Source organism: Alkalicoccus urumqiensis, from assembly GCF_002993335.1.
In the GTDB taxonomy this organism is placed as follows: Bacteria; Bacillota; Bacilli; order Bacillales; family Salisediminibacteriaceae; genus Alkalicoccus; species Alkalicoccus urumqiensis.
Window position 1 is genome coordinate 1 of the sequence record NZ_PVNS01000009.1, and the last position, 115,343, is coordinate 115,343.

The following is a 115,343-nucleotide window of genomic DNA, read 5'->3' on the forward strand; positions in this document are numbered from 1 at the left end:
CCGCTTTCCAAGTAGTAAACTAAGTATAGACGATCATCCGGGAAAAAGGGAGAAAAAAAGACAAAGAAGACTAGAAACGTCCACAAGGACGTTTCTAGTCTTCATCAAGGACTTTTTCAGTGGCCCCCATAGTGTGATGGGCTTTTTGTGATACTTAGTACTGCTGCATATACTGTTCGCGCTCCCAAGGGTGAACCTGGGTATTGAACATATCCCACTCGATCTCTTTCGACTCAATAAAGTGCTCCAGTACGTGCGTACCGAGGGAGTTCTTGATTGTGTCGTTTTTGCCGAGTGCTTCGATCGCTTCTTTCAGTGAAGCTGGAAGTGCTTCGATTCCTTCTGCTGCACGCTCTTCTTCATCCATTGCATAGATGTTCTGATTCGTCTCTGCAGGTGGAGTCAGTTTGTGGCGCACACCATCCAGACCGGCTGCAAGCAGTGCTGCCATCGCAAGGTATGGGTTCGCCGCAGGGTCTACACTGCGGACCTCAATACGTGTGCTCAGGCCGCGGGAAGATGGAATACGAACGAGCGGTGAACGGTTACGCATGGACCATGCAATGTAGCATGGTGCTTCATAGCCCGGTACAAGACGCTTGTAGGAGTTAACCGTCGGGTTCGTGATTGCTGTAAATGCATCCGCGTGCTTCAGGATACCAGCGAGAAACTGCATCGCTGTTTCACTCAGGCCGGTCTCTGATTTCTCATCGTAAAATGCATTCGTCTTTTTGTCTTTGAAAAGAGACATGTTGGCGTGCATACCGTTACCGTTTACACCGAACAGCGGCTTCGGCATAAATGTTGCGTGCAGGCCATGTTTACGGGCAATGGTTTTAACAACGAGCTTAAACGTCTGGATGTTGTCACACGTTGTTACAGCATCCGCATATTTAAAGTCGATTTCGTGCTGGCCGGGAGCCACTTCGTGGTGGGAAGCTTCAATTTCAAAGCCCATGTCCTCCAGCTCCAGTACGATATCGCGGCGGCAGTTTTCACCAAGGTCTGTTGGCGCAAGGTCGAAATATCCGCCTTTATCGTTCAATTCCAGCGTCGGCTCCCCGTTCTCATCGTTCTTGAACAGGAAAAACTCCGGCTCAGGTCCGATATTGAAATCAGTGAATCCAAGCTTTTCTGCTTCTTTAAGTACGTGCTTCAGCACACCGCGCGGGTCACCGGCAAATGGTGTACGGTCCGGATCGGGATTATGAACGTCACAGATAAGACGTGCAACTTTACCTTTTTCCGGTGTCCATGGAAAGACTACCCATGTGTCGAGGTCCGGGTGGAGATACATGTCGGACTCCTCGATGCGGACGAACCCTTCAATGGAAGAACCATCAAACATCATCAGGTTGTCCAGCGCTTTAGTAAGCTGGTCTACTGGAATTTCTACGTTTTTAATGGTACCGAGCAGGTCGGTAAACTGAAGCCGAATAAACTTTACGTTTTCGTCTTCCGCCATTTTAAGAATGTCTTTTCTAGAATTAGTTGCCATGCAATCATTCTCCTCCTTCAAAATTCTGGGCAGCCTGCAAACGATGATTTTTTCTGACTCGTTCAGCTGCGATAGTCGTATCGTACCGAATCTCACACGAGTTGTGGCATCCTTTGTCAGATTATCTAACAAAGAAATTTTCTGACAACAATCTGCCGCTGTGTACGTCTTTCCTGCCTTCTCCTCCGGAATTCTCAGCACTCACCTCCTTTAAGCAGAATTTTCCGCTACTTTCCCTGCTTTTCCGATGCTTTCTGCACAGCATAGGTGACTGCTGTTTTTACATGTTCAAACGTAAGCCCCCCTTGAACATACGCACGGTAGGGCGCACGGAGAGGTCCGTCGGCAGAAAGTTCGATACTTGCTCCCTGTACAAACGCACCTGCTGCCATAATAACTGGATCTTCGTAGCCCGGCATATCTGCCGGCTCCGGTGAGACATTGGCGTCCACGGGGGAATAATACTGAATGGCCCGGCAGAAAGCGGTCATTTCCTCTGCAGCGTGAAATGTCACTGACTGTATCAAATCGGTGCGTGGAGCGAGCGGAGGAGGATCCGTCTGAAAACCGGCTTTTTCCAGAAGAGCGGCAGTAAAGGACGCTCCTTTCAATGCCTCGCCGACGGTATGCGGAGCCAGAAAAAATCCCTGAAACATATCGAGAAGCACACCGAGTGTTGCTCCGCCTTCTGCGCCGATTCCCGGGGCACTCATCCTGGAGGCACATTTTTCAATTAAATCGTTTCTTCCACAGATATATGCGCCTGCTCTGGCAATACCGCCGCCGGGATTTTTAATTAAAGATCCGGCTGTCAAGTCTGCACCGGCATGGCCTGGTTCTTGTGTTTCCACAAATTCGCCGTAGCAGTTATCCACGAAGATTATTACCTCCGGATAAACTGCTTTGATTTCTGCTACTGCCCTGCCGATCTCCCCGACATGGAGGGACGCCCGGGCATCGTACCCTCTGGAGCGCTGGATGCCGAGTACTTTTGTCTCCGGACGGATACGGTTTATCACGCTTTCTGTATCGATTTGATTCTGCTTAAGTGGAACCGTGTCGTATGTAATGCCGAAATCTTTCAGCGAACCGGCATCTTTTTTCCCCCGGATCCCGATAACCTCTTCGAGCGTATCGTACGGGTCACCGCTTATGTAAAGAAGTTCGTCCCCGGGTCGGAGAACGCCGAAAAGTGCCGTACTGATGGCGTGCGTTCCCGATACAAGCTGCTGCCGTACGAGAGCAGCTTCTGCTCCCATCACACCGGCATATATCTTTTCAAGAACTTCTCTTCCGGTGTCATCATAGCCGTACCCGGTAGTCTGCTGAAAATGAAATTCGGAAACCCCTTCTTTCCGAAAATAATCCAGCACCCGCTTCTGGTTTTCTTCCACAATCTTCCCCACTTCAAAAAAGTGGGGAAGAAGTTCTTTATGAATGGTATCTGCTGTATCTTTCCAGCCGGAGATCATGTCATTTCGTCCTTTCGGTTCATAAGTTCTGTATACAATGCGCTCTCTTTTGGTGCATATCCGCGTATTTCATACTTCTCAGTCTCTTCATCAAAATGCTCGTAAGTGACGATCGTCTCTCTTTTAAATTGAAACAAGCGGTGACCTTCTGATGCCGGAATCCGGCTGATATAAGGTTCAAACTGATTCGTTAAAATCGACTGGATCCGCTGAAGCAGATCCTGCTGATCGTCTTTATCTTTAGCACTGACAAGCATCGATGGACCTTTCGTGGAAGAAGCGATGAACGTCCCCTCCATCAGATCACGTTTATTATAAATAGTCAGCATCGGAATCGTATCCGCCTTCAATTCGCGGAGTACTTCCATAACCGCTTTCTCATGTTCCGCCGATTCCGGATGGGAAGCGTCGACGACATGAAGAAGCAGATCTGCTTCTTTTGCCTCCTCAAGCGTCGACCGGAATGCAGCGATGAGCGTTGTCGGAAGCTGTTCGATGAATCCGACCGTATCGGTAATCAGGCATTCAAAGCCGGAAGGGAGCTGAATTTTTTTCGTCGTCGGATCCAGCGTCGCAAACAGCTTATCTTCCATCAGCACACCAGCGTCGGTCAGTTCATTTAACAACGTGGACTTTCCTGCATTTGTATAGCCGATCAGAGCGAGCTGGAACGCCTGGTTTTCCTTCCGTCGGTTCCGGTACTGTTCTCTGTGGCGGCTGACTTCCTCAATCCGCCGGCGGAGTTCCGTCATCCGCCTGCGGATGTGACGCTGGTCGGTCTCAAGTTTCGTTTCACCCGGCCCTCTCGTACCGATTCCGCCGCCGAGGCGGGACAGTACCTGCCCCTGTCCACGGAGGCGCGGCAGCGTATAGGAAAGCTGTGCCAGCTCTACCTGCAGTTTACCTTCTTTCGAACGTGCTCTCGACGCAAAGATATCGAGAATAAGCTGCGTCCGGTCGATGACTGGTACATCGAGAGAAGATGTAATGGACTGCAGCTGGGATGGCGTTAATTCGGCATTAAATACAATCAGATCCGCATCCATTCCGGCAAGCTCCTCCAGCTTGCCTTTGCCGATATATGTAGAATTTCTTGGGTGGTCCATTGCCTGAGTGACTCGGTCTGTAACAATGCCGCCAGCCGTTTCCACGAGCGCTTCTAATTCGTTCATCCGTTCATCAAAATGGTGTGTATCCGACTGTTTCGGGTATACACCGACGAGAATCGTTCGTTCCTGTTCTTTCATTATTATTGTCCACCCCCATGAATGTTTCTGTCCGCCGAAGCAGCGTCATTCCTGAAAATACCGCCGGAAGCTCGACTGCTTCCGGCGGTATCAGGCTGTTTTCAGACGGCTACGACTGGCTGTTCCCCTGCCGCTCCTGCTGCAGCTGAACGTTCCGCTGCGGCGAAAAGGTCGAAATAGCATGTTTGTACACCAGCTGCTGTTTTCCATCTGTGTCAAGCACGACAGTGAAATTATCAAAACTTTTCACCTGCCCTCTCAGCTGAAATCCATTGAGAAGAAAAACGGTGACAGGAATATTTTCTTTTCGTAGCTGATTTAAAAATTGATCCTGAATATTAACAGGCTGCTGCTTCATGATATTTCCCCCTTCATGTTCCACCTTGAGTCAGGTGGAAATGTTTATTTTTATGCAGATAGCGCAGGATTTCTTTGTGTTTCACTTCCCGTTCCCCTGTTACATCAAACCAATCTGCCTGCATTTTATTCCTGAACCAGGTCCACTGCCGTTTTGCAAAACGGCGTGAATTACGCTTCAGCAGCGCCGCTGCTTCTTCCAGTTCCATTCCGCCGTCAAGATAGGGGATGATTTCTTTATAACCGATCGCTTTCATTGCCCGGCAGTCCCGGAAACCTTCATCAAGAAGTTTCTGTACTTCTTCTAAAAGCCCCTGTTCAATCATCAGATCCACACGCTTGTTAATCAGGTCGTAAAGATTTTCTCTTTCCATCGTCAACACACCCAGCGTAAAATCGTAAGGGCTGGATGATTCTTCTTCTTCCGCTGTCGAAAAATCATGGTTTTCTTCCACGATTTCCAGAGCCCGGATCACACGGTGCACGTTGTTCGGATGAATATTTTGGGCACGAACGGGATCTTTTTGTTTCAGCCGTTCATACAGCGGAGCGTTTCCTTCACTCTCTGCAATCTGTTCCAGTTCCGCTCGGAGGGCTTTGTTTTCGCCGCTTGACTGGAAGGAATAATTATAAAGAAAACTCTGCAGGTACATGCCCGTTCCGCCGACGATGATCGGAAGCTTTCCACGTCCTGCGATGTCCCGGACAGCGTTTTCAGCATCTTCTTTAAACTGAGCTGCTGTATAATTTTCATCGGGTGATTTTATATCGATCAAATGATGTCTTACCCGGCTCAGCTCCTCCCCAGACGGCTTTGCAGTACCGATGTTCATTCCCCGGTACACCTGCATCGAGTCACCATTTATTATTTCACCATTCAATGCTTCTGCAGCTTCAAGCGCGAACGCAGATTTGCCAACAGCCGTCGGGCCGGCGATAACGAGAATTTTCGGTTTCATGGCACTCTCCTTTCATCAGCAGTCATAATATCCGTAACAGTGGGCGTTTCCTGCTGATATCTTTTTGAAAGGAAACTGACGGAACAGCTCATTTTCCGGGTCTGCTTTTACGACAACCCGCTTCGATGCAGTACGGACTGCCTGTTCAAAGGCCTCCACGCTGAGCCGGCCATAAGCTGCGTAGCTGCGCAGGGGAGCGATACCTTTTGACGTTTTATCCGCCTGGTCAAACATCGGGTCAAAATAGACATACTCCACACTGTCTGTCCCCTGCTTCTTGAGGTAAGTGGTATGTTCTTCGTTCACGATGCTTATTTTCGCGGCAGCAGCTGCCAGTTCGTCTTCCGGCATAGGAAATTGAAGAAACCCTTCCTGTACGACAGCGCTCAGCAGTGGAGAAGCTTCCACCGCTGTAATGGTAAAATCCGGTACTGCGGCCTGAAGAAACAGACTGTCTGCGCCGAGACCCATTGTAGCATCGATCAGCCTGCCGCCTGGTTCAGCCTCAATCGCACGAAGAAGCGGCGATGTTTTTTTCTGTTTCCAGTCATAATATTTCAGCACCGCGCCATTCGGATGATAGAAAAACGGAGCAGTTTCCGGTTTATGGATCTCAATCCGTTCCCGCCCATAAACGATAACTGGACAGTGCCATTCATTAAGCAGAGCATGCACCGGACGCTTTTCTCTCGGAACAAATTTCCAGTTGTGCGCTTCAGCAAATGCTCTTGCTGCATTTCCGGAATAAACTCCGTTTTTTGCACCGGTAGTCACGACCGCCTCCATTAATTCATCACCCGCTTAAACATCTTCTCAATTTCATATACGGAATAATGTATCATGACCGGCCGGCCGTGTGGACACGTAAATGGCTGCCGGCAGCTGCTCCATTCCCGGATCAGCCCTTCCATATCCCTGTTCTGAAGATGGTGATTTGCTTTTACAGCAGCTTTACACGCCATCATCGCCGCCGCATCTTCCCGTACCCGTTCCAGCCGGAGGTCCTGATGCTGTTTCAATTCCATCATGAGCTCTTCCGCAGTTTCTTTCTCCATTCCTTCCGGAAACCAGACCGGACAGGAACGGATGCGGTAGACAGGACCGCCGAAATGTTCCAGAACGAGGCCTGCCTCGGCAAGTACTTCTTTATTTTCATCTATAAAAGCTGCATCACTTCCGGACAACTCCATCGTAATTGGGACAAGAAGATCCTGCATTTCTCTTGAAGGAGAAGACAGCTTGTCGAGAAAATACTCGAAATTAATGCGTTCCTGAGCCGCATGCTGGTCAATCATGAAAAAACCATCGTCATTCTGCGCCAGAATGTACGTTCCATGAAACTGACCAATGACATGAAGTTCAGGTACTCTGGAAACAGCGGGTTCCTCCTGCACCTCCGCTGATGACCGGTCAGGGGATGCAGCCGCTGCACGACGTTCTGGTATGTCCTGTGTCTCCGGCTGACTCCGTATCGTTTCCCGGACAGCTTCCGTCGTTCCATTCCGGGAGGTCTCCTCAGAAGGGTAGAAAAAATCAAACGATGTGGCTTCACTCTTTCCGGAAGGCGCTTTTTCCCGGGAGGAAGAAGCGTTATCCCCGGAAACTGTCGGCTCTTCCCGAGAAAAGGGCTCCTGCATGGATGGAATCACTGCTTCTTTATTCCAGACACCCCGGATCGTTTCCTCCAATAGATGCTGAAGCTCTTTTTCTTTACTGAGCCGGATCTCCAGCTTGGATGGATGGACATTGACGTCCATCAAAAGGGGGTGAAGTGTAACATGAACACAGCATATCGGATATTTTCCGATCGGCAGAAGCTGATCGTAGCCAGCCTGGACCGCTTTTGCGAGCGGAATGCTGCGTACATATCTCCCGTTAAATACAAACGTTAAGTAGCTTCTGCTTGCCCGGGCGTCCACCGGGGAGCCTGCATAGCCTTCGATGGTAAAATCGTCGGTTTCAGCTTCAAACCGGCGCATGCCGCGTGCAGCCTGCAGTCCGTAAATCTGCTGAAGCACTTGAAGCAGTTTGCTGCTCCCGCTTGTTTTTAACAGCGTTCTCTCGTCATGCGTCAACTCGAATGCAATTTCCGGATGAGCCATAGCGAACCGGTTGATGCTGTCTGAAATATGGCCGAGCTCCGTATGAATCGTCTTTAAATATTTCAGTCTGGCAGGAGTATTATAAAACAGATCTTCAACAATGACTTCTGTTCCCTGTTTGGGAGGAGACTGTGTCCGTGACTGAATCTCTCCGCCGTGAAGGACGATCTTCCCGCCTTCTGCCCCGTCCGGACTTGTCATCAGCGTCAATCTGGAAACGGACGCTATGCTCGGCAGCGCCTCGCCCCGGAACCCGAGTGTGCGGATCCTGAAAAGATCCCGGTCGGATTGAATTTTGCTTGTCGCATGCCTGGAAAACGCCGCTTCCAGCTCATCCAGTCTGATGCCTGCTCCGTTATCAAGTACCGATATAGACTGAAGACCGCCTTCTGCCACTGCGATGCGGATCTTCGTACTTCCGGCATCCACGGCGTTCTCCACTAATTCCTTCACGACAGAGGCCGGACGCTCTACGACTTCTCCGGCAGCAATTTTATTCGACAGGGAGGCATCGAGTTTTTTGATCGGATTCATGGTTTCTCCTCTCTGCTGGCTTTCCGGCGGAGCTCATCCAAAAACTGCATCGCCTGAATCGGTGTCATGTTCAGAATATCCGCCTGCTTTAACTCTTCCACTACAGCAGAAGCCGGATCCTCCTCCGGAAAGAGAGGGATCTGCACGGCTTCCTGATAGTCCGGCTGCTTCTCTTTTTTCTCCGTACGGACGGCGCTCTCAGACTCATGAGCTGACAACAGTTCGTCTGCCCGCCGGATAAGAGCTTCCGGCAGCCTGGCAAGCCTCGCTACGTGGATACCATAGCTTCTGTCTGCTGCCCCATCGACAACACGGTGAAGAAACGTCAATTCTCCGTTTTCTTCCACGGCGGATACATGCACATTTACGAGATTATCGAGAGACTTTTCCAGTGCGGTTAACTCATGGTAATGCGTCGAAAACAGCGTCATGGCTTTTAAATGGTCGTGAATGTATTCCACAACCGCCTGAGCGAGGGACATGCCGTCATATGTCGATGTTCCTCTTCCTATTTCGTCCAGAAGAATTAAGCTTTTTTCCCCGGCACCTTCCACCGCTCTTCTCGTTTCGCTCATTTCCACCATAAACGTACTCTGTCCCTGAGCAAGGTCGTCGGCAGCGCCGATCCGGGTAAAAATTTTATCAAACACCATCATTTCACATGAATCTGCCGGAACATAGGAGCCTGCCTGACATAAAATGACAGACAGCGCCAGCTGCCTCATATACGTACTTTTACCCGCCATATTCGGTCCGGTGATAAGCAGCATTTCCCGATCTTTATGAAGCGTAATCGAATTCGGTACATAAGACCCGTCATCCGCCATTGTTTCCACAACTGGGTGTCTTGATTCAGTAATCTCGACTTTTTTATCCGTTGTGAGAACAGGTTTAGTATACTGTCGTTCTTCCGCTGTCTCTGCAAATCCCTGGAGAACATCCAGTATGCTTACTGATTCAGCAATCTGCTGAATCAGACGGATATGCTGCTTCACCTGATCCCGGACTTCGGTGAACAGCTGGTATTCCAGTTCGCCGCTTTTCTCTTCTGCTTCGAGAATAACTGCTTCTTTTTCTTTCAGCTCCGGCGTAATGAACCGTTCCGCATTGGACAGCGTCTGCTTCCGCTCATATCGGCCCTCCTGCAGCAGATGAAGGTTGGGCCGGGAGACTTCGATATAATAACCGAACACTTTGTTATAGCCGATTTTCAGAGACCGGATACCGGTTTTCTGACGTTCTTCTGTCTCCAGTCCGGCAATCCAGCTGCGGCCGTTCGTCATCGCATCGCGGTATTCATCCAGCTGCTCATTGTAACCGTCACAGATGAGCCCGCCTTCCGTCACAGAAACCGGGCAGTCTTCTTTAATCGAGGCATCGAGAAGCTCCACCAGTCCGGCAGGAGCATCGAGCAGCGGGAGCAGTTCGTCCGCATAGGAATTCCCCAGCGGCTTAAGGAGCGCTGTAATCCCGGGCATCTGCTGAAGCGATTTTTTCAGCTGGACAAGATCACGGCCATTCACGGTACCAAAGGCCACTCTGCCGGATAACCGCTCCAGGTCATACACCTGCTTTAACAGCTCCTGAAGTTCTTTTCGTTCCATGAAATGTTCGATAAACTTGCCTGTCAGCCCGTGACGCTTCTCAATCTGCTTCTTATTCAGAGAAGGACGTTCCAGCCAGCGTTTCAGCTTCCTTGCGCCCATCGCCGTTCCGGTCCGGTCAATGACAGATAAGAGGGATCCTTTCTTCGTCCGTTCCATGAGGCTTTCCGTGATTTCCAGATTTCGTTTGGAATGGTGGTCCAGCTGAAGATACTGCGCTGCTTCGTACGGTTTAACCGTCTGCAGATGGGCCAGATCCCTTTTCGTCGTTTCATGAAAATAATGCAGCAGCATGCCTGCACTCCGCTTCAGTACCGGTGTGGACAGGTCCTGAAACAACACTTCCTCCCCCTGCTCCTCAAGCTCATATGCACTGACCGCAGCAGATGTGCGCGCACTCAGCGCCTGCTTTAATACCGTCTCTGTATCCGCAGCTACTATGATTTCTTTCGGTTCATAGGATAATGCTTCATTAACCGCTTCTTCTGCACTCTCCAGCTCACAGGCGCTCCACTCTCCGGTCGTCAGATCAGCAGCACTTACAGACCAGGTGCCGTTCTGTTCTGCAATACTGACAGCGAACTGATTCGCCTCTTCCCGGACTGCTTTTCCGTTCATGACCGTTCCCGGAGTAATCACCTGCACGACTTCTCTTTTTACGACGCCTTTTGCTTCCTGCGGATTTTCCACCTGTTCACAGACAGCGACTTTATATCCCAGATCAATCAGCCGGGATATGTACTGTTCGGATGAATGATGCGGGACACCGCACATCGGTACGCCGTCGTCTCCTTTTCCCCGCTGTGTCAGTGTGATCTCCAGCTCTTTAGCCGCCAGCAGCGCATCTTCGTGAAAAAGTTCATAGAAGTCGCCCAGCCGGAAAAAGAGAAACGCATCTTCATGCTGTGCTTTTATTTCCTTGTACTGCTTCATCATCGGTGTAGCCTGCGCCTGCGCCATCGTCAACCCTCCGGTATCGAGTATGAACGGCCCACCGGAATATACATTTCGATGGGCCGCCGCGGTTTATTGTTTAAAAGGATTTTTCGCTGTCGTTCCATGCAGCAGATCGCCGCCGGTGGACTCAATAATTTTATTGGTCACCGTATTGGAAATCGTGTTGCTGACCATCTGCAGCAGTTCGTTCACTTCCACCTGGGACTGCTTAAATTCCTGTACGAGTGGAATGTCATCCAGCTCATCCTGAAGGGCATCAATTTTTGCATCTGTTTCCCTCAATGCCTCTGTTTTCTCATACTGCTTTAAATTCACCGCTTCTTTTTGAAGCGACTTAATTTTACCGATGATTTCCTGCACTTTGATGTGATCGTTGATCTGCGCTTCCGCGCGCTTGAAGAAATCAACCTCTTCGGTCTCCGCAATCTTTTCTGCCAGAAAACGGGCCTCGTGCATAATATCCTGCTTTGTATAATTTGCCATCGTTATTCCACTCCTGCGGGCGTTACGACTTCCCCGTTCAGGGACCACGTTTTCGCCTCTGTAATTTTGACGTGCACCAGCGTACCGACAGCGTCTTCCGGAGCGCGGAAATTAACGAGTTTATTCGTCCGCGTCCGGCCGCTCAGCACTTCCGGATCTTTCTTGCTTTTGCCTTCCACAAGCACTTCGACAACCTGTCCGTCATACGCTTTATTTTTTTCTGCAGACAAGTCATTGACCAGTTTATTCAGCCGGGCAAGCCGCTCCCGTTTCACATCGTGGGGAACATTGTCCTCCATCCGGGCAGCCGGGGTGCCGTCCCGTGCAGAGTAAATGTACGTAAAGCAGCTGTCGTACTCCATTTCTCTGACGAGGGAAAGCGTCTCTTCAAACTGCTCTTCCGTTTCATTCGGAAAGCCGACGATAATGTCGGTGGTGAAGGATGCATGCGGAATCGCCTTTTTAATGCGTGCAGCAAGATCCACGTAGGATTCCCTCGTATACTTTCTTGCCATCCGTTTTAAAACGTCATTACTGCCGCTCTGAACCGGAAGGTGGATATGTTCAACGAGGTTTCCGCCTTTTGCGAGCACTTCGATCAGATGATCATCAAAGTCTCTTGGGTGGCTCGTCGTAAAGCGCACCCTTGGAATATCAATTTTACGGATATCATCCATCAGATCACCGAGTCCGTACTGGATATCTTCCAGATCTTTGCCGTATGCATTGACGTTCTGACCGAGAAGCGTAATCTCTTTGTAGCCGTTCCGTGTAAGATGACGTACTTCTTCAATTATATCCTCCGGCCGCCGGCTCCGCTCTTTCCCGCGAGTATAGGGAACGATACAGTATGTACAGAATTTATCACAGCCGTACATAATGTTCACCCATGCCTGAAAATGACCTTTTCTTGCCCTCGGCATGTTCTCAATAATGTCGCCCTCTTTTGACCACACTTCCATGACGACTTCTTTACTGAACAGAGCGTTTTCCAAAAGTTCCGGCAGGCGGTGGATGTTATGGGTACCGAAAATCAGGTCCACCTGCTGATGTTTTTCGAGAATACGGTTTACGACCGATTCTTCCTGTGACATACATCCGCATACCCCGATAACGAGGCCCGGGTTGTCCTGTTTCAGTTGTTTTAAGTGACCGATCTCCCCGAAAACTTTGTTTTCAGCGTTCTCGCGGATCGCACACGTATTAATCAAAATAACGTCGGCATCTTCGGTGTCTGTTGTCGATTCAAACCCCATGTTCATGAGAATTCCGGCCATATTCTCCGAATCGTGCTCGTTCATTTGACAGCCGTAGGTGCGGATAAGAAACTTTTTCCCGTATCCGATTTCTTTCATGTTTTCCGGAATGTCAAAATCATAATGTATTTCTACATTTTCTTTTCCGCGCTTCTTCGCCTGTTTCAGGCTCGGCGGCTCGTATGTTGTCTGAAAATACTGGGAGTAGTCTTTCTCCCCGCTCATTTTCTTTGCTGCGAGCTCTATCTGTGTTTTTTTCTGATCTTCATTCATTAGGTACAGCTCCTTTAAGTCGTTAGGCTGTCAACCTATAATTATAAAGTCTTTTCTTCCATGAAACAACCGTTAGCGGTCGTTCTTCACTCATTTTTCACTGCGGATACGCAGACAGAAGAAAAAACCGCCGGTATGTGCAGCCCGCTGAATAATAGAATAAGATCTATTCTTCAATGGACTGCTCCACCGGCAGTAAATTGACTTTTATGCTGAAAAGCTATTCGTTACGCTGGAGTCCCGTCCGGTCCGCAGCGCGTATAAATGCCTCGAGCGCTTCATCCAGTATTTCTGGTGTATGTTCCGACGTAACCATCGTCCGCACTCTGGCTTTCCCTTTTTCCACCGTCGGATACACGATACTCCGCGCATAGACACCTTCTTCCAGGAGGGCATCGGACAGTTCGTGTGCTGCTTTCTCCTCTCCTGTCATCACCGGTGTAATCGGCGTTTCACTTTTTCCGGTATCAAACCCGGCCTCTTTTAACTTCTTTTTCCAATATTTTGTATATTTCCACAGAAGGTCAATCCGCTCCGGTTCCTCCTGAAGAACCCGGACGGCTTCCCGGCATGCGGCAGTTACTGCCGGCGGATGCGACGTACTGAAAAGAAGCGGCCGTCCTTTCATTTTCAAAAGATCAATGACCGCAGACGGAGCAGCTACATATCCTCCGAGAACACCGACTGCTTTACTTAGTGTTCCCACTTGAATATGAACCCGCCCGTTTAAGTCGAAATGGTCCACCGTCCCACGGCCGTTTCTTCCGAGAACGCCGCTTGCATGCGCATCGTCCACCATGAGTACAGCACCGTATTTCTCACACAGCTCTGTTATTTCCGGAAGTGGAGCAATGTTGCCATCCATTGAAAAAACACCGTCTGTCACTACGAATTTCGTACGGTAGCCAGAAGCCTCCTTCAGCTTTTCCTCCAAATCCTTCGTGTCTGTATGACGGTAAATGCTTCTAGCCGCTTTCGTCAGCCGGATACCGTCAATAATTGATGCATGATTTAATTCATCAGAAATGACAATATCTTCTTTCGTGAGAAGTGTGCCGAGCACTGCCTGATTTGCAGTGAATCCAGACTGAAAAACGAGCGATCCTTCTGTATGTTTAAAAGCAGCGAGCTCTTTTTCCAGCTCTTCGTGCATCGAAAATGTTCCTGCAATGGTTCGGACAGAGCCTGTACCCGCACCAAACGTATCCACCGCGCGGACCGCTTCAAGCTTTAGACGCGGATGTGTGGTGAGACCGAGATAGTTATTCGATGACAGCTGAATGACTTCCTTTCCATTAATCATCACTTTAGCCCGCTGGTCTGATTCCAGTTCTGTCAGCGGACGAAACGACTCGTTGTTTTTCATTTCGTTTATTTCTGCTTCCACCCATTCCAATCCTTTCATCACACATCTCTCCTTTTTAAAATAATTTTCTTTATGGCCGGAGAATGATTTTACCGCAGTTCCCCTCTTTCATCAGGTTAAAGCCTGCTGCGAATTCTTCCAGTTTGAACTCGTGCGTAATGAGCGGCTCCAGATCCACCTGTCCGGAAGCAAGAAGTCCCTGAACCTGCAGCCAGGTTTCATACATCCGCCTGCCTGTTATACCCTGAATGGTTATACCTTTAAAAACGACATCCTCTGTCATGCGGACCGGAACAGTCGGCGGCAGACTGAGAACAGCCATATGACCACCCTGTGCGGTCATTTTGAGTGCAGCGTCGAACGCCTGTGGATTTCCGCTCATCTCACAGACGACATCGACACCCCCGGTCTCCTGTAACGCAGCCTGCAGCATATCCGTCTCTGCCGGATTAATAATAACGTCTGCACCGGCTTTACGTGCCAGGTCCAGTCTGTATTCATTTACATCAAAAGCGAGTACGCGTGAAGCACCGCAGGCTTTTGCAGCACAGACTGCCATTAACCCTATCGGACCGCAGCCAACGACAGCAGTACTCCTGCCCGCAGGCTGACCACTCAAAACCGTGTGAACAGCGTTTCCGAACGGCTCCTGAAGGCTGTTTACGCGGGCGGGAATAGAAGGGTGATTGACGATCACATTCTCCTGAGGAACGACGATGTATTCTGCGAAGCTTCCATCTCTGTCAACGCCGATTATACTCGTATTCAGACAAACGTGTGCTTTCCCGGATCTGCAGGCACGGCATTTCCCGCATACGATGTGCGTCTCCGCACTGCACCGCTCCCCCGGTTCAAGTCCTTCCACACCGCGTCCAATTTCCGAAATCACTCCTGAAAACTCATGACCAAATATGTACGGTGTATTTATTCTCCCTGCTGCCCAGTCGTCCCATTCATAAATATGAAGGTCCGTACCGCATATCGACATCGTTTCGATCTTAATCTGAACTTCCCCCGGGCCGGGTTCCGGTATTGGAACCGTTTTCAACTCTGCTCCCGCTGAAGCTGATGTTTTCATCAGTGCTTTCATCATGACAACCACCCCTTACACGTAGAATAGCACGCGTTTTTGTTCATTTCAAGTGGACTGTCTATTTATAAAGGACATAAAGCATAGAAAGATAAAGCCGGCTGAAGATCCCTCCAGCCGGCCACTCTTATCTTGGTTCCACAATCAGCTTGATCGCTGTCCGTTCATCCCCATCGATCTCAATATCTGTAAATGCCGGAACACAGATTAAATCTATGCCGCTCGGAGCGACAAATCCACGGGCAATAGCGATAGCTTTGACAGACTGATTCAACGCTCCCGCACCGATGGCTTGTATTTCTGCAGTTCCCCTCTCACGAATGACGCCTGCAAGAGCACCTGCAACAGAATTTGGATTGGATTTTGCTGAAACTTTAAGAATCTCCATGAAAGCTACCTCCTTTATTAATGTGAACGACTAGTGATGTCAGGAGCTGTAAGGCTGCAGGAATCAGTCTTATCCCTCTTTACCACTTTCACAAACCCGTTTAAACCTAAAATCAGCCATTAATCAAAAAACGGGTCATCCGGCGTAATGCGGATCCGCTTGATCGATTCTGCCGTACCTTCCGCATTGATCGTAACTGCAAAACCATTGAGCTGTACGTCTCCATTTTCCACTTCAAACCGCGCCGGAAGGCTTGTAAGAAATCGTTCGATTACAATGTTTTTATCCATACCGAGAATTCCATTGTAAGGCCCTGTCATGCCCGCGTCCGTAATATAGGCCGTGCCTCCGGGGAGTACCCGCTCATCCGCTGTTGGAACGTGCGTATGAGTTCCCGTAACTGCTGAAACCCTTCCGTCCAGATACCATCCCATCGCCAGCTTTTCGCTTGTCGCTTCTGCATGAAAATCGACGAAAATATGCGATGTCTGCTCTGATGCTTCTTCAATCAGACGGTCTGCTTTCTGAAAGGGACAGTCGATTGCCGGTAGAAATGTCCTTCCCTGCAGGTTTATGACAGCGAGTTTTTTTCGTCCCGCTTTCATATAACGAATGCCGGTTCCCGGTACCCCTTCCGGAAAATTAGCCGGGCGTACCAGACGGTCTGCTTCGTCGATAAAATCAAACAGCTCTTTTTTATCCCATGTATGGTTTCCCATCGTCAGCATATCCGCTCCCGCTTCCAGAAGTTCGTGATACACTTTTTTCGTCATTCCTTTGCCGCCTGCGGCATTTTCTCCATTGACGATGACAGCATCTGCTGCATATTTCTGCTTGATCTTTTTTAAATACTCTTTTAGTACGGCTCTACCTGGAGAACCGACAACATCACCGATAAAAACGAGTTTCATTATATCCATGCTCCTTCCTGATTCATGCAGCCAGCCCACAGGCTGAATGACTGCGTAAACGTTCAGCAGCTTTATTCCGCAAAAAAGAGGCTGCTCCGCAGGAACATCCTGTTAAAACAGCCTCATCACTTTCCTTATTTTGCATATTCAACTGCTCTGGTTTCCCGGATGACAGTAACTTTAATATGACCCGGATAATCCAGTTCGTCCTCGATTCGTTTAGTAATATCTCTTGCCAGACGGTAGGAATCTTCATCAGAAATAGTATCAGGCTTAACCATAATCCGTATTTCGCGGCCTGCCTGAATAGCATAGGTTTTTTCCACACCTGTAAAGGATTCAGAGATTTCCTCGAGTTTCTCCAGACGTTTAATGTACGTTTCGAGCGTTTCCCTGCGTGCTCCCGGTCTTGCAGCCGAGAGTGCATCCGCCGCTGCGACAAGCGTCGCAATGACTGAGGTTGCTTCTGTATCTCCGTGATGGGAAGCGATGCTGTTAATAACCACATCATGCTCTTTGTACTTCTGACCCAGTTCCACGCCGATCTCCACATGGCTTCCTTCCACCTCGTGGTCAATCGCTTTACCAAGATCATGCAGCAGTCCTGCACGTCTCGCCAGCTGGACATCTTCGCCAAGCTCTGCTGCCATGATGCCGCTCAGATGAGCAACTTCCATGGAGTGCTTTAACACGTTCTGACCATAGCTGGTGCGGAACTTCAATCGTCCGAGAATTTTGATCAGATCCGGATGAAGGTTATGAATACCCATTTCAAACGTTGTCTGTTCACCATATTCACGAATCATCTCATCCACTTCCCGGCGCGCTTTCTCGACCGTTTCCTCAATGCGGGCCGGATGGATCCGTCCATCCTGTACAAGCTTTTCGAGAGCCGACTTGGCAATCTGCCTGCGGATTGGGTCAAAACCGGATAAAATAACTGCTTCCGGCGTATCATCAATGATCAAATCAATGCCGGTCAGCGTTTCCAGCGCCCGGATATTGCGGCCTTCACGGCCAATAATACGGCCTTTCATTTCATCATTCGGCAGATTGACAACAGAAACTGTTGTTTCAGCCACATGATCTGCTGCGCAGCGCTGAATAGCGAGAGAGAGGATTTCTTTCGCATTTTTCGTCGATTCCTCTTTCGCACGGCTGACAGAGTCTTTGACCATTACAGCCTTCTCATGCGTCAGTTCGTTTTCCATCGTATCCATAATAATGGTACGTGCTTCTTCTTTCGTAAAGCCGGAAATACGCTCAAGCTCCTGCTGCTGGTGCTGGACCAGCTCCTCTACCCTGCTATTCATTTCTTCGATTTCGTTGTGACGCTCCGTCAGTTTTTCTTCTCTGGATTCCAACGTTTCTTCCCGTTTGTCAAGCGTCTCACTTTTCCGATCAAGGACTTCTTCCTTCTGTACTAATCGGTTCTCCTGTTTCTGAATCTCATTACGACGATCACGGATTTCCTGTTCAGCATCAAGACGAATTTTGTGCGCTTCATCTTTCGCTTCCAGAACAGCTTCTTTTCTGCTTGCTTCCGCTTCCCGCTTCGCATCATCCACCGTCTGTTTTGCAAGCATTTCCGCACTGGAAATTTTCGCTTCGGCGATGGATTTACGCGCAAAGTATCCGACAAAGAACACGATTACTGCAGTGAATAGCAAAATGAGGATTTGTACCGTCAAACTCATGATTGACTCACCTCCTCATGCTATTTCTTTCGTTAAGCTTCGTTTTTTACTGCTTTCAACTAGCACGAATAAAAACGGAAAGCACATCTGCAGGGAACGCGCTCACACCTAGTCCCCCAACTGATGTGTTCTCGTTAATTGTATGCTTCACAATTCGTTCTGTCAAGCATTGGCAGAGTCTGTAAAAGAAGTATACGTACTGATACATCAGCGGTTAGAGGGGTGCAGCCGTTCTTTTGGAAAATTCTATCTGCTTCAGCACTCCCTCATTTCGGAACCGGTAAAATCCGGACTCGAATTGTACACTCCTGGCGATATAGAGAAGGCCGGAAAGAGCTGGCGGGCTCCTTCCGGCCTGTAAAAATATGATTTGACGGCTTACTTCAGGTCAAGTGGATTATCGCCTTCCTCAAGCCCTTCATCTTCTTCAGGAGCCGGGACCGTCTGAGCGGCAATCAGCCCGTGATGTTCACGGATACGACGCTCAATGTCCTGCATGACTGCATCATTTTCTTTAAGGAACTGCTTAGCGTTCTCACGGCCCTGCCCCATACGCTCATCGTTATAAGAGTACCAGGCGCCGCTTTTTTGAATAATATCAAGCTCGGACGCGATATCGATCAGAGAACCTTCTCTGGAAATACCTTCGCCGTACATAATGTCCACTTCAGCTGTACGGAAAGGAGGTGCTACTTTGTTTTTCACGATTTTGATTTTCGTTTTATTTCCGATCATCTCGTTGCCCTGCTTCAGCGTTTCTGCCCGGCGGACTTCCAGACGTACAGAAGAGTAGAACTTCAGTGCACGTCCGCCCGGCGTTGTTTCCGGATTACCGAACATAACTCCGACCTTCTCACGGATCTGGTTGATGAAAACAGCAATCGTGTTGGATTTGGATACTGCACCGGAAAGTTTACGGAGCGCCTGTGACATCAGACGGGCCTGAAGACCGACGTGGCTGTCACCCATTTCCCCTTCGATTTCCGCTTTTGGTACGAGGGCTGCGACGGAGTCAACGACAACAATATCCACAGCACCGCTTCGTACGAGCGCTTCAGCAATTTCAAGTGCCTGCTCCCCCGTGTCCGGCTGAGAAAGAAGCAGTTCATCGATATCCACACCGAGCGCCTGTGCATAAACCGGGTCGAGGGCATGCTCTGCATCGATGAATGCCGCCTGTCCGCCGTTCCGCTGTACTTCAGCTATCGCGTGGAGCGCGACTGTCGTTTTACCGGAGGATTCCGGTCCGTAAATCTCAACCACACGGCCCCGTGGATAACCGCCTACACCGAGGGCGATATCGAGGGCAAGCGCCCCGCTTGAAATCGTCGATACACGACGGTCTGTCTGTTCACCGAGTTTCATGATGGATCCCTTACCAAACTGCTTTTCGATCTGTTTCAGAGCCATATCAAGGGCTTGTTTACGATCAGACACAAAACATCTCTCCTTTAAATATAAAATCGATCTCCCGTACTACGTGGTATTACCGGAAACCGCATATCTCAAAACTACAAACATTCGTTCGCTTATTTAAGTATATACAAATCCATCCGCCCCGTCAATACAAACGGAACGGATGGATTATCTTTTTTATCAGCCGCGCTTCGGACGCGGTTTAGCAGGTTCCAGATTAATCTTTGCTCCTGCAACACGGGCGTATTTTAAGCCCTCGTAGACGAACGGCGCAGATTCTTCCGGAACTTCCATAAAGGTAAAGTTCTCGAAAATATCGATTTTACCAATCGTTTTCGCATTGATCCCGACAAGTTTCGCTACATCGTCCACCAGTTTCTTCGGTGTCATGTCCACATTTCTGCCGACATTGATAAAGAAGCGGGTCATGCCTTTTTGTGCTCCGGTATCTCCGAAATCGTAGGCAGTTGTCTCGGTGCGCTCGTCATTCTGGCTGTAGAACGCAAGCTTGAACAGTGCGCTGACAACCTTATCGGAAGGGTACTCAGCAAGAAGTTCTGCTACAAGGTTTTCATATAGAGAATCATCTTCTTCATTATCTTCAATGAGCTGAACGACCTGATGCTTCCACGCTTCCTGCTGCTTTTCCACCACTTCTTCGATGGAAGGAACGCTCCGGGAAGGAATTGCATTCTTGATTTCACGCTCGATGGAGCGGAGATGCTTCATTTCACGCGGTGTCACAAGCGTCACCGCCATACCTTCCTTCCCTGCACGGCCGGTACGGCCGATACGGTGAACGTAGCTTTCCGGATCCTGAGGAATGTCGTAGTTGATAACGTGGGAGACGTTTTTCACGTCAATTCCACGTGCTGCTACGTCTGTTGCCACGAGAAATTCAATCGTAGATTTCCGGAATTTTTTCATTACGCCATCGCGCTGGGACTGCGTAAGATCGCCGTGAATACCATCAGCCATATAGCCGCGTGCCTGAAGAGACTCTGTCAGCTCGGCAACACCTTTTTTCGTCCGGCAGAAGATAATGCCGAGTTCAAGCGTCTCACTGTCGATGATACGGCACAGTGAATCGAGTTTGTTTTTCTCAAGTACTTTGTAGTACGCCTGCTCAATAAGTGGAGCAGTTACTTCGCCTTTATCGATTGTCACCTGCTCCGGAGACTTCATATATTTATTCGAAAGTTTCCGGATTGCCGGAGGCATCGTTGCAGAGAAAAGAAGCGTCTGACGCTCTTCATTTGCGTTCTGCAGGATTTTTTCGATATCTTCGATGAAACCCATGTCCAGCATTTCGTCTGCTTCGTCCAGAACGAGCTTGGAGATGCGGTCGAGCTTCAGTGTGCCCCGGTTGATATGGTCAAGGACACGGCCAGGTGTACCAACGACAACCTGAACACCGCGCTTCAGCGTTTTAATCTGATGGCCGATAGACTGTCCGCCATAAACCGGAAGCGTCTGTACTTTGGTAAATTTCGAGAGTTTCTGAAATTCTCCGGCCACCTGGATCGCGAGCTCACGCGTCGGCGTCAGAATCAACGCCTGTACGTGCTTCTGCTTGGAATTAACATCGTTGATCAGCGGAATTCCAAAAGCTGCTGTCTTGCCTGTTCCAGTCTGTGCCTGACCGATCACATCGTGCTGTTTCAGGATTTCTGGAATGACCTTTTCCTGGATTGGAGAAGGAGCCTCAAATCCCATTTCTTTTACTGCTTTTTTCAGGTTGTTAGATATTTCAAATTCGTCAAATTTCATTTCCATCAAGTATTCATCCACCTTTTCTATTTCGTAACTCGTTGTAGAGCATGTACAGACCCCGTTTAACCGCCTGCATCCGGATACTGCTCCGGCTTCCTCCTACGCGGACAAATTCCGCTGTAGAGAAGTCCGGGCCGGCAAAACCAATAAACATTTCACCTGGTTCGTACCCTTCAAGCGGGTCCGGTCCTGCTGCTCCAGTAAAACTGATTCCATAGTCGGAACCAAACCTTTCTTTCGCGCCTTCTGCCATTTCCACAGCACAAGCTCTGCTGACTGCTCCGTCATTCTTAAGTGTTTCTTCGGAAACGCCGACAGCATTCATTTTCGCTTCGTTTCCGTAGCAGACGACTCCGCCCGGAAAAATCATAGAAGCTCCTGCAAATGTCGTCATCCGGTCGGCGAATGCTCCTCCCGTCAAACTCTCTGCAGCAGAAACAGACAAGTTGAGCTCGCGCATTAACGCAGCTGTGCGCTCATCAAGCTCCTCTTCTCCTTCACCGTAACAGTAGTCACCGGCCTTCTCGAGAATTTCTTCGGCTGCAGCATCCAGGAGACGGATGTTCTCCTCCCCGCTGGAACTGCGCGCAGTCAGACGAAGCATCACTTCTCCTTCCTGGGCAAGCGGTGCAATCGTCGGGTTGGACTGACGGGAGAGAATGCTTTCCAGCTTTTCTGCCAGACTGGATTCGCCAATAGCGTAAAACCGCAGAAGTCTGGAAGTGATGACTGCTTCCTCCGGCCGTTTCGCTGCCAGATACGGAAGCGCATAGCTGTCCGCCATCCGCTTCATCTCTTTAGGAGGCCCGGGAAGAAGGACATAATAAACACCGTCTTTTTCCACGGCAGTACCACAGGCAAGCCCATTGTCATTAGGGAAGACCTCTGCCCCCTCCAATGTGTTCGCCTGCTTCAGGTTAGCTTCTGTTACTTCACGCCCGCTCTGCTCAAAATATTGCCGGACGTGTGCCTCTGCCCCGTTATCCAGGATGACATCGAGACCAAGAAAAGCACCGCACGCCTCCCGGGTGACATCATCCTGAGTTGGACCGAGTCCTCCAGTAATGATTACTGCGTCCGAACGGGAAGATGCGTTTTTCAATGCTTCCTGAATCCGGTCCTGATTATCTCCTACGGCCTGATGAAAATAAACGTTTATACCAATATCAGCCAGCCTCGTGGATAAGTAAGAGGCATTTGTATTGTCAATCTGCCCAAGAAGGAGTTCAGAACCTACTGCAATAATTTCTGCATTCATATTCTCACCTCTACTCGGCGTCTGTCAGCACGTGTTTATTCTTCATGAAATAATCGACTCCGGAAAAGACAGTTAATATAACTGCTACATAGATCATAATGCCGGCAAAAGGAATACCGATAAGTGCAAACCCGATGTTATGCAGCATAATAGCCGCAGCGGCAACGATTTGACTTACTGTCTTCCATTTTCCCCATATACTTGCTGCAATAACTTCTCCACCGCCGGAAGCTACCAGGCGCAGGCCGGTAACGGCAAACTCCCGGCTTAAAATAACGACGGCTGCCCAGGCAGGAAACATATCCATGCCTGCCAGACTGACGAACGCTGCGGTAATGAGCAGCTTATCAGCGAGGGGATCCAGAAACTTACCCATGTTCGTGACCAGGTTGTGCTTTCTGGCATAATAGCCGTCCAGCCAGTCCGTTGCAGCGGCAACGATAAATACAACTGCGGCCGCAAAATGGGAGACAGGGATCCCGGCACCGAGCAGCTGAAGTTCCCCCCAGTTGAACGGTATGAGCAGAAATACCATAAATAATGGAATCATAAAAATTCTGGAGATTGTAATCCGGTTTGGAATATTCATCGTTTTCCTCCTCCGGCTCCATGAATGATCGACGGACCTATGTAAGCCGTATTTATTTTAACAGACCTAACAGGGAAATGCGAACGAAGTTTCCCTGATAAGCGGTAATTCCATTGGTGAAAACGCTCTTTTGCAGACAATCATCCGTCCTGGAACAGAAACTGGGATGTCCAAAGCCTTTTGTGGCCCGGTCTGCGGTTTCATTTCCACCGCTCATGAAGAAATTATAAAGTTTTTTCTTTTCGGGGAGAAAAGAGAGACCCGCCCCGGCAGAGAACCGGAGCGGGAAGCTCTCCGGAAGAAACACAATTCGTTTCCAGTGCAAGAGAGGCAGACTGTACGAATCGTTCTTCCTGAGAAAATACCTATGAGTTTTCCTGCTGAATAATCACGTACTGCCTCGTTGCATCGGAGGCATATTCAAGCTCTTCACCGTTCACATAGATCGTCGCTGTTGCTGTACTTCCCATATTGAAAACAACTTCATTTTCTCCGGAGAAATCAAAAGAGACTTCATCACCGCTTACGTGTGTCTGCTGATGCAGCTCCTCACCGCTTCCGTTAAGAATCTGCAGCCAGCTGTCACCTGAAAAGGACATTTCTACATCAAATGCCTCAGCACCGGAGAGCGTATACGTAAATTCGTTACCGCTCTCATTCGTAAACGCGAGCTGCTGCTCCTGCTCTTCTTCATTTTCATCTTCAGGTGCAGGCTCTTCTTCATTCGCCGGCTCTTCTGCCGGGTCCTCCGGTTCGTTTTCTTCCACCTGTTCTGTTTCTTCAGCATCAGCGCCGGTATCTTCAGAGTTTTCTTCCGGTTCGTCACCGCTGTCTACAACAACATTGTTTCCATCAGATCCCTGCCCGGGCTCTGGTGAAGCTTCATTCCCCTGCTGAAACAGCCATACAGCAAAGCCGATAGCAATAACAAAGATGATGGCCAGCGCCGTTGGAAGAAGGGATGCTCCTCCGGATCTTCGGCGGGCGCCTCCGTCTGCAGGTTTTGACCTTGCTGTTCTCGGTGGCAGGTTTTCCGTTTCACTCGGCTTCGGCTTCGGAAGTTCATCTGCGTGTTCCTCAAACAGCTGATTCGGATCGAGTCCCACCGCTTCTGCATAGCTTTTTACAAATGCCCTGGAATAAAACTCACCCGGCATTTTAGAAAAATCGCCTGCTTCAATAGCTTCCAGATACCTGCGTTGAATTTTTGTTGCCTGCTGCAGTTCATCCAGCGAATAGCCTTTTTCCTGACGTGCATTCTGTAGTCGTGTACCTAGTTCTGACAATCTATACACCCACTTACTTCGTAAATTTCATCTGCACAGGTCATGCTAAAAGGAAGAATAGTTCTGCTCGACTTCCTCATAGGAGATCACCTGGGATTCATCGCTCCGCAGTTCAATAATATAATCAAAATCATCCAGCGTGTATTCTGTCGTACGGATAAATATATCGGGATGCTCCACTACTTTTGTCGATGGAAGGCGCATCATTTCGGATACGAGCATGCGGTGGCGTTCAGAGCCGCGCATCGTCGACACTATCCCGTCGATAATGTAAATGTTATCTTCGAGCATTTCATCGTCCGCCAGCTGGCTGCGGATCGTCTGTTTCAGCATCGTGGAAGAGAGAAACGACCACTTCCGGTTCGCACACACACTTGCAGCAACGACCGACTCTGTTTTCCCGACTCGCGGCATGCCGCGGATTCCAATCAGCCGGTGCCCGTCTTTCATAAACAATTCTGCCATAAAATCGACGAGGATTCCAAGCTCGTCCCGGACAAAACGGAACGTTTTTTTCTCGTCACGGTCACGCTCAATATACCTGCCGTGCCGGACAGCGAGACGGTCGCGGAGTTTCGGTTCTCTTATTTTTGTGAGCGTAATGATGTCCATCGTCATAAGAATAAACCGGAGACGTTCGACCGCTTCATCCGACTGACTGCGTATGAGCATGCCACGCCGGTCGTTTTCCACTCCGTTGATCGTAACAATATTAATGCTCAGCATACCTAAAAGTGATGCAATCTCTCCAAGCAGTCCGGGTCTGTTTTCATTGATTTTATATTCGAGGTACCATTCTCTCCGTTCCATAAGGTTCTCCTCTCCCGTACGTGCGTCTTTCTTTATCTTAATCGATAATAGAATTAATGAAAAGAGCTGGAGCCATACTTTCGCGGGAAATAGGTATTATGTATACCATGCACCGTTAATACTTAGAATATGACCGTTAATATAAGCGGCCTGTCCGGAAGACAAATAAACGGCTGCAGAGGCAACTTCTTCCGGGGATGCAAACCGCCCCGCCGGAATTTCTTCTTTTAAGCTTTGTGTTTCCGCGGAGCTGAATGTATCCATCATCGGTGTTTCCACCGGTCCGGGGGCCGCGGCATTAATACGGATGCCGCTCGGCGCTGCTTCTTTAGCAAGAGACTTCACCAGTCCGTGCTGGGCGGATTTAACCGTCGAGTACATCGTTTCCATCGAGGCTCCCGTCTCCCCCCAGATCGATGTAACAAGCACCACCGAACCTCCTTCTTTCCGGATCATACCCGGAAGCACTGCACGGATGATGGCAGCAGGGGCTGCCACCTCCATGCGGAGACATGTCTCCCAGTCCTCTGCCGAGAAGTCCTGAAACAGCCCGTATACCGCCCTGCCTGCGCAGTGAATGACGATATCGATCTCCTCTGCTCCCGGAAGATTATCCGCCGGGCGCCTGCTGGAAAAATCCGACTGCCACAGGACCGGCTCTCCGGAAAGAGAGGAAGCAAGCTTCTCACACGCCTGCCGGTTCTGGTTGTAGTGAAGGATCAAATCATACTCCTTATCCAGCATTCGGGCGCATGCCTGCCCGATCCCTCCTGAGGCCCCGGTTATTAGAGCACGCCGGTTCATTACATTTCTCCCTCCGGAAAAATAAGACAGCCTGCTGCCTGCGTTTCCAGGTCCATGTGGTCCCGGAAAATCGACTCGACTTCCTCCAGCGTCAGTTCCTCCATCACCGGAATAACATCAAATAGATGCATGTTATTAAAGTGATACCTTGTAAACTGGTTGGCAATATATTCCGGAGAATTTAATGCTCTCAGGAAGAAGCCGATCTTTTTCCGGCGGATCCGTTCAAAGCTTTCCTTATCAAATCCGTCCTTCACGGCACTGCTTATTTTCGAGAGAATTTCTTCCTCCAGAATATGCGGTTTTTCCGAGTCGCCGCCGATGACAGAAAATCCAAACGTATTTTCTGCCGTATAGTCAAAGCTGAACGAATCATCGATCAGTCCCTTTGTGAACAGATCCGAGTACCCTTCTGAACTTCTTCCGAAAAGCATCTCAAGAGCCGTCTGCAGCGCTAGTTCGCGTTTCAGCATCTCTTGTCCTTCTCTTCCGGCCCGCTTCTCTTTAATTCCTACAAGACATTTCCCGACCTGAACCGGCATCTCCTTTTCCAGCCGTGCGCTCCGGACCGCTTCCGGCTCATCTTCCTGAAAACGCACCGGTTCCTCCGGAGGTACGAATGATTTCTGTTTCTGGTTGCTGCGGATCAGTTCAATCATTTCTTCCGGATCAAACGAACCGACAAGAAACAGCGTCATATTCGCGGGGTGATAAAATGTCCGGTAGGCCGTGTAAAGATGTTCTTTCGTTATCTCCGCAATGGATTCCGCCGTACCGGCAATATCGATATGAACAGGATGATTTTCATACATAGCAGAGAGCAGTCCGAAAAAATTCTGCCAGTCCGGATTGTCTTCATACATACGGATCTCCTGCTCAATAATTCCTTTTTCCTTTTCGACCGTTTCATCGGTAAAATACGGATACTGCACGAAATCCAGCAGCGTCGTCGTGTTTATCTCTTTATTGGACGTACTGGAGAACAAATAAGCCGTGCGCGTAAAGCTCGTAAATGCGTTAGCACTTGCACCCTGTTTACTGAACTGCTGGAAAATATCTCCGTCTTCATCTTCGAACATTTTATGCTCGAGAAAATGAGCAATCCCATCGGGAAGCTGTACAGGTGATGAATCACCGATCGGAACGAACCGGTGATCAACAGAGCCGTACTTTGTCGTAAACGTAGCGTACATTTTATGAAACCCTTCTTTTGGAAGCAGGAAGACGGTCAGTCCGTTGTCGAGCACTTCTGTATAAAGCGTTTCTTCCAGCTGGGGAAACGTCACTTGATTCATGCGGATTCGTGCTCCTTTCCGTGTAAAAAGTACGTTGTATCTTTGACGATGCGTCCGGCTGCCCGGACGATATCTTCCTTCGTCACTTTATCTATTTCTAGCATCCACTGTTCGGCAGAGACCGGATGACCTGTCAGTACGCCTTGATACTCCAGTTCGACACGGCCTCTCGGCACATCGAGTGTCTCTAAAATCTGGTTTTTTAAAACCGCTTTTGTCTGGTCGATATCTTCGTCGGTGAAGTCTCCTGCCTGCACCGCCTCCAGCTGCTTATCGATAATCTGCACGGCCTGATCATAGTCTGATTCATCTATTCCGGCCATGACGATCATGATTCCTTTATGACTTTCCAGTCTGGAAGCGGCATAATACGCCAGGGAAGCTTTTTCCCGCACATTGACAAAAAGTTTGGAATGAGGAGCACCGCCGAAAAGCGTGTTCGCTGTCTGCAGCGCGAAGTAGTCCGGCTCACCGAAAACAGTGCCTGTACGGTAGCCGATATGCAGTTTGGACTGCTGAACCTGCTGTGCTTCTTTTACGACACGGGACTCTTCTGCGTTTGCATACACATCCGGTGTATAATCAGCCGGTTCTGCAGCAGGAAGTTTCATGTATTTCTCTACATAGCTTCGTACATCTTCCGGTTCGATATCTCCAACGACATACAAATCCCAGTGAGCGGAGCGGATCAGTTCCGTATAGGCGTGATAGATAGACTCCGGGCTCAGCTGTTCAAGGTCTTCTTCATACCCTAATACAGGGATGGAATACGCTTCGTTTCTGCACATCTCTTCAGCCAGGCGCTTGTTTGCATAACGCATTTTATCGTCATACACTGCACGGAGCTGCTGTCTGTGCGAACGCTTCTCTTCTTCGACAGAAGTTGAAGGAAAAGCGTTTTCCTCCAGATTCGGATGAAGAAGTACGGAGGCAAGCAGCTGAAAAGCGCGTTCGGTCAACGGCTCTGCGTCGGTAAGAAACTTTTCATTCGCCGCTTCGAGGCGGAATGTCGTAACGTGATGCTCTCCTTTTTTTACAACATCTGCAGTCAGACTGGCTCCGTAAAGATCTTCCAGTGCAGCCTGCACGTGCGCACGTGTCGGAAAATGCTCCGTTCCCCGTTCCAGAATGCTAGGAAGCAGAGCTTTCTCTGTAATATGTTCCCGTGTAAGCGGCGTGCGGAGCTGCAGTATAATGGTATTGGTTTTATACGTTTTTGTCGTAAACACATGCGATTGAATCGTGTTGGATGTAAACGTCTGCAAAATGATGCCTCCTTCTCGGTAATGGTGCCTGTCACGAAAAGAAGGAGCTGACTGCAAAAGCCCGGCTCCTTCTCATTTCATTAAAGCGCTCTCCGGCGGTTTTCCCGGAGGAGTGATTAAATTAAAATACACGCTTTCTGAGTACATGAAACTTGAATTTATCCGCGCGGAAATAATTGATGGAGTATAATACCGCCCGCTCCTGATCATCATAGTGCATCTGTTTCAGAACAAGGAGCGATGTTTCGGGATCGCACTCAAGAATTTCAGACACTTCTTCATGATAGCCGATCGGTTCGATCTGCGTCACGGCATAGGAAATTGATACTCCCTGCTGCTCAAGCTGATCGAAAATCGACTGCTGGCTGTGGCTGACATATTCTCTCAAGAGCGTTGAGGGCAGAACATCCCGGCAGTAGACAACCGGCTCTCCGTCCGCCGTCCGCACACGCTCGATTGTCAGAACGTCCTCCAGTGTCTCGTCATGGAAACGGTGACGGATAGAATCTTCTGCTTTTTCTACTGTCGAGGAAAGGAAGTTTGTTCCGGGTACTTTTTTACCGCGGCGGATCATGTCCGTTACACTGAACAATTCCTCGATACCTGAGGAAAAGAGCGGTTTCGTATTAATAAATGTTCCGACGCCGTGGCGGCGGATCACGACATTTTCATCTTCCAGCATCCGCAGTGCTTCCCGGAGGGTTGCCCTGCTTACACCGAGCTGCTTGGAAAGCTGAAATTCAGAAGGAAGCCGCTCTCCAGTTTCGTATACTCCCTGTTCGATATCTTCTTTTATCTTATCAATGACCTGCAGATAAAGCGGCCGCGAATCCGTTTTAATCAATGCATTCCCCTCCTGATGAATACTTTCCTGCCGGTTTACATACATAATGTATCACGAAATGAACCGATTGCACAGTACTACTCCTGAGGAGGGTCCTTTTCAACAAGCACTTCCCGCGGTTTACTGCCTTCATATGGACCGACCACACCTCTTACTTCCATTTCATCGATAAGTCTGGCTGCTCTGGCGTATCCGACACGGAACCGGCGCTGGATCATCGATACGGAAGCTGTCTGCATCTGGACGACCATTTGTACTGCATCATCATACAGCTCATCTTCTGCTTCACCGGAAGCCTGCTCCGGCTGCTCTGTTGGAATCATTTCCTCGACATACTGTGCCTGCTGCTGTTCAATGCAGTGCCTGACGACTTTTTCCACTTCACTGTCGCCGAGAAAGGCTCCTTGAATTCGCGTCGCTTTGTTGGCGCCGACAGGAATAAACAGCATATCTCCTTTTCCGAGAAGCTTCTCTGCACCGCTCGAGTCGAGTATCGTCCGGGAATCCGTCGAACTGGACACCCCGAAGGCAATTCGTGATGGAATATTCGCTTTAATGACTCCCGTGATCACATCGACAGAAGGACGCTGGGTGGCGATAATTAAATGAATTCCTGCAGCCCGTGCCATTTGGGCGAGACGGGTGATCGCATCCTCCACTTCCCCTGAGGCCACCATCATCAGGTCGGCCAGCTCATCGACGATGACTACGATGTATGGAAGGGGATTATGCTTCTGTTCACCGGCTTCCTCGTTCTCTTTCTGTACATGCTGGTTGTACCCTTCCAGATTTCTCGTCCCGGTCGCAGCAAACAGCTCATATCGGCGTTCCATTTCTGACACAACCCGCTTTAATGCCTGGGCTGCTTTTTTCGGTTCTGTTACCACTGGGGAAAGCAGGTGGGGAATGCCGTTGTACACGTTCAGTTCTACCATTTTCGGGTCGATCATCATCAGTTTGACCTCATGAGGCTTGCTGCGGAGCAGTATACTGATAATGATTCCATTAATACAGACACTTTTACCGCTCCCTGTGGCACCGGCGACAAGCATGTGCGGCATTTTATTCAGTTCGGCCATCACTGCCTCCCCGGAAATATCTCTTCCCAGTGCATAGGACAGCGGGTTGGCGGACTGTTTCATCTGCGGAGATTCCAGAACTTCCCTCAGCGTAACGAGAGAGACGTCCTGGTTCGGCACCTCAATTCCAATGGCTGATTTTCCGGGAATCGGCGCTTCCATGCGGATATCCCTTGCTGCAAGCGCCAGCGCAAGATCATCACTTAAATTGACGATCCGGCTCACTTTAACCCCTGTAGAAGGGTATACTTCATATTTCGTGACAGCAGGACCAAGGTGGACTTTCGTAACTTTGGCAGAAACCCCGAAGCTCTGCAGTGTCTCCTCCAGCTTCCGCGCATTTTTAGAAAGCATCGAGTGCTCTTTCTGCTGTGATTGATTTTTTGGAGGTTCCAGAAGAGTAACCGGAGGCAGCTGGTAATCCTCATTTTCGGTTTCCGGTTCTGTCAGAGAGGCAGATGCTTCGACGGGCTCCTCCTCTTCCGTATCATTAGAAGATTCGACAGATTCTGCTTCCTTTCCTGCAGCCGCAGGAGATTCCGGCTTTTCGTCTTTAACCCTGGACGTAAAATCATAGATGAGCGGTTCTCCACCGCTCTCTTTCGGCTCGGATTCAGTATCCACCGCCGCTTCACGTGGCTCTGCTGGTTCGATATGTTCCGTCTCTTTTATCTCTCTTTTCCGGTCCTTGTAACGACCGGATACTTCTTTGATTTTTTGACTTATACGGAGGAGCAGCGGCTTTATTTTTCCGCCGGCCCAGGATGCTGCTTCCACAAACGACCTTTTACTTAACAGTATGCCGCCTGCAGTGAGGAAGACGAGAGCCGTAAGAATGGCTCCTGGATAGGCAATCAATGTAAAAGCGGTATGAAACAAAAGAGCACCCAGAATGCCGCCGGTAAACACTTCCGGCGTTGTGAAGTTTTGTTGGAAATATGTAATATAGGATGAATACGTATAACTGCTTAAATAAGAATAAAGTGGCAGAGACGCTGCCATCAGAATACCGGAGGAAGCAAGCAGCAGCCCGGCAGTCTGTCCGCCGGATAAGATGTTCATGTTTTTTCTCCACAGCCACCATCCGGCTCCAGCAGTCAATAAAAGAGCCGCTGCCGGATGAAAGCTTCCGATCATAAACCGGAGCGCATGCTGACCGTAGGCACCAAGGGGACCAAGTCCGAAAAGGATAATAATCCCTGCGGTAACGATGAATAAGCCTGCTATTTCCCGCCCTAGCTTACGACGGCGCTCCCGCTCTTTTTTTGTCGGTTTCTTTTTCTTTGTCGGCATCAGAGCGCCTCCTTCATGAATAAATAACATATGAGACAATGTAGTAGAGTATGAATAATTATACTTCCGCCTGCACGTGCGGCCGTGCCCGTTCCGGAGAGAAGCCGAAAAGCGTAAGACACCCCCGGTTCCAAGCGGCCAGTCCTCAAAGCTCCGCCAACGAAGGCTGGTCTTTTTTTTCTTCGGCAGGGGTGGAGGAACCATTTCGGGTGCTTCTGCCGTACAGCCTGGAAGTGTTCTATTACTTAACCTTAATAACGATGCATAATAACTGAGTTTGCCTGCACTCTGGTGTTATTTTCTTTCAACTCACCCTGTCAGGGATGATGTCATATGTAGAAAAAGTGCTGGCACGACATTAGTCATGACAGCACATAAGGCACACAGACCAGGCTTATGCTTCCATAATGATCGGCATAATCATCGGCCGGCGCTTTGTTTTTTCATAAAGGTACTTGCTCAGCTGATCCCGGACGTGACTTTTAAGCTGTGCCCACTCTGTTTGATTCTGCTCCATCGCTTCACCGAGCGATTTCGTTACGAGCGTTTCTGCTTCTTTGATCAGCGCTTCGGATTCACGGACATACACAAACCCACGCGAAATGATATCCGGACCGGAAAGTATTTTATTGTGCTTTTTATTCAGTGTCACGACGACGACAAGAATACCGTCTTTAGACAGAAGTCTTCTGTCGCGGAGAACAATGTTGCCGACATCGCCGACACCGAGTCCATCGATAAGCACGTGGCCGGATGGAATTTTATTCGTCCGCTTGCCGCGGCGTTTTGTAAATTCCACCACTTCCCCTTTTTCAAGCAGAAAGATATTCTCCTCCGGGATGTGAACCGATCCGGCAAGCTGGCGGTGGGAATACTGCATCCGGAATTCGCCGCTGACAGGAATAAAATGCTGCGGCTTCACGATGTTCAAAAGAAGTTTAAGCTCTTCCTGACTTGCGTGGCCGGACACATGAATTTTCTTTGTTTTCCCGTAATAAGCATCCGCTCCGGTACGGCTGATCGTATCGATCATCTGCGACACGTGCTTTTCGTTTCCTGGATTCGGCATGGCGGAAATGACGAACCGGTCTTTTTTCTCAAACTTAAACAGCGGATGGGACCCCTTTGCCATTTTAGCAAGATCACTCATTGGTTCTCCCTGACTGCCTGTAGTTAAAACGACGAGCGAATCCCGGTCCGTACTTTCCATTTCCTTCTTGGAAATCAGCGTTTCATTCTCATCGGTTAAATAGCCGAGCTCTAGTGCAATAGTGACAGCACGTTCTATCGATTTACCGACAACGGCTACTTTGCGCTCGTATTTTTCCGCAGCATCGATGATCTGCTGGATACGGTGAATGTGATTCGAGAACACGGAAACGACGATCGCTTTCGGCGCCTCATAAAAAGCATCCTTTAAGCCTTCCGCTACGATAGATTCAGAAGGTGTGTAGCCCGGCACTTCAGCGTTACTGCTGTCAGATAGAAGTGCCAGTACCCCTTTTGAGCCGATTTCTGTCAGCTTATCAACGTCCATCGTTTTTCCGTCCACCGGATTCTGGTCGAATTTAAAGTCGCCGGTGTATAGAATCGGCCCCTGAGACGTGTGAATGACCACGCCGAGTGAATCGGGAATACTATGATTCGTCTGAAAGAAGCTTACAGGCGTCTTCGCAATTTTCACTTTGGAATCAGCGTGTACTTCATGAAATTTAGGACGCTTTTTCAGTTTGATCTCATCACACTGATCTTTTAAAAGAGCCAGCGTGAATTTTGAACCGTAGACCGGTACTTTCAGGTCGCGGAGCAGATACGGAACTGCTCCGATATGTTCTTCGTGCCCGTGCGATAAAATAATCGCCTTGACCCGGTCCTTGTTTTCTACAAGATAAGTTGTGTCCGGGATGACGATATCGACACCGAGCATGTCATCTTCGGGATGCATGCATCCGGCATCCAGAACGAAGATATCTTCGTCCAGTTCGACAATGTACAAATTTTTACCTGTTTCTCCTAATCCGCCCAATGATAAAATGCGGATTTTTTCCGTCTGTTGGTTTGACAATGATGGTTCCTCCAGTGCTTTAGTAAGATTAATGTCCGTTCGGTCTCTCCAGTATAGTATACATGAAGCAGTAAAATACCTACAAGCTGAAAATAGAATTGTTTCCTGACCGGGAGGGATTTATCCGGATTCGTCCGCAAAAAAAGAGGAGACCGGCTGGACGGCTGCCCTTTTTCTGCAGATCGTCCACTGCCGGTACTCCTCTTTTTCAAACCGATTCTCAGCGCAGGTGCGTTGGATTGATACCAGTGACTGCATCCATCGCTTCGGATACAAGCCTCCGCTCCTCTTCGTTCAGCGGAATTAACGGCAGTCGTACGCCACCGACCTGGACCCCCTGCATCGACAGGGCTGTTTTTACCGGTGTCGGACTCGGAGCCAGGAACATGGCATGCATAAACGGTACGAGCTTCCGGTGAAGGGCAGCTGCCTGCTCTGTTCTACCGTCATGATAGTGACGGAGCATCTCCTGCATTTCTGAACCGATAATATGGCTGGATACCGATACGATTCCGTCTGCACCGACTGCTGCAGCCGGAAGCGTCAGGCTGTCATCTCCGGAGTACACTTGAAAATCATGGGAAGTACCGGCAATAATGGCACTCATTTGATCCAGATTTCCGCTTGCTTCTTTCACTGCAGTAATGTTCGGGATGTGCGACAGCGCAATGGTCGTTTCCGGCAGGATATTGACCATCGTTCTTCCGGGCACATTGTAGATCATTACTGGAATATCAATTTTTTCAGCGATCGCACGGAAGTGTTCGTACATCCCCTGCTGGGACGGCTTATTATAATAAGGTGCCACCAGCATGACGCCGTCGACGCCGTCTTTCTCTGCCTGACGGGAAAGCTCCGCTGTCGCATGCGTATCGTTCATTCCCGTTCCGGCAATCACGGGAATTCTGCCTGCTGCTGCCTCTACTCCCGCCCGGTACAAATCTGCCTTTTCCTGCATGCTGAGTGTTGCAGATTCACCGGTCGTTCCGCCAATGACGATACCTTCTGTTCCTCTGGTGATCAGCGTATCGATCAGCGGTTTCAGCTGCTCGTGGTCCACTTTGCCTTTTTCATCAAACGGTGTAACCATCGCTGTAATAACTCTGCCTAATTTCATGCCGTTAAGCCTCCTCTCAATCTTCCGTTAAAAATGCTCCGTGCAGTGCCTGAACGGCCCGTTCCATATCGTCAACAGCAGTCAGCACCCATATTGTCGTATGGGAATCTGCGGACTGCAGAATAGGAACAGACGCCTGCGCCAGCGCTTTTGTGATGGAGGCAGCAATGCCGGGCATACCGCTCATACCAGCTCCAACACAGGCTACTTTCGCACATTGATCTTTCCATCGTACGTCAGCTCCCTCCATCTGTAAAGAGGCTTCTGCCTCAATACGGAGAGATTCCGGCACTGTAAACGTGACGAAGTCCGGATGAATCGACAAAAAGTCGACCGATATCCCTTTCTCTGCCAGAATGCCGAACAGTCTGTCAGTGGATATGCCGGTTACTTTCAGCTGGGAAACCGGCGCTACATGCGTCACTGCTGTAACCGGTCTCTGCCAGGTATCACTGATCGTTTCTTTCGGGCTGGAGGAGGTAATCATCGTTCCTTCACCATCTTCCCATGTGGAGCGGACGCGGAGCGGAATATCAGACTGCATAGCGATTTCCACTGCACGCGGATGAATCACTTTCGCTCCCTGATACGCCATGTTGCTCACTTCTGCGTACGTGAGTTTTTTTAAAGATACTGCGTCTTTTACGATCCGAGGATCTGCCGTCATTACACCGTTAACATCCGTAAAGATGTCAACGTAAGCGGCATTCAGTGCAGCACCCAGCGCAGCAGCGGATGTGTCTGATCCGCCCCGGCCGAGCGTCGCTGTCGTGCCGTGTACGGTCCATCCCTGAAAACCGGTGACTACGATACAGTCCAGCTCTTCCAGTCTGCCGCGGAGACGGTCCGTTTTCATATCTGTGATACGAGCATCACCGTATGTATCTGATGTGCGGAATCCAGCCTCGCCGCCGGACATCGCTTCTGTGCGGATGCCCTTTTCATTTAACAGACTGGAAAACATCACTGCAGAGATCGACTCTCCGCAGGACATGAGAAGGTCTTTTTCCTTTGCAGATACCGTTTCTGCCGTCCCCGTAAGCGACAGCAGTGTATCTGTCGCATAAGGGTCTCCCCTTCTTCCTACTGCAGACACGACGACAACCACCTTATAACCGTCACGGAGCGCCGCAGCTGTGTGTTCTGCACACTGGCTGCGGCGCTCCTCTGTCTGCAGGGAAGATCCACCGAATTTCTGTACAATGATATTCATGGCTTCACCCCTGCCTTTCTATTCACGTGTTTGTTTCAAGCGGTGTTATTTAAGCAGTCCTTTCTGCACGAGCGAGAACGCAATCTGTACAGAATTCAGTGCTGCGCCTTTCAGAAGATTATCTGCAACTACCCAAAGGTGAAAGCCGTTTTTCTCATCGAGGTCCTGACGGATACGGCCGACGAAAATGTCGTCTTTTCCTTTGGCATCGGAAGCGAGCGGATAAAGCTGCTCTTCCGGCTTGTCCTGAAGCGTCACTCCAGGTGCCTTTTCCATGAGCTGCTTTACTTTATCTGTACTCAGGCCGTCTTTTTCCACTTCGATATAAATGGACTCGGAGTGGCCCGTTTCCACAGGGAGGCGCACACAGGTGGCTGCTACATTCATTGACGAGTCGCCGGTAATTTTCTTCGTTTCGTTGATCATCTTCATTTCTTCAAACGTAAAGCCATTTTCCGTGAAAACGTCGATCTGCGGAACAGCGTTGAACGCGATCTGATAATGCTTCTCGTCACCGGAAACCGGAAGTACTTTTGGATCAATGTCTTCGCCGTCCAGAATCTGACGGGACTGCTCATACATCTCGTCTACAGCTTCTGTGCCGGCTCCGGATACAGCCTGGTACGTGCTGACGATCAGTTTAGAAATACCGTATTCTTTTCTGATCGGCTCAAGTGCAGCGACCATCTGAATCGTGGAACAATTCGGATTGGCGATAATCCCCTTGTGATCGTCCAGTGCATCCTCATTTACTTCCGGAACGACGAGCGGCACTTCATTATCCATGCGGTACGCGCTCGTGTTATCCACAACGATGGCTCCCCGCTTCACCGCTTCCGGCGCCAGCGCTTTGGAAACAGAACCGCCGGCAGAGAATAAAGCGAGCTGCACACCGTCAAACGATTCCGGCTTCGCCTCCTCCACCGTAAGTTCTTCCCCTTTAAAGGAAATCTTTTTTCCGGCGGAGCGCTTTGACGATAGAAGCTTTATTGTTTTAATCGGAAAATCCAGTCTATCCAGTGTATCGAGCATCTGCTGTCCTACAGCACCGGTGGCACCGACAACTGCGACATGAAATGATTGTTCTGCCATAATCTAAACGACCCCTCTCGATTTGTAATCATCCTTATTTATTGTACCAGTCCTTTAAGACGATTTCACCTTCCACATAGACGGATCTGCGGGGATGAGGGCGGTTCAGCCTGTACTGTCTCCATCCGCCTCGGCGATTCTCCAAGGTTTCGGCAGTTCTGCCGCCGCACTTACCAGGGAGACGGCAGGTTTTTGACCGAACAGCTCATCTGCACGCTGTTTAATATCTTGCATTCTGACCTGATCGATCTGACGGATCATTTCCTCCACAGAAATTTCCCTCTGCTGAAACATTTCATTCCTTGCGTTTCTGCTCATCGCGGCACTGGTACTTTCCATACTCAAAAGAAGGCTGCCTTTCAGCTGGTCCCTAACCGTCTGAAACTCTCTATCTGTAACCCCATCCTTCTTCAGCGACTGCAGAATGGAGGAGGTGACATCCTGCACCTCCTGAAGATGCTTCTCCTGGGTACCCGCATAAATGGTCAGCATACCGGTATCCTCAAACGCTTCATGATGGGAAAACACCGTATAAGCCAGCCCACGGTCTTCACGGATTTCCTGAAACAGACGGCTGCTCATTACGCCTCCGAGGATGTTATTCAGCATCGTAAGAGAATACAGCTTAGGGTTGGAAAGCGACGTCCCCTCATACCCGAGACAGAAATGTGCCTGCTCGGTTTCCTTTCTGCGTACTTTTATTCTGCTGGAAAACGGCGTCTCAGCCACTTCCCTCTGCTTTTCTCCGGGAACCGCACCGGCAAAAATAGCTGCAGCTTCCTCAAATAACTCGTCAGACTGGCTTCCTGCAATGGAAATAATCGTGTTTTTTCCACCGTAATGCTGCTTCATAAACGCCTTGAGAGACTGCGGGGAGTAGCCTCTGATGGACGATTCATTTCCGAGTATTGGTTTCGAAAGCGGATGTGGACTGTAGGCGGCTTCAGCCAGCAGTTCATGAACGAGATCATCCGGTGTATCTTCATACATGTCGATCTCTTCTAAAACGACCTGCTTTTCCTTTTCCATTTCCTCTTCATCAAATAAAGAATCGAAATACATATCCGCCAGAATATGAAGCGCCTTTTTGGCATGAATATCCGGCACTTTGACATAAAAAGACGTGTATTCCTTTGCGGTCATCGCATTAATGTAGCCGCCGGTCGCATCAAAAAAGGAGGCAATATCGAGAGCGGACCATCTGGAAGTACCTTTAAAGAGCATATGTTCAATAAAGTGGGCCATACCGGCCTGTTGTTCGTTCTCATAGCGGGAGCCGGTATGTATCCATACACCGATAGAAACAGAACGGACGCGGCTGTCCTCTTCTGCTAAAATCCGTACACCATTGTTAAGTTCTTTCCGTTTCATTTAATCACTCCACATTCTTTCCTCTATACGGAGAAAGCCGGCATAAGCATCGATGTGCTTGTGCCGGCTTTCCACCGCTTTTCTTTCAGGAAATAATCTCTTTCCGTGCTTCGAATCCGCCGGCGGGATTACTCTTTTTCCAGCATGACTTTCCGGGAAAGATTAACACGGCCCTGGTTGTCAATTTCTGTTACTTTGACCATTACTTCGTCACCGATGTTTACAACATCTTCCACTTTGCCGACACGTTCATGCGCAAGCTGGGAAATGTGAACAAGACCGTCTTTTCCTTTGAAAAGTTCGACGAACGCACCGAATTTCTCAATCCGCTTTACTTTGCCGAGATACGTCTGGCCGACCTCAACTTCACGGACGAGATCTTCGATCATTTTCTTCGCCTGATCATTCGCAGAAGCATCCGTCGAGGCAATATAAACCGTACCGTCCTGTTCGATGTCGATTTTTACGCCGGTATCATCGATGATGGAGTTGATCGTTTTCCCGCTTGGTCCGATCACATCACGGATTTTATTCGGGTTGATCGACATCATCATAATTTTCGGTGCATATTCACTGAGCTCTGTGCGTGCTTCCGGAATCGCCCCGAGCATGTTATCTAAGATCGCCATACGGCCTTCACGGGCCTGTGTCAGCGCCTCTTCAAGCACAGCGCGGTCAATCCCGTCAATCTTAATATCCATCTGAAGAGCGGTAACGCCTTCGCGTGTGCCGGCCACCTTGAAGTCCATGTCGCCGAGTGCATCTTCCATCCCTTGAATATCTGTCAGTACAGCTACATCCTGCTCATGTTTCACAAGCCCCATAGCGATGCCTGCAACCGGTGCTTTCAAAGGTACCCCGGCAGCCATCATGGCCATCGTACTTGCACAGATGCTGGCCTGTGACGTGGAGCCGTTGGACTCAAGCACTTCCGAAACAAGACGGATGGCGTAAGGGAAATCTTTTTCGGAAGGAATCACCTGCTCCAGCGCACGCTCCCCGAGCGCACCGTGGCCGATTTCCCGGCGTCCCGGTCCGCGGATCGGTCCGGTTTCCCCGACAGAGAACAGCGGGAAGTTGTAATGATGCATAAACCGCTTTGATTCTTCAATGCCGAGACCATCGAGCACCTGTGCATCACCGAGTGCACCGAGAGTACAGATGCTGAGAGCCTGTGTCTGACCGCGGGTGAACATCGCGGAGCCGTGCGTACGCGGCAGCATGTCGATCTCTGACGTCAGCGGGCGGATTTCGTCTACACGGCGGCCGTCCGGACGGAGACCTTTCTGCGTAATAAGTTTCCGCACTGTTTCTTTCAGCAGTTTATTTAAAATTTCTTTTACTTCACCAGTCCGGTCTTCTTCGCCTTCTGCAGTTGCATACATTTCAAGCATATCGTCAAACGCATTCTGAATGGCGGTATCCCGGCCCTGTTTATCAACCACTGTGGCAGCTTCAGTCAGTTTTTCGCCTATTTTCGAACGAACGTCTGCCTCCAGCTCTTCGTCGATTTTCAGGAGCGTTACTTCCATTTTCGTTTTGCCTGCGGCCTGAATAACTTCCTCCTGGAAGGCAACGAGGCGTTTGATTTCCTCATGGCCGAAGAGAATCGCTTCAAGCATAATATCTTCCGGTACTTCCTCAGCACCGGCTTCCACCATATTAATAGCGTCCTTCGTCCCGGCAACGATTAAGTCAATATCACTTTTTTCCATGTCATCTGTGGACGGGTTAATCATGAATTCACCGTCTACGCGTCCAACTGTTACACCGGCAATCGGTCCGTCGAACGGTACGTTTGACACACCGAGTGCCAGAGAGGAGCCGAGCATTGCTGCCATTTCAGCCGGGCAGTTCTGATCATTACTCATAACAATGCTGATCACCTGCAGGTCATTACGGAACCCGTCAGGAAACAACGGACGGATCGGACGGTCGATAAGCCTGCTCGTCAGTACAGCGTGGTCACTGGGACGGCCTTCCCGTTTAATAAAGCCACCCGGAATTTTACCGGCAGCATAGAGCCGCTCTTCATAGTTTACTGTCAGTGGGAAAAAGGGAAGATCTTTCGGCTCTTTGGAAGCGGTGGCAGTCGATAGTACGGTTGTATCCCCGTAGCGGACCATAACAGCTCCGTTTGCCTGCTTTGCAAAAGTTCCCACCTCCACTGTCAGTGTATGGCCGGCCCATTCTGTTGAAAATACTTGTCTGCTTTCTGTCATTCGATATTGCTCCTCTCTGTCTTTACCTCATCTATGTAGTCTGATACCTGCTTCATTTATCAGCCGGTGTAAGGACGGCTGTGGAATCCTCATTCATCATATCAAAAAAGGTGCTTAATGAAAAGAAATGCTTAATCAATAGAAAAAAGCGAGAGCCTGTGCTCTCGCTTTTAAGAACCATCAGCGGCGGAGACCAAGCTTGTCTACAACCTGACGGTAACGTGTCACATCTTTTTTACGAAGGTACGTCAGCAGGTTACGGCGCTGACCTACCATCTTCAGAAGACCACGGCGGGAGTGGTGATCTTTCTTATGCTCACGAAGGTGATTGTTCAATGTGTTAATCTGTTCTGTCAGGATCGCAACCTGAACTTCCGGGGAACCGGTATCGTTCTCGTGCGTTTTAAAATCCTGGATAAGTTCGTTCTTACGTTCTTGTGTTAAGGCCATGAAGGCCACCTCCTAAAATAATTAAAATCGCCGCTGGCTGAGCAGGCGTTGGAGAATCGCTGTGCCAAGCTGCGGTTCCTTCCATACTATAAGGGATCGGAGGAGAAATTGCAACCGTTCACCGTTAATTTCTCCTTACAGCGTGGAGTCTTTCTGCTTCTTGCGCATCCGCTGCTATCTGCGTTTTCAGTGCGTCAAACGAAGGAAACTTGACCTCGCCGCGGATCCGCTCATGAAAATGCACAGAAACGAAACGATCATAAATGGTTTCATCGAATGAGAACAAGTGCACTTCCAATGTTTTCGGATGCTCCTCATGAAACGTCGGTTTCACGCCGATATTCGCGACACCTTCTAAAATTTCCCCATCCAGAGAAAACGTCACAGCATACACACCGGCAGCCGGAAGTACCACTGCTTTATCCACTTCTACATTGGCCGTTGGAAAACCGATCGTCCGGCCCCGCTGTTCGCCGTAAACAACTTTTCCGCTCACCGAATGCGGTCGTCCGAGAAGCACAGCAGCATCGTCCGTACGCCCTTCTGAAAGAAATTCCCTTACAGCTGTGGAGCTGATTTTTTCACCGGACTCTTCGTATTTTTCAACAACAGTGTGGGTCACTCTGCCTCTGGAGTGGAACGCAAACGAATCCATCGTTCCTTTTCCTTTGCTGCCGTATGTATAATCAAATCCTGCAGCAACATGTTCGATCTGCAGTCCGATAATGTAGTCATCGACAAATTCCTGCGGCGACAAATCGGCAAACCTTTCGTCAAAAGTGACCATGTATAAAATATCGATTCCTTCCGCTTCAATAAGCGATGCTTTTTCATCGTCCGGAGTCAAAAGCGGTGCCGTTTCGCCGCGCAGCACTTCTTTCGGATGCGGCGTAAACGTCATTGCTGCAGCGGAAATGCTTCGCTTTTCTGCTTCCCTCACCGCCTCCTGGAGCACTTTTTTATGACCTCGGTGCACGCCGTCAAAAAAGCCGAGTGCACAGACCGAAGCTTGCGTTTCCGACGGAAGATCCGGATGGGTGATTTTAATGATACGCATAAACAACAGCCCCTTTAGTCTATGGAGGTACGATACATTTTCTCCGGCTTCATGAAACCGTCCCGTTTACTATCAGGCTTATACAGTGCCAGAAGGATCCCGTCTTCCGTATAGACAGGAAACCATTCTCCAGAAGGGATGCCTGAAGCCGGCAGCACTGCGCCGTTCAGAATTTTTTCTGCCGTATCTGAATCAACGGTTATTCCTTTGCTCTGTGGAAATAGAAGTTCAGCCGGCTGGACAAATGACCAGGGATGAGGATGTGCCTTCAGCTGATCAAGGGGAATACAGTCTTCCACTGTAAAGGAACCGGCTCTTGTCCGCTTAAGTGATGCCATATGAGCAGGCACATCAAGTTTCTCCCCGAATTGTACGGTAAGCGTACGTATATACGTCCCTTTGCTGCATTCTACTTCAAATGAAAGGAGCGTATGGTTTTCCGCACTGCTTACAGGAGCCGTGCGCCGCAAATGATAAATCGTAATTTCCCTTTCAGGACGATTGATGACTTTGCCTTCTCTTGCATATTCATAAAGCTTTTTTCCGTTAATTTTTACTGCGGAGTACATCGGAGGCTTCTGCCAAAGTGATCCTGTGAAAGTTTTCAGCAGTTCATCCGCTTTCTTGTCTGTCAGTGCAGGTGGCACGGATTCCTCGATTACTTCACCGGACGCATCTTCTGTTGTTGTAGAAGTTCCGAAAGCTGCCGTACCTTCGTACACTTTCCGCTCGCTCGTTAAATACTCGGCAAGCTTTGTCGCTCTGCCGACACAGATAGGCAGAACTCCTTCTACGTCAGGATCCAGCGTCCCCGTATGTCCGACTTTTTTCGTTTTTAATATAGACCGTACCCGCTGAACGACATCAAACGACGTCATTCCTTTCGGCTTCCATACCGGAAGCACCCCTCCATGATTGTTCACTTTCAGCCTCTCCTTCTTTCTGAACTGCCTGCTGATTTTATGTAAGAAAGACCCGATGATAACTTCCCGTCATCATCGGGTCTTCAACGCAGCATGTTATTTCTGCAGTATACGTTAGTCTCGCTGATTCATGTCACGGATGAGCTGCTCGATCCGGTTTCCACGTTCAATACTCTCATCGAATTCGAACATAATCTCCGGTGTTTTACGCAGCTGCACACGCTGTCCAGCTTCTGAACGGATAAAGCCTTTCGCTTTTTCAAGCGCTGCAAGTGAATTACTGCGCTCTTCTTCATCTCCGTAGACCGTTACAAATACTTTTGCCTGCTGCAGGTCTCCGGTGAGATCGACGTCTGTTACTGTAAGAAAGCCGATCCGGGGATCTTTTACTTCCCGCTGGATAATATCTGATATCTCTTTTTTCAGCTGCTCTGCAACTCTGTTTGCGCGCATATTTGCCATACCATCGTCACTCCTTTTTAGAGCTGTTCCCACTCTGCCCGGATTACCTCAATATCACTTCGTGAATCAAGATAATCCAGGACGTGCTGAAGCTCCTGCTGTGCGCGTACATACGTACCGCTTACGGATACTGCTACCCATTCTGCACGCTGCCAAACTTCCTGATGCCCTGTTTCTGCAAAAGAAACGTTCCACCTGCGGCGGATATGGTCGGCAGCGCTTTTTGTAACAGACCGCTTCTCTTTTAATGACCCGGGAGTATACAGCAGAGCTTCAATGGTCAGCGCAGCAATCATGTACGCTTAATTTCTTCCATCACGTACGCTTCGATAATGTCGCCTTCTTTCACGTCATTGAAGTTCTCAAGCGTAATCCCGCACTCATAGTTTTTCGCTACTTCTTTTACATCGTCTTTAAATCGTTTCAAATCCTGAAGTCCGCCGTCGAATACGACAACGCCGTCACGGATCAGACGTACGGAGGAATCTCTTGTAATTTTACCGTCCGTGACATAGGAGCCGGCGATCGAACCGATTCGGGAAACTTTGAAGACCTGACGTACTTCCGCCTGACCAATCACTTTTTCTTCGTAAATCGGATCGAGCATCCCTTTCATCGCCGCTTCCACTTCTTCGATCGCAGCGTAAATAACCCGGTGCAGACGAATGTCTACTTTTTCAGCATCTGCAGTCCGCTTGGCGTTTACATCCGGACGAACGTTAAAGCCGATAATAATCGCCTTCGATGCAGAAGCGAGAATCACATCGGACTCTGCAATGGCGCCGACACCTGTGTGAATAATGTTCACCTTGGCACCTTCCACTTCAATCTTCTCAAGTGAACCTTTCATTGCTTCCGCAGAACCTTGCACGTCTGCTTTCACGATAAGGTTGATTTCTTTCATATCACCCTGCTGAATCTGTTCAAACAGATCATCCAGGCTGACCGTCGTGTTTTCCCGGCGGCTGGCCACTTTTTCTTTCATGGCTCTTGTTTCCCCGATCTGGCGGGCTTTTTTCTCATCTTTAAATACTCGGAACTGGTCACCGGCAGACGGTACACCATTCAAACCGGTAATTTCCACCGGTGTGGACGGGCCGGCTGTTTTAACGCGGCGTCCGACATCGTTTACCATCGCCCGCACTTTACCGAATGCTGTTCCGGCAACGATTGGATCTCCTACCTGAAGCGTACCTCCCTGAACGAGAAGAGTTGCTACAGGTCCGCGGCCGCGGTCAAGCTCTGCTTCAACGACAGTACCGTTGGCAGGCTTATCCGGATTCGCTTTATACTCCTCCACTTCAGATACGAGGAGAATCATTTCCAGAAGGTCATCAATACCTTCTTTCTGTATAGCGGATACATTGACAAAGATCGTGTCGCCGCCCCATGCTTCTGCGACGAGACCGTGCTCTGTCAGTTCCTGCATCACCCGATCCGGATTCGAACCTTCTTTGTCGATCTTGTTTACCGCTACAATGATCGGCACTTCCGCTGCTTTCGCGTGATTAATGGCTTCTACTGTCTGCGGCATGACACCATCATCAGCAGCAACGACCAGAATGGTGATGTCCGTTACCTGGGCACCTCTTGCACGCATTGTTGTGAATGCAGCGTGTCCCGGTGTATCAAGAAATGTAATCTTTTTCCCGTTCTCTTCCACCTGATAGGCACCGATATGCTGTGTAATACCTCCGGCTTCGCCGGCAGTCACTTTCGTATGACGGATGCTGTCCAGAAGCGTCGTTTTACCATGGTCAACGTGACCCATGATGGTTACAACAGGACTTCTTTCCTGAAGGTCCTCCGGGTTCTCCTCTTCTACAATCGTTTCAAATTCTGTTTCGTCCACAACGATTTCTTCTTCGACTTCCACGCCGAATTCTGCTCCGAGAAGTTCTACCGTATCTTTATCAAGATCCTGGTTGATGGTCGCCATCACGCCAAGGCCCATAAGTTTTTTAATGATTTCCGAAGATTCCTTATTCAGCTTCTCCGCAAACTCGCCGACCGTGATCGGAAGCTGGTAGGTAATATGCTCCGGCATAGGTTTCTGTGCCGGTTTCTGCGGCTGGCTTCTGCGGCGGTTATTATTTCCCGTGTTACCGCGCTGGCCGCCTTTCGTATTCTTTTTGTTTTGTGGTCCCTGGTTTTTTGGTCCTCGTTTTTTTTCTTTCACCGATCCGCCTTCTTTCGGCCGCTTCGGTTCAGAAGCGACTTTTTTCTCTGCTTTTGGTTTTGCAGGAGTTTCGATCTTTTCCATCATTTCCGGTGTAATCACACTCATATGATTCGTTACGTTGTAGCCTGCTTTTTCCAGACTCGTGATGACTTCTTTGCTTGCTTTATTTTTCTGTTTTGCATACTCATAAATTCTCATTTTTTTCATACAGGTACCTCCTTCAGATGGTTGGCACTATATCTGCTCAGCTTTACGCTGGTAGGAGTCAGCGAAGCCTGCGTCTGTTACACAGGCACTCACGCGCTCCTCTTTGCCCACCGCCTGGCCAAGCTCTCCACGGGTAAACCCTCTGGCGAGCGGGACCTGATAATAAGCACATTTGTTGGTAATGCGCTTTTCCGTCTGAAATGACGCATCATCGCTGAGCAGCACGAGTGCCGCTCTGCCGGACTGTATCGTACGGACCGTCTGTTCCTCACCGGTAACAAGTGATCCTGCACGCATCATCAATCCGACGAGCGAAGCTTGTTTTCGGTTCATTCAAGCAGCCTCCCTCTTAAATGGAACCGCCGAAGCTCCTCATATAATTCATCCGGGATGTCTGTTTTCAGATGGCGTGAAAGAGCACCGGTGGATGCTGCTTTCTCTATAACTTCCAGGTCATTGGAAATGTAGGCGCCTCTGCCTGACTTTTTCGACGTCGGATCCAGAAAAACGTCGTTTTCAGGTGAACGGACGACACGGATTAATTCTTTTTTCGGTTTCATTTCCTGCGTAATAACGCATTTACGGAGCGGCGTTTTTCTCTGCTTCATCTCGCTTCTCCTTACTTCTCACCGTAATCGTCATCAGCATCAAGCCAGCCGGCTACATCTTCATTGGAAACCGCTTCCGGCTCTTCGGCCTGCCATACTTCTGTGTCTTCTTCATTTAAAAGGCCGAGCTCTTCTGCTTCTGTTTCACTTTTAATATCAATTTTCCAGCCGGTAAGCTTTGCAGCAAGACGCGCATTCTGACCACGTTTACCAATGGCGAGGGAGAGCTGATAATCCGGAACGATCACCTGCGTCATTTTTTCCTCTTCATTAACGGTTACCTTAATAACCTTGGAAGGGCTCAGTGCGTTTGCAACATAGACTTTCGGGTCTTCCGACCAGCGGACGATATCAATTTTCTCGCCCTTCAGCTCGTCTACAATCGTCTGAACACGCTGACCACGCTGGCCGACGCAGGATCCGACCGGATCGATCTCCTCGTCTTCTGCATGAACAGCAATTTTCGATCTTTCGCCCGCTTCCCGGGAGACTGATTTCACTTCAACAGTTCCATCATAAATCTCCGGAACTTCAAGTTCAAATAAACGCTTTAAAAGGCCGGGATGCGTGCGGGAAATCATAATCTGAGGTCCCTTGGTGGTGCGCTCAACCTTTGTGATAAACGCCTTAATGCGGTCGTTATGCTTGTAGGATTCTGTAGGCATCTGCTCGCTCAGCGGCATGAGTGCCTCTACTTTACCGAGATCAACATAAATAAACCGGTGGTCCTGCCGCTGCACGATTCCTGTCATGATATCTTCTTCTCTGTCGATAAAATCAGAGTAGATGATGCCGCGCTCAGCTTCACGTACGCGCTGTGTAACGACCTGTTTCGCCGTCTGGGCAGCGATTCTGCCAAAATCACGCGGCGTAACTTCGATTTCCACCACGTCATCCACTTCATAGAGTGGATTGATCTGCTGGGCTTCCTCCAGAGAAATTTCCAGACGCGCATCAAATACTTCCTCGACTACTTCTTTGCGGGCAAACACGCGGACGGTGCCGACGTCTCTGTCCACATCCACCCGGACATTCTGGGCAGAGTTGAAATTCCGCTTATATCCGGTGATGAGTGCCTGTTCGATCGCTTCCAGAATTATCTCTTTATCGATTCCTTTATCTTTTTCAATTGTAGCAAGTGCTTCCATAAATTCACTGTTCATGGAATGCTGTCCTCCCTTCTAAATTAAAGCGCCACTGCAAGTCGGGCTTTCGCCACCTGACTGTACGGGACAGCTGTTTCAATTTTCCGCTGTTTATCCCGTGTTTCGACGATCATTGTTTCGCCGTCAAAAGAAAGCAGCTTTCCTTCAAACGCTTTCGATCCATCTACAGGCGCATACGTTGTCACATAGACATGTTTGTTTACCGCTTTATAAATATCCTCTTTCTTTTTCAGCGGACGTTCCGCCCCCGGCGAGGAAACTTCCAGGTAATAAGCCTGTTCAATAGGATCTTCGCTGTCGAGCACTTCACTAAGCTTTTCACTGACAGCAGTACAATCGTCAAGGTCCACTCCGGTGTCTGAATCAATAAACACCCGGAGAAACCAGTTTTTTCCCTCTTTCACAAATTCGATATCTACAAGCTCCAGATTTTTTTCCTGGAGAATAGGCTGGACATGTTCTTCCACTTTTTCAGGTACAGATGATGCCAATGCTGAACCCTCCTTTTGAATACGGTTCACACGTAAATTTCCATTTTTTCGCAAAAGAAAGAGTGGGAATATCCCACTCTTCCGGCCGCTCGTATCCGCCTGTCTGTAGTAAATAATAGCATAATCACGGTAACGTTGCAAATCAATCAGAAGAGAGAAAGCTGGTTGGAATCCGGCAGTCCTTCAAGGCAGCCGTGTTCGTCGAGCTTTTCAATTACGCTCTTCGTCACTTTCGTCCGTTCCCTCAGGTTTTCCTTGGAGAGAAACTCGCCGTCTGCTCTCGCTCTTTCGATGGCTATCGCTGCATTTGTACCTACACCTGTAATTGCATCGAACGGAGGCAGCAGCGTATCGCCGTCCACCTGAAACTCCGAAGCTTTGGAGCGGTAAAGATCTGCCTTCTGAAAGCGGTACCCGCGCTCTGTCATCTCCAGCGCCAGTTCCAGTACCGTTACAAGACTTTTTTCCTTCGGAGACGCATCGAATCCTTTTGCCTGAATTTCCTGAATGAGGCTGCGGATAGAGGCAGAGCCTTTAATCATTGTATCCAGATCAAAATCATCCGCACGTACGGTAAAGTAGGCTGCGTAGAACATAAGCGGCTCGTGTACTTTAAAATAAGCAATCCGGACTGCCATTAATACATAGGCTGCAGCGTGTGCTTTCGGGAACATATATTTGATCTTCAGGCAGGAGCCGATATACCAGTCCGGAACACCATGCTTTTTCATTTCATCGATCCACTCCTGCTCCAACCCGCGTCCTTTGCGGACAAACTCCATAATTTTGAATGCGAGCGGATGATCGAGACCCTGGTACATTAAGTAAACCATGATATCATCCCGGCAGCCGATGACGTCTTTAAGCTCACACGTACCTTCTGCGATAAGATCTGCTGCATTATTCAGCCACACATCCGCGCCGTGGGAAAGGCCGGAGATCTGAACGAGCTCACTGAATGTGGAAGGTTTCGTCTCTTCGAGCATCTGGCGGACAAACCGTGTCCCGAATTCGGGAATGCCGTATGTGCCGGTTTTACACATAATCTGCTCTTCCGTAACGCCAATAGATTCTGTACCTGAAAACAGTTTAAATACTTCAGGATCATCCACTGGTATTTTTTTTGGATCCATGCCGCTTAAATCCTGGAGCATGCGGATAACTGTCGGATCATCGTGGCCGAGTATATCGAGTTTAAGCAGGTTGTCATGGATAGAATGAAAATCGAAGTGAGTCGTTTTCCATTCCGATTCCCGATCATCTGCTGGAAACTGAATCGGCGAGAAATCGTAGATATCGAGATGGTCCGGCACGACGATAATTCCTCCGGGATGCTGGCCGGTTGTCCGCTTCACACCGGTACAGCCGTTAACGAGCCGGTCAATTTCGGCACCACGCAGCTGCAGCGCTTCATCATTTTCGTAGCCGCGCACAAATCCGTATGCAGTTTTCTCTGCAACTGTACCGATCGTTCCAGCACGATAGACATAGTCCTCTCCGAACAGCTCTTTTGTATAATTGTGCGCCCTCGGCTGATAGTCGCCGGAGAAGTTTAAATCAATATCCGGCACTTTATCCCCTTTGAATCCAAGGAACGTCTCAAACGGAATATCATGCCCATCTTTCTCATACTGTGCGCCGCATTTCTCACATTCTTTATCCGGCAGATCGAATCCGGAGCCAACTGACCCATCGTTAAAGAAATAGGAATGTCGGCACTCCGGGCAGACATAGTGCGGCGGCAGTGGATTTACTTCCGTAATTTCTGTCATCGTGGCCACAAAACTGGAACCGACTGACCCCCGGGAGCCGACGAGATAGCCGTCGTTCAATGATTTCTTTACCAGCTTCTGTGAAATGAGATAAATAACAGAGAACCCGTTGGAAATAATACTCGTCAATTCTTTTTCCAAACGGTCCACGACCAGCTGCGGCAGCTCTTCCCCGTAGATGGATTTAGCCCGGTCATAGCATAGCTGCCTCATCTCTTCATCTGCCCCTTCAATATGAGGAGTGAATAAGTCATCGGGAATCGGCTTAATTTTATCAATCATTTCTGCAATACCGACCGGGTTGTCGACGACGATTTCCAGCGCTTTTTCCCCGCCGAGAAATTGAAATTCCTCCAGCATTTCCGACGTGGACCGGAAATGAACCTGCGGAAGTGTCTGCCTGTTCAGCGGATTCGCCCCTCCCTGAGAAGCGATGAGTATTTTTCTGTACACCCAGTCTTCAGGCTGAAGGTAGTGCGCATTACCGGTAGCACAGACTGGCAGGCCGGTTTCTTCACCGAGCTTGACGAGCTCTTTTAACACATCCTTTAACGCAAGTTCATCCCGGAGAATGTCCTTTTCAATCAAATGATGGTAATTTGCCGGCGGCTGTACTTCGATGAAATCATAAAAAGATGCTGTATCTTTTGCTTCCTCCAGCCCCTTCTGCATAATGGCGTCGAAAACTTCCCCATTGTCACAACCGGAGCCTACGAGAAGTCCTTCACGATTTTTTTCAAGAACGGAGCGCGGAATGCGCGGGACGCGAAAAAAATAATCAATGTGGGACATGGAGATCAGCCGGTACAGGTTTTTCAGGCCGGTATCATTCTGCGCATAAATAGTGCAGTGGTTCGGCCGCTGTTTTTTGTAATCGTCCGGCGATCCCTGTTCATTCAGCATCGCATGGGTCGTAATATCTTTATCCAGCGCATCTTTTACCATTTTCCATAGAAGGTGGCCGGTGGCCTCTGCATCGTAAATTGCGCGGTGGTGCGAGACGAGCTCGATATTAAACTTTTTACAGAGTGTATTTAATCGGTAATTTTTGAAGTGCGGGTACAGCATGCGTGCCATCTCCAGCGTATCGATAACAGCATTTTCCGATTTAGGCAGTCCGGCCTGCTGATAACCTGCATTTAAAAAGCCCATGTCGAAACTGGCGTTGTGGGCGACGAGAATATCGTCACCGCACCATTCACGAAACTGCTTCAGCACGTCGCCCGGTGCAGGCTGGCCTTCTACCATATCATCGGTAATACCGGTCAGATCAATAATCGTAGCACTCAGTTTTTCGCCGGGGTCCGCAAAACTCTCGAACGTATCGATGACTTCGCCCTGATGAATTTTAACTGCCGCAAGCTCTATGATGGTGTTATATACAGCGGACAGGCCGGTCGTTTCCACGTCGAAAACGATGTATGTTTCATTTTGAAGATCTCTGTTCTGGGCATTATAGGCTACCGGCACGCCGTCATCAACCAGGTTTGCTTCAACGCCGTACAGCATTTTTACACCATGCTTTTCCGACGCTGCATAAGCCTCCGGAAACGCCTGAGCAACGGCGTGATCCGTTACTGCAATCGCTTCATGACCCCATTTTTTCGCCTGCTTTACATAATCGGAAATATTGGTTACGGCATCCATCTGACTCATTGTGGTATGAAGGTGAAGTTCCACCCGTTTCTTTTCCGCTTCATCTTTACGCTCTGCCGGCCGGATTTCCTGGAAATCTCTAGCCATCATCGTAAGGTCACGAATGAATGTATCGTACTGCACTGCGCCACGAGCCTTTATCCACATGCCTTCTTTGACTGCTTCCATAACCGGCACATCTTCTTTATCATTGGAAAACATCTTGATAAGAAGGGAATCCGTATAATCTGTCACTTTAAATGTAAGCAGCGTCCGTCCAGATTTTAGTTCTTTCGTTTCTGCGTGGAAAACATACCCCTGCACCGTGATGCGGCGCTCTTCTTCAATAATCTGTTCAAGCGGCACCGGCTCATCTTTAATGGCTGTACCGGCTGCGACTTTCCGGTCGGTCTGAATGTCTTTCGACTGCTCTTCCAGACGCTTCTTTTCCATCATTGCTTCTACAACTTTGTTATGGTCCTCTTCCTCTTTCTGCTGGGCGAATGCTTCTGCCTCTTCCTTTGCCTCTTTCACTGTCATCTGTATGGCCATGTCAGGAAAGCCGCACTGCTGAAGCAGTTCTTTCAGCGGTATTTCCACGCGCCTGCGTAGAATTTCCATTTCCGCATCATTATGAACAGCGAGAATAATCGTTCTGCCGGACACGTCGGGAATCTGGGATTCCAGACGCTGAATCATACCATTTGTATGTTTCCTTAAATGCTCGACAAAAAACGGCCAGTAAGCCGCGAGAGACTGCTCGGGATTTTCTGCATCAGTGCTTACGTAGAGTTTGACCTCCGCAATGTGATTCAGCCCATTTACAACGCGGCTGTGAAGCAGTTCAAACGCAGAAAAAGGCAGCATGTCCGGCAGGTGGATATGAAGGTGCCAGGTTTTCTCTTTCTGGTAGATGACCAGCCGCTCTATGTAAGCATCTTCTGCATAGTTCTTCAAAAAATCTTCCGGCATCTGCACCTGCTCCATCAACAGCCGGAACCGTTCTTTTCGTTCCTGTAATCCGGTATCCATTGCTGGCTCTCCTTTCATTGAACAGTATTCTTACGAAGCAGGAGAAGGTGTCTCTACTGTAAAAGCGAGACACCTCCTCCACTGGCTCCTATACGATAGACCTTTACTGCTGCATATACTTCTTCTGCATACGGGTGATCACTTCAGGAAGATCGTCTGTGTGTACTTCCTCTACTTCACCGTCGAGTCTGCATTTTACTTCCACAATATTTTCTGCTGCCCGCTTCCCTGTCTGGATGCGGACAGGAATTCCAATCAGGTCGGCGTCTTTAAACTTCACTCCTGCCCGTTCTGTCCGGTCATCGAGAAGGACTTCCATGCCGCTTTGTCTTAATGAATCATAAATGGATTCCGCTAATGCAAGCTGTTCTTCCTGTTTTGCATTAATAGCTATTACGTGTACATCATAAGGTGCTGCTTCGAGCGGCCAGATAATTCCGCTGTCGTCATGATGTTCTTCGATAACAGCTGCAAGCGCCCGCGAGACTCCAATACCATAGGATCCCATAACAACAGGACGCGCACGTCCATGATCGTCAAGGTATTCCGCTTTTAAAGCTTCGGAATATTTTGTTCCCAGCTTAAAGACATGCCCTACTTCAATACCTTCTTTGAAACAGATCGTTCCGGTACCGTCCGGGGATGGATCCCCTTCCTGAATATTGCGGACATCTGCGTATTCTCCGTGGGACAGATCTCTTCCAGCGTGAACGTTTTTCAAGTGCATTCCGCTTTTATTCGCACCGCAGACTCCCGAGGAGACCACTTTTACAGCAGGATCAAGAAGAACGTTGACTTCTGCGGGGGTATTCACCGGTCCGATGAATCCAGGTTCCGTCCCAAGAACCTTCAGCGTTTCCTTCTCACTTGCCAGGACAACTTCTTCTGCACCAAGATGATGCTTCACTTTAATTTCATTCGCCTCATGATCCCCGCGAACAACGACGAGAACGGGTTCCCCATCCGCCATAAACAGAAGCGATTTAAAGCAGTCTGCAGCTGCTACTTCAAGAAAATCAGCTACTTCCGCGATCGTCTTCTGATCCGGCGTCTCCACTTCTTCTGGAGTTTCAGCCGGTTCAGCTGCCGCATCATACGTGTCCAGCACCGCTGCAATTTCGATGTTGGCGGCATAGTCAGAGCTGTCGGAATAAGCGATTGTATCTTCGCCGATGTCCGAAAGAACCATAAATTCATGCGTATCTTTCCCGCCCATTGCGCCGGAATCGGCCGTAACGGCACGAAAATTAAGATTCAGTCTGCTGAAAATCCGGTGGTAGGCATCATACATCTGCTGATAGCTCTCATCCAGTCCAGCTTCGTCTTTATCCAGGGAGTAGGCATCCTTCATTAAAAATTCTCTGCCACGGAGAATACCGAACCGCGGCCGGCGTTCGTCCCGAAACTTCGTCTGGATCTGGTAGACCGTTTTCGGCAGTTCTTTATAAGAGCGGATGTCATCACTGACGAGTGATGCGACTACTTCTTCATGGGTCGGTCCAAGAGCAAAGTCGCGCTGATGCCTATCCTTGAGCCGCATCAGCTCGGGGCCGTATGCTTCCCATCTGCCTGACTTCTGCCAGAGCTCAGCCGGCTGAATGGAGGGCATGAGCATTTCCTGGGCTCCTGCCAGATCCATTTCCTCCCGTACAATGCGCTCTACTTTTTGCAGCGCCTTCCAGCCGAATGGAAGAAAAGAATAAACACCGGCTGTGCTCTGCCTGATCATTCCGGCACGGAGCATCAGCTGATGACTGATAACATCCGCGCCGCCCGGAACATCCCGGAGCGTCGGTAAAAAAAGTGATGATTGTCTCAAAATAAGCCACCTCAATTAAATGCAGTTAGTTTCTCACGTCAATTTCCTGATAGATCTTTACATAAATATCCTATTAATATCGTTCCACGTTACTGCTATGACGAGAAGCATGAGAAGAGCAAAGCCGATGAAGTGCACCATGCCTTCCTTCTGCGGGTCAATCGGCTTTCCGCGGACTGCTTCAAGGCCGATAAACAAGAGCCTTCCGCCGTCCAGTGCCGGAAGAGGGAGCAGATTGATGATTCCCAGATTGACACTTAAAATGGCTGCCCATTGGAAAAGGACGAGAAAGCCCATTGCTGCTACTTCACCGGTATAATTGTAAATGCCGACTGGCCCTGCCAGAGCATCCAGACTGAACTGTCCGGTGACAAGCATACCGAGCGCTTCAAGTATAAGTGTTGCGTACTGATATGTTTCCGTAAAGCCGAAGGCAAGCGCGCCGGTCAGCGTTCGTTCTGTTGGAGCCAGCACACCGATAACGCCTACACTTTCCTCTTCTGTCAGCTGCCTCTCTTCTGCTGTAAGCGATACAGAGAAGGTTTCCTCTTCTCTTAGAACCTCCAGGTCAAGCTCTTCACCCGCCTGCGTTTGAATAATTTCAGTCATATCCTGCCACGATTCAACCTGTTCACCATTGACAGCTGTGATCTGGTCTCCGGTTTCTAGTCCGGCTTCCTCTGCAGGCATATCTTCCTGGATACCGCCGACGCGGGCTTCATCCACCGGCAGTCCGGCTACGGCTGCGTAAAAGATAAGGACAACGACAGCAAGAACAAAGTTCATTGCCGGACCGGCAAATATCGCAGCTGCTCTCTGACCAACAGTTTTTGAACGGAACTGCCGGTCGAGAGGCGCAATCTGTGTTGCTTTTTCATCATGGATGTAGACAGCTTTCGAATCCAGTGTATGCGATTCAAGTTCCCCGTCTTCATTGTAGCCGCGTATGAACAGCTTGTCTTCCATATCAATTTCTTCCACCTGGAGAACTCGGCACTCCGGGTGTTTTGATTTGTTGTTCACGATAATCTTTGACACCTTATCATCGCTGTTCCATTCCAGCCCTACTTCATAACCCGGGCGTATCTGGACTAGTTCCGGATCTTCCCCCGCCATACGCACGTAACCGCCGAGTGGAAGAAGCCGGATCGTATATGTCGTTTCATTCCGGTCAAAGCTGAACAGCTTTGGCCCAAAACCGATCGCAAATTCCCGGCACAGGATGCCGGCACGTTTTGCCACGATCAGGTGACCCCACTCATGAATAAAAACGAGTGCTCCGAAAATTACGATGACAGCCAGCAGTGTATTCATTTATATCACCCTTTACTTAAGAAACCCTTCTACTCTCGAACGTGTCTCCTGATCGAGGGACAGTACGTGGGAGAGCGCCGGGTCGGCGTGAAACTCATGCTTTTCCACAGCATGTTCAACGAGATTATCAATGGTCAGAAAGTCAATTCTGCCATCCAGGAACATAGCTACCGCCTGCTCATTGGCAGCATTCAGCACACAGGGAGCCGTTCCCCCCATTTTCCCTGCTTCAACAGCTGTTTCAAACGCACGGTATCTTTTTCCATTCATCTTTTGGAAGTGAAGCGATTCCGCCTCCCATAATTTTAACCTCTGCATCCCCGGCACTGCAAGTTTCCGGGGGTGGGTCAGTGCATATTGTATCGGCACCTTCATATCCGGCGTACCGAGGTGAGCCAGAATACTTCCATCCTGATATTCCACCATGGAATGGATAATACTTTCTTTATGAAGCACGACATCAATTTTTTCATATGGCATCTGAAAGAGCCAGTGGGCTTCAATGACTTCCAGCCCTTTGTTCATCATCGTAGCGGAATCAATCGTAATTTTAGCACCCATACTCCAGTTCGGGTGATTCAACGCTTCCTTTACCGTGACGCCCTTCAGCTCATCGCGGGTTTTATCCCGGAAACTGCCTCCGGAGGCAGTCAGAATCAGCTGTTCTACTCCCCCTGCTTCTCCATCCAGGCACTGCCAGAGAGCAGAATGTTCACTGTCCACGGGAAGCAGCTTGACCCCTGTCTCTTTCTGTTTCTCCATGACAAGATGTCCCGCTGCAACAAGCGTCTCCTTGTTGGCAATGGCAATATCCATACCGGTTTCCATCGCTTTCAGCGTCGGTTCAAGACCGGCACTTCCCATCACCGCATTAAGCAGAATGTCTCCTTCTCCTCCTGCAGCAGCACAGGCCATGACACCTTCTCTTCCAATAAGAATGTCCGCTTTGTAATCGATCACTGCTGATACGTCCGCTGCTGCTTTCTCCGTCTGTACAGAGATGATTTCAGGACGGAGTTCATTCAGCCAGCCGGCTGCTTTTTCCGTGTTGGTACCAAATGCCGCGGAGCGGAGCGAAAAAGACTCCGGGTAGTGGCGGATGATATCGATCGTCTGTTCTCCAATAGAGCCGGTGGCTCCTAATAAGTGAATTCCCCTCATGTGTTATCCTCCAGAATGTTGTTATGTAAATTCAGCCGAGAAACCCGAACAGATATAAAATCGGCATGACAAAAATCATGCTGTCAAACCGGTCGAGAATTCCTCCATGACCCGGCAGCACATTCCCGGAATCTTTCACTGCATAATGACGCTTAAACGCGCTTTCAACCAGATCTCCCAGCTGACCGGCACTCGATACAATCAAAATACAGAAGAACAATTCCCACCCGGAATCAAATACATTGAAGTAGGCAGAGTATATATATCCGGCAGCAAAAGCAGCTGCCATGCCCCCGAGTGCCCCCTCAATTGTTTTCTTCGGGCTGATCTTCGGCCACAGCTTATGTTTTCCAAAAGCACGGCCGGCAAAATAGGCCCCGGTATCTGTCATCCAGATTAATATTAAGATAAGGATAAGCAGTGCCAGTCCATTTTCAGCGAATCGGGCATACATAAAATAATGAAAGCCGAAACCGACGTATACCGACGCCAGAATCATAAAACCGGCTTCATCAAACGTAAACGCATTTTTTGTAAGCACCGTCAGCGCAAGCATAGCAATAATTAGAATTAAAAAAAGCTCATTCCGGTCTACCGCTATAATACCCTGCTCCAGCCAGTCTTCAGGGAGAGCAAGTAGCAGGACAAATATAAAACCGAGCGCTCCGCGCGACGAAAACAGGCGGATATGCTTCATTTTCAACAATTCACCCATCGCAATAACAGCGAGCAGTACCATGAGAAGGATGAAAGGAAGGCCTCCGTACCAGAGCACACCAAGAAATCCTGCTCCAGCAATGACGGCAGTAATTATTCTTTGTTTCACATCATCCCTCCTCAGACACCGCCGTAGCGGCGTTTACGCATCTGGTATGCCTCCACCGCTTCATAGAAGTGCTCTTTTGTGAAATCCGGCCAGAGAACATCGGTGAACCAGAATTCTGCATAGGCAAGCTGCCAGAGCATGAAGTTGCTGAGACGCTTTTCACCACTTGTACGGATTAGCAGATCGGGATCTGTCATCCCGGACGTCATTAAGTAGTTGGAAACCGTATGTTCTGTTACATCTTCTTCAGCAATCCTGCCGTCATCGATATCCCGGTGCATCTTTTGAAAAGCTTCCATCAGTTCAGAGCGGCTTCCATAATTTAAGGCAAAATTCAGGACGAGTCCATCATTCTGCTGTGTTTCGTGCACCGCATTCTCCACTGCGCGCTGTGTAAATGGAGGAAGTTTTTCAGTGTCTCCGGTGATGCGGACGATCACATTTTCTTCCATAAGCTTCGGAAGCTCTACGCTCAAAAAGCGTTCCGGCAGGCGCATTAAAAAGTCGACCTCTGTCTTTGGCCGTTTCCAGTTTTCTGTTGAAAAAGCGTACAGCGTCAGAGCATCTACTCCAAGTTCATTGCATGCACGGACCACATTGCGGATGACCGTCATGCCTTCACGGTGTCCTGCAACTCTCGGAAGACCGCGCTGACGAGCCCAGCGCCCATTCCCGTCCATAATGATCGCGATATGGGAGGGAACTCCCTGTACGTCCGGAACGGACTGTGATTGAAACTCTTCTTTTTTCATTCGTTTCGTTAATTTATTCAGCATGAAGTACTGCCTCCATCGTCAAACTTCCGTTCGGATTTACTACTCGTTCATTCTACCACGTTTCCGGTGGTCCGATAATAGTGGATTGCTATTTGACTGTAATTTCCTTTACAGAAAGCGCTGTATCACCTATAAAATAAACCGGCCTCTGCTGTTCCAGCGACTTTAAACGTGTGCGTTTGTTGCTGAATGGGGCTGATGATAATGAGGTGTAAATGAAAAAATCCCGGACCAGCTGTAAAGCCGGACCCGGGAGAGCTGTTTTCTTTATACTGCTTTCACTTCATCTTCTTTGTCTTTTGCATATTGATCTACGAGCGCAATTTTTTTATCGGTCAGCTTCTGCACATCGTCCTGTGCACGCTTGTGCTCGTCCTCTGTCATTTCGTTGTCTTTCTGCTTTTTCTTCAGGTCATCATTTGTTTCCCGGCGCACGTTCCGGATCGCCACTTTTGCTTCCTCCGCGTAGCGGCCGATAATTTTAATCAGCTCTTTACGGCGCTCGTCGGTAAGTGCCGGAATCGTAATACGGATGACGTTTCCGTCATTATTTGGAGAAAGACCGAGATCCGCTTTTTGAATTCCTTTTTCAATATTCTGGATCGACGATTTATCAAATGGCGTGATCATAAGCGTACGGCCTTCAGGTACGGATACCGTTGCCAGCTGGTTCAGCGGCGTTAATGCTCCGTAATATTCCACCTGAACACGATCAAGGAGAGACGGGTTCGCACGACCTGCACGGATCGTAGCAAGCTCTCTTGAAAACGCATCGATGGATTTGTTCATTTTTTCCTCTGCCTGTGTTAGAACCTCTTTCGACATAAATTACTGCCCCCTAATTAAAGTACCGATATCTTCTCCGGTTACTGCACGTTTAATATTTCCTTTTTCAGCAATCGAGAACACGATCAGTGGAATATCATTATCCATGCATAATGAGGATGCGGTGGAATCCATTACAGCCAGACCATCCTTCAAAATGTCAAGATACGTCAGTTTATCATATTTCTTGGCGTTTGCATCAGTTGTCGGATCAGCATCATAGACACCGTCTACATTATTCTTCGCCATGAGAATAACATCTGCTTCAATCTCTGCCGCACGGAGAGCTGCTGTCGTATCTGTTGAGAAATACGGATTGCCTGTTCCTGCTGCAAAGATAACGACGCGCTTCTTTTCCAGGTGACGGATGGCACGACGGCGGATGTATGGCTCGGCCACCTGCCTCATTTCAATGGAGGATTGGACACGCGTCTGTACACCGATATGCTCCAGGCTGTCCTGAAGTGCGAGGGAATTCATAACAGTGGCAAGCATTCCCATGTAATCGGCTGTTGCCCGGTCCATTCCTTTCGCACTCCCTGCCATCCCGCGCCAGATGTTTCCGCCTCCGACGATGATTGCTATTTCCACATCCAGTTCATATAGTTCCTTTACCTGTTCTGCTATAGACTGGATCATATCAGGGTCAATTCCGAATCCCTGCTCACCAGCCAGCGCTTCTCCGCTCAGCTTCAGTACGATCCGCTTGTATTTAGACTGCTCCATGATTCCCTCCCAGATTCATTAAATAACTTCTGTGCATACGTACAGAAAAACACGGCGCCCGGTGCCTGGCCACAATAAATCAGCGGGGGCACCGGAAGCGCTCGTGCTCGTTTTCCGGTTATAAACCGACTAGTTATTTCTTTACCTGGGACATAACTTCTTCAGCAAAGTTATCTTCACGCTTCTCCATACCTTCGCCTACTTCATAGCGGAAGAACGTTTTCACACTTCCACCTTTGGATTCAACATACTTGCCGACCTTCTGATCGCTGTCCTTTACGAAAGCCTGCTCATTCAGGCAGATTTCTTCAAAGAACTTTCCGAGGCGGCCTTCCACCATTTTCTCAACGATGTTTTCCGGCTTGCCTTCGTTCAGCGCCTGCTGCTTAAGAACTTCGCGCTCGCGGTCTACTTCCTCTTCGGATACAGCGTCGCGGCTGACATATTTCGGGTTGATCGCAGCAATGTGCATCGCTACGTCTTTCGCCGTCTGCTCATCAGCACCTTCCAGAACAGTCAGTACGCCGATGCGGCCTCCCATGTGAATGTAGGAGCCGACGTTCAGGCCATCGCCGTTCTCCACTACTTCAAAGCGGCGGAGGGAGATTTTCTCCCCAATTGTCGCGATCTGGGAATTGATATAGTCCTGAAGCGTGGACTCTTCTCCAGCATACTCCTGGGAGAGGGCTTCTTCCACTGTGGATGGATTGTTGTCAATAATGTGGTGAGCCACGTTATCAACCATTTTGATGAAACCATCGTTTTTCGAAACGAAGTCCGTCTCTGAGTTGATTTCAACGATCGCAGCTTTATTTCCGGAAGTAACGACGTGGGCAAGACCTTCTGCCGCTACGCGGTCCGCTTTTTTAGCCGCTTTGGAAATTCCTTTTTCACGAAGAAAATCCACCGCTTTTTCCATATCTCCATCCGTTTCTGAGAGCGCCTTTTTGCAGTCCATCATGCCTGCGCCGGTTTGTTCACGAAGTTCTTTTACCTGCTTTGCTGAAATAGCCATTTTATCTTCCTCCTTGATTATAATTGCCGCACCATTTGCGGAAAAAAAGGATGATAAAGGGTCAACTCCCCTCTATCACCCTTTTGGATCGTTTATGCAGTCGTTTCTTCGCCCTGGTTGGCTTCGATAATCGCATCTGCCATTTTCGCTGTAAGCAGGCGAACGGCACGGATGGCATCGTCGTTACCCGGGATGACATAGTCGATCTCATCAGGGTCACAGTTAGTATCAACGATACCAACGATAGGAATTTCCAGCTTGTGAGCTTCTGCTACTGCGATCCGCTCTTTGCGGGGATCGATAATAAACATAGCATCCGGAATTTTTTCCATTTCTTTAATACCGCCGAGGAATTTCTCGAGACGATCCATCTCTTTGTTGAGAAGAACAACTTCTTTTTTAGGAAGGACATCAAATGTTCCGTCTTCCTTCATTGTTTCGAGCTGCTTAAGGCGGGCAATACGCTTTCTGATTGTTTCAAAATTCGTCAGCGTACCACCGAGCCAGCGCTGGTTGATGTAGTACATGCCGGCACGCTCTGCTTCTTCACGAACAGAATCCTGCGCCTGCTTTTTTGTTCCTACGAACAATACTGTACCACCCTGCGCTGCAAGGTCGCGGACAAAGTTAAATGCTTCGTCCACTTTCTTGACCGTTTTCTGCAGGTCAATAATGTAAATACCGTTTCTTTCTGTGAAGATGTAGCGATCCATTTTTGGATTCCAGCGGCGTGTCTGGTGGCCGAAGTGTACACCGGCTTCCAGCAGCTGCTTCATGGAGATCACTGCCATTTCACTCACCTCCTGAGTTTGGTTTTATTTAATCCTCCGGAACCTTCCTCCATCTGCAGGACTCAATGAGCACCCCTGCCTATGTCCGGAACCGTGTGTGCTTGAACACCGTAGAAAAATATATCACACCTGGAGCCTGTTGACAACCTCTCAAGCACATTTAACTGCGGAATTTAACGAGAAGTTCCACCTCACCGGCTCCCATTTTCAGCTTTTTCGCTGTTTCTTCTATGGAATAACCCTGGTCCTGCAGCTGATACACCTTTGCTTTTGTCGACGTTTCATACGTGCCGGAAGGTTCCTCTTCGACCGGAAGCGGCGGCAGGTAAGGCTTCTCTTCAGCTGCAGGTTCTTTATGATTGTAACTGTACGTATGCTCCGGAGCGGCGTTTGTATCCACCGTCCGATTCTCCGATTGTGCACTCCGCCGCTCCAGTGTTTTTACAAGCCGCTCATTTTCTTCTTTCATCTCTTCCGTATAAGCTTCAAGCAGATCCTCTATCTCTTTTTTGCTCCGCTCCAGGTCACCATTGTTCTGCGCCGAATCCCTGCGGAACAAAACAACGATGGCATAAATAGTAAATAAGTGCATCAGCAGACTTGCCGCCAGAAGTATGTACACGTTTCATTCCTCCTTCCGCCGCGCTAGAGGTTCTGGAACTTAATTTCACTGCTCTCAATAAAAAATCGCGCCCGGCTCGTTTCGACATTTATTTTACGCCGATATTTGCCGAATTGAAAGCTGACATTTGGATAGCAGACTTTTTCCACATCTACATACACTGCATCTGCATGGGAGACGGTCTCTTCCAATTTATCTTTCTGTTCTGAGCTTGATTGATAAAGAAGCTGCATTTCTTCAATAGAAGTTTCTACCTTATTAAGAGACGCTTCTTCTTTCGAAGAGAGGCGGCCTGTCTTTTTTTTCTTTTCCAGACCCGACTGCAGCCGGAACAGCTTTTTTAGATTCTCCCCCGCAAATGCCATCTGCTCTTCCAAATAGCGCTGTTTCTCTGAAGTATGGTGATCGCCACCTGCAAAAACAGCCGTCGGGGTGTGCATTTTTGTACCAAGTTCCCGTACGATCATTCCCCTGCCGCAGGAAACCGTTCCGCCGGAGACAGACCCTTTCCCTTTGTCGGCGTAGAGAGTTCCGTGCACAACAACGTCACTCTGCAGAATCATGGATTTGATATGAAGATTCCCACCGCATTCTACAGATGCCTGGTTAATAAATCCGGCATGTATATCTTTATCGGCCTGTATTCTGCCTTCCCCCTGCGCAGCTGCTCCGCCCTGTATAAAAATAGAGCCCCTGCTTTCCAGAAAGGCTCCTTCCACTGTTTCCTGTACTCGGATATCTCCGCGTGCTTTAATATGAAAACCTGAAGGGACACTGCCGAAAATCGTCACATTTCCGTTAAATTCAATATTTCCCGTCCGCAGATCGAGATCGCCTTTAACTTCAAACACCGGGAGAATATGTACCGTCGTCTCCTCTACGGTAAGCTGTCCGGATTTGGAAGCTGTCAGCTTCATCCCTTCCTTATCCATGATAGTGTTTTTCCCGGGTCGAAGTTTGAAATCTTTTCCGCTTTCTGCAGGGATAATTTCTCCATCCACACCAGTGCCATCGATACCGCTTCCTGCCGGCTTCTTCTCAGCAGCCATCTCCCCTTCATCCAGCGTCGGGATCGTCATCACATTTTTCAGGTTCACATCTCCGGCAGCGGGGCGCTCGGGCGCTTCAGAAGTCTCCATTTGAACAAGAAGTACGGCATCCTCTCCCTTTACCGGCGGCGTTCCTTCTGCGATTGTCAATGCGTGGCGGAGCGGAGAAGCCGTCACTTGGTCCACCGCTTCTTCCAAAATGCCGAAGCGGACACCATTTTCCTTTAAGAACTGATAGACCGCCGTTTTTTCAGGAAACTCTTCTGCTTTTTCAAGCTGCATGATCTTGGCAGACATCCGGTCTTCAGCGATACTGATTTCATAGCAGGTATGTAAATCCATCGTCTCCCCCCCTCGTTCCTGACGTCTAGTCACTTTCTGTTAAATACTGCTTTAACTTAAATAATGACTTGGAATGGATCTGGGATATCCGTGACGTGGTCAGATTCATTATTTCGCCGATTTCAGTAAGTGTCATTTCCTCTGTATAAAACAGCGCAATAACGGTCTGTTCTTTATCATTTAATTTCTGCACGGCTGCTCCGAGAAGTTCTTTATCAGCCAGAAGGTCGAGCCGTGCATCGGGACGTTCTGCTTTCTCATCGGCAAGAGTCTGGACGTACGTTTCCTCCCCGCCTTCCTCCCCTGTTTTCTCATCAACCGAAAGCATGTGGGAGTGGAAACTGTCCTTCATCGTTTCGAAAACTTCCGTTTCAGTAAGAGACAGCTCTTCTGCTATTTCTGCAGCAGAAGGCTCCCGTCCGAGTTTCTGCTCGAGTTTTTCAGAAGCGCGCTCTAATTTTTTGGTTTTCTCCCGTACACCCCGCGGCAGCCAGTCCTCTCTTCGGAGGCCGTCCATAATCGCGCCGCGGATGCGGAAGGATGCATATGTATCAAATTTCAAATCCCGCTCTGCATCAAATTTCTGCAGCGCATCATACAGCCCTGTCATGCCGTGACTGTGGAGCTCTTCGGTCCGGACATTTTTTGGCAGAGCTGCACGCACCCGCTGCACGTGGTATTCGACTAATGGCAGATAGGCACGGATCAGCTCATCTGCAGCGGACGTGTCCTGATCTGACAGCCATTGATCCCAGTAATGATGAAGCATTTCCGTCTCTGCTTTTCTGCTCATTAGTCTTCTCCTTTCATCTCCTCAGCAGGAGAATCCGACTCTAGTTCTTCCCCATTTTCCTCTTGTACATCGAAGTCCTCAGACTGCCTGTTTCCGGCCAGGCCTTTCAAAAGCATCCAGCCGGCACACGCTCCTGCTCCGGCACCGAGCACACCTGCTGCTCCAGTACGGAAAAGGGCCATTTCAGGAGTTACCGTACCAAATGAAAGCAGTGCTGCAGCAGCCATAAACAATAGAGATACAATACCGGCCATTCTCCACGTGAACGTCATACTTTGACGACTCCTTTATTGACTGTGCGTATTTCCAACGAACCATCTGCGGGAGCGAATTCAATCGTCCTTCCGCTGTTTCCGCCCGTATCCTCAAACAGAACCGGCACACGCAGCTCAGCCAGTGCTCGTTTGACAGCGTCGACATTTCTCGGACCGATTCGTGCAGCGGAAGAACCGGAAGAGAATTGAAACATCTCCGCTCCACCTGCCATCTTTGCTTTCAGTCTGTATTTTGGACATCCTTCAGCCAGGAGATGACTATATAAATCGCTGCATGCCGTATCCGCATACTTCGCCCGGTTCACTTTCTGCTCCCTCGCTGCAGAAGAGTCGGGAAGCATAATATGGGCCATTCCCCCATACTGCATCGTTTCATCATACATAATAATTCCAACGCAGGATCCCAGACCTGATGTTCTTAATGTAGCAGGAGCGCCTGCGAACTGTAAATCCGCCATTCCTACTTTTATCACTTCTTTCATCATATGGAAACTCCAAGCGCTTCAAACAGGGACTGAATGCCATCAGGATCAGGAAGAAGCAGAAATGTTCCTTTCAGACTGTCGCTTTTCTCTTTTAAAGAAATGGACGTATCGATCAGCAGCGCGTAGTCACCGTACATGGAAACTTCGGCGAGTCCGTAGGATAAAAGTGCCATCGTCATATCGCACGCCACTGCCGGCGGAGTAGGCTGAAGGTTCAGTCCGGTAAAATCCGACAGAGCGCTCAAGTAGGATCCGGACAAAATGTTGCCGGCTTCATTCAGCGCAGAAGCTCCCATCTCCGGCATGGGCTCCTGGTTGAGATCCACTTCGGCTCCCCCCAGAAGGAGACTGGTCAGTTCATTTGCCTCATCCAGCGGCAGAAGGAAAAACATCGTTCCCGGAACGTCTCCTTTTAATTGAAGCAGAACAGCACAGGAAATTTCCTCTTCACCAAACAGACCGGTTACTTCTTCAAACCCTGCTATGCGGACGGACGGGACGGACATGTCGACCCTGCTTCCAAGCATGGCGGACAGCGCAGTTGCTGCGTGCGCCGCGCCGATGTTTCCAGCTTCTCGTAAAGCATCCAGCTGGCCTTCGGATACAGAAGGAAAGCCGGTCATTTTGACGAACCGCTTTCCATCTCTTTTACTTCTGCCACTTCTTCCGGATTCAATACTTTATCCAGGTTTAGCAGAATCAGGAGTCTTTTCTCCAGCTTTGCGACTCCGCGGATATAAGCGGCCTCCACCCCTCCGACTACTTCAGGCGGCGGCTCCACAGCTGATGACGCAATATCAATGACATCGTTTGCCGCATCGACGATAAGTCCGACATCCATGCCATCCACCGTTACGATAATGACACGTGTCGCTTCCGAATGATCGGCGTTTTCAATCTGAAACCGGCTCCTCAGATCGATAATTGGTGTCACCACACCGCGGAGGTTGATTACACCTTCTACAAATTCGGGGGTTCGCGGCACTCTCGTAATGTGTTCCACCCGCTCTATGGATTTCACTTGATTCACTTCCACACCGTACTCTTCGTCTTTCAGCTGAAAAACAATCACTTTCAGGTTATCCACTGCTGTCTCCGTCTGTTCCATGTTTAACGCCTCCCTTTGATATCATCTATCTGACGGCTGTTTACTTGATCAGCGCATTGCAGTCGAGTATTAAAGCGACCTTCCCATTACCGAGTATCGTAGCCCCGGAGATTGCAAAAATATTCTGCAGGTAATCACCAAGGGATTTTAATACAATTTCCTGCTGTCCGATGAAGGAATTGACAACGAGCGCTGCCATTTTTTCTCCTTTACGCACAATCACGACGGAGTAATAGTCATTTTCTTCTCTGGTCACCGGCACATCGAAAAAGGATGTCAGATCGATCAGCGGTACGACACTGCCTCGGAAATCGATCACTTTTTGATTGTGGGCGGCCATAATATCGTCCTTTTTAATAATCGCTGTTTCGATGATCGAAGAAAGCGGAACTGCGTACACTTCATCCTGCACTTCTACAAGCATGACGGATATAATCGACAGTGTCAGCGGAAGCTGTATAAGGAAGTGCGTTCCTTCTCCAGCCGATGAATCGACCGAAACGGTTCCGCCGAGTGATTCAATTTTATTTTTTACGACATCCAGACCTACTCCGCGTCCGGAAATATCGGATATTTCATCCGCTGTACTGAGGCCGCTGGAAAACAGCAGTTCATACACCTGCCGGTCAGAAAGCTGCGCTGCGTTTTCGGGAGAAACGACGCCGCTTTTCAACGCTTTCTGCAGGACTTTATCCCGGTTGATGCCGCCGCCGTCATCGCTGACTTCTATGAAAACATGGTTTCCGCTGTGGTACGCCTTCAGCGTAATATGACCTGTCTCCGGCTTACCGGCATTACGTCTCTTCTCCGGAATTTCGATGCCGTGATCGATGGAATTTCGTAGAAGGTGTACGAGCGGGTCACCGATTTCGTCAATTACGGTACGGTCCAGTTCGGTCTCAGCTCCAATAATATCGAGGGAAACCTTCTTTTCCAGTTCTTTCGACAACGAACGAACCATGCGTGGGAACCGGTTGAACACCTGCTCTACCGGAACCATCCGCATCGTCAGAATAATACTCTGCAGATCGCCGGAAATCCGGGACATATGCTCCACCGTATCGGTCAGTTCACTGCTTTCCAGTTCTTTAGAAATCTGTTCCAGCCGCCCACGATCGATTACCAGTTCCTCAAAGAGATTCATCAGGCTGTCGAGACGGTCGATATTGACACGGATCGTTTTGCTCTGGGGAGCCGCACTGGACTCTGTCGATTTTTCCACGGGCTTCTGTGATGCTTCTGATACAGGCTCCGGTGACCGCACTCCCTGCTCTGCAGGAAGGGCTGCCTCCTCTTCAAACTGGTTCTTTTCTTCTTTCATTTCCTCAGGTTTCTCGTCGATCTGCACAGTTTTGACTTCTGCCGTTTTAACTTCGGAAACTTTCAGAATACGCTGCTGAATATCTTCCTGTGTCTCTTTCGTAATCAGTACGATGGTAAAATCAAGTTCAAACTGCTCATCTTCCAGCTCTTCTACCGAAGGGACAGACTTCACTACTTCGCCGGCCTGCTCCAGTACTTCAAATACCATGTAAACACGGGCAGCTTTTAAAATGACATCTGGTGAGAGGGATATCTTCACTGAATAAGCATTAAAATCCTGCTCTCCTGCCTGCTGAATAACTGTACGCTCAAAATCGTCATATGTAAGCGCACGGCTTTCCGGAATAATCGCCCCGCTCGTTTTCTCTTCCGCAGGAGCCGTTCCTTTTTCGACATGCTCCAGCCGATTCACGATCGCTGAGACGTCTCTTCTGCCTTCACCTCCAGAAGCTATATCCGTCACCATCGCCTCAAGATCGTCAACTGAGGCGAAAACGACGTCCATGACACCGGAGTCAGCTTCAATTTTATCGTTTCGGATACCATCCAGCACATTTTCCATCTGATGCGTCAGGCTTGCCAGATCTTCGTAGCCCATCGTTGCCGCCATCCCTTTCAGGGTATGGGCCGAACGGAATACTTCATCAACAATGGCTGTATCGCCGGGATTCTGCTCCAGCTTCATTAAATTGTCGTTGACCGCCTGCAGGTGCTCTGTACTCTCATCAATAAACATTTCCAGGTATTGATTTCGCTCCACTTTCATCTCCTCCAGTAATCAGCAGTATTTCATCAGTAATTCCGCCATACGCCCGGCAGAAGCGGTATCGTCTACGAGACCAGCCTCCATGACGGCACGGGGCATACCGTATACTACACAGGATGATTCTGTTTCTGCAAGAAGTATCGTTCCTTTTTCCTGCTTCAGCAGTCTGGCACCTTCTTTTCCATCAGATCCCATGCCGGTCATGATAATTCCGACCGTTCCTTTGAAACCGGCGTGATAGGCCGATTGAAAAAGTGGGTCCACAGAAGGGCGGTGGCCATTCACCAGTTCTCCCTGTTCTAATTGTATCGCGACGGAAGTCCCGATTTTGCGTATAGTTAAATGGTATCCTCCCGGAGCAATATAGGCAACACCTTTTTTGGCAATTTCTCCATGTTCTGCTTCTTTGACCGATATTTCGCTCAGCTGATGCAGGCGGGTGCTCAATGATTTTGTAAAGCCCGCCGGCATATGCTGCACGATAAAAATAGGTCTTGGGAAGTTGGATGGCAGTCTCGTCAAAAACTGCTGGAGGGCTTTAGGACCGCCTGTCGACGTGCCTAAAACGACAATTCTGCCACTGCCGGAATCTTCCGGAGCGGTCACTGTTTCATTCGGTGCAGCTTCAGGTACCGGTTTTTTGTTTATACCCGCTTTAGCTGCAGCAGCCGCTTTTTCTACTAATTCGCCGGCAATTTTATCCATATCCAGCGAAATAGATCCGGATGGCTTCGCAACAAAATCAACGGCCCCGAGTTCCATGGCTGTAATGGTTTGTTCTGTCCCCTGCTTTGTCACGCTGGATAGCATAATAACCGGGAGGGGATGCTCTGCCATCAGTTCTCTCAGTGCTTCCAGCCCTCCCATTTCCGGCATCTCCACATCCATCGTCAAAAGGTCCGGCTTGAGCATTTTTACTTTGCTTAATGCATCCCGGCCGTTCCTGGCTGTACCGATCACGGTAAATCGGGGGTCTTTAGAGAGAATGTCAGAGACTACTTTCCGCATAAATGCGGAATCATCAACGACCAGTGTGCGGATCATGATCGCTCACTCTCCCCTTTCATATATTTTTTCAGACGTCCGATGAAAGAGTTGAATGACGACGCTCCGGAAACCGGACTGCCTGAAAAATCCCCTGCAGCTTTTTTAACTGCTTTGGAAGGTTTGGATGAAGGTGCGTACTGTGTGAACGGCGTCTGGGCGCGTACTGCTTTCCAGACTATCGGGTCGTTTGGAATAGAGCCGAGAAAATGAACGTCTTTTTTCAGGAATTTTTTCGTCACCTGCATTAAATTTTCCGCTGTCTTTTCTCCATCACGCTCGTTATTAGCTCTATTTACAATAATGGAGACAGGAAGATCCTTTTCGTACATATTCAAATATTTAATCATCGCATACGCATCTGTCATAGACGTTGGTTCCGGAGTCGTTACGAGAATACATTCCTGCGCAGAAAGGAGAAAGTGCAGGCTGTCATTGGATACACCGGCTCCCATATCCAGAAAGATGTAGTCGAATGCGCCATTTAACGATTCCAGCTGCTGCGTAAACGTCTCTGCCATCTGTTCATTGAGCTCAAACAGCGAATTCAATCCGCTGCCCCCTGCCACATATGCAAGCGATTCCGGACCGTACTGGATCACATTCCAGATCGATTCTCCTTTTTCAAGCATATCGACGATGGAGGACGTGGAAGATTCTCCAATAAGAATATCGATATTCGCCATCCCGATGTCGAGATCGATGATCAGCACTTCCTTATTCTGCTTTTTCAGCTCGAGAGCCAGGTTAACAGCAACGTTTGATTTCCCTACTCCGCCTTTTCCACTGACGACGGAGACGACTTTCGTTTCGACGGGTGCCTTTTTATCCTGTGACTGCTTTAATTTTTGACGCAGTGCCTGTGCCTGATCCATCATCATTGCACCGACTTTCTTCCTGTAATGAGTGCTGCGACTTCAGCACGGTCGGCCGGACGGATATCATCCGGAACGTTCTGCCCGACAGTTATATAGCGTACGGGAATCTGATACTCGTTCACTGCATTTAAAACGACTCCGCTCGTTTCAGTTTCATCGAATTTCGTGAAAACAAAAGCGTCTACACGTATCAGTTCAAACTGTTCAATGATTTTTTTCATGTCCCGGTATTTCGACGTCACCGATAGGACCAGATAATTTTCCACTTCGTTTTCCAGATCGATGAGCTCTTTCAGTTGTTCCACATAAAGGGGATTCCGGAAATTACGTCCCGCGGAATCGATTAAAACAAGGTCAAAATCTTCATACGCAGCTTTTGCTGCTTCGAAGTCCTCCATTGAATAAGCAACTTTGACCGGCACGTCGAGAATATCTGCATACGTTTTCAACTGTTCAATCGCAGCAATACGGAATGTATCGGTTGTGATAAACCCTACTTTTTTCCCTTCCTGAACGACGGCCTTGGCGGCAATTTTGGCGAGTGTTGTCGTTTTGCCGACACCGGTTGGCCCGAATACGTTAATGAACTTCCGGCCGGAGAGGTCCGGGGTTTCCGGGATCCGCTTCTGAATTTCTTCTTCCAGCCAGCTATCCAGGCTGCTTTCTTCTGGTTCCTCTTCACGGTACCAGCGCTTTAACAGCGCATGAAGAATTTCAGAACGAAGCGGCTCTTCAATTTCCAGTTCGAAAAGCCGCTCTTCCGCTTTTTCAGGCCCCCCGGACAGCACCGTCCGCGGACCGGATGAATTAGCGGAAGTAAGGGATTTCAGCTCACGCAGTTCCTGACGCATGACTTCCTGCTCCCGGTTCGATTTCTGCGGCACTTTTTTCAGCGCCTTTTTTTTAACCTGCGTCTCAGTTACCGGGGTTTCCGGATCCACTGCTGCAACAACTTCCATGCTTTTTTTCGTGAAAAAACCTAACAGACCGCCCTTTTCCACCTTCTTTGAATGAAGAATGACCGCGTCCCGGCCCAGCTCATCACGGACTTTTTCCATCGCTTCCGCCATCGTGGGCGCATTATATTTTTTTACTCTCATGTCATTGTCACCACCCCGATACTCTGAACTTCCACTGTCGGTTCGAGTTCATTATAGGAAAGCACCGGCACCTGCGGCATGTAGCGCTCTATCAGATGGCGCAGGTACATTCTTACAGCTGGAGAACAGAGCAGGATCGGCATGTGACCGCCTTCCTGCATTTTCTCCACCTGCTGTGCACATGCTTCGACGATCGCCTGGGCCTGGGAAGGATCCAGATTCAGCATCGCCCCGTGCTCCGTATGCTGGACACTGTCCGCAATTGCTTTTTCAACTTCTCCGCCTGCTGTTACGACGTACAGTGGCTGTCCTTCTTCGACATACTGTGCCGTCAGCTGACGGGAGAGTCCCTGCCTCACATATTCTGTCAGAAGATCTGTATCTTTTGTCAGCTGTCCATAGTCTGCGAGCGTCTCAAAAATAAGCGGAAGGTTCCGGATCGACACTTTTTCCTGCAGCAGCCGGCTCAGCACTTTCTGGATTTCTCCTGTAGCAAGTGGTGTCGGTGTCACATCTTCGACAAGTGTTGGGTAGGATTCCGCTATGTGATCGATCAGCTGCTTCGTCTCCTGCCTTCCGAGAAGTTCATGGGCATGCCGTTTAATGATTTCCGTTAAATGCGTGGAGACGACAGACGGCGGATCGACCACCGTGTAACCTGAGAGTTCCGCCTGCTCCTTCATTTCTTCGCTGATCCACTGGGCAGGAAGCCCGAATGCAGGCTCAACGGTATCGATGCCGGTGACCGCTTCATCTTCCACACCGGGACTCATCGCCATATAATGATCAAGGAGAACTTCTCCTTTAGCAACTTCGCTTCCTTTGATCTTGATTGTATATTCGTTCGGCTGTAGCTGAATGTTGTCACGTATCCGGATTACCGGCACGATCATGCCCATCTCCAGCGCCAGCTGACGGCGGATCATGACGACCCGGTCGAGAAGATCCCCTCCCTGATTTGCATCCGCAAGCGGAATCAGGCCGTAGCCGAACTCAAATTCCACTGGATCCACCTGAAGCAGACTGACGACGTTTTCCGGTGACTTCATGTCATCCGCATCTTCCTGTCCGCTGTCTGTTTCTTCCACGGCGTCCAGCTCAGCCTGCTGAAGCTGTGTTCTACTCAGGAAGAATCCTCCTGTACCAAGCGCTGCTGCCACAGCCGTTGTCACCAGCGCATCAATAGGTGTGAAAATGCCAAGTGCAGCAATGGTTCCTCCCGCAACATACAACATCTTCGGGTAGGCAAATAACTGCTGTGTTATGTCATGACCCAGGTTACCTTCGGAGGCTGCCCGTGTTACAACGATGCCGGTCGCCGTGGAAATAAGAAGCGCCGGTATTTGACTGACAAGTCCGTCGCCTACGGTAAGAAGCGTATATTTATCCGCGGCCTCCGCCACGCCGAGACCTTCCTGAAGCATACCGATGACAAGTCCGAAGATAATATTAATAATGACGATAACGATTCCAGCGATGGCATCCCCTTTTACGAATTTACTGGCACCGTCCATCGAACCGTAAAAGTCTGCTTCCTGTTCAATTTTCTGCCGGCGTTCTTTCGCTTCAATATCAGAAATCATGCCTGCATTTAAATCGGCATCGATGGACATCTGTTTACCCGGCATCGCATCGAGTGTAAAACGTGCACCGACTTCCGAAACACGCTCCGCCCCTTTTGTAATAACGATAAACTGAATCACAACGAGAATGACGAAAACGACGAAACCGACGAGTGCGTTCCCGCCGACAACGAATTGACCGAACGTTTCGATCACGTTTCCCGCGTCCCCCTGATTACCAAGAATCGCTCTCGTCGTCGAGACGTTCAGTCCCAGACGGAAAAGCGTCACAAGCAGGAGCAGCGTTGGAAAAATCGAGAACTGCAGCGGTTCCTGCGTGTTCATGGAAACGAGGATGATCAACAGAGCCGCTGAAATATTTATGATGATTAAAAAATCAATGATGGCAGTAGGCAGTGGAATAATCAGCATGATAACAATCATGATAACTGCCATTAGTATACTAAAATCCTTCAACGGCATACTGAAGTCTCTCCTTTTCCGTCCTTACACATTTTTTTGAATCCTGTACACATAGGCGAGGACTTCCGCCACCCCTTTAAAAAGCGTTTCCGGCACCTGGTCGCCGATGTCTGCCTCCGCATAGAGTGCTCTTGCAAGCGGCCGGTTTTCCACGGTGATAACATGATGATTTTTTGCCGTATTTTTAATCTTGAGCGCGATATAATCGACGCCTTTCGCTGTAATTACAGGAGCATCCATCGAGTCATCATCGTACTTCAGAGCTACTGCATAATGCGTCGGATTTGTAATAACAACGTCCGCTTTAGGTACTTCCTGCATCATCCGGTTCATCGCCATCTGCCGCTGCTTTTCTTTAATTTTAGACTTAATCAGCGGATCCCCTTCCGCTTTTTTATGCTCATCCTTTACGTCCTGCTTGGACATACGGATGTTTTTCTCAAAATCGTATTTCTGATATAAGTAGTCGAGCATAGCGAGGAAGATAAGTAGAAAACCAACAGCGAGCCCCATGATGACAATTAAATTGCCGATTAGAGCAGAACTGTCATAGACAGAATACAATCCAAGCCGCAGAAGATCATCCAGGTAAAACCAGATGACAGATCCCGTAACCAGCCCGACCAGGCTGATTTTCAGCATCGATTTCAAAAATTCCACCAGCGCACGCGTGGAGAAAATTCGTTTGAATCCTTTCAGCGGATTGATCTTCTCCAGCTTGAATTTGATTGCTTCCGGAGCGAAAAGAGTTCCGACCTGCATGAGGTTGGCAGTAATACCTGCTACTGCAGCAGCAAGCATGACAGGTGCGGTAATTAAAAACGCTTCAAAGGAGTACGTTAACAGCATGGTATGCAGATTGGCCTCTGTCAATTCCATCAGCATATAGTCTGTCAGCGTATACTCTGTCATCCGCAGCAGTCCTTCAACGACAAATCCCCCTGCAATCCAGAAAAGCAGGAAGACAAACAGCAGAATAAACGACGTATTAACGTCGGTACTTTTGGCGACCTGTCCCTTCTGTCGGGAATCTTTACGTTTTTTCGGTGTTGCCTGTTCCGTTTTCTCCTGGGCAAAGTACTGCAGGTTTAATTTCAGCTTCACGTTTATACACTCCCATAAAGTTCCATCAGTGTCCGCATTGTTTCAATGACGACTTCTGTCAAATATTCCACAAGTACAAAAAACGGGGCCATCGTCAAAAATAAAATAATCATACCTACCATGATTTTTAACGGGAGTCCTACAACAAATACGTTGACCTGGGGAACTGTCCGGGCAATCATACCAAGTGCCACATCCACGAGAAATACGGATCCGACGACCGGCATCGACATTTGAAACGCGATAATAAACATGGAACTTACTGCTCCTGCTGCTTCATTGACTACTTCTTCTGAACCGAAAGGAAGAAAAACCTGATCCATCGGTATCAGCTGGTAGCTGTAAAACGCGCCGTCTATCATAAGATGGTGGGCATTCAATGCCAGTATAAGCAGAAGAGCGAATGTATACAGGTAGCTTCCGATAAGCGGCGACTGCTGACCTGTCTGCGGGTCGATGACACTCGCGATTAAAAAACCCATCTGCCGGTCAATCAATCCTCCTGCTGTCTGGATCGCATACAGAAGTATTATTGCAATAAGGCCGACTGTCAGACCGACGAGTGCCTCTTTCACGATAAGAAGCATATACGTATAGTTGATTTCCAGAACCGGCCAGTCCTGTGTAAAAAATATAATCCATGTCATAAAAAAGGCAAAGCCGATTTTAATCTGTCCGGGTATTGTCTGGTAGGAAAAGAAAGGGAGAGTCAGAATAAACGCGGACATTCTTACTAGAATAAGTACAAAGGCCGGAGCCCATTCCTGAAATTCCATATCAGCCTATAAATTCATGCAGATTACCGAAGATGGATTCTGCAAATGTCAGAAGCTGCGTCAGCATCCAGGGACCAAAAATAATTAAAGCAATCATGACGCCGGCAATTTTCGGAATGAACGCAAGCGTCTGTTCCTGGATCTGTGTCGTGGCCTGAAAAATACTGACTCCGAGCCCGATTGCAAGCGCAGCAATCAACAGCGGGCCGGATATAATTAATGTGACAAATACTCCCTGCTCCGCCCAGCGGAGCACCATTTCCTGACTCATAATTCAGCCTCCCCCTAAAAACTAAACAACAGCGAGCGGACGACAAGGTGCCACCCATCCACCATGACAAACAGCAGAATTTTAAATGGCAGTGCGATCATAACCGGCGGAAGCATCATCATACCCATCGACATCAGTACGCTTGCCACAACCATGTCAATCACGAGAAAAGGCACAAATATCATAAAGCCGATTTGAAAGGCGGTTTTTAATTCACTGATGACAAACGCCGGAACGAGCGTGGAAAGCGGGACATCCTCCAGGCTTTCCGGCCGTTCCTCACCTGCATAACCCATAAACAAAGCCAGATCTTTTTCTCTCGTATGCTGTGCCATAAATTCTTTCATCGGCACAGCTGCTTCTTCAAATGCTTCTTCTTGTGTCATTTCACCCTCAAATAATGGCTGCAGAGCATTTTCATTTACTTCAGAAAAGACCGGCGCCATTATAAAGAACGTTAAAAAGAGAGCGAGACCGATAATAACCTGATTCGGCGGAACGGTCTGAGTTGCCAGAGCGGAACGGACAAAGGAAAGGACAATGACGATTCTTGTAAAGGACGTCATTAGAATTAAGATAGCCGGTGCTAAAGAAAGTACGGTCAGAACAAGGACAAGCTGAATGGTCGATGACAGATTCTCTCCACTGTCATTAAATATATCGAGGGATGGGATTTCCAGAAAGGCTGCTATCATCGGCTTTTCTCCTTCACAGATTTATGAAGCTTCTGCTGACTGGAGCGGACCGAATCCATTCTGGAAGAGAGCAGATCTTTAAAGGACCCTGAATCAGCACGGCTCGTCTGGTCTTCCTTACGGGACAAAAAGCGTGTGAAGGCTTCATTTACAGGAGGTCTTTCCTGATCACGGAGCATATTATCTACTTCTTCCGGATCGTCGATTTCCTTCAGCAGGCTGACCGTGTCACCAACCCCTACGACGAGGAGCTTGTCACCTACTTTAACGAGCTGGACGGACCGGTTCTGACCTACGCCGACACCGCCGACAGACTGGATGGTCTGATGTTTGGAAAAAGACCTGGAACGCTTGTTAATGAACTTAAGCACTGCGTAGATCAAGAACAGGACGACACCCAGACCGAGAAAGAGCTGGACGGTCAGCAGGAAAAGGTTCTGCGGACCGGCTCCTTCCTCCGGAACCGGTGTCGTGCCCTCTTCTGTTTCTTCATCCGATAACGGATTTTCCTCCGGTTCTTCCGACTCCCCGTTATTCTGCTGGAGCCCCTCGATTACACTTCTCGAGCTGTCTCCATATGTCTCCGCCGAAACGCTTTCTGCACCTGCAAACAGGAGCAGAAGTGCGAGCCACACCTTCATTTTCCCCACCCTCATTTCATATGTTACGCAAGCGATTTGTTAATTGCTTCGAGAACCCGGTCAGCCTGGAACGGTTTGACGATAAAATCTTTTGCACCAGCCTGGATCGCATCGATGACCATTGCCTGCTGTCCCATAGCAGAGCACATGATAATATTTGCATCCGGATCGTGCTTCTTAATTTCTTTCAGCGCAGTAATTCCGTCCATTTCGGGCATCGTGATGTCCATCGTGACAAGGTCAGGTGAAGCATCTTTATACATCTCCACTGCCTGTGCACCGTCTCCTGCTTCTCCTACAACATCAAAATCATTTTTTACGAGAATATCTTTAATCATCATCCGCATAAATGCCGCATCGTCAACAATCAGTACTTTCACTGCCATTCGTATTCGTCCCCTCTATTTTCAATATCAGCGGAGGTTTTTCAGCCGCTCTTCCTTACTTACAATATCTGTTACACGGACACCGAAGTTTTCATCGATAACCACTACTTCCCCTTTAGCAACCAGACGCTGATTCACAAGGATATCAACCGGTTCACCGGCGAGCTTGTCCAGCTCGATGATCGAGCCTTTGGAAAATTCGAGAATTTCCTTGATCGAACGCTTCGTTCTTCCGAGTTCCACCGTAACTTCCAGCGGTATTTCCATCAGCATATCCAGATTTCTTGCTTCCTGGTCATTCAGCTGCGGCGCATCAAAGCTTGAGAATGCAGCCGGCTGAACAGAGACATCGCGGTCCGGCATACGTGACTGGGTTCCCATGTGCTGCGGTTCTGAGCGGGGAGCCTGCTGTCCGCGCTCTGCCTGTGACGGCTGCTGTGGCTCGGGCTCAGGTGCTTGTCTTTCCATTTCCGGCTCATTCTGCACAGCACTCTGTTGGGAGGGCTCAGGATCCGGGATAGGTTCTTCTGCGCTGCTTTCTTCAGCGCCTCCGGGATTCATCAGCTTATCGACCATATCTTTCGCAAACTTTACAGTAAACATCTGCATAATTTTTGAATCAATCAGTGTACCAATCTTCAAATCGAAGGAGATCTGCACAAGCACCTCATCGTCCGGAATCTGCACACCTTCCGGGTCCTCCGCCAGGTCCATTACCTTAATTCCTGGTGGTGAAATATCCACCTTCTGGTTAAAGATAGTCGACATTGACGTGGAAGCAGAGCCCATCATCTGGTTCATGGCTTCCTGAACCGCACTCAATTCCATTTCGCCGAGATTTTCATCTGCAGAGGTCCCATCGTTACCCATCATTAAATCAGCGATGATCGCTGCGTCTTTCGTTTTAATGACGAGGAGATTCAATCCTTCAAAACCTTCCGTATATTCAACAGAAACGGCTACGTGGGGTTTTGGGAATTCTTCCTGTAGAGCTTCCCGCTTTACAACGTCTACTTTCGGTGTTGTAATATCCACTTTCTGATTCAACAGTGTGGAAAGAGCCGTTGCGGAGCTTCCGAATGAAATATTGCCGATTTCACCCAGTGCATCTGCCTCAATGGAAGTCAAGTAGTCATCAAGTGACACTTCATCCCCTGACGAGGCGCCCTCTGCAGGCTCATCATCATCCATACCGCTCAGCAGCTCGTTAATTTCATCCTGACTAAGCATATCATCGTTCATCATGGTAATCCTCCTCCATCACCTCTGTGACCTGCACGGCGAGGTGGTGCTTTACTTTTCCGGGCTGGACTTTAAATTTCGCTTCCTCTTCCACTCTTGCCGTCAATGAATCATCAATCAGCTGGTCGAGTTCTATCATATCCCCGCGCTGCAGCTGGAGCAGTTCCTCCACCGTAATAGCAGATCTTCCCAGCTCGACAGATAATGGAACCTGAGCTTTCTGCAGGTGATGCTCCAGCGACTGCAGCTCTTTGTCGTCCCGTTCCCGCTGTTTTTCCTGCATCCACAAATGAACGCTCAGTTTCGGAAGAATGGACTCAATGACAACGTGTGGCAGGCAGATATTAATCATGCCTGAAGACTCGCCGATGGTGGTGGAAAAGGAGATGACTACGACGGTTTCATTCGGTGAAACTAGCTGTAGAAACTGAGGGTTTACTTCAAGATCCTCCATTAAAGGATCAAATTCCTCCACGGAAAGCCATGCCTCTCGAAACACTTCCAGCATCCTCTGAAACAGCTGCTGCATGATTTTCGTTTCGATTTCTGTAAGGTTTTCCACTTTGTTGTAGGGCTCTCCCTGGCCGCCGAGCATCCGGTCCAGCATGGAGTAGGCTATATTCGGATTGACCTCCATCACGAGGCGTCCTTCCAGCGGATATGGTTCGAAAACGTTTAATATGGTCATTTTCGGCACGGAGCGGATAAATTCTTCATAAGGAAGCTGGTCGACAGAAGCAACCTGCAGCGACACGTACGTTCGAAGGTGGGCGGACAGCTGCGTTGTCAAAAGCCGGGCAAAGTTTTCATGAATCCGGGTGATGGAGCGCACCTGATCTTTTGAAAAACGAAGGGCCCGCTTAAAATCATAGGATTTGATCCGTTTGTCTTTTTCTTCCTTTTTCAGTTCATCTGCATCCACTTCACCGGTGGATAAGGATGAAAGCAGAGCATCTATTTCACTCTGCGACAATACATCTGCCATAGTATATCACCTGCCTTCTGCTTCCTATTGAATGACTTTATCCTTAATATAGACCCGCACGATACTGCCATCCTGCATAATTTCATTCATTCTCGAACGGATATTTTCCTCCAGCATGCTCATGCCTTCGGATCCTTGAAGATCCTGGGCTGACATGTCAGAGAGCTCGCTGATAATGATATTATTCACTTGAAAATCGCGCATTTCTACTTCTTCTTTTGCATCTTCCGAATCGGCTTCAATGACGAAAACGGCCCGGATCACCTGATTCGTATATAAGTTCGTTGTTATTTCAGATGTTTCTACAGAACGCTCGATCACCTCTTCAATAGAGGGTTCCGCGTCTGCATCTTCACTTTGAAATACCTGTGTATATAAAATAAATACAACGACGCCGATCAGCGTCAGTGAAGCCAAAATGATGAGCATAATTGTAACCAGTCGATTTTGAAACACAGATCAGTCTCCTTCCTTCTGCTGCTGCAGCCATTCTTTATCCAGAGCGAGGCCGATCTTCTGATAAAAGGCTGTTACTTTTTCACGAAGCTCTGCTTCACTGTCGAGAAGCACAATTTTTTTGCCATTCAGTAACGTAACGGTCGTATCCGGAAAAGCTTCCACCTGCTCTATATAGAGAGCATTCAGCGTAAATGGACGCTGATTGAGTCTTGTCACCTCAATCATCGGGTCCCCCCTTTAATTTATGTAGGACAGGAGGACGACCTTTGGACCTCCTGCCGTATCCCGAAAGTATAGTCAGCTGCGAGGATTAACGCTTCAGCTGATTCAGTTCCTGAAGAATTTCATCCGATGTCGTGATCATCCGTGTGTTCGCCTGGAACGCACGCTGGGCGACAATCATTTCAGCAAACTCTTCGGACAAGTCGACGTTGGACATTTCAAGCGTAGAGCCGATCAGATCCCCGCGTCCCTCTTCCCCGGCAAGACCGTATTGTGGAAGTCCGGAGTTCGCGCTTTGTTCAAACGTATTACCGCCGACTTTATTCAGACCGCCGGGATTGGCGAAATTAGCCATCCCTACAAGACCAAGTACATATGTCTCGCCGTTGGAGAAAACCCCGTTAATCTCTCCGGACTGTGCAACGTTAAAACTTTGGAGAGTCGCTTCCTCGTCAGCATCACCAGGGATTCCTCCAAAATCACCTGCGTCCCAGCGGCCGTCTGGATCTGCTCCTTGTAAATCATCTATACTTGCTCCGGCAGGAATGTACATCTGCCCAAAGTCATCTCCGTCCTCGCCCGGCTGGTAGCCCATGACACTCATTCCATCACCATTCACGAGCCGGCCATTGGCATCCAGATAAAAGTTTCCTGCACGTGTAAAGCGGATCGGGCCATCGTCTGCGCCTTCCTGTACGACGAAGTAGCCGTCTCCGGAAATCGCCATATCCAGGTCTCTTCCTGTGGACTGAAGAGATCCCTGCGTATCCAGTGTATCGATCGTAGAGCGTCCGCTTCCGAGACCGATCTGCTGCGGATTCGTTCCCCCACGTCCATCTGCCTGAGCTGCTCCGGCACCCTGCATCTGCTGACTTACTAGGTCATTAAATGTGCTTCTCCCTTTTTTAAAGCCGTGTGTATTCACATTGGAAATATTGTTACCAATAACATCAAGCTTGCTCTGGAAGTTACTCATACCACCGATACCGGAATATAAAGATCTAAGCATAATTAATTTCTCCTCTCATAATGTACAAAATCATTCGGATTTTGTACTGCGGCTTCCTCTCGGTCCAGCCGGCTGTTAGTTAACGATGATCGCACCGTTAATATTTGTAAAAAGCTGATCGTCTGCTTCCTGTCTGTGCATCGCGGTAATAACCGTTTTATTCTGCGCGCTGATGACAAATGCTGCTTCTGACGTTAACACGAGTGAATCTTTAACGCCTTTTTTCTCTGCTTCACTCACTTTGGATTGTATTGCTTCCCACGTTTTCTCAGGAACGTGAATGTTCCGCTCTTCCATCCGCTTTTCGGCATGCCTGCTAATTTTTAATGACTCCTCCGACTTCTCCTGGAGCAGTGTCTTAAACGAAGAATTCGTGTTCTTTGACTCTGCCTGCTGTGTCTGAGGCGGTTTTAGTGCAGGCTGAAAGTGATGCGGCTGGATTTTCATGCTCATTCTTTGCCTTCCTGGATCAACGTCACCTTATTTACTGAGGTTCTGTCGCCGGATTCAAGTATGAGTTCAGCTTTACCATCTTTAAACGCGACAGATGTTACGAGACTTTCTTTGATTTCAGGCTCTTCGTCACTGCCTGCTTCGTACATCACCTGTCTGCCGATCAGATCGCTGTGGGAAACAAACTGATTCTGTTTTTGTTCTTCTGTGAACTTTTGTACTGTCTCATTTAAGTTCGTCATCTGTTCGAGACTGGAAAACTGGGCCATCTGTGCCACAAACTCTTTATCATCCATCGGTTCGAGTGGATCCTGATTCTGAAGCTGTGTCATCAAAAGCTTTAAAAAGGCATCGCGGTCCATATTCTGAGAGGCTCTATTATTTTTCTGCTGTTTTTGAAACTCTTCCAGGGAGAGCGTCTGGGAATTGGACGTTATTCCTTCAGGCATCGTTATTCTCCTTCCACTGATTCTTCTGTATTTTGTACGACAGCGTCTAGAAGTTCATCAAAAACGGTGTCTTCATCCTGTTCTTCTTCAGGCTGCTTATACTGCTGTTTTTCCTGCTGACCGCTTTCCTCTTTTGCATCTTTTAAAAGTGTGGCCTGCTGCTGGGTGATTTCTACACGGTCCACCTGAATATTCTGCTGTGTCAGTGACTGTTTTAAATTCGGAAGCTGTGAGTCAAGCATTTCCCTCGTCTGCGCTGTCGCTGTCATAATTTTTGCTGTTAATACTCCATTTGACTGCTGAACAAGAGTGATATCGATTCTGCCAAGGCTTGCAGGATGGAGCTTCAGCGTCATTTTCTGAACGCCATTTTCAAGGGTGTGGATTTTTGCTCTGGATAACAGGTGTTCAAACTGCTTTAACAGCTGTTCTGACGAAACATTCTGCTGCGGCGGCTGTCCTGTCTGAGTCAGTATCAGCTGCTGCTGCAGAGGCAGTGCAGGCTGCATTTCCCTGATCACCGGAGCATCTGATCCAAACATCCTTGAAATTCCTTCTTTGAGTGCACTGTTATTCCCGGCTGGTGACCACGCTTTCTGCATCACCGGTTCGGCGGGCAAATTGGTTCTGTTCGGAGGTCCCCCTGTCAACTGCTGAGCGCCTCTCTGCTCCCTGCCGTTTAACGGCTCCGTTCCCTTTTCTGAAGGATGCAAAGCACGCTCTACTACCTGCAGTGTCTGAATGAGAGCTTCCGTATCAGTTCCGGATTCAGAAGTCTGTGTCTTCATGAAGTTAACCAGCTCATTTACAGCTGTCATCAGCTCTTCAAGCTGAAGCTTTACTGCTTCGTTTTCTTCTAATTCCGAAAAATCCTGATCTTCTGTGCTTGTAATCAGTGAGATGACGGATGCAGTTAAAGGAACGAGGTTCATTTCACCCTTTTCAACATCTTTCTGAAAAACTTCCACTGTGCTTATTCCTGAAGCGATGAAGTCTAAAATTTCTTCCTTCATTTCTTGTGGGAGTTCATTAATAAGCTCTTGAAGCTCGGGGTGCAGCTTTTCTTCTATTTCCAGATCAGAGGCGTCTTCGGGCAGTTCACCGTTTTCAAGATGCGCTGTCTGAGGGAGAAGTTCTTCAAGTGCCTCCAGCAGTGATGCGAGTAATTCCTCTATCTCCTCTTCCGGAAGCTCCTCTAAATTTAAAGGAAGGCTCACTGTCTGCGAAGATTCAATAAGTGCTGCAAATATGGACTGGCTGCCATCCGTTTCTTTTTTGCCTGCAGATCTTCCTTCCATTAATGGGGCTGCCTGTGATGCCATTACCTGTGCGAGATTCATTTTCTCACCTCCTTTCAATATTCATTTCCCGATCATTCACCGATCCGGGAGATGATCGATGCGGCCAGGTCTGCTTCAACTCTGGCAAGAATATTGGAGCGGGAATCGACGTTCATTTCGCGGAGGTAGCGGACTGCTTCGGCCTCCTCCATTTCTTCGATGATCCCGGCTGCACGGGAAGCAGTCATCTGCTCCAGCGTTCTGACCGCTTCTTCAAACTGTGCCAGTGCTTCACTTTCTGCTTCCGCTTCTTCTGTGGATTCCGCCTGCATCTCGAACAGCTCTTCTTCTGCATCTGCAAGGGACTCTTCCATATCAGCGAGCTGCTGCTCGAGCCTTCTGACTTCCTGCTGCGCATTTTCCGCCTCATGTTCCAGCTGCGCGATGTATTCTTCATCTGTAATGCCGGAACCTTCCTCCTCCTGTTCTTCTGTAAAAGGAAGCGAGGCTACAGCCCGCTGGACGGTGTCCGGTATATTAAACCCTAGATAATAGAGCATAACGCCGGCAAGGATCAGCGCAAATAACAGTGGAATCACAATAATCATAAAGAAAACTTGAAACCGGTTCTGCGTCTTTTCTTTCGCCATTCTCGTACCGCCTACTTCCTGACATACTGCTGAACAGAAATTTCATCCAGAAATTTTTGCTCAAGGTGTTTTTCCAGGGAGGATGCTTTCTCCTGCTCTTTCACTTTCATCCGCTCGTACTTCTTTACATCTACGGCTTTCATCTGAAGAAATCGTTCCTTATCTGTCATGTCCCGCCTGGCTTTCTGTGTTTTTACCTGCAGATCCTGGATACGTTCTTTCAGGAAATCAAGCTGCTTTTGACGCTGCTGCATCTCCATAATGGAAATCGTTCCGCCGTTCTGTGGAATCGAGCCATTCTCGAGCTCCTCTTTCTTCCGCAGATGGTCATACAGTTCCGTGGCACACGATTCAAATGAAGCTGCTGCCTCATTATACGCAGTGGCGGCGACGTTTTTCTCACGGTCTTTTAATTCGAGCACTTTTTGAAGCGAATAACGGAATTCCATGCGATTACCTGCTTTCTGTTCCGAAGGATTGAATCAGCTGATTCTGTGTTTCGCTGAAGGAAACCGTCTCACCTGCATGCTGCATAAGAAATTCGTTTACTTCCTGGCGGCGCCGCACCGCTTCATCCACCTGCGGATTGGAACCTTTTTTATAAGCGCCGATATTAATCAAATCTTCCTGCTCCTGATACACAGCGAGGAGCGAGCGCAGGTGATCTGCAGCTTTTACATGTTCAGCCGGTACGAGTTCTGTCATCAGCCTGCTCACACTCTGCAGCACATTCACTGCTGGAAAATGACCTTTGTTTGCCAGTTTTCGATCGAGCACCAGGTGGCCGTCCAATATGCCGCGGACCGTATCGGCCACTGGCTCATTCATGTCATCACCATCCACCAGCACGGTGTAGAAAGCAGTGATCGTTCCATGTTCACTCGTCCCGCTCCGCTCGAGCAGTCTTGGCAGCATAGCAAAAACCGATGGGGTGTACCCTTTCGTTGTCGGCGGTTCCCCGATTGCGAGTCCGACTTCCCGCTGTGCCATCGCTACCCGGGTCACGGAATCCATCATCAGGTTGACGTTTTTACCCTGCGCACGGAAATATTCTGCCGCAGCAGTTGCCGTGTAGGCACCTTTGATGCGCATCAGCGCCGGCTGATCGGAAGTTGCAACAACGACAACCGTATTTTTCATTCCTTCCGGGCCCAGGTCACGCTCGATAAAATCCCGCACTTCCCGTCCGCGCTCTCCAATCAGTGCGATTACGTTGATGTCCGCATCCGACTGTTTAGAAATCGACGCCATCATTGTACTTTTGCCGACACCGCTTCCGGCAAAAATGCCTATCCGCTGTCCTTTACCTATCGTAAACAGACCATCAACAACCTTCAGCCCTACTTGAAGCGGTTCCTGGATCCTGGGCCTTGACATCGGATTCGGCGGATCATTGTCTGTCGAAAACCATCGGCATCCGGCAAGCTCGATTCCGCCCTCAAAAGGACGTCCCAGGCTGTCCACTACGGTTCCGATCATCGACATGCCGACAGGAACTTCAAGCGGCTTATTCCAGGACTGGACTAGGCTGCCGGGGGAAATAGCTTCCACTCTGTCATAAGGCATAAGGAGTACTTTATTTCCTTTGAAACCAACTACTTCAGCAAGAATCTCTCTGCCGCCGGCAGTGAAAATGGAGCACAGTTCGCCGACGGAGGCCGGCGGACCCTCGGACTCAATCATGAGTCCGACAGCTTCTGTTACTCTGCCATACTGCCTGTAGGGTTTAACCCTGTCCACATATGGGATAAGCGTACTAAGCTCCGCCATGACCTTCCTCCTTCAGCTGCTCGGACAGCTGCCGCTTTAGTTCAAACAGCTGGACATCCAGTCCGGCATCCAGCCGGCCGACCGGCGTGTCCAGAACGCAGCCGTTCTCCGGAAGCGAACCGTCCGGATAGATCACAATTTCTGCCTCCATGGCTGCTGCCTGAATTTCCTCTTTCTGCTTCAGAAGCGTTTCGTACCAGTAAGGGTGTACATAGATTTTTATGTACTCCTGCTCTCTGACTTCAGCCACTGCTTTTTTAACGATAGCCGTACAGGTTTCTGCATCGGCTTCCAGTTCTTTTCCGATGATGTGACCGGCTGCCTTAACAGCAAGTTCCACCATTTGCTGCTCCGCACTGTCTATTTTATTCCAGTAATCGGATCTTGCTGACTCGACGATTCCACCTGCCTGAACCAAGTAGGCATCCACCTGGCGCTGTGCTTCTTCCACCGCATCCTGATAGCCTTTTTCAAATCCTTCTTCTGCTGCAGTACGCCACCGTTCTTCCGCTTCCTGTTCGACAGCCTTCTGCTGTTCCAGTTTCCACTGGTCAAATGCTTCCTTTTCACGCTCAATCTGGTTTTTGACTTCCTGCAGACTGTCTTCCAGGTGCTCCAGCTCTTCTTTCTGCGGAATGGGCGCTCGTTGGGTTTCTTCCGGCGGAATCAACTGATCTCCCGGCTGCTGTTCAAAGAGTGGTTTAATCCCGATCGTACGATGGCTGTCGTTTCCAGCTGACCTGGACTTAATCAGTCTAGACAATGATATCGTCTCCTCCACCGCGTGCTATAACGATTTCACCAGCTTCTTCAAGCCGCCTGATCACACCGACAATACGTGTCTGTGCTTCTTCTACATCCCGGAGCCGGACCGGTCCCATAAACTCCATTTCTTCTTTGAATGTGTCCGACATCCGCTGGGACATATTGCTGAATACAATATCTTTCACTTCTTCGCTGGAAACTTTCAGTGCCAGCTGAAGATCAGCATTCTCGACATCCCGGATCACGCGCTGAATCGAGCGGTTATCGAGAGTAACAATGTCTTCAAAGACGAACATGCGCTTCTTAATCTCTTCAGCAAGTTCCGGATCCTGAATTTCCAGGGCATCTAAAATCGTCCGCTCGGTACTGCGGTCTACGCTGTTCAGCACTTCGACGACGGATTCGATACCGCCCGCTTCAGTGAAGTCCTGCGTGACTGTGGAGGACAGCTTCTTCTCCAGAATCGATTCCACTTCGTGAATAATCTCTGGAGATGTGGAGTCCATCACAGCAATTCTCTTTGCAATATCCGCCTGCATCTCCTGCGGCAGTGCAGATAAAATCTGGCCGCTCTGCTCGCTGTCGAGGTAGGAAAGAACAAGTGCGATGGTCTGCGGATGTTCATTTTGTATAAAGTTGAATATCTGCATCGAATCTGTCTTTCTCGCAAAGTCGAACGGTCTCACCTGCAGCGTGGAAGTCAGCCGGTTAATAATGGCGGAAGCTTCCTCGCCGCCAAGTGCTTTTTCCAGCACATCTTTCGCATAGCCGATACCGCCCTGTGTAATGTAATCCTGGGCAACCGCCAGCTGGTGAAACTGTTCAAGCACTTCCTCTTTCTGTTCCTGGTCCACCTTGCGGACACCGGCGATCTCCAGCGTCAGTTTTTCAATCTCTTCTTCAGAAAGGTGCTTGTACACCTGGGCTGAAACATCCGGTCCGAGTGAAATAAGGAGGATGGCCGCTTTCTGTTTTCCTGTTAATTCTTTTTTCTTTTGTACCAACGGCGTGTCCCTCCTTTTTACTCATCTGAGAGCCAGGTCCGGATTAGTTTTGAGAACTCATCCGGCTTGGCTTTCGCAAGCTCTTCCAGCTGTCTTTTGCGTGCTTTGGACTCTGTGTCGACTGTCTCATCCTCAATAGATGGCAGCTCGTATTCCCTTCGTTCCTGAAGGTATACTTCCTCTTCTTCTGCCTCAGCGGTTTTCCGCCGGCGCAGCAGGAAGAATAAAAGAGCTCCGGCGATCAGGACGAACAGACCTGCCGCATAATACCAGAGCGGGATGCCTGCAGGCTCTTCTTCCATTTCCACCGCACCGAGAAACGGCATGGAGGAAACGTAGATCCGTTCAGCAAGTTCATCTTCATCCCATTCCGCTGTTACTTCACCGGCGACGGAAGTGGAAACGACCTGGCCGATGATTGCTTCGATATCCTGCAGACGCTCCGGAGGAAGAGACCCTTCGTCTTCCGGATCCGGCGGCTCCACCATCACTTGAATACCAATATCCCGGATCTGGTACGGGCTTTCTGTAATCTCTCTGGAAATTCGGTTCACTTCATTGTTTATCCGTTCTTCAATACGCTCATAATCGCCTGCCTGTCCACCGCCGCCTGCAGGGAAGTTGACAATATCGTCTTCCCCTGCACCCGGCTCACCGCCGTCCAGGCCTTCTTCTCCTTCAAACGTTTCTGTAATTCTTTCCACGCTCATGGCGATGCCTTCATTGTTTTCTTCATCCACTGGTTCCACGAGCTCTTCCTGTCGATTTTCCTGTGTGAAATCCATATCGGTGGATACAGATACGACAACTTTATTCTGCCCCATCATCGTTCCAAGCATCTGCTGCAGTTCCCGCTGCAGATCGCGCTCGATATCTTTTTGAATTTGACGGTTCTGTTCATAGGCATTTAAATTTCCGCCATTATTCCGGTTTTCATATTCCAAAGGACGGGAATACTGATCAGAGATGACAACATCGTCAACTGCCAGATTTGGAACACTCTGCGCTACGAGATGGTAGAGTGCCTGTACCTGCTGCTGGTCAAGCTGCGCTCCAGCCTGCGTATTGACAACGACAGAGGCAGTAGCAGCATCAGGCTCTTCAGAAAGCCATGGACTTTCTTCGGGCATCGTAATCATGACCTGGGCGTTACTGATGCCGTCGATATTACGGATTAAATCTTCAATCGAGGACTGGATCGCTGCACGTTCAAGCAGCTCAAATTCGTTATCTGTCGTACCAAAACCCATATTTTCGCTGAAAGTACTGTAATCGATACGCCCCGTCTGCGGAATGCCTTCTGCGGCAAGGGAAACTTTCAAGTCATCCACTGCCGTATCCGGTACAGAAACCGTCGTGCCGTCTGCACTGACTTCATTCTGGATACCGCGCGAGTCCAGCGTCGCTTTTACTTCCCCGGCCTCCTGCATTGTCATATCTGTGTACAGGGGCACATAGTGGGTCCTTGATCCGATCCATGAAACAGCAGCTGCAGCCACTACCAGCAGGATAACCGCTGCTGTAAGCAGACTGCGCTGCCCGCTTGTTCTGGACGACCAGAACTTTTTTATATTCGCTGTTATGTTCGTAAACTGTTCCTTCATGAGTCCTCCCACCATGCCGCGGTACGAAATATTCTAAAAAACACTTTATAAAGTCCAGATTCCTGCCGATATGATGATCAGCTGTTTTTATACCTGCATTCTCATTATTTCCTGATACGCTTCAATCACTTTGTTCCGGACTTCCACAGTCGTCTCCAAAGCTACAGAACTTTTCTGTGAAGCGATCATAACGTCGTGCAGATCAACGTTTTCCCCCCGCGCCATTGCACTTGTCATCGCATCAGAGTCATTCCTCGTTTTATTAACATCAGCAACTGCATCGTTAAGCCACGTTTTAAACGACTGGTGGGCTTCTGCAGGTGATGTATCCAGATTATTTCTGTAATTCGCTGTCCCCATCATGGAATTTATGGCCCCGGTCTGTTCAATACTCATTTATATTCCCCCTTCAGATTGTTTATCTCCCAATTTCCAGCGCACGCATCAGCATGCTTTTATGTGCATCCAGGGCAGTAACGTTCGCTTCATAGGACCTTGTTGCGCCCATCATGTTAATCATTTCTTTCAATGGATCCACATTCGGCAGCTGCACGTACCCTTCATCGTCCGCATCCGGGTGGTCCGGCTGAAAAACATCTCTAAATGGTGTTTCGTCTTCGGTAATTTCTGAAATGGTAACACCACCGCCTTCTTCCTGCGCTTGTTGAAGAAAGTGCTGGAAGCGGGTTCCTCCCTGTGATTCCATATGTACCATTTTTCTCCGGTAGGGTTCCCACTCACCATCAACCATTCTTCCCCTGGTCGTTTCAGCATTTGCCATGTTGGCTGACGTAACATCCATTCGTAAACGCTGGGACGTCAGCGCTGATCCTGAAATATTCATTCCGTGAAACATGCTCATCTTATTTACCTCCCGGATCCGAGTGCTGTTCGTACAGAATTAAACTTTCCACTGAGTCGCTCTACGACAGCATTATAGTAAATCTGATTTTCTGCCATCATGGACATTTCATGGTCAATATCCACATTATTACCGTTATGGTTGTAAGCTGTATCCATGCGTTTTTTGACTTCCGGTGACATCGAGCCGCTGTTCTGCGAAAAAGGAATGTGCCGCTGATCTGTCTGCCGCGCCTCCAGCTGCTTTTCCGCTTCAGCCAGCTGATGACGGAATACCGTTCGTTCTGCTTTGTATCCCGGCGTATCGGCATTGGCAATGTTGTTCGCTATCGTATTCTGCCTTTTGGAAGAAGCCTGAACAGCAGTTTCCAATAAATTCATGGAATCGTTATTTAACAAATTCATTACGGCACACTCCCTCTTTTATCTTATGCTTTTTTTAGTTAATTCCTGTTTTCGTGTGATGTCTGCCCCTTTTGTACATCATTCTATGACAATGTGGGACGGTAACGGCAAAAAAAAGAGACATCCTAGAAATTTAGTCTCATGCAGTATTACAAAACAATGAATCTACTTAGCACCTTATCATAAAGCAGGGTATTTCGGAACAAATCTCGACAGATTCTGAGATTATTTACAAAAAAAGCGACCATTTTCCCAATGGCCGCTGCTTGAATACTGCTACTAATTAACCTTTATGCTTTTTCAGCTCAACGAGAAACTTGTCATTGAGCACTTTAATATACGTCCCTTTCATACCGAGAGACCGGGATTCAATAACGCCGGCACTTTCCAGTTTCCGGAGCGCATTGACGATCACAGAGCGTGTAATGCCGACACGGTCAGCAATTTTACTTGCCACGAGAAGCCCTTCACTTCCATCCAGTTCTTCAAAGATGTGTTCCACTGCCTCCAGCTCGCTGTAGGATAAGGAACTGATCGCCATCTGCACAACTGCTTTGCTTCTCGCTTCCTGTTCAATTTCTTCCGTCTTTTCGTGAAGAATCTCCATTCCGACAACGGTGGAACCGTACTCGGCAAGAAGAAGGTCATCATCTCCGAAAGACTCATCCAGCCTTGCAAGGATAAGTGTACCGAGGCGCTGTCCTCCACCCTGAATAGGGACAATCGTTGTAAGTCCGTTTGCGAAAAGATCTTTATTCTCTACCGGAAAGGCCGTGTAGGAACTGTTAATGTCAATGTTCGGCGACGTCTCTTCGATTTGAAAAAGCCCATTCGTATATTCTTCTGGAAAACGACGCTCTTCCAGCATCTGCTTCATACGGGTGTTCTCGATTTCCTGCTTAATCGAGTAGCCGAGAAGTTTTCCCCTTCTGCTCACGATGAAGATATTCGCTTCGATGACGTCGCGTAACGTCACTGCCATTTCTTTAAAGTTAACGGACTGACCGGCACTTTTTTGAAGAAGATCGTTAATTTTACGCGTTTTTGTTAATAGATCCATTCCTATTCCTCCTTAAATAATTGCATGATTATAATATATAGCGGCTGACATCCTGGTTTCTGGCTACAGAAGCCAGCTTTTCTTCAACATACTGCGGCGTGATCTGAACCGTTCCCATACCGATTTCAGAAGCTTCAAAGGACAGATCCTCGAGAAGACGCTCCATAATGGTATGAAGCCTGCGCGCCCCGATATTCTCTGTGTTCCGGTTCACTTCGGCTGCGGTCTGTGCAATGCTCCGCACCGCATTCTCCTCAAAATGAACCTCTACTCCTTCGACAGCCAGAAGAGCTTCATACTGCTTCAGAAGCGCAAATTTAGGCTCTGTCAGAATACGGACGAAATCTTCTTCACCAAGAGAGTCCAGTTCCACCCGGATCGGCATGCGTCCCTGCAGTTCCGGAATCAGATCCGACGGCTTCGATAGATGAAAGGCACCGGCTCCTATGAAAAGCATGTAGTCCGTTTTGACGGGACCATACTTCGTCGTGACAGTGGATCCTTCAATTATCGGGAGAATATCACGCTGCACCCCTTCACGAGAAACATCGGCGGACTGCTGGGAAGCGGATGTAATTTTGTCCATTTCATCGATAAACACGATGCCGGTCTGTTCCGCCCGGGCCACCGCTTCCTGAGAAACATCTTCCATATTAATCAGCTTCTGCGCTTCCTGTTCCTGCAGCAGCGGCCTGGCGTCACGGACAGGCAGTCTCCGTTCTGTTTTCTGCTTCGGCATCATGCTTCCGAACATTTCCTGCATGTTCATTCCCATCTGCTCCATGCCGCCGCCCTGAAACATGTCGGTGAACCCACGCTGCTGTTCTTCTACCTCCACCAGGACTTCCGTATCTTCAAGTTCACCGAGCTTTAACTTTTCCTCTACCCGTTTGCGTGCTTCGCGGTAAGATTCATCCTGTGGTTCCTGTTCTTCAGGCTCTTCCTCTTCTTCTCCACCCTGCTGAAAAAACATCTCCAGCGGGTTACGGTAGCCGTTACTTTTTTTCTTACGGGACTGCGGATGCAGAAGTTCCACAAGTCGTTTTTCAGCTGCTTCGGAAGCCGGCTTCTGCACCTGCTTCATGCGCTCTTCTTTCACGAGTCTCACAGCGCTTTCCACCAGGTCTCTGATCATGGATTCAACATCCCGTCCGACGTAGCCTACTTCAGTAAACTTTGTCGCTTCCACCTTGATGAACGGAGCTCCGGTCAGCTTCGCAAGCCTTCTGGCGATTTCCGTCTTCCCTACACCGGTAGGGCCGATCATCAAAATATTTTTTGGTGTTATTTCCTCTTTTAATGCTTCTTCCACCCGGCTGCGCCGGTACCGGTTACGAAGCGCAATAGCGACCGAGCGCTTCGCCTGACGCTGACCGACAATTGTTTCATCCAGGCGTTCAACGATTTGTCTCGGGGTGAGTACGGTATCCATGTTTACTCCTCCTCAATCGTCTCTACAATAATGTGATCATTCGTATAAACGCATAATTCAGCTGCGGTTTTAAGACTCGCTTCAGCTATTTCAGCCGCTGACAAATGCGGGGCGTACGTCTTCATCGCCCGTCCGGCACTTAACGCATACGTTCCACCGGAGCCGATGGCCGTGATTCCGTCATCTGGTTCGATCACTTCCCCGGTACCTGCAATCAGGTACATGGAATCCTTATCCATAACGATCAGCATCGCTTCAAGACGGCGCAGCACCCGGTCGCTTCTCCACTCTTTGGCAAGTTCGACAGCTGCCCGCTGCAGACTTCCGCTGTACTCTTCCAGCTTCGCTTCAAATTTCTCATACAGCGTGAATGCATCAGCAACTGACCCGGCAAAGCCTGCGGCTACGTTTCCTCTGTAGAGCCTGCGTACCTTCTTTGCTGAATGCTTCATCACGACCGCATTGCCGAAGGTCACCTGACCATCCCCCGCCATCGCAGACGCGCCATTATGTCTTACTGCAAATATCGTGGTTCCTTTTATCGCTTCCATACGTTCCTCCTGTTCTCTATCAGGCTCTCGGATGTGACTGCCTGTATATATCACGAAGGTGATCTTTCGTTACGTGGGTATACAGCTGGGTGGCCCGGAGATTTTTGTGACCGAGCAGCTCCTGAACGGTCCGGAGATCCGCCCCTTCATTCAGCAGGTGCGTCGCAAAAGTATGTCTGAGCTTATGGGGATGGACGTTAATATCCGGAGCTGTTTTTGACGCTGCGGTTTCCAGCGCTTTCTGAAGCCCCCGCACAGACAGGCTTTCCCCACGGTAATTTAAAAATAGGGACGTCTCCCCTTCCCGCCGCTTTACTCCGGAAGCCTGCAGATATGTCTGCAGCGCATCCACCGCAAAGGAGCCGACCGGTACATACCGTTGACGACCACCCTTCCCATTTACCAGAATCATTTCAAGCTCCAGGTCAACGTCTCCGAGCTGAAGTCCTGTGCACTCGGATGCACGTATGCCTGTCGCGTAAAGCAATTCAAACAAAGCTGCGTTACGTTTATCCAGCCACGTGTCTTTCGGAAGATGTTCCAGCAGCGCAGTTACTTCATTCTCATAAAAAAAGGAAGGCAGCGGCTGGTCCTGTTTCGGCCGGTGAAGCTGCTGCACAGGGTTTTCCTCAATCAGCCCTTCCCTTAATAAGAAACGATAAAACGCCCGGAGGGAAGACAAGTGTCTGGCTGTCGAACGACGGCTCATCCCCCGGGTGTAAAGTTCGGTTAAATAATCTCGGATGTGGACATACGAAACAGCAGCGGCGGTCAACTGCCAACGCTGCTCGCAGTAGGATGAAAATGAATGCAGGTCCCGGCAGTATCCTTGAACAGTTTGTTCCGAAAGCTGCCGTTCCACGCGCAGATAGGTCTGAAACGACGCTATCTCATTCATGTAATCAGCTCCTGTCAAATCTGCAGTCAAAGCTCTTAAATCGTATCACAATTCAAATCAAGCTTCAATTATGTTTACAATTTTTTCACAAAATTCAGAACGAAACAGGCCTTTCATAGATAACTGCAGCGGTTCATCCTTCTATCCGGCTCCTGATGCCATGTAGAAAGAGGAGAAGAGCAGATTAATTCTGCTCTTCCTTGTAGTCACATTCCACACACTGAACGTGCGTGCCTTTTTTGGACTTTTTCTCTACGAGCATATTCTCACACTTCGGACATGAGCGTGCAATCGGCTTGTCCCAGGAAATAAAGTCACATTCCGGATACCGGTCGCAGCCAAAGAAGATCCGTTTTTTCTTACTCTTGCGTTCGACAATATTACCTTCTTTACATTTCGGACAGTCGACACCGATCTCTTTTACGATTGCTTTTGTATTTCTGCATTCCGGAAAGTTGGAGCAGGCCATGAATTTGCCGTAGCGGCCCATTTTATAAACCATCTCATGACCGCACTTCTCGCAGTCTTCACCGGCTGGTTCATCTTTAATTTCAACTTCTTTCATTTCCTCTTCCGCTGTTTTCAACCTTTTCTCAAAGCCGCCGTAGAAATCATCGATAATGCCAACCCAGGAATTCGATCCTTCTTCAATGGAGTCAAGGTTCGATTCCATCGAAGCAGTAAATTCCACATCGAGAATTTCCGGGAAGAACTCTTCGATCAGCTCCAGTACGATCGTACCGAGTTCAGTCGGGACAAAACGCTTCTCTTCGAGTGCTACATATCCTCTCCGCTGAATCGTATCAAGCGTCGGTGCATACGTGGACGGCCGGCCGATACCGAGTTCTTCCAGTGTCCTGACGAGGCGTGCTTCTGTATACCTCGGTGGCGGCTGTGTGAAGTGCTGGGCTGGTTCAATGGAAGATTCTCCCGTCATTTCTCCTTCTTCGAGATCCGGCAGGAGTCTGTCTTTTTCTTCTTTACCGTCGTCATTACCCTCAATGTACACTTTCATAAAGCCTGCGAACTTCAGCTTGGATCCGTTTGCCCGGAATTCTACACCATTGTTGGACATGTTTACCGTCATGGTGTCCATTACTGCCGGCGCCATCCGGCTGGCAACAAGTCTTTCCCAGATAAGTTTATACAGCCGGTACTGATCACGGCTCAAGTACTGTTTTACATCTTTCGGCGTCATTAGTACAGAAGTAGGTCTGACCGCTTCGTGAGCATCCTGTGCATTCTGAGACTGCTTCTGCTCTTTTTGAGCTCCCGCATATTCCTCTCCATACTTTTCTACGATATAGTCGCGTGTTTCATTTTTCGCCGTATCGGATATTCGGGTCGAGTCGGTACGCATATACGTAATCAGACCGACGGTACCCGATTTTCCGATGTCGATTCCCTCGTAAAGCTGCTGCGCGAGCATCATTGTCTTTTTTGCACGGAAGTTCAGCTTCCGGGCCGCTTCCTGCTGCAGCGAGGATGTTGTAAAAGGTACGACTGGATTCCGCTTCCGCTCCCTGCGCTTTACTTCATCAATCTGAAAGGAAGAGCCTTTCATCTGCTCCAGGACACTGTTCACTTCTTCCTCGGAGGAAAGTTCTTTTTTCTCTCCATTAATGCCTGTAAATTTTGCTTCAAAGTTTTTGCCGTCTTTCTCCAGCTGCGCTGTGATTGACCAGTATTCCTGAGGCTCGAATGCGTTAATTTCGTTTTCCCGGTCTATAATCATTTTCACCGCTACAGACTGCACGCGGCCGGCACTCAGTCCCTTCTTTACTTTTTTCCATAAAAGAGGGCTGATGTTGTACCCGACGAGCCGGTCCAGAACGCGGCGCGCCTGCTGGGCATCAACCAGATTCGTGTTAATTTCTCGGGGATGCTTGAATGAATCTTTGATTGCCTGTTTCGTAATTTCATTGAAAACGACCCGGCATTTCGAGTCTTTATCGATATTCAGGCTGTCTGCAAGGTGCCAGGCAATTGCCTCCCCTTCTCTATCGGGGTCGGCAGCCAGATAGACACGCTTCGCTTTTTTCGCAGCCTGCTTAAGCTCTTTTAAAATGGGACCTTTCCCGCGGATTGTAATATATTTAGGGGAATAATCATTTTCTACATCTACGCCCATTTGACTTTTGGGCAGGTCAATGACATGACCCATTGATGCTTTTACACTGTACTTTTTTCCTAAATATTTTCCAATCGTTTTTGCTTTTGCGGGAGATTCCACAATCACTAAATAATCGGCCATAGGGTGATGCTCCTCCCTGAATCACTAGTTAAAGAATCTCCCCTATTATTAAACACGGTGTCTCAATTTGTCAAACAACTTTTTTCTGCTGTGCCGGTTTTCATGCCGGATTCAGGTTCATTATGTGCCCTTTTTCTAATCGTACGATCTCAGAACAAAGGCTGATTCTGTGCGCATTCCACTGCACGAAAACCGCTTTTCTTCCATATAATATAGGTCACCTGAAAAATTCTTCTAGAATGTCCTCCGGTTTCAGCGCAGCACCGGCGCCATCCTGAATCAGCCGGTTCGTTCCTGCAGAAAGCGGGTCGGTGATCCGGCCGGGTACCGCCAGCACTTCCTTTCCCTGCTCGAGAGCCGTTTCTGCGGTAATCAAAGAGCCGCTTCTCTCTTTCGCTTCCACTACGAGCACAACCTGTGCGAGACCGCTTATAATTCGATTCCTTTCCGGGAATTGATACGGCTTCGGCCGGATGTCGGGAGGATATTCACTGACGACAAGCTGCTCCTTCTCCAGGCGCTTTTTAAGAAGATAGGCAGACCTCGGGTAGAGATGGTTGATTCCAAACCCGAGAACAGCAATGGTGGATCCGTTCTCCTGGAAGGCCGTTTCATGGGCTGAAGTATCAACTCCCTGAGCCATTCCGCTTATGATGAGTACACCAGCCTGTATGGAAGGCGCTGTAAGCATATGGAGATCCCGCGCTGCGCGCTCAGAGGGATGGCGGGCTCCGACAACAGCAAGCTTTGGCGATACATTCAGAAGATTTGTATTGCCCTTTAAGAACAGCACCTGCGGCGGAACACTCATACAGAACAGTTCTCCGGGATAGCTGCTTTCATCGATCGTCAGGCATTCAATACCTTCCCTGCTCCACTGCAGAAACGGCGAATTGATTTTTAAATCTGCAACCGCTGCTGCAGCCCGCTGACTTCGTGTAAGAGCAGTCAGTATCCGGCTTCCTTCAAGCGTAAATAGCTGCTCAAGCCCGGGATCTATCCTTCTATATTTCTGAACGATTCGACTGTTTCCCTCCAGCGCACAGTGAAGAATGAGCAGGTGTTGTTTAAATTTATTCATGTAGACCTCCTTGATATTTCAATCCATCCCTGGCACATACCGGAAGAGACGAATCCAGATGTATTACAATTTTTTGAGTATACTCGTGATTTTACACAAAATAATTCGTATACTTTATCACCTGCAGCGGTGAGCTTTGCATCTTTTATTAAGAAAATGCATGCGGCGTGCAGGCACGGATTTTGTTATTCCCGTTGGCGAAGCCTCGTTCCGTCATTCGAAGCAGAGATGCATGAACCTTATTAAAGACAAAAAAAGTGTGTGAAAGAGGGAGTACCTCTTTCACACACTCAAAACGTTCCGGGCAGCTTATGTTGCTGCGTGTGTGACACACTTATCATAAATGTTCTGCTCTTTCAGCACGGAAATGAGCGTCTCACCCATAACTGCCGGCGTCTCAGCTACTTTTACACCAGCGCCGTTGAGCGTTTTAATTTTTTCATCGGCCGTTCCTTTACCTCCGGAGATAATGGCACCGGCATGACCCATGCGCTTTCCTGGAGGTGCTGTTTTCCCGCCGATAAATCCGACAACCGGCTTTGTCATATTTTCCTTAATCCACTCTGCCGCTTCTTCCTCTGCAGTACCACCGATCTCACCGATCATGATAACTGCATAGGTGTCCGGATCTTCATTGAACATTTTTAGAACATCGATAAAGTTCGTTCCGTTTACCGGATCGCCTCCGATACCGACAGCAGTCGACTGTCCGATTCCTTCTGTAGAGAGCTGGTGGACAGCTTCATACGTCAGCGTACCGGAGCGGGATACGACACCGACATGCCCTTTCTTATGGATATAACCAGGCATAATACCGATTTTGCACTCATCCGGCGTAATAACACCTGGACAGTTCGGCCCGATAAGGCGTGTCTTTTTTCCTTCCAGGAAACGGCGTACTTTGATCATATCTGTCACTGGAATTCCTTCCGTGATAGTGATCACGAGGTCCACCCCGGCATCCGCGGCTTCCATAATGGCATCCGCTGCAAACGGAGGTGGAACATAGATAACAGAAGCATTGGCACCAGTTGCCTTCACTGCCTCTTCCACGGTATTAAATACCGGAATTCCTTCGATTTCTGTGCCGCCTTTTCCAGGGGTCACACCGCCGACAATTTTCGTTCCATACTCCACTGCCTGCTTCGTATGGAAGAGGCCTGTGGCACCGGTGATTCCCTGAACGATCACTTTCGTGTCTTTATTCAATAGAATACTCATGTGCTTTTCCCGCCTTCCTTTCTAGTTGACTGCCTGAACGATCTTTTCAGCTCCATCTGCCATGGAATCAGCTGAAGTAATATTCAATCCGGAATCATCCAGAATTTTCTTTCCGAGTTCTACATTTGTTCCTTCCAGACGAACAACGAGCGGAAGTTCCAGCCCCATCTGTTTCGTAGCTTCCACGATCCCTTCAGCGATTACGTCACATTTCATGATTCCGCCGAAAATATTCACGTAAATGCCCTTCACTGTATCGTCGGAAAGGATAATTTTAAATGCTTCTGTTACCTTCTCTGCGGTAGCACCGCCCCCAACATCCAGGAAGTTGGCAGGATCGCCGTTATGATATTTAATAATATCCATCGTAGCCATCGCCAGGCCGGCACCATTTACCATACAGCCGATGTTCCCATCGAGAGAAATATAGCTCAGGTCATATTTGGACGCTTCGATTTCTTTCTCATCTTCTTCGTCGAGATCTCTCAGCTCCAGTACGTCTTTTTGACGGTAAAGAGCGTTGGAATCAAAGTTAAGCTTTGCATCCAGAGCCATAACATTGCCGTCTCCAGTCGTAACAAGCGGGTTGATTTCCGCAATAGAGCAGTCCTTTTCTTCGAAAGCTTTATAAAGTCCCATCATGAACTTCACTGCTTTTCCGACAAGCTCTTTTGGAATATTAATGTTAAATGCCAGGCGGCGTGCCTGATAAGGCATGAGCCCTGTGACAGGATCGATGACTTCTTTGAAAATTTTCTCCGGAGTTTCTGCGGCAACTTCTTCGATTTCTGTGCCGCCTTCCTCCGAGGCCATCATCACGATGCGGGACGTATCACGGTCCACAACAAGGCCGACGTAGTACTCATCTTTAATATCGCAGCCTTCTTCAATAAGAAGACGCTTGATTTCTTTACCTTCCGGCCCGGTCTGGTGCGTGACGAGCGTCTGACCGAGAAGCTCTTCCGCGTATGTACGGACCTCATCGAGGCTTTTTGCGATTTTCACCCCTCCGGCTTTTCCGCGTCCGCCCGCATGGATCTGCGCTTTGACAACGGTTACATCAGAACCTAAAGATTTCGCAGCGTCCACCGCTTCCTGACGCGTGTAGGCTACCTTTCCTTCAGGCACAGATACGCCGTAGCTTCGGAGTATTTCTTTTCCCTGATACTCGTGGATATTCATAGCCATCCTCCTTAACATTATCGCTCTGCTTCAGAAAACGTATCCAAAACAGTTTGTGCGTATGCGCACAATGACTATTTTACAACAAATTGGGTCAAAGCAACAGCCAAACGGCGAAAAAATCAAAATTTTCCGGACGAAAACTGGCTCCAAAAGCCGCCATACAGCCATCTATGGATAGTAAAAACGGTAAATTTCTATGTACGGCTGCCACCTGAAATAACATCAATACCCGGAGGAAGTTCCCTCAGGACCGGCTGCTCTTCTCTCTGTCCATCCGGTAGACAAAAGCGAAAACTTCCGCGACCACTTCATAAAGCTGCTCAGGTATCTGCTCATTAATATCAAGCTGGGAGAGCATTTCTACGAGTGCTGGATCTTCCTGAACCGGCACTTCTGCTTCTCTGGCCCGTTCAATAATAGCTTCAGCAGTAAATCCGCGTCCTTTTGCTTTAACAGAAGGTGCCTGCTCTCCTTCTTTGTAACCAAGCGCCACGGATCGTTTTTGACTGAGGGAATATGGTTTTTGATTCATATGCGGAAGTCCACTCCTTTATAGCCATGCGGACGCTCCAATGAATAGGGAGAGGGCTGAATCTGATCCGCACCTGTTTTTTCCTGAATGGAGTCGTCTTTCCAAAGGACCGAAGAAAGGCGGTAATCTTTCTGCTCCAGTGCTTCAGCAAGCATCGGTTTCCATATATCCTCCAATGACGACGGTTTTGGGCTTTCGGCCTGAATATGAATAGTGACGACCCTGTTTTGAATCTGCAGGTCAATCACTGTCTGTTTTAAGGCGTCCATCTCCAGATAGAACAAGACGCGGCAGTGGGAATCGTCCCACGTCCCATCTTCTTTTTTTCTCCCCATCCACTGCAGCGTCAGATCACTGCTCCGCTGCAGAAGTTCGACCGGAACCTGCATCAGCATCTGCTGTACCGGACCCTGCTGCTCCTGGGAGAGAAGCTGGGTGCCTGTAATTCGGTTTACGGCAAACTCTGCGGCTCGTCGGGTTTCTCCGGTTACAGATTGATTTTGAAGCAGTGAGAGAAGAGCTGCTTTTAAATTATTGCCATTCATCTCCTGCCCGCGGCCCATCTGTGCTTCATGTTCAAATCCGAGCTGATTTAACAAACCTGCCGGCATCGACTGCCCAGGTGTAAACGTAGATGGAGATGTCTGCCGCAGCGCCTGATGCAGATTTTCAAATGATGGATCCGGACGGTTCTGAAGCGTAGTCAGCATGTCGAGGGCTCCGGCTTTTTCCGGACCTGCTCCTAAAAACAACGATAAAAACGCGTCCATCTTCTGTGGAGTCTGCAGCTGAAGCTGAGATGCCAGCGCTGCAGGTGATTGAGGTATGCCGGCTCTGCCTCCATCCGGAAGCAGCAGCTGTCTCTGCTGTTCAAACTGCGGAAGCTGAAGCCGCTCCTGAACGACGGCAAGAGCCCCCGGACCGGAAGGAAGCCCCGCTGCCTGAAGAAACTGCGAAGCTTCGCTTCGGACAGCTCCGCCGGAAGATGCTGCCAGTAGCTGCTTGACCAGCATACCAGTCTGTTCGGGAGATGAGGCGTTTTGCAGCTGCTGAATCAGTCCAGCTGCCCTTGCTGCTTCCGGAACGCTCCGATTCTGAGAAGCCCAGGCTTCTATGGATGAAAGTGCGGCGGAAAGGGACCGGTTTTCCTGAAAGGTACTCAGTGCCTGAAAGACCGACTTTGTCACGGGCATCTCCCGGCTGATCATGACATTCGCTGTATCCACTGCTGCCTTCGCAGGAAGCGGACTTTCTTTCATCAGTGCCACCGCTTCCTGAAGCTGCCTCCCAGTAAACGGCGTCCCTTCCCTGCTCAGCTGCTGAATCAGCTGCTGGGCCGCTTTATCCCCCTGTAGTTGAAAGCGGGCAGCAAGCGCATCTCCAGGAGAGCTTCCCTGTTGACGGGAAGGCGGTTCGATGACACGAAGTGTCGGCATCCCGCTGCCAGGCTGAACTTGAAACCAGTAGCGGCCGCCTTTCTCAAGTGACGTTTCCAGATGAGCAGTCAGCTGCTGAGCACCTACCTGCAGCCTTGCTGTAGATCCTCTGAAAAGTTCAGTAATGGTACCCTGAAAAACCTGTCCCGGCTGGAATGTGCGGCTCTCCGGCCGTGCTGTGGCATTGTTTTTTATCCAGCTCTGAACAACTGCTGCATCCATCTGTCTCAACTCCCTCTATACTTTCCCGTTTATATCGGCTTCTGTCTGCGGATTTAAAGACAGTTTTTAACCGGAGTAAAGCTTTTTCTATGGATGGAAAGCACACCGTGGGTTTCAAGTGCTTCCAGATGCTGCTTCGTGCCATATCCGGCATGGGCTGCAAAGCCGTAATCCGGCCATTCTGCGTCGAACTGTTTCATTTCGTCATCGCGGTGCACTTTGGCGCAGACCGAGGCTGCAGCAATGGACACCGAGCGGGCATCCCCTTTAATCAGAGATTCCTGAGGCAGATCAAGCGGGAGGTTCATCGCATCCACTAACAGCGCATCGGGCTTTTCCGGCAGATTCTGCACTGCCCGCACCATTGCCTGTCTGGAAGCCTGATAAATATTGAGTTCATCTATTTCCTGTGCACTGCAGCTGCCGATGCCGACGAGTGCATTTTCATACAGGATCCCGGCGAATTCGCGGCGCCTGGCATCGCTGAGCTGTTTGGAATCGGTCAATCCGGGAAGGTAAAAGTTATCCGGAAGAATGACACAGGCAGCGGTTACCGGGCCTGCCAGCGGTCCTCTGCCGACTTCATCCACACCACCGACAGCCTGGAAGCCATTTCGCGCAAAACTATTTTCCACCGCACACATTTCCTGCCATTGCTCAAGCTGAAGCGCCGCACGTGCCTCTCTTTTTCTCCATGCTGCACAGGCTTTGCGGACTCCCGCCCGCGGATCTTTTTCCCATTCCTGAATATCTTCTTCGCTGCAGGTGCCTTCCTGGACCGCCTGCTGCACTTGAGCGACAGACCATTGTTTCATATCTGCTTGTCTCCCGGGTGTTCAAGGGACACACGGCCGAACAAGCCCTGTCTGAAATCGCGGAATACAATCTCAGCAGTCCGGTCGTAATCCACTTCGCCTCCGCTTACGAGGCAGCCGCGCCGTCTGCCGATGGCATCGAACAATTCGACCATGTCTTCTGGAATATGGCTCAGGTCGTATCTGCTTTTCAGCACCTCTGGATACGTATCGGTCATAAAACGGAGGAGAAACACGGCCATATCCTGAAAATCGAGCAGATCTTCCTTTACTGCTCCGGTCAGGGCGAGGCGGTATCCTACGGCCTCCTCTTCAAATTTTGGCCAGAGAATACCTGGTGTATCCAGCAGCTCCATCTCTTTACCGACTTTTATCCACTGCTGTTTTTTCGTTACACCCGGTTTATCGCCGATGATGGCAATTTTTTTCCCGGCAAGTTTATTGATGACTGTCGATTTCCCCACGTTCGGGATACCTAGTATTAGCGTTCTTACGGCTCTTGGATTGATCCCTTTCCGCTCCCATTTAGCAAACAGCACTGACGCCAGTTTTTTCACTTCCTGCGGGATCTGCTTGATGCCTTTCCCGTGCTGGGCATCGATCGTTAATGTCGATGTAAATTCATCCGAAAATGCTTCCTGCCATGCCTTCGTTGTTTCGGGATCGGCAAGATCAGACTTATTAAGCAGCACAAGCCGGGGCTTGTGACTGATAAGTTCTTCAATCATTGGGTTTCTTGATGAGAGCGGTATGCGGGCATCCACAATTTCGATCACCACATCGATCTGTTTTAATTTTTCCGTTACTTCCCTCTTCGCTTTCGCCATATGTCCGGGGTACCATTGTACGGCCATAATCACCCTCCATTCACTGCTTGTTTATCATTTGTATATGTTCCGGCGGCCAGAACACGACATTCGCTTCTCCGACTATTTCACTGACCGGGACGAACCCAATCTGCCGGCTGTCCCTGCTGTTGCTCCGGTTATCTCCCATAACAAAAACATGATCTTCCGGCACGACCTGGTCTGCAGATAACAGTGGCAGCTCAAAATCCGCGGTCTCTATTTCATCTACAGCTGTCTGTAGAAACGGCTCTTCCATTTCCATACCGTTTATATATAACCGGTTATTTTCGTATGCTATCTGCTCGCCCGGCAGACCAATGATCCGTTTGATGTAATCCTTTCCTTCCTCTGCATTGAAAACAACGACGTCAAAACGATCCGGTTCATCAAGCATATATCCTACTTTATTGATGATCATTCTACTGTCGTCCTCCAGTGTCGGCATCATCGACTGTCCTTCTACAATTACCGGGGTAATAAAAAACAACCGGATCATTAAAGCTGCAACAGCTGCAAGCATGATCGTTTTTGCCCAGTCATATATCGTATCCAGATCCATCTGCGTCCACCTCGTTTTCTGTCTGTTACCATCATAGCAGATGACGGAAGAAAGCAAAACGACAAAAAGAGCCGCGCAGGAGAAGACTCCCGCACGGCTCTGTCTGTTACGTGCGTTCTTTGATCCGTGCTGCTTTTCCACGCAGTGCGCGCAGATAGTAAAGCTTGGCACGACGGACCTTACCGCGGCGTTTAACCTCAATCTTTTCGATTCGAGGAGAATTTACCGGGAACGTACGTTCAACACCTACGTTGTAAGAAACTTTACGGACGGTAAACGTCTCGCTGACACCGGATCCGCGGCGCTTGATTACGACACCTTCGAATACCTGGATACGCTCGCGTGTACCTTCCACTACCTTCGCGTGAACGCGGAGTGTATCTCCGGCACGGAAAGCTGGAACGTCCGTTTTCAGCTGTTCTTTAGTAATATCACGAATTAGCTGTTCCATTCTGTTCGCCTCCTTCCCTGAAGATCTTCATGACGGATCCCGTCAGCGGAACATCTTGATCTGGCCGAAGCCACAACGAGAATAATATCACAGTACCTCTTCTCCTGCAATAGGATTCCGCTATTTTGTTGGATAATTCCAGCTGGATAAAAGATCTTTTTCTTTTTCTGTAAGAGAAATGTTCTGAAGAAGATCCGGTCTCCGTTCCCACGTTCTCCGCAGCGATTCCCGGCGCCTCCACGATTCAATGTTGGCATGATGGCCGGACAGCAGGACATCCGGCACCTTCATTCCTCTGAAATCAGAAGGACGGGTATAGTGAGGGTACTCAAGCAGACCGGTGCTGAATGAATCTGTTACCGCCGATTGGTCGTTTCCGAGCGCCCCGGATAAAAGCCTTGTCACACTGTCAGCAACCACCATGGCTCCAATTTCTCCTCCGGTCAGCACATAATCACCGATGGAAATTTCTTCATCCGCCAGATGCTCCCTGATTCTCTCATCGTAGCCTTCATAATGACCACAGAGAAGGATCAGCTCTTCTTCTTCCGCCAGCTCTTCTGCCTTTTTCTGTGAGTAGGTTTCCCCCTGCGGACAGAGCAGAATCACTTTCGGTTTTTTCTCACTTTTCTGCCGCAGATCGTCGACGGCATCGAACAGCGGCTGCGGTGTCAGAACCATTCCACCCCCGCCGCCGTAGGGATAATCGTCGACCCGCTGATGACGGTCTGTGCTGTAGCTGCGGAAATTGACCACATTGTATTCTACTATTCCTTTTTCCACCGCCTGGTGAAGAATGGAATGAGAAAAGAGGCCTTCAAACATCTCTGGAAACAATGTTAATACGGTCATCTTCATTACTCCAGCAGCCCTTCCATCGGAGAAATAATGACTTTCTGGTCATCAATCGACACTTTCAATACAACATCCTCGATATAGGGGATCAGAACCTCCGTATCATCCGGCCGCTTTACCACCCATACATCATTAGCTCCCGGACTGATAATTTCTTTTATCACACCTACCGGCTCTCCCGATTCGGTTTCCATATGCAGACCGATAATCTGGTGGTAATAGTACTCCCCTTCCTCCAGGTCGTGATCAAGCTCATCCATGTGAATTTTGAGCACGCTGTCCCGAAGAAATTCCACATCGTTTATATTTTCCAGCCCCTCAAATTGGAGCAGATCAAACTGTTTGTGCGGCCTTCTGCTTTTGACTGTCAGCTCTTTCGTTGTCCCGTCCGGCCGAAAAGCGGTAAGAACCACACCGGGTTCATACCGCTTTTCAGGAAAATCCGTACGGGAGATCACGCGGACTTCTCCGCGGACGCCGTGCGTATTTACGATTTTACCGACGTTCAGCCAGTCACTCATCGTCTTCCATTCCTCCGTTACGGAGCTCATGGACGACACCGTCTTTAATGACGATTTCTGTTCCTTTCATGATCTCATCCCAGTTGTCGCCCTCTGCTACCTGTTCGATCATTTGAATGGCACCTTCACGAAGCTCTGCGCCCATTTCCAGTTCTTCCAGCTGACCGAGCTTCAGCTCAATCTGGCGGATACGGTCTTTGCGCTTTGCTACTTCTTTATTGAAACTTTCCTGAAGGGAGCGCTGATATTTAGGATCTGTCGTTTCCTTCATTTTCTTATGTAGAACAAATTCAAGCTGCTTCAGTTCATTCGACAGCCGGTATTGACGGGATAGAAACTGTTCCTGAAGCTTCTGCTTGCTGTCTTCTGTTAATATCTGTTTTACGATAACCTTCTTGATGATCTCCATGTGGAGCACCTCCTGCAAAATACATTACCTGTACAGTATACCTGTTTTCGCTTTCAAAAAAAAGGGTCCGCTCTTTTTCTTTCCCGGAGCCGGTTAGTTAAAGAGCCTGACCGCCGCTTCAGGCAGTCAGGCTCTTCATCCGATATCCAGCTGTACACGTTTACCGCGGGTGGTGCCGGCTGCATAGACGACGGAACGGACCGCTTTCGCAATACGCCCCTGTCTGCCTATGACCTTTCCCATGTCATCCGCGTGTACCTCCAGACGAATGCGGAGTGAATGATCATTTTCTTCAGAGGTTACCCGGACATCATCCGGATGATCGACCAGAGCTTTCGCAATCGTTTCCACCAGCTGTTCCAATGCCATTCACTCCTCCAGCATTATTTATTGTTCTTTGCGTTGTGAAGCTGTTCCATCAGACCCTGGCGGGAGAAAAGGTTACGGACGGTGTCGGACGGCTTCGCGCCTTCGAGCATCCATTTTACAGCCTTCTCTTCATCCACGCTGAATTCCACCGGGTTTTTCAGTGGGTTGTAGGTTCCGATCTCTTCAATAAAACGTCCATCACGCGGCGCGCGGGAATCCGCAACGACCACACGGTAGAACGGAGATTTTTTCGCTCCCATTCGCTTCAGACGAATTTTAACTGCCATGTGTTTCACCTCCAAAAATGTCTTGCACGATTTATTATATTAGCATACCCGTTCCATTTGATCAACCCTAGTAAAGGAAAAAATCTTTACACACCTATTTTTCTTTTGCACGACTGCATGAAAACATCGTCAACCGGCATTGATTCCGCTTTCTTCGTATAAAATGACAGAAGCACGCAGCTTCTGTCATTCTCCCGGATGGAAGGTGCGGTGTATTTACATAAACGGAAGCTTCATGCCGCCGCCTTTCTTTTTGCCTTTCTGCATCCCGCTCATCTGTTTCATCATTTTTTTCATATCTTCAAACTGTTTAATCAGCCGGTTGACTTCCTGAATATTGCGGCCTGACCCTTTGGCAATCCGGCGTTTGCGGCTCGCGTTGAGAAGAGACGGGTCATCCCGTTCTGCTTTCGTCATCGAGCGAACGATCGCCTCAATGTGGGCAATCTGCTTATCATCGACCTGCAGATTTTTCATCCCCTTCATTTTGTTGGCGCCCGGCATCATTTTCAGCACTTCATCGAGCGGCCCCATGCTTTTCACCTGCGAGAGCTGTTCGAGGAAATCGTCAAATGTCAGTTCATTCGTCCGCATTTTCCGTTCCAGTTCTTTCGCTTTTTCCTCATCGACAGAGGACTGCGCTTTTTCGATCAGCGTCAGCATATCTCCCATACCTAAAATACGGGAGGCCATGCGCTCCGGATGGAACGGCTCAAGTGCATCCGTTTTCTCTCCCATACCGGCAAATTTGATCGGCTGGCCTGTGACCGCTTTGACGGAAATAGCCGCACCACCGCGTGTATCCCCGTCAAGCTTCGTCATGACGATACCCGTAATACCGAGGCGCTCGTGGAACGTTTCAGCGACATTAACAGCATCCTGTCCGGTCATGGCATCCACAACGAGAAGGACTTCATCCGGATTTACCGCTGCTTTAATCTGATCCAGTTCATCCATCAGATTATCATCGACATGCAGTCGGCCCGCCGTATCCACAATGACATAGTCATGATTGTCTTCTTTCGCCTGCTCCACCGCTTTTGTCGCAATTTCTACAGGATTTACTTGATTACCCATGGAGAAAACAGGCATATCGAGCTGCTTTCCGAGTGTTTCAAGCTGATCGATTGCTGCAGGACGGTAAATGTCTGCAGCCGCCATCAGCGGTTTGCGGTTATGCTTCTTCCGGAGATGCAGTGCCAGTTTTCCGGTAGTTGTCGTTTTACCTGCACCCTGAAGCCCCACCATCATAACGACAGTCGGCGGCCTTGACGCCGTGTTTATTTTTACCTGTTCGCCGCCCATCAGTTTCGTCAGTTCTTCATTGACGACTTTGATGACCTGCTGGCCGGGTGTCAGACTTTCCATTACTTCCTGCCCGACTGCGCGTTCACGTACATCTTTAACAAACTGCTTTACTACTTTGAAGTTGACGTCCGCTTCAAGAAGAGCCAGACGTACTTCCCGCATCATGTCTTTTACGTCGTCCTCGTTGACCTTTCCACGGCCTTTCATGCGGTCCATCGTGCCCTGCAGGCGTTCTGCTAAACTTTCAAATGCCATGGTACGCCTCCTATTCTAGTGCCTCAAGCTCTTTAATAATGACATCGAGATCGGGCACACTTCGTTCGGATAACAATTTTTTTAACTGTGCAATCTGGTTTCTACGGCCTTCATATTTTTCCAGAAGCCCTAATTTTTTCTCATATTCCTCAAGCATAAGTTCCGTACGGCGGATATTATCATATACCGCCTGACGGCTGACGTCAAAGTATTCTGCTATTTCGCCGAGCGACCAGTCATCCAGGTAATACATGGACATATACTGATTCTGCTTTTCCGTCAGCAGCGCGTGATAAAAATCGTATAAATAATTCATCCGGATCGTTTTTTCTATCATTGGCTGATCCTTTCTGGTTGCAGGGTTTTTGGAGAAGGGGTCTACTCTGCTTCCTCGATCACATCGGCAAAGAGTCCATGGACATATTGATCCGGATCAAATTTCTGCAGATCATCCAGTCCCTCACCTAGACCGACATACTTCACCGGTATATCAAGGTCGTTCCGGATTGCCATAACAATGCCGCCTTTTGCCGTGCCATCCAGTTTTGTCAGGATAATGCCGGTTACGTCGGTGGCTTCTCCGAACGTCTTCGCCTGGGAAAGAGCGTTCTGTCCGGTCGTTGCATCGAGCACCAGCAATACTTCGTGCGGTGCAGACGGAATCTCTCTGGTCAACACCCGCTTCACTTTTTCAAGCTCATTCATCAGGTTCACTTTGTTCTGCAGCCGGCCTGCTGTGTCACAAAGCAGGACATCCGCGCCTTTTGATTTTGCAGACTGCACAGCGTCATACATGACGGCTGCCGGATCGGAGCCGGCCTGCTGCTTAATGACGTCCACACCGCTCCGCTTTCCCCATTCCTCGAGCTGTTCAATCGCACCGGCACGGAAGGTGTCGCCTGCAGCAAGCATGACTTTCTTTCCTTCGGCTTTCAGCTGATGGGCCATTTTACCGATCGTTGTCGTTTTTCCAACACCATTGACACCAACGAATAAGAAAACGGTAAGCTCTCCATCCGGCTGCATGTTCAAACTGGTTTCTTCTTCTGATTTTATCAGAAGTTGTGCCAGTTTTTCAGAAATAAGCGGCTGAAGATCTTTCGGTTTTTTAATATTCTGCCGGAGAGCCTCTTCGCGCAGTTCATCTGTCAGCTCCATCACCGTGTTGACGCCGACATCCGCTGCGATCAGTACGTCCTCGAGCTCTTCAAAAAACTCTTCATCCACCGTCCGGTATTCCATCATCAGTTCATTCATCGCACCGACGAAAGACTCCCTCGTTTTTGTTAAACCGCCGCGGAATTTTTCTGTGACAGAGTCCGTCTGCGTTGATAATTTATCTTTCAGCTTCTTAAAAAAACTCATGGTTACATGCTTCCCCTTTCTGCTCCTGCTTCTACTAATTCATCGGTTTCCTCCAGCCTTACGGATACGAGACTCGACACTCCGGAATCCTGCATCGTCACACCGTACAGCGCGTCCGCCTGCTCCATCGTTCCTTTGCGGTGGGTAACGACGATAAACTGCGTATCCCTGCTGAATTCCTTGACGTACGAGGCAAATCTCGTAACGTTGGCTTCATCCAGCGCCGCTTCTACTTCATCCAGAACGCAGAACGGAACCGGTTTAACACGGAGTATGGCAAAGAGAAGCGCGATGGCTGTTAACGAACGTTCGCCTCCGGACAACAAATTTAAGTGCTGTAGTTTTTTTCCGGGCGGCTGTGCCTGAATCTCCACACCTGACGTGAGCAGGCTGTCCGGCTCTGTCAGTTCCAGCGAAGCTTTACCGCCGCCGAAAAGTTCTTTAAACACTTCGGAGAACTCCCGCTTAATATCTTCAAAAGTCGTTTTAAACCTTGTCGTCATCTCATCATCCATCTCAGAAATGACATTCAAGAGTGTCTCTCTTGCTTCATCGAGATCCTGCTTCTGGGAAGAAAGAAAATCAAATCGTTCTTTCACCCGCGCATATTCCTCAATGGCCCCCAGGTTGACAGGGCCAAGCTCATCCATACTCATCCGCAGCAGCTTCACCTGCTCACGGGCTTCTGACAGCTCCATTGTAAGAGGTGCTGCGGCTCTGGCTGCCTCGTAGCTTAGTTCATATTCTTCCCGCAGTTTTGTCAGGCGCTGTTCCATTTCCCCGTCCAGACGGCTCATCTCCAGCTCCTGTGTGTGCCGCTGCTCCTGCAGCCAGGTGCTGCGGCCGTAACATGTTTCCAGCTTCACACGGCCATTTTCCAGCCCGCTGCGAAGATCAGCCCTTATACCGCGTATCTCTTTTAACGAACGCTCGAGCTCTTCTCTTTTCTTTTTCTTTTTCTCCAGATCTTCATCCAGCCGGCCGGCACCCGCTGTCTGATCCGACAGCTCTGCTTCCAGGAGACTGTTTGCTTCATCTTTTTCGATAATCGTCCGCCCGAGAGAAGCCGCTTCTTCTTTCATCTTGCGGAGCGTTTCTTCTGCATGGACTGTCTGTTCTTTTTTCGAAGCCAGGGCCACCTGGAGATCTGTCGTCTCCTGCTGCAGACGTTGGATCGTTTCCGTGCTTTTCTCTTTGTCCACGGCTGCATCTTTCATTTTTCTGTCCAGTTCCTCCAGCTCTTTATCCAGCCCGCTGCACGTTTCCTTTAATGCTTCAACCCGGTCTTTCCCCTCTTCACGGTAAGGGCCGGTTAATTCGAGCTCCGCTTCATCAAGCTTTTCCTGAAGCGTGCGTCGTTTCATGCGCGCCTGCTCTTCGAGGTGTCTCGCTTCTATTTCCTGCTGCCTCGCTTCTTCCCCCTGCATTTCCAGTTCTTTTAATTCCCGCTGGGCAGTTTCTGTCTGCTGCTGCTCCAGTTTCATTTTCTGCTGGAGTTTATCAAGCTCTGCTTCGAGGCGGCTGCACTCCTCTGCGGCTTTTTCAATATCTTCCCCGCGTCCGAGTATCGCACTCTGCTTTTTCTGGACGCTTCCACCGGTCATTGCACCTCCCGGATTCATCACATCACCTTCCAGCGTAACGACCCGGAACTTCCGTCCGGTTGCTTTGGAAACTGCTCTTGCAGCGTCAAGATCCTTCGTGATGAGAACATTTCCGAGCAGATGGTTTTTTACCGTGATGTACATATCTTCAGCGTGGACCAGCTGTGAACCTGTTCCGCAGTAGCCATCAACCTGTTCAGCCTGCGCGGCCGTATTGGACGAAATTTCTCTGGAACGGATCGTATCGAGCGGTAGAAACGTCGCCCGCCCAAGACGTCGCTGCCGCAGCAGCGTAATCGCCTGCTGCGCCGTTTTTTCCGTATCTGCAATTATGTGCTGCTGCGCTGCGCCGAGCGCTGTCTCTACTGCCAGCCGGTACGCTTTCGGCACTGTAAAAAGTTCTGCAGCGGCCCCGTGGATACCGGCGAAGGAACCGCGTTCTTTTAAAACACTTTTCACCCCTTGAAAATAACCGGCATAGTCCTGCTGCAGTTGTTCCAGCGCTTCTTTATCCGCTTTTTTCTGCGACAGCCGGCGGAGGCCCTCATAGTACATCTGCTCTTTTTCTGAGCGGGCGCTTTCCAATTTTTCGAGACTTTTCCGCGTATTCTGCCACGTTGTTACAAGAGATGCGGTTTCTTTCTCTCTCCGGCTCCGGAGCTCTGACAGCTCCGCTTCTATATCCTTCTGCTCCTGAATCTCTTCAATGAGATCCCCGTTCTGTGCTTCCCAGCGTTCGCGCCGTTTATTCTCTCTATCCAGGCGCTCCTCTTCATAACGAAGCTCATTCCCGGCAGCAGCCCGCTCATTGCGTTTATCAAAATACTGGGATTTTAACGATTCCAGGTCTTCCGTGCCTGACGCAGATACTGCCTTCAGCTGAGCGGACGTTGCTTGAAAGGCCTCTTCTGCTTCACGGAGATCAGCCTGAAGGCGCTCGTGTTTTTTCTGCTGTTCTTCCACCTCTTCGTCCAGTTCTTTTTTCTTCAAATGAAGCTGCTCAAGCTCCCGGCGGTACTGTGTTCTATTTTCTGCATAGTGCCGCCGGCGCTCATCATGGAGCTTCATGCGGCTTTCCTGCTGTTCAACCTCTCTGTTTGCGGTAATGAGTTCTTCCTGAACGTTTTCATGTTCCGTCTCTTTTTCTTCAAGCTGGCTGCGCAGAGAGGCCTGTGCGCCTTCGAGCTCTTTGATGTGACGTTTCAGCGCAGTTTCCTCAGCTGAAAGTTCCTCAAGCTTTTCAGAACAGCGCGTCCAATTTTTATGGAGCTCTTCAATGTCTGCTGCAAGTACGGCCGTTTCAATGTCTTTAAGCTCTGCTTTCTGCGCGAGAAATTCCTCCGCAGCCGATGCCTGTTCTTTCAATGGCTCGACCTGCTGTGACAATTCGTGAAGAATATCTTTGACTCTGCTCAGGTTTTCTTCTGTATCCGTTAATTTTTTTTCTGACTGCAGCTTCCGCTGCTGGTATTTTCTTACACCTGCAGCTTCTTCAATCACCGCCCGCCGCTCTTCGGCACGGGTGCTGAGTATTTCTTCCACCCTGCCCTGACCGATGATGGAAAACGACTCTCTGCCGATGCCGGAATCCATAAACAGCTCTATGATGTCTTTCAAGCGGCATGGGTGATTGTTTATCAAGTAATCACTTTCACCACTTCTGAACACCCGCCGCGTAACTGCCACCTCTGTATAATCAATTGGAAGTTTCTTCTCTTCATTATTTAAAACAAGCGTGATTTCAGCCATCTGAACCGGTCTCCGGTCCTCGCTTCCGGCAAAAATAACATCTTCCATTTTCGTCCCTCTCAGGCTTTTGGCAGATTTTTCGCCAAGCACCCATTTTACCGCATCGGAAATATTACTCTTTCCACTGCCGTTTGGACCGACCACTGCTGTAACACCGGACTCAAACTCCACCTGTACCCGGTCAGCAAATGATTTAAATCCAGAGAGTTCCAGTCGTTTCAGGAACATTCTCTCCACCTCAATTCTCTTCTCGTCCGTCGTTTTCAACTAAGCTATTTTACCATACATTCCCGGACTCCCGCACCCGCCTTTGCGTTCAATTCCACTGGGCGCAGAAGGATTTGCATGTTAAACTGAAGATAGAAATGAAAAGGAGGTTTCCTGAACATGGATACTGCGGAAAAAAAAGCCGAAATGGCACAGATGATTGAAGATATTAAAACGAAGCTGCAGATCGTAAACGGCGGCGCGATGAAAGCTGAATTTTACGGTGCAGACAAATACGAAGACATACAGGCGATCCACGCCCACGTGATGTCCAAGCCGAATTTCAGCGTAAATGAAATGGACGCTATCGTTTCTGAACTTGGCTCTATGCGCAACGAAGTGTAACATCTTTTTACAGGACGAACAGCTGAACTGCCAGGAGGTTTTTACATGGGTGATATCGTAACGTGCACGTATAAAACCGGCTCTTATTACGGCGAGCTGCTTGAAACGAATGATTCCAGAGGAACCGGAGTCGTGAAAATACTTGCTGTGAAAAGACACCCGCGGCAGGGAGACCTTCACAATCCGAATCAGACGGACGTTCCTTTTTTTCATGAACGTCCGGCTCTCAGCTATCAGGAAAAAGCCAACATCCCTCTGAACCAGATCAAAATATATACCGGCACCGTTCCAGATTACACTGCTTCTCTTCAGGAGGCGGCAGATGAATACGAGCGCCGGCTGGAAGAAGGGGAAAGCAGCTTTGATCAGCAGAGTCTCG

At 49.1% G+C, this 115,343-nt stretch carries 112 protein-coding genes (1 of these 112 running past the window's edge); 2 read left to right on the forward strand and 110 right to left on the reverse strand.

Going from position 1 to position 115,343, the window contains the following annotated elements; genetic code table 11:
* Positions 1–154: 154 nt before the first annotated feature.
* The 110 genes from glnA to smc form a co-directional block, all read right to left on the reverse strand.
* Positions 155–1,498: a type I glutamate--ammonia ligase gene (gene glnA, locus C6I21_RS10095; protein ID WP_105959354.1), complete on the reverse strand. Its 1,344-nt coding sequence runs from the start codon at positions 1,496–1,498 to the stop codon at positions 155–157.
* Positions 1,499–1,725: 227 nt separating this feature from the next.
* Positions 1,726–2,970: a methionine gamma-lyase family protein gene (locus C6I21_RS10100; protein ID WP_105959355.1), complete on the reverse strand. Its 1,245-nt coding sequence runs from the start codon at positions 2,968–2,970 to the stop codon at positions 1,726–1,728.
* On the reverse strand, positions 2,967–4,217 hold the full coding sequence (gene hflX, locus C6I21_RS10105; RefSeq protein ID WP_105959356.1) for a GTPase HflX: 1,251 nt from the start codon (positions 4,215–4,217) through the stop codon (positions 2,967–2,969). Before hflX ends, C6I21_RS10100 begins: the two co-directional genes overlap by 4 nt.
* Positions 4,218–4,326: 109 nt before the next feature.
* Positions 4,327–4,575 carry an RNA chaperone Hfq gene (hfq, locus tag C6I21_RS10110; RefSeq protein ID WP_105959357.1) on the reverse strand — a complete coding sequence of 83 codons (249 nt, stop codon included), beginning with the start codon at positions 4,573–4,575 and terminating at the stop codon, positions 4,327–4,329.
* A gap of 13 nt (positions 4,576–4,588) precedes the next feature.
* A complete protein-coding gene (gene miaA, locus C6I21_RS10115; protein WP_105959358.1) occupies positions 4,589–5,533 on the reverse strand; it encodes a tRNA (adenosine(37)-N6)-dimethylallyltransferase MiaA in 945 nt (314 codons plus the stop codon).
* 15 nt (positions 5,534–5,548) lie between these two features.
* Entirely contained in the window at positions 5,549–6,307 is a 759-nt protein-coding gene (locus C6I21_RS10120) for a class I SAM-dependent methyltransferase (RefSeq protein WP_181186208.1), read from the reverse strand.
* Positions 6,308–6,318: 11 nt separating this feature from the next.
* Positions 6,319–8,169 (reverse strand): DNA mismatch repair endonuclease MutL, encoded by a 1,851-nt coding sequence (mutL, locus tag C6I21_RS10125; RefSeq protein WP_105959360.1) that lies wholly within the window; start codon positions 8,167–8,169, stop codon positions 6,319–6,321.
* Positions 8,166–10,733 (reverse strand): DNA mismatch repair protein MutS, encoded by a 2,568-nt coding sequence (gene mutS / locus C6I21_RS10130; protein ID WP_105959361.1) that lies wholly within the window; start codon positions 10,731–10,733, stop codon positions 8,166–8,168. Before mutS ends, mutL begins: the two co-directional genes overlap by 4 nt.
* A 66-nt stretch (positions 10,734–10,799) precedes the next feature.
* Entirely contained in the window at positions 10,800–11,213 is a 414-nt protein-coding gene (locus tag C6I21_RS10135; RefSeq protein ID WP_105959362.1) for a YlbF/YmcA family competence regulator, read from the reverse strand.
* Positions 11,214–11,215: 2 nt separating this feature from the next.
* Entirely contained in the window at positions 11,216–12,742 is a 1,527-nt protein-coding gene (gene miaB, locus C6I21_RS10140) for a tRNA (N6-isopentenyl adenosine(37)-C2)-methylthiotransferase MiaB (RefSeq protein ID WP_105959363.1), read from the reverse strand.
* Positions 12,743–12,962: 220 nt separating this feature from the next.
* Complete coding sequence (locus tag C6I21_RS10145) at positions 12,963–14,147, reverse strand: glycine C-acetyltransferase (protein WP_105959364.1); 1,185 nt, start codon at positions 14,145–14,147, stop codon at positions 12,963–12,965.
* A 31-nt stretch (positions 14,148–14,178) separates the two neighbouring features.
* Positions 14,179–15,201 (reverse strand): L-threonine 3-dehydrogenase, encoded by a 1,023-nt coding sequence (gene tdh, locus C6I21_RS10150; RefSeq protein ID WP_105959365.1) that lies wholly within the window; start codon positions 15,199–15,201, stop codon positions 14,179–14,181.
* Between the two features lie 124 nt (positions 15,202–15,325).
* Complete coding sequence (locus tag C6I21_RS10155; protein WP_105959366.1) at positions 15,326–15,586, reverse strand: stage V sporulation protein S; 261 nt, start codon at positions 15,584–15,586, stop codon at positions 15,326–15,328.
* 119 nt (positions 15,587–15,705) lie between these two features.
* Positions 15,706–16,497 carry a TIGR00282 family metallophosphoesterase gene (locus C6I21_RS10160; protein WP_105959367.1) on the reverse strand — a complete coding sequence of 264 codons (792 nt, stop codon included), beginning with the start codon at positions 16,495–16,497 and terminating at the stop codon, positions 15,706–15,708.
* Between the two features lie 134 nt (positions 16,498–16,631).
* Entirely contained in the window at positions 16,632–18,194 is a 1,563-nt protein-coding gene (rny, locus tag C6I21_RS10165) for a ribonuclease Y (protein WP_105959368.1), read from the reverse strand.
* Positions 18,195–18,572: 378 nt separating this feature from the next.
* On the reverse strand, positions 18,573–19,631 hold the full coding sequence (recA, locus tag C6I21_RS10170; protein WP_105959369.1) for a recombinase RecA: 1,059 nt from the start codon (positions 19,629–19,631) through the stop codon (positions 18,573–18,575).
* Positions 19,632–19,790: 159 nt separating this feature from the next.
* Positions 19,791–21,386: a DEAD/DEAH box helicase gene (locus C6I21_RS10175; protein ID WP_105959370.1), complete on the reverse strand. Its 1,596-nt coding sequence runs from the start codon at positions 21,384–21,386 to the stop codon at positions 19,791–19,793.
* Positions 21,387–21,393: 7 nt separating this feature from the next.
* Positions 21,394–22,641, reverse strand: a complete 1,248-nt coding sequence (locus tag C6I21_RS10180; protein ID WP_105959371.1) for a competence/damage-inducible protein A — start codon at positions 22,639–22,641, stop codon at positions 21,394–21,396.
* A gap of 10 nt (positions 22,642–22,651) precedes the next feature.
* The gene (gene pgsA / locus C6I21_RS10185) at positions 22,652–23,230 is read right to left on the reverse strand and encodes a CDP-diacylglycerol--glycerol-3-phosphate 3-phosphatidyltransferase (RefSeq protein ID WP_105959372.1); all 579 of its coding nucleotides are present in this window, start codon (positions 23,228–23,230) and stop codon (positions 22,652–22,654) included.
* 365 nt (positions 23,231–23,595) lie between these two features.
* On the reverse strand, positions 23,596–24,516 hold the full coding sequence (locus C6I21_RS10190; RefSeq protein ID WP_181186209.1) for a helix-turn-helix domain-containing protein: 921 nt from the start codon (positions 24,514–24,516) through the stop codon (positions 23,596–23,598).
* Between the two features lie 45 nt (positions 24,517–24,561).
* Positions 24,562–25,326 carry a DUF3388 domain-containing protein gene (locus C6I21_RS10195; protein WP_105959374.1) on the reverse strand — a complete coding sequence of 255 codons (765 nt, stop codon included), beginning with the start codon at positions 25,324–25,326 and terminating at the stop codon, positions 24,562–24,564.
* A gap of 96 nt (positions 25,327–25,422) precedes the next feature.
* Positions 25,423–26,130, reverse strand: coding sequence for an elongation factor P 5-aminopentanone reductase (ymfI, locus tag C6I21_RS10200; protein WP_105959375.1), 708 nt, complete (start codon positions 26,128–26,130; stop codon positions 25,423–25,425).
* The gene (yfmH, locus tag C6I21_RS10205; protein WP_105959376.1) at positions 26,130–27,425 is read right to left on the reverse strand and encodes an EF-P 5-aminopentanol modification-associated protein YfmH; all 1,296 of its coding nucleotides are present in this window, start codon (positions 27,423–27,425) and stop codon (positions 26,130–26,132) included. The genes ymfI and yfmH overlap by 1 nt, the downstream gene beginning before the upstream one ends.
* On the reverse strand, positions 27,422–28,690 hold the full coding sequence (yfmF, locus tag C6I21_RS10210) for an EF-P 5-aminopentanol modification-associated protein YfmF (RefSeq protein WP_245411603.1): 1,269 nt from the start codon (positions 28,688–28,690) through the stop codon (positions 27,422–27,424). Before yfmF ends, yfmH begins: the two co-directional genes overlap by 4 nt.
* A gap of 121 nt (positions 28,691–28,811) precedes the next feature.
* Positions 28,812–29,579, reverse strand: a complete 768-nt coding sequence (locus tag C6I21_RS10215) for a GntR family transcriptional regulator (protein WP_105959377.1) — start codon at positions 29,577–29,579, stop codon at positions 28,812–28,814.
* A gap of 32 nt (positions 29,580–29,611) precedes the next feature.
* On the reverse strand, positions 29,612–31,906 hold the full coding sequence (locus C6I21_RS10220) for a DNA translocase FtsK (protein ID WP_105959378.1): 2,295 nt from the start codon (positions 31,904–31,906) through the stop codon (positions 29,612–29,614).
* A gap of 394 nt (positions 31,907–32,300) precedes the next feature.
* On the reverse strand, positions 32,301–33,971 hold the full coding sequence (locus C6I21_RS10225; RefSeq protein WP_105959379.1) for a ribonuclease J: 1,671 nt from the start codon (positions 33,969–33,971) through the stop codon (positions 32,301–32,303).
* A 220-nt stretch (positions 33,972–34,191) separates the two neighbouring features.
* Complete coding sequence (gene dapA / locus C6I21_RS10230; protein ID WP_105959380.1) at positions 34,192–35,088, reverse strand: 4-hydroxy-tetrahydrodipicolinate synthase; 897 nt, start codon at positions 35,086–35,088, stop codon at positions 34,192–34,194.
* 16 nt (positions 35,089–35,104) lie between these two features.
* A complete protein-coding gene (gene dapG, locus C6I21_RS10235) occupies positions 35,105–36,301 on the reverse strand; it encodes an aspartate kinase (protein WP_105959381.1) in 1,197 nt (398 codons plus the stop codon).
* Between the two features lie 45 nt (positions 36,302–36,346).
* Positions 36,347–37,393 (reverse strand): aspartate-semialdehyde dehydrogenase, encoded by a 1,047-nt coding sequence (gene asd / locus C6I21_RS10240; protein ID WP_105959382.1) that lies wholly within the window; start codon positions 37,391–37,393, stop codon positions 36,347–36,349.
* A 105-nt stretch (positions 37,394–37,498) separates the two neighbouring features.
* Complete coding sequence (locus tag C6I21_RS10245) at positions 37,499–38,764, reverse strand: M16 family metallopeptidase (protein ID WP_105959383.1); 1,266 nt, start codon at positions 38,762–38,764, stop codon at positions 37,499–37,501.
* Between the two features lie 128 nt (positions 38,765–38,892).
* A complete protein-coding gene (gene pnp / locus C6I21_RS10250) occupies positions 38,893–40,986 on the reverse strand; it encodes a polyribonucleotide nucleotidyltransferase (RefSeq protein ID WP_105959384.1) in 2,094 nt (697 codons plus the stop codon).
* Between the two features lie 180 nt (positions 40,987–41,166).
* A complete protein-coding gene (rpsO, locus tag C6I21_RS10255; protein ID WP_105959385.1) occupies positions 41,167–41,436 on the reverse strand; it encodes a 30S ribosomal protein S15 in 270 nt (89 codons plus the stop codon).
* A 124-nt stretch (positions 41,437–41,560) separates the two neighbouring features.
* Positions 41,561–42,493 carry a bifunctional riboflavin kinase/FAD synthetase gene (locus tag C6I21_RS10260; protein WP_105959386.1) on the reverse strand — a complete coding sequence of 311 codons (933 nt, stop codon included), beginning with the start codon at positions 42,491–42,493 and terminating at the stop codon, positions 41,561–41,563.
* A 14-nt stretch (positions 42,494–42,507) separates the two neighbouring features.
* Positions 42,508–43,416, reverse strand: a complete 909-nt coding sequence (gene truB / locus C6I21_RS10265; RefSeq protein WP_280953450.1) for a tRNA pseudouridine(55) synthase TruB — start codon at positions 43,414–43,416, stop codon at positions 42,508–42,510.
* A 114-nt stretch (positions 43,417–43,530) separates the two neighbouring features.
* Positions 43,531–43,878 (reverse strand): 30S ribosome-binding factor RbfA, encoded by a 348-nt coding sequence (rbfA, locus tag C6I21_RS10270; protein WP_105959387.1) that lies wholly within the window; start codon positions 43,876–43,878, stop codon positions 43,531–43,533.
* A gap of 17 nt (positions 43,879–43,895) precedes the next feature.
* On the reverse strand, positions 43,896–44,174 hold the full coding sequence (locus C6I21_RS10275; protein WP_105959388.1) for a DUF503 domain-containing protein: 279 nt from the start codon (positions 44,172–44,174) through the stop codon (positions 43,896–43,898).
* Complete coding sequence (infB, locus tag C6I21_RS10280) at positions 44,171–46,267, reverse strand: translation initiation factor IF-2 (protein WP_105959389.1); 2,097 nt, start codon at positions 46,265–46,267, stop codon at positions 44,171–44,173. The genes C6I21_RS10275 and infB overlap by 4 nt, the downstream gene beginning before the upstream one ends.
* Positions 46,268–46,294: 27 nt before the next feature.
* Positions 46,295–46,600 carry a L7Ae/L30e/S12e/Gadd45 family ribosomal protein gene (locus C6I21_RS10285; RefSeq protein WP_105959390.1) on the reverse strand — a complete coding sequence of 102 codons (306 nt, stop codon included), beginning with the start codon at positions 46,598–46,600 and terminating at the stop codon, positions 46,295–46,297.
* Positions 46,597–46,875, reverse strand: coding sequence for an RNase P modulator RnpM (rnpM, locus tag C6I21_RS10290; protein ID WP_105959391.1), 279 nt, complete (start codon positions 46,873–46,875; stop codon positions 46,597–46,599). Before rnpM ends, C6I21_RS10285 begins: the two co-directional genes overlap by 4 nt.
* A gap of 11 nt (positions 46,876–46,886) precedes the next feature.
* Positions 46,887–48,038: a transcription termination factor NusA gene (nusA, locus tag C6I21_RS10295; RefSeq protein WP_105959392.1), complete on the reverse strand. Its 1,152-nt coding sequence runs from the start codon at positions 48,036–48,038 to the stop codon at positions 46,887–46,889.
* Between the two features lie 23 nt (positions 48,039–48,061).
* The gene (rimP, locus tag C6I21_RS10300; RefSeq protein WP_105959393.1) at positions 48,062–48,532 is read right to left on the reverse strand and encodes a ribosome maturation factor RimP; all 471 of its coding nucleotides are present in this window, start codon (positions 48,530–48,532) and stop codon (positions 48,062–48,064) included.
* Between the two features lie 146 nt (positions 48,533–48,678).
* Positions 48,679–52,971, reverse strand: a complete 4,293-nt coding sequence (locus C6I21_RS10305; RefSeq protein ID WP_105959394.1) for a PolC-type DNA polymerase III — start codon at positions 52,969–52,971, stop codon at positions 48,679–48,681.
* Between the two features lie 103 nt (positions 52,972–53,074).
* A complete protein-coding gene (locus C6I21_RS10310; protein WP_105959395.1) occupies positions 53,075–54,790 on the reverse strand; it encodes a proline--tRNA ligase in 1,716 nt (571 codons plus the stop codon).
* A 57-nt stretch (positions 54,791–54,847) separates the two neighbouring features.
* Positions 54,848–56,104 carry an RIP metalloprotease RseP gene (gene rseP / locus C6I21_RS10315; RefSeq protein WP_105959396.1) on the reverse strand — a complete coding sequence of 419 codons (1,257 nt, stop codon included), beginning with the start codon at positions 56,102–56,104 and terminating at the stop codon, positions 54,848–54,850.
* 12 nt (positions 56,105–56,116) lie between these two features.
* Positions 56,117–57,265, reverse strand: a complete 1,149-nt coding sequence (dxr, locus tag C6I21_RS10320) for a 1-deoxy-D-xylulose-5-phosphate reductoisomerase (RefSeq protein WP_105959397.1) — start codon at positions 57,263–57,265, stop codon at positions 56,117–56,119.
* 31 nt (positions 57,266–57,296) lie between these two features.
* Entirely contained in the window at positions 57,297–58,091 is a 795-nt protein-coding gene (locus C6I21_RS10325) for a phosphatidate cytidylyltransferase (protein WP_105959398.1), read from the reverse strand.
* An 11-nt stretch (positions 58,092–58,102) separates the two neighbouring features.
* A complete protein-coding gene (locus C6I21_RS10330) occupies positions 58,103–58,867 on the reverse strand; it encodes an undecaprenyl pyrophosphate synthase (RefSeq protein WP_105959399.1) in 765 nt (254 codons plus the stop codon).
* A 267-nt stretch (positions 58,868–59,134) separates the two neighbouring features.
* Positions 59,135–59,692, reverse strand: coding sequence for a ribosome recycling factor (gene frr, locus C6I21_RS10335; protein ID WP_105959400.1), 558 nt, complete (start codon positions 59,690–59,692; stop codon positions 59,135–59,137).
* A 3-nt stretch (positions 59,693–59,695) separates the two neighbouring features.
* Positions 59,696–60,418 carry a UMP kinase gene (gene pyrH, locus C6I21_RS10340; protein WP_105959401.1) on the reverse strand — a complete coding sequence of 241 codons (723 nt, stop codon included), beginning with the start codon at positions 60,416–60,418 and terminating at the stop codon, positions 59,696–59,698.
* A 133-nt stretch (positions 60,419–60,551) separates the two neighbouring features.
* Positions 60,552–61,433, reverse strand: a complete 882-nt coding sequence (tsf, locus tag C6I21_RS10345; protein WP_105959402.1) for a translation elongation factor Ts — start codon at positions 61,431–61,433, stop codon at positions 60,552–60,554.
* A 92-nt stretch (positions 61,434–61,525) separates the two neighbouring features.
* Entirely contained in the window at positions 61,526–62,224 is a 699-nt protein-coding gene (rpsB, locus tag C6I21_RS10350; protein WP_105959403.1) for a 30S ribosomal protein S2, read from the reverse strand.
* Positions 62,225–62,384: 160 nt separating this feature from the next.
* Positions 62,385–62,846, reverse strand: coding sequence for a DUF6115 domain-containing protein (locus C6I21_RS10355; RefSeq protein WP_105959404.1), 462 nt, complete (start codon positions 62,844–62,846; stop codon positions 62,385–62,387).
* Between the two features lie 23 nt (positions 62,847–62,869).
* The gene (locus tag C6I21_RS10360; protein ID WP_105959405.1) at positions 62,870–64,237 is read right to left on the reverse strand and encodes a flagellar assembly protein A; all 1,368 of its coding nucleotides are present in this window, start codon (positions 64,235–64,237) and stop codon (positions 62,870–62,872) included.
* Between the two features lie 25 nt (positions 64,238–64,262).
* The gene (locus tag C6I21_RS10365) at positions 64,263–65,030 is read right to left on the reverse strand and encodes a FliA/WhiG family RNA polymerase sigma factor (protein WP_105959406.1); all 768 of its coding nucleotides are present in this window, start codon (positions 65,028–65,030) and stop codon (positions 64,263–64,265) included.
* Positions 65,030–65,302 carry a hypothetical protein gene (locus C6I21_RS10370; RefSeq protein WP_105959407.1) on the reverse strand — a complete coding sequence of 91 codons (273 nt, stop codon included), beginning with the start codon at positions 65,300–65,302 and terminating at the stop codon, positions 65,030–65,032. The genes C6I21_RS10365 and C6I21_RS10370 overlap by 1 nt, the downstream gene beginning before the upstream one ends.
* Positions 65,299–65,787 carry a chemotaxis protein CheD gene (locus C6I21_RS10375; protein ID WP_105959525.1) on the reverse strand — a complete coding sequence of 163 codons (489 nt, stop codon included), beginning with the start codon at positions 65,785–65,787 and terminating at the stop codon, positions 65,299–65,301. The genes C6I21_RS10370 and C6I21_RS10375 overlap by 4 nt, the downstream gene beginning before the upstream one ends.
* Entirely contained in the window at positions 65,787–66,413 is a 627-nt protein-coding gene (locus tag C6I21_RS10380) for a chemotaxis protein CheC (RefSeq protein ID WP_105959408.1), read from the reverse strand. The genes C6I21_RS10375 and C6I21_RS10380 overlap by 1 nt, the downstream gene beginning before the upstream one ends.
* The gene (locus tag C6I21_RS10385; protein ID WP_105959409.1) at positions 66,410–66,898 is read right to left on the reverse strand and encodes a chemotaxis protein CheW; all 489 of its coding nucleotides are present in this window, start codon (positions 66,896–66,898) and stop codon (positions 66,410–66,412) included. Before C6I21_RS10385 ends, C6I21_RS10380 begins: the two co-directional genes overlap by 4 nt.
* Positions 66,899–66,938: 40 nt before the next feature.
* Complete coding sequence (locus C6I21_RS10390) at positions 66,939–68,981, reverse strand: chemotaxis protein CheA (protein ID WP_105959410.1); 2,043 nt, start codon at positions 68,979–68,981, stop codon at positions 66,939–66,941.
* Positions 68,982–68,999: 18 nt separating this feature from the next.
* Positions 69,000–70,031, reverse strand: a complete 1,032-nt coding sequence (locus C6I21_RS10395) for a protein-glutamate methylesterase/protein-glutamine glutaminase (protein ID WP_105959411.1) — start codon at positions 70,029–70,031, stop codon at positions 69,000–69,002.
* On the reverse strand, positions 70,028–70,912 hold the full coding sequence (locus C6I21_RS10400; protein WP_245411604.1) for a MinD/ParA family protein: 885 nt from the start codon (positions 70,910–70,912) through the stop codon (positions 70,028–70,030). The genes C6I21_RS10395 and C6I21_RS10400 overlap by 4 nt, the downstream gene beginning before the upstream one ends.
* Positions 70,909–72,009 (reverse strand): flagellar biosynthesis GTPase FlhF, encoded by a 1,101-nt coding sequence (gene flhF, locus C6I21_RS10405; protein ID WP_105959412.1) that lies wholly within the window; start codon positions 72,007–72,009, stop codon positions 70,909–70,911. Before flhF ends, C6I21_RS10400 begins: the two co-directional genes overlap by 4 nt.
* Positions 72,006–74,054, reverse strand: coding sequence for a flagellar biosynthesis protein FlhA (gene flhA, locus C6I21_RS10410; RefSeq protein WP_105959413.1), 2,049 nt, complete (start codon positions 74,052–74,054; stop codon positions 72,006–72,008). The genes flhF and flhA overlap by 4 nt, the downstream gene beginning before the upstream one ends.
* 24 nt (positions 74,055–74,078) lie before the next feature.
* Entirely contained in the window at positions 74,079–75,164 is a 1,086-nt protein-coding gene (flhB, locus tag C6I21_RS10415) for a flagellar biosynthesis protein FlhB (protein ID WP_105959414.1), read from the reverse strand.
* Positions 75,161–75,934 carry a flagellar biosynthetic protein FliR gene (gene fliR / locus C6I21_RS10420; RefSeq protein WP_105959415.1) on the reverse strand — a complete coding sequence of 258 codons (774 nt, stop codon included), beginning with the start codon at positions 75,932–75,934 and terminating at the stop codon, positions 75,161–75,163. The genes flhB and fliR overlap by 4 nt, the downstream gene beginning before the upstream one ends.
* A 1-nt stretch (position 75,935) precedes the next feature.
* Positions 75,936–76,205, reverse strand: coding sequence for a flagellar biosynthesis protein FliQ (gene fliQ, locus C6I21_RS10425; protein ID WP_105959416.1), 270 nt, complete (start codon positions 76,203–76,205; stop codon positions 75,936–75,938).
* 14 nt (positions 76,206–76,219) lie between these two features.
* Entirely contained in the window at positions 76,220–76,900 is a 681-nt protein-coding gene (gene fliP, locus C6I21_RS10430; protein WP_105959417.1) for a flagellar type III secretion system pore protein FliP, read from the reverse strand.
* Complete coding sequence (locus C6I21_RS10435) at positions 76,897–77,541, reverse strand: flagellar biosynthetic protein FliO (RefSeq protein WP_181186210.1); 645 nt, start codon at positions 77,539–77,541, stop codon at positions 76,897–76,899. The genes fliP and C6I21_RS10435 overlap by 4 nt, the downstream gene beginning before the upstream one ends.
* A gap of 23 nt (positions 77,542–77,564) precedes the next feature.
* Positions 77,565–77,927 (reverse strand): response regulator, encoded by a 363-nt coding sequence (locus C6I21_RS10440; RefSeq protein WP_105959419.1) that lies wholly within the window; start codon positions 77,925–77,927, stop codon positions 77,565–77,567.
* 27 nt (positions 77,928–77,954) lie between these two features.
* Positions 77,955–79,172 (reverse strand): flagellar motor switch phosphatase FliY, encoded by a 1,218-nt coding sequence (gene fliY / locus C6I21_RS10445; RefSeq protein WP_105959420.1) that lies wholly within the window; start codon positions 79,170–79,172, stop codon positions 77,955–77,957.
* Positions 79,159–80,154 carry a flagellar motor switch protein FliM gene (gene fliM / locus C6I21_RS10450; RefSeq protein ID WP_105959421.1) on the reverse strand — a complete coding sequence of 332 codons (996 nt, stop codon included), beginning with the start codon at positions 80,152–80,154 and terminating at the stop codon, positions 79,159–79,161. Before fliM ends, fliY begins: the two co-directional genes overlap by 14 nt.
* Before the next feature lie 24 nt (positions 80,155–80,178).
* On the reverse strand, positions 80,179–80,610 hold the full coding sequence (gene fliL / locus C6I21_RS10455; protein ID WP_105959422.1) for a flagellar basal body-associated protein FliL: 432 nt from the start codon (positions 80,608–80,610) through the stop codon (positions 80,179–80,181).
* A 3-nt stretch (positions 80,611–80,613) separates the two neighbouring features.
* The gene (locus C6I21_RS10460; protein ID WP_105959423.1) at positions 80,614–80,838 is read right to left on the reverse strand and encodes a flagellar FlbD family protein; all 225 of its coding nucleotides are present in this window, start codon (positions 80,836–80,838) and stop codon (positions 80,614–80,616) included.
* 85 nt (positions 80,839–80,923) lie between these two features.
* On the reverse strand, positions 80,924–81,844 hold the full coding sequence (locus tag C6I21_RS10465) for a flagellar hook-basal body complex protein (protein WP_105959424.1): 921 nt from the start codon (positions 81,842–81,844) through the stop codon (positions 80,924–80,926).
* Positions 81,845–81,919: 75 nt separating this feature from the next.
* Positions 81,920–82,297, reverse strand: a complete 378-nt coding sequence (locus C6I21_RS10470) for a TIGR02530 family flagellar biosynthesis protein (protein WP_105959425.1) — start codon at positions 82,295–82,297, stop codon at positions 81,920–81,922.
* Positions 82,294–82,746: a flagellar hook assembly protein FlgD gene (gene flgD, locus C6I21_RS10475; RefSeq protein ID WP_105959426.1), complete on the reverse strand. Its 453-nt coding sequence runs from the start codon at positions 82,744–82,746 to the stop codon at positions 82,294–82,296. The genes C6I21_RS10470 and flgD overlap by 4 nt, the downstream gene beginning before the upstream one ends.
* Positions 82,747–82,748: 2 nt before the next feature.
* Positions 82,749–84,086, reverse strand: a complete 1,338-nt coding sequence (locus C6I21_RS10480; protein ID WP_105959427.1) for a flagellar hook-length control protein FliK — start codon at positions 84,084–84,086, stop codon at positions 82,749–82,751.
* Positions 84,087–84,118: 32 nt separating this feature from the next.
* Positions 84,119–84,676: a magnesium transporter MgtE N-terminal domain-containing protein gene (locus C6I21_RS10485; protein ID WP_105959428.1), complete on the reverse strand. Its 558-nt coding sequence runs from the start codon at positions 84,674–84,676 to the stop codon at positions 84,119–84,121.
* Between the two features lie 11 nt (positions 84,677–84,687).
* Positions 84,688–85,125: a flagellar export protein FliJ gene (fliJ, locus tag C6I21_RS10490; RefSeq protein ID WP_105959429.1), complete on the reverse strand. Its 438-nt coding sequence runs from the start codon at positions 85,123–85,125 to the stop codon at positions 84,688–84,690.
* A 4-nt stretch (positions 85,126–85,129) separates the two neighbouring features.
* Entirely contained in the window at positions 85,130–86,446 is a 1,317-nt protein-coding gene (gene fliI / locus C6I21_RS10495) for a flagellar protein export ATPase FliI (RefSeq protein ID WP_105959430.1), read from the reverse strand.
* Complete coding sequence (gene fliH / locus C6I21_RS10500; RefSeq protein ID WP_181186211.1) at positions 86,433–87,209, reverse strand: flagellar assembly protein FliH; 777 nt, start codon at positions 87,207–87,209, stop codon at positions 86,433–86,435. Before fliH ends, fliI begins: the two co-directional genes overlap by 14 nt.
* Complete coding sequence (fliG, locus tag C6I21_RS10505) at positions 87,202–88,215, reverse strand: flagellar motor switch protein FliG (RefSeq protein ID WP_105959432.1); 1,014 nt, start codon at positions 88,213–88,215, stop codon at positions 87,202–87,204. The genes fliH and fliG overlap by 8 nt, the downstream gene beginning before the upstream one ends.
* A gap of 17 nt (positions 88,216–88,232) precedes the next feature.
* Complete coding sequence (gene fliF / locus C6I21_RS10510) at positions 88,233–89,819, reverse strand: flagellar basal-body MS-ring/collar protein FliF (protein WP_105959433.1); 1,587 nt, start codon at positions 89,817–89,819, stop codon at positions 88,233–88,235.
* Positions 89,820–89,906: 87 nt separating this feature from the next.
* Positions 89,907–90,182, reverse strand: coding sequence for a flagellar hook-basal body complex protein FliE (fliE, locus tag C6I21_RS10515; RefSeq protein ID WP_245411610.1), 276 nt, complete (start codon positions 90,180–90,182; stop codon positions 89,907–89,909).
* Positions 90,183–90,237: 55 nt separating this feature from the next.
* Positions 90,238–90,675, reverse strand: coding sequence for a flagellar basal body rod protein FlgC (flgC, locus tag C6I21_RS10520; RefSeq protein ID WP_105959527.1), 438 nt, complete (start codon positions 90,673–90,675; stop codon positions 90,238–90,240).
* Between the two features lie 11 nt (positions 90,676–90,686).
* Positions 90,687–91,085, reverse strand: coding sequence for a flagellar basal body rod protein FlgB (gene flgB / locus C6I21_RS10525; protein WP_105959435.1), 399 nt, complete (start codon positions 91,083–91,085; stop codon positions 90,687–90,689).
* A 283-nt stretch (positions 91,086–91,368) separates the two neighbouring features.
* Complete coding sequence (gene codY, locus C6I21_RS10530) at positions 91,369–92,145, reverse strand: GTP-sensing pleiotropic transcriptional regulator CodY (RefSeq protein WP_105959436.1); 777 nt, start codon at positions 92,143–92,145, stop codon at positions 91,369–91,371.
* Positions 92,146–92,173: 28 nt separating this feature from the next.
* Positions 92,174–93,577 carry an ATP-dependent protease ATPase subunit HslU gene (gene hslU / locus C6I21_RS10535; RefSeq protein ID WP_105959437.1) on the reverse strand — a complete coding sequence of 468 codons (1,404 nt, stop codon included), beginning with the start codon at positions 93,575–93,577 and terminating at the stop codon, positions 92,174–92,176.
* A 2-nt stretch (positions 93,578–93,579) separates the two neighbouring features.
* Positions 93,580–94,128, reverse strand: coding sequence for an ATP-dependent protease subunit HslV (gene hslV / locus C6I21_RS10540; protein ID WP_105959438.1), 549 nt, complete (start codon positions 94,126–94,128; stop codon positions 93,580–93,582).
* A 19-nt stretch (positions 94,129–94,147) separates the two neighbouring features.
* Positions 94,148–95,026 (reverse strand): tyrosine recombinase XerC, encoded by an 879-nt coding sequence (xerC, locus tag C6I21_RS10545; protein WP_105959439.1) that lies wholly within the window; start codon positions 95,024–95,026, stop codon positions 94,148–94,150.
* 184 nt (positions 95,027–95,210) lie between these two features.
* Complete coding sequence (topA, locus tag C6I21_RS10550) at positions 95,211–97,280, reverse strand: type I DNA topoisomerase (RefSeq protein WP_105959440.1); 2,070 nt, start codon at positions 97,278–97,280, stop codon at positions 95,211–95,213.
* A gap of 217 nt (positions 97,281–97,497) precedes the next feature.
* Entirely contained in the window at positions 97,498–98,361 is an 864-nt protein-coding gene (dprA, locus tag C6I21_RS10555; RefSeq protein ID WP_105959441.1) for a DNA-processing protein DprA, read from the reverse strand.
* A gap of 309 nt (positions 98,362–98,670) precedes the next feature.
* Positions 98,671–99,582 (reverse strand): succinate--CoA ligase subunit alpha, encoded by a 912-nt coding sequence (gene sucD / locus C6I21_RS10560; protein ID WP_105959442.1) that lies wholly within the window; start codon positions 99,580–99,582, stop codon positions 98,671–98,673.
* Positions 99,583–99,603: 21 nt separating this feature from the next.
* Positions 99,604–100,764 (reverse strand): ADP-forming succinate--CoA ligase subunit beta, encoded by a 1,161-nt coding sequence (gene sucC / locus C6I21_RS10565; RefSeq protein WP_105959443.1) that lies wholly within the window; start codon positions 100,762–100,764, stop codon positions 99,604–99,606.
* 247 nt (positions 100,765–101,011) lie between these two features.
* On the reverse strand, positions 101,012–101,299 hold the full coding sequence (locus C6I21_RS10570; protein WP_105959444.1) for an EscU/YscU/HrcU family type III secretion system export apparatus switch protein: 288 nt from the start codon (positions 101,297–101,299) through the stop codon (positions 101,012–101,014).
* Positions 101,296–102,957 carry a hypothetical protein gene (locus C6I21_RS10575; RefSeq protein WP_105959445.1) on the reverse strand — a complete coding sequence of 554 codons (1,662 nt, stop codon included), beginning with the start codon at positions 102,955–102,957 and terminating at the stop codon, positions 101,296–101,298. The genes C6I21_RS10570 and C6I21_RS10575 overlap by 4 nt, the downstream gene beginning before the upstream one ends.
* A gap of 53 nt (positions 102,958–103,010) precedes the next feature.
* Positions 103,011–103,772, reverse strand: a complete 762-nt coding sequence (locus C6I21_RS10580; RefSeq protein WP_105959446.1) for a ribonuclease HII — start codon at positions 103,770–103,772, stop codon at positions 103,011–103,013.
* Positions 103,769–104,626, reverse strand: a complete 858-nt coding sequence (gene ylqF, locus C6I21_RS10585; protein WP_105959447.1) for a ribosome biogenesis GTPase YlqF — start codon at positions 104,624–104,626, stop codon at positions 103,769–103,771. The genes C6I21_RS10580 and ylqF overlap by 4 nt, the downstream gene beginning before the upstream one ends.
* A 13-nt stretch (positions 104,627–104,639) precedes the next feature.
* Positions 104,640–105,179 (reverse strand): signal peptidase I, encoded by a 540-nt coding sequence (gene lepB, locus C6I21_RS10590; protein WP_105959448.1) that lies wholly within the window; start codon positions 105,177–105,179, stop codon positions 104,640–104,642.
* 106 nt (positions 105,180–105,285) lie between these two features.
* Complete coding sequence (gene rplS / locus C6I21_RS10595; RefSeq protein WP_105959449.1) at positions 105,286–105,630, reverse strand: 50S ribosomal protein L19; 345 nt, start codon at positions 105,628–105,630, stop codon at positions 105,286–105,288.
* Positions 105,631–105,750: 120 nt separating this feature from the next.
* A complete protein-coding gene (trmD, locus tag C6I21_RS10600; protein ID WP_105959450.1) occupies positions 105,751–106,488 on the reverse strand; it encodes a tRNA (guanosine(37)-N1)-methyltransferase TrmD in 738 nt (245 codons plus the stop codon).
* Complete coding sequence (gene rimM / locus C6I21_RS10605; RefSeq protein WP_105959451.1) at positions 106,488–107,006, reverse strand: ribosome maturation factor RimM; 519 nt, start codon at positions 107,004–107,006, stop codon at positions 106,488–106,490. The genes trmD and rimM overlap by 1 nt, the downstream gene beginning before the upstream one ends.
* Positions 106,999–107,415, reverse strand: coding sequence for a YlqD family protein (locus tag C6I21_RS10610; protein WP_105959452.1), 417 nt, complete (start codon positions 107,413–107,415; stop codon positions 106,999–107,001). Before C6I21_RS10610 ends, rimM begins: the two co-directional genes overlap by 8 nt.
* Positions 107,416–107,550: 135 nt before the next feature.
* A complete protein-coding gene (locus C6I21_RS10615) occupies positions 107,551–107,778 on the reverse strand; it encodes a KH domain-containing protein (RefSeq protein WP_105959528.1) in 228 nt (75 codons plus the stop codon).
* Between the two features lie 20 nt (positions 107,779–107,798).
* Positions 107,799–108,071 carry a 30S ribosomal protein S16 gene (gene rpsP, locus C6I21_RS10620; protein WP_105959453.1) on the reverse strand — a complete coding sequence of 91 codons (273 nt, stop codon included), beginning with the start codon at positions 108,069–108,071 and terminating at the stop codon, positions 107,799–107,801.
* Between the two features lie 216 nt (positions 108,072–108,287).
* Positions 108,288–109,634 (reverse strand): signal recognition particle protein, encoded by a 1,347-nt coding sequence (ffh, locus tag C6I21_RS10625; protein WP_105959454.1) that lies wholly within the window; start codon positions 109,632–109,634, stop codon positions 108,288–108,290.
* 10 nt (positions 109,635–109,644) lie between these two features.
* On the reverse strand, positions 109,645–109,971 hold the full coding sequence (locus tag C6I21_RS10630; protein WP_105959455.1) for a putative DNA-binding protein: 327 nt from the start codon (positions 109,969–109,971) through the stop codon (positions 109,645–109,647).
* Positions 109,972–110,012: 41 nt separating this feature from the next.
* The gene (gene ftsY / locus C6I21_RS10635) at positions 110,013–110,999 is read right to left on the reverse strand and encodes a signal recognition particle-docking protein FtsY (RefSeq protein WP_105959456.1); all 987 of its coding nucleotides are present in this window, start codon (positions 110,997–110,999) and stop codon (positions 110,013–110,015) included.
* Between the two features lie 2 nt (positions 111,000–111,001).
* Positions 111,002–114,580, reverse strand: coding sequence for a chromosome segregation protein SMC (gene smc / locus C6I21_RS10640; protein WP_105959457.1), 3,579 nt, complete (start codon positions 114,578–114,580; stop codon positions 111,002–111,004).
* Between the two features lie 159 nt (positions 114,581–114,739).
* On the opposite strand from smc, the gene C6I21_RS10645 reads away from it, so the two are divergent.
* Positions 114,740–114,964 carry a DUF1128 domain-containing protein gene (locus tag C6I21_RS10645; protein ID WP_105959458.1) on the forward strand — a complete coding sequence of 75 codons (225 nt, stop codon included), beginning with the start codon at positions 114,740–114,742 and terminating at the stop codon, positions 114,962–114,964.
* 45 nt (positions 114,965–115,009) lie between these two features.
* Positions 115,010–115,343 carry the 5' portion of a kinase-associated lipoprotein KapB gene (gene kapB, locus C6I21_RS10650; RefSeq protein ID WP_425352500.1) on the forward strand. It continues 38 nt past the right edge of the window, so only the first 334 of its 372 coding nucleotides appear in the window; its start codon is at positions 115,010–115,012; the stop codon falls past the right edge of the window.

What these genes read in the sequence shown, in the direction of transcription:
- glnA (WP_105959354.1), bottom strand. Translation starts at nt 1,498, where the DNA reads ATGGCAACTAATTCTAGAAAAGACATTCTTAAAATGGCGGAAGACGAA.
- C6I21_RS10100 (WP_105959355.1), bottom strand. Translation starts at nt 2,970, where the DNA reads ATGATCTCCGGCTGGAAAGATACAGCAGATACCATTCATAAAGAACTT.
- hflX (WP_105959356.1), bottom strand. Translation starts at nt 4,217, where the DNA reads ATGAAAGAACAGGAACGAACGATTCTCGTCGGTGTATACCCGAAACAG.
- hfq (WP_105959357.1), bottom strand. Translation starts at nt 4,575, where the DNA reads ATGAAGCAGCAGCCTGTTAATATTCAGGATCAATTTTTAAATCAGCTA.
- miaA (WP_105959358.1), bottom strand. Translation starts at nt 5,533, where the DNA reads ATGAAACCGAAAATTCTCGTTATCGCCGGCCCGACGGCTGTTGGCAAA.
- mutL (WP_105959360.1), bottom strand. Translation starts at nt 8,169, where the DNA reads ATGAATCCGATCAAAAAACTCGATGCCTCCCTGTCGAATAAAATTGCT.
- mutS (WP_105959361.1), bottom strand. Translation starts at nt 10,733, where the DNA reads ATGGCGCAGGCGCAGGCTACACCGATGATGAAGCAGTACAAGGAAATA.
- C6I21_RS10135 (WP_105959362.1), bottom strand. Translation starts at nt 11,213, where the DNA reads ATGGCAAATTATACAAAGCAGGATATTATGCACGAGGCCCGTTTTCTG.
- miaB (WP_105959363.1), bottom strand. Translation starts at nt 12,742, where the DNA reads ATGAATGAAGATCAGAAAAAAACACAGATAGAGCTCGCAGCAAAGAAA.
- C6I21_RS10145 (WP_105959364.1), bottom strand. Translation starts at nt 14,147, where the DNA reads ATGAAAGGATTGGAATGGGTGGAAGCAGAAATAAACGAAATGAAAAAC.
- tdh (WP_105959365.1), bottom strand. Translation starts at nt 15,201, where the DNA reads ATGATGAAAGCACTGATGAAAACATCAGCTTCAGCGGGAGCAGAGTTG.
- C6I21_RS10155 (WP_105959366.1), bottom strand. Translation starts at nt 15,586, where the DNA reads ATGGAGATTCTTAAAGTTTCAGCAAAATCCAATCCAAATTCTGTTGCA.
- C6I21_RS10160 (WP_105959367.1), bottom strand. Translation starts at nt 16,497, where the DNA reads ATGAAACTCGTTTTTATCGGTGATGTTGTCGGTTCTCCAGGTAGAGCC.
- rny (WP_105959368.1), bottom strand. Translation starts at nt 18,194, where the DNA reads ATGAGTTTGACGGTACAAATCCTCATTTTGCTATTCACTGCAGTAATC.
- C6I21_RS10175 (WP_105959370.1), bottom strand. Translation starts at nt 21,386, where the DNA reads ATGGAAATGAAATTTGACGAATTTGAAATATCTAACAACCTGAAAAAA.
- C6I21_RS10180 (WP_105959371.1), bottom strand. Translation starts at nt 22,641, where the DNA reads ATGAATGCAGAAATTATTGCAGTAGGTTCTGAACTCCTTCTTGGGCAG.
- pgsA (WP_105959372.1), bottom strand. Translation starts at nt 23,230, where the DNA reads ATGAATATTCCAAACCGGATTACAATCTCCAGAATTTTTATGATTCCA.
- C6I21_RS10195 (WP_105959374.1), bottom strand. Translation starts at nt 25,326, where the DNA reads ATGGAACGGAGAGAATGGTACCTCGAATATAAAATCAATGAAAACAGA.
- ymfI (WP_105959375.1), bottom strand. Translation starts at nt 26,130, where the DNA reads ATGAACCGGCGTGCTCTAATAACCGGGGCCTCAGGAGGGATCGGGCAG.
- yfmH (WP_105959376.1), bottom strand. Translation starts at nt 27,425, where the DNA reads ATGAATCAAGTGACGTTTCCCCAGCTGGAAGAAACGCTTTATACAGAA.
- C6I21_RS10215 (WP_105959377.1), bottom strand. Translation starts at nt 29,579, where the DNA reads ATGTATGTAAACCGGCAGGAAAGTATTCATCAGGAGGGGAATGCATTG.
- C6I21_RS10220 (WP_105959378.1), bottom strand. Translation starts at nt 31,906, where the DNA reads ATGCCGACAAAGAAAAAGAAACCGACAAAAAAAGAGCGGGAGCGCCGT.
- dapA (WP_105959380.1), bottom strand. Translation starts at nt 35,088, where the DNA reads ATGAAATTAGGCAGAGTTATTACAGCGATGGTTACACCGTTTGATGAA.
- dapG (WP_105959381.1), bottom strand. Translation starts at nt 36,301, where the DNA reads ATGAATATCATTGTACAGAAATTCGGTGGATCTTCCCTGCAGACAGAG.
- asd (WP_105959382.1), bottom strand. Translation starts at nt 37,393, where the DNA reads ATGGCAGAACAATCATTTCATGTCGCAGTTGTCGGTGCCACCGGTGCT.
- C6I21_RS10245 (WP_105959383.1), bottom strand. Translation starts at nt 38,764, where the DNA reads ATGAAACGGAAAGAACTTAACAATGGTGTACGGATTTTAGCAGAAGAG.
- pnp (WP_105959384.1), bottom strand. Translation starts at nt 40,986, where the DNA reads ATGACAGAAAGCAGACAAGTATTTTCAACAGAATGGGCCGGCCATACA.
- rpsO (WP_105959385.1), bottom strand. Translation starts at nt 41,436, where the DNA reads ATGGCCTTAACACAAGAACGTAAGAACGAACTTATCCAGGATTTTAAA.
- C6I21_RS10260 (WP_105959386.1), bottom strand. Translation starts at nt 42,493, where the DNA reads ATGCGTATCATTAAAATCACCCATCCGGATCTTCCGTCGGAAACGCAA.
- rbfA (WP_105959387.1), bottom strand. Translation starts at nt 43,878, where the DNA reads ATGGCAAATATGCGCGCAAACAGAGTTGCAGAGCAGCTGAAAAAAGAG.
- C6I21_RS10275 (WP_105959388.1), bottom strand. Translation starts at nt 44,174, where the DNA reads ATGATTGCTGCGCTGACCATTGAAGCTCTGCTGTATACTCCCGGGTCA.
- infB (WP_105959389.1), bottom strand. Translation starts at nt 46,267, where the DNA reads ATGAAAAAAATGAGAATTTATGAGTATGCAAAACAGAAAAATAAAGCA.
- C6I21_RS10285 (WP_105959390.1), bottom strand. Translation starts at nt 46,600, where the DNA reads ATGAACCGAAAACAAGCTTCGCTCGTCGGATTGATGATGCGTGCAGGA.
- rnpM (WP_105959391.1), bottom strand. Translation starts at nt 46,875, where the DNA reads ATGAAGCAGAGAAAAACGCCGCTCCGTAAATGCGTTATTACGCAGGAA.
- nusA (WP_105959392.1), bottom strand. Translation starts at nt 48,038, where the DNA reads ATGAACAGTGAATTTATGGAAGCACTTGCTACAATTGAAAAAGATAAA.
- C6I21_RS10305 (WP_105959394.1), bottom strand. Translation starts at nt 52,971, where the DNA reads ATGGATACCGGATTACAGGAACGAAAAGAACGGTTCCGGCTGTTGATG.
- rseP (WP_105959396.1), bottom strand. Translation starts at nt 56,104, where the DNA reads ATGAATACACTGCTGGCTGTCATCGTAATTTTCGGAGCACTCGTTTTT.
- dxr (WP_105959397.1), bottom strand. Translation starts at nt 57,265, where the DNA reads ATGAGGGGAATTCACTTATTAGGAGCCACCGGCTCTATTGGAGAACAG.
- C6I21_RS10330 (WP_105959399.1), bottom strand. Translation starts at nt 58,867, where the DNA reads ATGCTGAATAAATTAACGAAACGAATGAAAAAAGAAGAGTTTCAATCA.
- frr (WP_105959400.1), bottom strand. Translation starts at nt 59,692, where the DNA reads ATGTCGAAAGAGGTTCTAACACAGGCAGAGGAAAAAATGAACAAATCC.
- pyrH (WP_105959401.1), bottom strand. Translation starts at nt 60,418, where the DNA reads ATGGAGCAGTCTAAATACAAGCGGATCGTACTGAAGCTGAGCGGAGAA.
- tsf (WP_105959402.1), bottom strand. Translation starts at nt 61,433, where the DNA reads ATGGCTATTTCAGCAAAGCAGGTAAAAGAACTTCGTGAACAAACCGGC.
- rpsB (WP_105959403.1), bottom strand. Translation starts at nt 62,224, where the DNA reads ATGGCAGTGATCTCCATGAAGCAGCTGCTGGAAGCCGGTGTACACTTC.
- C6I21_RS10360 (WP_105959405.1), bottom strand. Translation starts at nt 64,237, where the DNA reads ATGGATTTACATACCTGCTATGAAATCAGTATCGCTGAAGACCGGATG.
- C6I21_RS10365 (WP_105959406.1), bottom strand. Translation starts at nt 65,030, where the DNA reads ATGAGCAGAAAAGCAGAGACGGAAATGCTTCATCATTACTGGGATCAA.
- C6I21_RS10370 (WP_105959407.1), bottom strand. Translation starts at nt 65,302, where the DNA reads ATGACGTTCACGTGGAGAATGGCCGGTATTGTATCTCTATTGTTTATG.
- C6I21_RS10375 (WP_105959525.1), bottom strand. Translation starts at nt 65,787, where the DNA reads ATGAAAGAAGTGATAAAAGTAGGAATGGCGGATTTACAGTTCGCAGGC.
- C6I21_RS10380 (WP_105959408.1), bottom strand. Translation starts at nt 66,413, where the DNA reads ATGACCGGCTTTCCTTCTGTATCCGAAGGCCAGCTGGATGCTTTACGA.
- C6I21_RS10385 (WP_105959409.1), bottom strand. Translation starts at nt 66,898, where the DNA reads ATGGAACAGACGGAGACAGCAGTGGATAACCTGAAAGTGATTGTTTTT.
- C6I21_RS10395 (WP_105959411.1), bottom strand. Translation starts at nt 70,031, where the DNA reads ATGATCCGCACACTGGTCGTTGATGATTCCGCATTTATGCGGAAAGTA.
- C6I21_RS10400 (WP_245411604.1), bottom strand. Translation starts at nt 70,912, where the DNA reads ATGATGATGGATCAGGCACAGGCACTGCGTCAAAAATTAAAGCAGTCA.
- flhF (WP_105959412.1), bottom strand. Translation starts at nt 72,009, where the DNA reads ATGAGAGTAAAAAAATATAATGCGCCCACGATGGCGGAAGCGATGGAA.
- flhA (WP_105959413.1), bottom strand. Translation starts at nt 74,054, where the DNA reads ATGCCGTTGAAGGATTTTAGTATACTAATGGCAGTTATCATGATTGTT.
- fliR (WP_105959415.1), bottom strand. Translation starts at nt 75,934, where the DNA reads ATGGAATTTCAGGAATGGGCTCCGGCCTTTGTACTTATTCTAGTAAGA.
- fliQ (WP_105959416.1), bottom strand. Translation starts at nt 76,205, where the DNA reads ATGAGTCAGGAAATGGTGCTCCGCTGGGCGGAGCAGGGAGTATTTGTC.
- fliP (WP_105959417.1), bottom strand. Translation starts at nt 76,900, where the DNA reads ATGATAGCAGCCTTTCTGGAAATCCCATCCCTCGATATATTTAATGAC.
- C6I21_RS10435 (WP_181186210.1), bottom strand. Translation starts at nt 77,541, where the DNA reads ATGAAGGTGTGGCTCGCACTTCTGCTCCTGTTTGCAGGTGCAGAAAGC.
- C6I21_RS10440 (WP_105959419.1), bottom strand. Translation starts at nt 77,927, where the DNA reads ATGGCAGTGAAAGTACTGATTGTTGACGATGCGGCATTTATGCGGATG.
- fliY (WP_105959420.1), bottom strand. Translation starts at nt 79,172, where the DNA reads ATGATGAACGATGATATGCTTAGTCAGGATGAAATTAACGAGCTGCTG.
- fliM (WP_105959421.1), bottom strand. Translation starts at nt 80,154, where the DNA reads ATGGCAGATGTATTGTCGCAGAGTGAAATAGATGCTCTGCTTTCATCC.
- C6I21_RS10460 (WP_105959423.1), bottom strand. Translation starts at nt 80,838, where the DNA reads ATGATTGAGGTGACAAGACTCAATCAGCGTCCATTTACGCTGAATGCT.
- C6I21_RS10465 (WP_105959424.1), bottom strand. Translation starts at nt 81,844, where the DNA reads ATGCTTAGATCTTTATATTCCGGTATCGGTGGTATGAGTAACTTCCAG.
- C6I21_RS10470 (WP_105959425.1), bottom strand. Translation starts at nt 82,297, where the DNA reads ATGAGCATGAAAATCCAGCCGCATCACTTTCAGCCTGCACTAAAACCG.
- flgD (WP_105959426.1), bottom strand. Translation starts at nt 82,746, where the DNA reads ATGCCTGAAGGAATAACGTCCAATTCCCAGACGCTCTCCCTGGAAGAG.
- C6I21_RS10480 (WP_105959427.1), bottom strand. Translation starts at nt 84,086, where the DNA reads ATGAATCTCGCACAGGTAATGGCATCACAGGCAGCCCCATTAATGGAA.
- C6I21_RS10485 (WP_105959428.1), bottom strand. Translation starts at nt 84,676, where the DNA reads ATGGCGAAAGAAAAGACGCAGAACCGGTTTCAAGTTTTCTTTATGATT.
- fliJ (WP_105959429.1), bottom strand. Translation starts at nt 85,125, where the DNA reads ATGGAATTCCGTTATTCGCTTCAAAAAGTGCTCGAATTAAAAGACCGT.
- fliI (WP_105959430.1), bottom strand. Translation starts at nt 86,446, where the DNA reads ATGGCGGAGCTTAGTACGCTTATCCCATATGTGGACAGGGTTAAACCC.
- fliF (WP_105959433.1), bottom strand. Translation starts at nt 89,819, where the DNA reads ATGAAGGAACAGTTTACGAACATAACAGCGAATATAAAAAAGTTCTGG.
- fliE (WP_245411610.1), bottom strand. Translation starts at nt 90,182, where the DNA reads ATGATGGGGACAGCGAATTACAGAAATAATCTGGATACATCACCTGCA.
- flgC (WP_105959527.1), bottom strand. Translation starts at nt 90,675, where the DNA reads ATGTTTCACGGAATGAATATTTCAGGATCAGCGCTGACGTCCCAGCGT.
- flgB (WP_105959435.1), bottom strand. Translation starts at nt 91,085, where the DNA reads ATGAATTTGTTAAATAACGATTCCATGAATTTATTGGAAACTGCTGTT.
- codY (WP_105959436.1), bottom strand. Translation starts at nt 92,145, where the DNA reads ATGGATCTATTAACAAAAACGCGTAAAATTAACGATCTTCTTCAAAAA.
- hslU (WP_105959437.1), bottom strand. Translation starts at nt 93,577, where the DNA reads ATGGATACCGTACTCACCCCGAGACAAATCGTTGAACGCCTGGATGAA.
- hslV (WP_105959438.1), bottom strand. Translation starts at nt 94,128, where the DNA reads ATGGAAGCGATAAAAGGAACCACGATATTTGCAGTAAGACATAATGGC.
- xerC (WP_105959439.1), bottom strand. Translation starts at nt 95,026, where the DNA reads ATGAATGAGATAGCGTCGTTTCAGACCTATCTGCGCGTGGAACGGCAG.
- topA (WP_105959440.1), bottom strand. Translation starts at nt 97,280, where the DNA reads ATGGCCGATTATTTAGTGATTGTGGAATCTCCCGCAAAAGCAAAAACG.
- dprA (WP_105959441.1), bottom strand. Translation starts at nt 98,361, where the DNA reads ATGAATAAATTTAAACAACACCTGCTCATTCTTCACTGTGCGCTGGAG.
- sucD (WP_105959442.1), bottom strand. Translation starts at nt 99,582, where the DNA reads ATGAGTATTCTATTGAATAAAGACACGAAAGTGATCGTTCAGGGAATC.
- sucC (WP_105959443.1), bottom strand. Translation starts at nt 100,764, where the DNA reads ATGAATATCCACGAGTATCAGGGAAAAGAAATACTCCGAAGCTACGGC.
- C6I21_RS10570 (WP_105959444.1), bottom strand. Translation starts at nt 101,299, where the DNA reads ATGAATCAAAAACCATATTCCCTCAGTCAAAAACGATCCGTGGCGCTT.
- C6I21_RS10575 (WP_105959445.1), bottom strand. Translation starts at nt 102,957, where the DNA reads ATGGATGCAGCAGTTGTTCAGAGCTGGATAAAAAACAATGCCACAGCA.
- C6I21_RS10580 (WP_105959446.1), bottom strand. Translation starts at nt 103,772, where the DNA reads ATGAAACAATGGTCTGTCGCTCAAGTGCAGCAGGCGGTCCAGGAAGGC.
- ylqF (WP_105959447.1), bottom strand. Translation starts at nt 104,626, where the DNA reads ATGGCCGTACAATGGTACCCCGGACATATGGCGAAAGCGAAGAGGGAA.
- lepB (WP_105959448.1), bottom strand. Translation starts at nt 105,179, where the DNA reads ATGGATCTGGATACGATATATGACTGGGCAAAAACGATCATGCTTGCA.
- rplS (WP_105959449.1), bottom strand. Translation starts at nt 105,630, where the DNA reads ATGGAACAGCTAATTCGTGATATTACTAAAGAACAGCTGAAAACGGAC.
- trmD (WP_105959450.1), bottom strand. Translation starts at nt 106,488, where the DNA reads ATGAAGATGACCGTATTAACATTGTTTCCAGAGATGTTTGAAGGCCTC.
- rimM (WP_105959451.1), bottom strand. Translation starts at nt 107,006, where the DNA reads ATGAGTGACTGGCTGAACGTCGGTAAAATCGTAAATACGCACGGCGTC.
- C6I21_RS10610 (WP_105959452.1), bottom strand. Translation starts at nt 107,415, where the DNA reads ATGGAGATCATCAAGAAGGTTATCGTAAAACAGATATTAACAGAAGAC.
- rpsP (WP_105959453.1), bottom strand. Translation starts at nt 108,071, where the DNA reads ATGGCAGTTAAAATTCGTCTGAAGCGAATGGGAGCGAAAAAATCTCCG.
- ffh (WP_105959454.1), bottom strand. Translation starts at nt 109,634, where the DNA reads ATGGCATTTGAAAGTTTAGCAGAACGCCTGCAGGGCACGATGGACCGC.
- C6I21_RS10630 (WP_105959455.1), bottom strand. Translation starts at nt 109,971, where the DNA reads ATGATAGAAAAAACGATCCGGATGAATTATTTATACGATTTTTATCAC.
- ftsY (WP_105959456.1), bottom strand. Translation starts at nt 110,999, where the DNA reads ATGAGTTTTTTTAAGAAGCTGAAAGATAAATTATCAACGCAGACGGAC.
- smc (WP_105959457.1), bottom strand. Translation starts at nt 114,580, where the DNA reads ATGTTCCTGAAACGACTGGAACTCTCTGGATTTAAATCATTTGCTGAC.
- C6I21_RS10645 (WP_105959458.1), top strand. Translation starts at nt 114,740, where the DNA reads ATGGATACTGCGGAAAAAAAAGCCGAAATGGCACAGATGATTGAAGAT.